This is a genomic window from Nonomuraea sp. ATR24, assembly GCF_041950485.1.
GTDB lineage: Bacteria > Actinomycetota > Actinomycetes > Streptosporangiales > Streptosporangiaceae > Nonomuraea > Nonomuraea ceibae.
This window is the reverse complement of record NZ_JBGNUU010000018.1, coordinates 57532-168369: the sequence shown is the minus strand read 5'-3', so window position 1 is coordinate 168369 and position 110838 is coordinate 57532. Positions and strand designations below refer to the sequence as shown.

Below are 110838 nucleotides of genomic sequence, written 5' to 3'. Positions count from 1 at the left end.
GCGCCGACGCCGAACACCGGGTGGTCGCGCCGGATCTGCAGCATCCGCCGGGTGAAGTGGAGCAGCGAACCCTCGTTTCTCTGCTGCGACTCCACGTTGACCGCCTGGAACCCGTAGATCGGGTCCATGACGGCCGGCAGGTAGAGCCGCCCCGGGTCGGCCGTGGAGAAGCCCGCGTTGCGGTCGGGGCTCCACTGCATCGGCGTGCGGACCGCGTCACGGTCCTCCAGCCAGATGTTGTCGCCCATGCCGATCTCGTCGCCGTAGTACATGACCGGCGAGCCCGGCAGGCTCAGCAACAGGGCCGTGAACAGCTCGATGCGGTCCCGGTCGTTGTCGAGCAGCGGCGCCAGGCGACGGCGGATGCCCAGGTAGGCCCGCATGCGCGGGTCCTTGGCGTACTCGCTGTGCATGTAGTCGCGCTCTTCCTCCGTCACCGTCTCGAGCGTGAGCTCGTCGTGGTTGCGCAGGAAGATGCCCCACTGGGCGCAGTCGGGCAGCTTGGGCGTGCGCGACATGATCTCCGAGATCGGCTCGCGCGTCTCCTTCTTGACCGCCATGTAGATGCGCGGCATGAGCGGGAAGTGGAACGCCATGTGGCACTCGTCGCCGCCGGTGGTGGGGTCGCCGAAGTACTCGACGACGTCCTCCGGCCAGCCGTTGGCCTCGGCCAGCAGCACCCGGTCGGGGTAGAGCCGGTCGACCTCGGCGCGGATCTTCTTCAGGTACGCGTGCGTCTCCGGCAGGCCGGCGCACGCGGTGCCCTCCCGTTCGAACAGGTACGGGACCGCGTCCAGGCGGAAGCCGTCGATGCCCAGGTCCAGCCAGAAGCGCAGGACCTCCAGCATGGCCTCCTGGACCGCCGGGTTGTCGTAGTTGAGGTCCGGCTGGTGGTGGAAGAACCGGTGCCAGTAGTACTGCTTGCGCACCGGGTCGTAGGTCCAGTTGGACTCCTCGGCGCCGATGAAGATGATCGGCGCGTCGGGGTATGCGGTCGGCTCGTCCGCCCACACGTAGAAGTCGCCGTACGGCCCCTCGGGGTCGTGCCGGGATGCCTGGAACCAGGGATGACGGTCGCTGGTGTGGTTCATCACCAGGTCCGTGATGATTCGCAGGCCGCGCTCGTGCGCCGACTCGATCAGCTGGATGAAGTCGGCGAGGTCGCCGAAGTCCGGCAAGATCTTCATGTAGTCGGAGATGTCGTAACCGCCGTCACGCAGCGGTGACTCGTACAGCGGCAACAGCCACAGGCAGTCGACGCCGAGCCATTCGAGATAGTCCAGCTTCTCCACGAGGCCGCGAAGGTCTCCGGTGCCGTCGCCGTTGGAGTCCTTGAACCCCCGGACGAGCACCTCGTAAAACACCGCCCGCTTGTACCAGGACGGGTCTTCCGAAATGAAGGTCTCGGCGACCGGCTCCGGCGTTGGGGATGCGTTGATCATATGTCGCTCACAGAAGGAGATGTGGGCAGGACGAAGTCACCGGTTTCCCCGGCGTTGTTATCTCTGGTGACCGCGCCGCCTGGGTCGTCATCCCTGCGATCCCATGCCCTCGACAGGACCGGATTTGTGATCCGGTGCCCGCTTGTGCGGCGCTTACGGGCCGAACACTACCAGCCCGTTGGCTTTCCGGAACCCGCTTGTGCTGTGCGAGCTGTAATACCCAAGAGATCGCTGTGTAATCGTGATGTTACCGACCGTTCTTCTCCCTGTAACTAGAAGGGGGCAGACAGGTCGTCCAGCTCGCTTTCGAAGTCGCTCAGCCAGAGCCCGAACAGCACCAGACCGCGCACCCAGAACCGGTCGTTCCAGCCGTTGAACCGCGTCAGCGCGTCGGGCCCGCCCGCCACCACCTCGTGCAGCTCGTCCGACAGCAGCCCCGGCACCCGGGTCGCCACCACGTCCAGCATGCGGTGGGAGTAGGCGCGCGCGGGCGCGGCCGTGGAGCGCAGCGGCACCCGCCGCAGCGGCTGCTTGACCACGTTCGTCGAGGGCAGCGCGGCCACGCGCGGGTTGGCGGCGTGCAGCACCTCGCGGTAGAAGCGGCCCTGCGCCTTGCGCGCCACGCCGACCGAGAGCGCGGCGTCGAAGAAGTCGGGATGGATGAACGGCGCCGCGAACGACGCCTCCGGCCCCACCAGGTTGACCGCCGAGCGCGCGATGCCCCGCACCGTGCGCGTGTGGAGCACCGAGAGCGGCAGCTCGGCCCGGTGCCCGTGGAGCATCGAGGTGGCCGCCAGGAACTGCTCCTGCACGGTCTCGGCCATCCACTGCGCCGCCGCCTTCGACAGGAACGGCTGCGACGGCGCGCCCAGGCTCAGCGAGCCCAGCACCGCCGCCGACCGCTCGGCCTGCGTCGTGGCCTCCAGGGCGGCGCCGCTGACCATGAAGTTCTTCAGCAGCGGCCCGCCCGCCAGCCCGTCGACCAGCACCCGCCCCGCCTGGTGCACCTCCTTGGCGAACGGCGCGTACCAGGCGTGATGCGGCGTCAGGTATTCGAGCCTGCGCGCCACCTCCACGGCGTCGTCCGGGTAGGCGGCCGGGTCCTGCTCGATCACCCGGTGCGGGATGCCCAGCTCGCGGGTGATGGCCCGGGCGAAGGCGATGTCGGTGTCGGTGCCGTCGTCGGGGCTGGTCGTCCACGATTCCACGTCGAACCCGCGCGCCTTGGCCACGCTGCCCAGCAGCCGCGAGTCGTAGCCGCCGCTGATCGGCACCAGCAGCTTGCGCCCGTCGTAGTCCTTGTAGACCTCGTGCAGCAGCTCCAGGATCTCCCCGGCGCTCGTCCACGTCTCGTACGGCTCGGTGCGCAGCCAGCGCGGCAGGCGCCGCTCGGTGGACAGCCTGCCCTGGTCCCACACCAGCGCGCTGGAGCCGGGCAGCCGCTTGATCCGCTGGTAGGGCGTCGCCTCGCCCAGCGGGAACGTCACCTGAAGGATCGACGCCCAGGCCGCCCAGTCGATCTCGACCGGCGCCAGCGACAGCAGCGGCTCGATCAGGGACGAGAAGTAGACCGCCTCGCCCACCCGTACGTAATAGACGTCGACCAGCCCCAGCGCGCCCGTGTGGAGCGTGACGCGCGGGCCGTCGCCCATCAGGCCCGGAGCCTCGTACGTCTCCGCGACCGTCATCCAGTCGCTCTCGCCGGCAGGCCTGCGCTCGCCCCAGGCGAACGCGAACGCCTCGCCCGAGCGCCGGTAGGGCGGCAGCGGCGCCGAGCTGAACAGGGCCGCCTCGGCCGTCTGGAGAGCGGGACGCACCCGCGGGCCCGCGGCCGACAGCTTGCCGAGCACCGCGGTGTCGATCCGGCCGAGACCGCCGCAGACGTAGGGTCGTACGTTGAACTGCACCGGATCTCATCCCTTCGAGGCGCTTCCCGCAAAAGAGTATCCTTTGCCGGGCTGAGAGACGGAGGTCCTGTTGTCTACCGAGCTGGAAAGCACGCGCAGGGCGTTGCGTGAGGCGGTCGCGCAGGCCGAGCACGCGGCGGAGCTGGCCAGGCTGCTGGACGCCGCCCAGAGCAGGCTGGCCGAGGCCGAGAGCCGTGCCGAGGAGGTCAAGGCCCTCGCCGACCGGCTGAGCGAGGCCGAGGAGCGCCTGGCCGACGAGCGCGCCGCCGCCGACAAGCTCCGCAAGGAGCTCGCCGAGCAGCGCTACCAGGCCGAGGTGGCCAACTGGAAGCTCTCCTCGATCAAGGTCGCCCGCTGGAACCGGCTGGGCGACGCCATCAAGACCGGCAAGAGCAACCCGGTCCGCCTGGCCAAGGAGCTCAAGGGCGCCGCCCGGCCGGTCAAGCGGCCGACCGCGCCCAAGCGCAAGCCCGTGGCCGCCGCCAGGGCCCAGGACGAGCGGCCCGGCGCCGCCTACCAGGCCACCGCCACCACCCGCACGCTCGGCGGCGCCTCCTTCAAGCTCAAGCCCTACCGGGTGCCGACCGGCCCCAACACCCGCCCGCACATCACCGCGGCGGTCGTCGCCGAGCCGCACGCCGAGGCGCTGCTGCGCTACGAATGGCGGCAGACCACCGGCTTCACCCCGCGCGACTTCGCCCGGGTGCTGCCGCAGGAGGTGCCGCACCTGCTGCTGGTCGAGTCCGTCACGCAGGGGCCGTGGGCCGAAGAGCTGCTGGGCGAGCCGGGCGAGGGGCTGCGCGCGCTGCTCGCCTGGTGCGCCGAGCGCGGCATCCGGACCGTGTTCTGGCACACGCACGGCGACCCCGCCGACTTCGCCGCCTCGGCCGGGCTGTTCGAGCACCGCTTCTCCGCCGACCCGGCCGTGGCCTGGCCGAGGCTGCCGTTCGGCGTGCAGCCGCGCGTGCACAACCCGCTGCCGCTGGCCGGCGGGCGCATCGACCGGGTGCTCAGCCTCGACCAGCTCCTGCCGGACCACCTGGCCTACCCGGACGTGCTCACCTCCTACCGCTGGCCGGCCGCGGTCACCTGCCCGCCCGGCACCCCGACGTGGCGGCTGGCCGAGCTCGCCGCCTGCGGCACGCCGATCGGCGACGACCCCGACAGCCGCCGGGCGCACGTCGCCCTGCGCCGCGCCTACGCCTCCGGCACCATGACCGAGCACGTCGACGCGCTCCTGGAGACGATCGGGCTGCCCAGCGCCCGCGCCACGCTCGACGTGTCGGTGCTGCTGGCCGTCCCCGACGCGACCCGCATGGAGCACGCGCTGGCCCAGGTCGGCCGGCAGAGCGGCATCACCCAGCTCATCGTCATCGGCCCGCCGGAGGCCGAGCAGCGGGCCCGCGACACGCTGCCCGGCGCCGACGTCATCCACCGGCCGCTGCAGCCGGGCATGACCGTCGGCGCGATGCTCGGCCGCGGCCTCGACCTGTGCGAGGCCGACCTGGTCGCGGTCATGGACCCGCGCGACGTCTACGGCTCCCACTACCTGACCGACCTGCGGCGGGCGTTCCTGTTCGGCACCGCCGACATCGTCGGCAAGGCCGCCTTCTACGCCCACCTGCGCAAGCCGCAGGCCACGCTGCTCAAGCAGCCCGACGCCGAGTACACGTACCTGCCGGAGATCACCGGCGGCACGCTGCTCGCCCGCCGCAACACGCTGCGCGAGCTCGGCTTCGCCGACCTCACCGACGGCTGGGACGAGGTGCTCATGCGCCGCTGCCGCGAGGACGGGATCAAGGTCTTCTCCGCCGACCGCTTCGGCTACGTGCGCGTCCGCGACGAGGACCGGTGGCTGCTGGGCGCCGCCCACCTGGTCGAGTACGGCTCCGCCGAGCCGCACGCGCTCATCTGAGCCCGTGACGCCCGGGCGGCTGGCCGGGGTGCTCGGCGAGCCGCCGGTGCCCGACGGCACGTGGGAGCGGGAGGCCGCCTACGTGTCGGCCGCCGCGCTGCGCCGCCGCGTCCCCGCCGCCGAGCTGGCCGCGCGGGTGCGGGAGCTGCCCGGCGTGGGGCCGGTCGAGGTGCGGGGCAACGGGTTCCTGCGCGTGGTGGTGCCCGTGCCGGGGGAGCTGGTGACCGAGATCGAGCCGCTGGAGCTCCGCGATCCCGGCTGGCCGGACTTTCCTCGTACGTGGGACAACCCCGGATTCGTGGTGCGTTACGCCCATGCCAGGGCGGTGGCGGTGCAGCGGTGGGGGCGGGAGCTGTGGGTTCCGGAGGAGTTCCGGCCCGAGCTGCTCGACGATCCCCGCGACCGGGCGGTGCTGCGGGCGCTGGCCGAGGTGCCCGGACGGCTGGCGAGCCGCGACCCGGGGTGGGAGGCTTTCCTGGTGCGGCTGGCGCTCGCCTACCACGACGCGCACGAGCACGCCCCGGCCGTGCCGATCGGCGACACGCCCGCCGGGCCGTTGCACGGGGCCCGGGTGAGGCTGGCGCGGGCCGTACGGGATGTGCTGGTGGGGCCGGATCGGCTCTGAGGGATCACAAAATATCCGGCCAAACGGTGAAAAATCGTAAAATATTCGCGTTTGGGCGGTGATCGCGTCTCGATACGTGGGCATCGGGTCCGTGGTGAACACCGGGTCCGATAGCCTCGATCGGGTGAGTCGATTCGCCCATCCTGCCGGGGACCGGCACGCCGAGACGCCGCCCCACGAGCGCCCCCCGCTGGCGCCCGACGACCTCAACCGGATCAACCCCGCGATCTGGCCCCGAACGTCGAGCCGGACCGATGGCGCGCTCACGATCGGCGGCGCCGACGTACGCGACCTGGCCCGCGAGCACGGCACCCCCCTCTACGTCCTCGACGAGGAGGACGTCCGCTCGCGCATGCGCGACTACGCGGCCGCCTTCCAGGGCTCCGACGTGCACTACGCCGGCAAGGCCTTCCTGTGCAAGGAGATCGTCCGCTGGCTGGAGGCCGAAGGGCTCGGCCTCGACGTGGCCAGCGGCGGCGAGCTCGCCGTCGCCCTCAGCGTCGGCTTCCCCGCCGAACGCATCACCCTGCACGGCAACAACAAGTCCGCCGCCGAGCTCACCCGCGCCCTCGACGCCGGAGTCGGCCACATCGTCGTCGACTCCTTCGAGGAGATCGCCCGCCTCGGCTACCTCGCCGAGCAGCGCGGCCTGCGACCCAAGGTGATGATCCGCGTCACCACCGGGGTCGAGGCCCACACCCACGAGTTCATCGCCACCGCCCACGACGACCAGAAGTTCGGCCTCTCGCTCAACGCCGGCGCCGCCGCCGAGGCCGTCCGCCGCATCCTCCAGCTCCCGTCGCTGGAGCTCGTCGGCCTCCACTCCCACATCGGCTCCCAGATCGTCGACGTGGCCGGGTTCGAGGTCGCCGCCCGCCGCCTGGCCACCCTCCTCGTCCAGATCAAGGACGAGCACGGCGTCGTGCTCCCCGAGCTCGACCTCGGCGGCGGCTACGGCATCGCCTACCTCGACGGCGACGAGGCCCTCGACGTCAAGCGCATCGCCGACGGCCTGCGCGAGATCGTCCGCAAGGTCTGCACCGACGCGGGCCTGCCCGTCCCCCGCCTCACCGTCGAGCCCGGCCGCGCCGTCGTCGGCCCCGGCGGCATCACCCTGTACGAAGTCGGCACCGTCAAGAACGTCGAAGGGCTCCGCACGTACGTGAGCATCGACGGCGGCATGAGCGACAACGTGCGCACGGCCCTCTACGGCGCCGAGTACACCGCCGTGCTCGCCAGCCGCGAGAGCAGCGCCGAGCCCATGCTCAGCCGCATCGTCGGCAAGCACTGCGAGAGCGGCGACATCATCGTGCGCGACTGCTACCTGCCCGCAGACCTCGCGCCCGGCGACCTGATCGCGATCGCCGCCACCGGCGCCTACTGCCGGTCGCTGGCCAGCAACTACAACTACCTGCCCAGGCCCGCCGTCGTCGCCGTCAACAGCGGGCAGTCGCGGGTGATCGTACGGGGCGAGACCGAGGACGACCTGCTGAGGGGGCAACTATGAGCAAACCGTTGAAGGTGGCCCTGCTGGGCTGCGGCGTCGTCGGCTCCCAGGTCATCAGGCTCATCCACGAGCAGCGTGACGACCTGACCGCCCGCATCGGCGCCCCCCTGGAGCTCGCCGGCGTCGCCGTACGCCGCCTCGGCCGCAAGCGTGACGTCGAGGTCGACCCCGCCCTCCTCACCACCGACGCCGAAGCCCTCGTCACGCGCGACGACATCGACATCGTCATCGAGGTCATCGGCGGCATCGAACCCGCCCGCTCCCTCATCATCGCCGCCCTGTCCCGCGGCAAGTCCGTCGTCACCGCCAACAAGGCGCTGCTCGCCGAGGACGGCGCGGCCCTCCACGAGGCCGCCCGCACCGGCAACGGCGACCTGTACTTCGAAGCCAGCGTCGCCGGTGCCATCCCGCTGCTGCGCCCGCTGCGCGAATCCCTCGCCGGCGACCACGTCAACCGCGTCCTCGGCATCGTCAACGGCACCACCAACTACATCCTCGACAAGATGGACTCCACCGGGGCGTCCTTCACCGACGCCCTCGAAGAGGCCCAGACCCTCGGCTACGCCGAAGCCGACCCCACCGCCGACGTCGAAGGTTTCGACGCCGCCGCCAAGGCCGCCATCCTCGCCGGGCTCGCCTTCCACAGCCGCGTCACCGCCGAACAGGTGCACCGCGAAGGCATCACCGAGATCACCGCCACCGACGTCGCCTCCGCCAAGGCCATGGGCTACGTCATCAAACTGCTGGCCATCTGCGCCCGCTCCGACGACGGCCGCTCCATCGGCGTCCGCGTCCACCCGGCCATGATCCCGCGCACCCACCCCCTCGCCGGGGTACGGGAGGCGTACAACGCGGTCTTCGTCGAGGCCGAGTCGGCCGGGCAGCTCATGCTCTACGGCAAGGGCGCCGGCGGCGCCCCCACGGCCTCCGCCGTCCTCGGCGACCTCGTCGCCGTCGCCCGCAACCGCCTGGCCGGCACCCGCGGGCCCGAGGAGTCCACCTACGCCTCGCTGACCGTCCACCCCATGGGGGAGACCGTCACGCGCTGCCACGTGGCCCTCGACGTGGCCGACAAGCCCGGCGTCCTGGCCCGGGTGGCGGAGCTGTTCGCCAAGCACGACGTGTCCATCCAGACGGTCAGGCAGGAAGGGCACGGTGACGACGCCCAGCTCGTCATCGTCACCCACCGGGCCACCGACGCCGCCCTGACGGCGACCATGGAGGGGCTGCGGGAGCTCGACATCGTCCGGGCCATCGCCAGCGTGATGCGGGTGGAGGGGGACGAGTAGGGCCCCTGTTCCCGCGAAGGTCCTCGCCCGTCAGGCGCTTCGCACCCGGCGGGCTCGGGCCGTGTGGTCCGGGGGAGCCCTGCCAGGGGAGGCAGCCATGAGGTCGTGGTTCTTCGCCGCCACGCTCGCCGGCCTTGCCCTACTGCCGAGCATGTCAGGCACGCCGGCCCGGCCCGTCCTCGCATCACCGCCCACGACAGCGCGCCGGGCCGCCGTGTGCATGATCGGCGCGGATCCGCAGATCCTCGTACACGACACACAGGAGGGTGCCCGCGTGCCCTTCAGCGGGCGGCTGACGTGGGTCGGCGACCGGTCCTGTCTGGCGGTGGACATCGGCGGCAGCATGGTCGTGCCCCTGTGGCCGATCTGCGCGGCGCCGTTCCGCGCGGGGGAGCGCCGGGGCGTCGCGCTGCCCGGTGTCGGGAATCTCCTGCCCGGTGACCGGTTCAGCGGGACCGCGACCTGGCACCGTGAGGACCCGATGTTCCTCACGGCGCCAGGACGATGTCACCGCCGAAACGGATTCGTCGTCATCGACCCGTCCGGCCTCAGCCGGAGCGGGAGGGGACGCCGATCGCGTCGGCCCACGCGTGGATCTCCTGGTCATAGCCGGTGAAATGGTCGCGCCGGAGGACCCCGGCGGGGTCGATGTGGCGTGACCCGGAAAGTCCGAACCGGCGCAGCAGATCGACGATGAGCGGTCGTACCGCCGTCGTGAGCGCGGGTGACAGGCACGTCGCCAGGTCGGCGAGGTGGCGAGCGGAGGCGGTCCCGGTGAGCCGGCGGTCTCCCGCCGGGCCGTACGTTGTGCCGGCGTGATTCCACACCTCTATCGGCGCCGCGTGTTCGGCGTCGGTAGCGGGGATGAGGGCCGCTTCGACGGCGAGCTGGGCGGTGGGTGAGGCAATGCGTTCCCCTACGGCTCGTGCGGCGTTCGCCGCCAGGAGGCGCACCAGCGCGACGGTGATCCACGCGACGGCGCCCTCGCCGAGCGCCCAGACCTTGCGGCCGTCGGCAGGGCTGTCGCGCAGCGTCCCCACCTGCAGTCCTGCGAGCGCGGAGCCGTCCGGGTGGAACTCGCAGTAGTACCCGCCGGCGGCCGGGTGGCCCGGACGCCGTGACGGCGCGAAGGCCAGCGCGCCGTCCGGGCGTGGTTGTGGCGGCTCCGCGCCGATGGCGATGGGAGCCGGCCAGTGCGCGACGTGTCGCCTGAGCCATCGCCGCAGGTCCTCCCCGCTCGGTGCGGGGAGCTCGGCCGGCGCCGGATGTGCCGGCACCGCGGCGACCACGAGCCAGGGCGACTCGGGGCGGAGTCGCCCGGCCGCGTCCGTGAGGAGGCGCGAAAGCGGTTGCGAGGGGTCGGGCATGGCGGAGGGCTCCGATCGTGGGGCTTTCGGTCAGAACAGCTTGCGGGCCTCGGAGTCGGCCAACAGGTCCGGGTCGGGCACCCGGGACTTGCTGGCGACGTTGGCGAGCATCTGATGCGCCATGTGGAAGCCGAAGTCCTCGGCGACGACCTTCCTCCAGTGCCGGGACACGATGTTGTGAGTGGCCCACCTGGTGTAACGCGGCCGCTTCATGATGAATCTGGCCAGTTCCCAGGCGCGGTCGAGGAGGTGCTCGCGCGGGAGCACATCGTTGACGATGCCCCACTCAAGAGCCTTGTCCGCCGGGATCGGCTTGGCGGCGTAGATGTAGTACGCGGCGCGTTTGATGCCCATCAGCGTCTGGAGGGCCATGCCCTGGCCGTCTCCCGGCGGGGAGCCGAGCCAGAAGTGCGGGTCCATGAAGTCGGCGTCCGGCGCGGCGAGCGTGATGTCGCTCATCATCGCGAACTCGGTGTGCACGCCAGGACCGTTGACGGCGGCGATCGTCGGGATGTCGATGTTGTTGACGAAGCTCTCGATGAGCTTCCAGCCGTCCGCCATGCGCTGGTAGATGTGGTCCGGGTCCAGCTCGGAGGCGGGTTTGGGGTTGAGCCCCTTGGGGTCGCCCGTCATCCACCTGCCGCCGGTGCCGGTGATGATCAGGACGTGGTTCTCCGGATCGTTGCCGATCTCCTGCCACACGCGCGGCCACGCGTTGTGCGCGGCGGCGGTGTGGGCGTACGGGCCGTCGTTCGTGTGCAGGCGGACCTCGATGATGCCGTCTTCGCGCCTCATGCGGAAGAAGTCCGCGTACCTGGCCGCGTACTCGTCGAAGGCGGGCGGGGCGAGGTAGCCCTCCCAGTGGTCTGCCGGATCGAATGCCATGCTCACTACCTCCATGCGGCAGGGGCACCGCCGCGGGCGGTGCCGGGGTGCGCTCGCCGGGCATGCGGCGGGCATCCCCATAAAAGCACACTTGTCAGTGTGCTTTCATCTGGTGCCGTACGCTGAGATCATGTCGAGGGGTATAGCGGCGGTTCAGACGCCAGGACGCCGTCGACGGTCGGAGGGCAAGAAGGCGGCGATCCTGGATGCCGCGGAGGACCTGTTCATCGCCGAGGGCTACGAGCGGACGAGCGTCGACGCGATCGCGGCCCGGGCGCAGGTCTCCAAGCGCACCGTCTACGACCACTTCGGCGAGAAGGGGACGATCTTCCTGCGCGTGCTCGAGCGGGTGAACGACACGCTCGCCGACACCGTACGCGCCGCGATCGACGAGGAGCTGAGCCCGGGCCGCGACCTGCGCGACGCGCTGACCGCCTTCGGCCGGCGCATCGTCACGCAGACCTTCCCGTCGCCCGCGTACCTGACCTTCCGGCGGCTGACTTCGCAACGGTGGTCGATACCGCAACTGGCCGAGGCCGAGCGCGACCGTCCGGACCTGATGCTGGAGGAACGCTTCGCCGCACTGGCGGACCAGGGGAAGATCCGCGCCGCGAACCCCCGTCTGATGGCCCGGCACTACACCGCCCTGACGCTCAGCCTCGCGCTGGAGGCACTCGAGACCAGGAAGGACGCCGAGGTCGAGGAGATCCTGGCGATCATCGTCGACGGGGTGGACGCCTTCCTGCGCGCCTACGGCTGATCGCCCTCGTCGAACACCAGCGGCACGGCGCGTACGGATCGACCCTCCGCGTCCAGGACCCGGCCCAGCAGCTTGGTCATGCTGAGCACGACGGAGCGGTCCTGCACGCGCAGGGCCGGCAACTCCTGGCTCATGCGCCATTCGAGGTCGTGCACCTCGGCCGCCGACCGCAACGACGCGTCGACCGTCACGTTGAACGGCCCCGCGACGAACGTGCAGGCCCGGACCCCCGGCAAGGAACGGATGCGCTTCTCCGCCGCTCGCATGTCCTGGACGTCCAGGGAGCCGAAGTACACCGCCGAGACCGACCGGCCGGACAGATGCCGGGAGATGTCGCAGCGGAAGCGGATGAGCCCCGCCTCCTGGAGGCGCGACAACCGGCGACGTACCGACACCGGCCCGAGATCCACCTGCTCGGCGAGCCGTTCGAACGACATCCGCCCATCGAGGTGCAGCGCGCGGACGATACGCAGGTCGGTCCGGTCGACGGCGTCGGCCCTTCCTGACCCCGGCTCCGTGGCCGGGCCGAGGCGGCGTCGCTGCTCCGGGTCGAGCGCGCCTTCCCGCCAGTTGCTCGCCTGCAGGATCGACCGGGTGACCACATGGCTGCGGATCTTCGCGATCCCGGGGACCCGCCCCACGAGGTCGAGGAGATAGACCGAGAGCGAGGCGAGGTCGGGCGCCTGCGCCAGCACGAGCACGTCTCGTGCGCCGCCGGTCACCTTGACGGTGGCGGCCTGCGGGTGCTCCGCGAGCGTACGCGCGACCTCGGTCGTCCGCCCCGGCGCGCAGTCGATCTCCACCAGCGCGCACGCCGGGGTCGCGTGTCCCGAGGGGTGGGCGGCGACCCAGGCGACCCCCTCGGACTCCAGGCGCGCCCAGCGCCGGCTCACGGTCACCGGGTCGACCCCGAGAACCTCCCCGAGGCTCCGCCAGCTCGCGCGCGGCGCGGATCGCACGGCGTCGACGATGGCGACGTCGAGCTCGTCATAGGACGTAGCGGCCACCTCACTCGAACTTTCCTGCGCGAATCAAGCAGTCAATGGAGATTACCTGCGATATCGCGGCCGAATCGCAGGATCACCCTACCGTGACGAGAACCGACACAACCGGCAGCCGGCGTGAGAACGCAGGCCGGACGAGGGGGTTCAGAGCGCGTGGGACTCGGACAGGCGACATTCGAACGGGGCGGGGCCGCGCTGCGGGTCGAGAACGTACGGCTCATCGACGGCGTCAGCGATGACGTGGTGGACGACGCCGTCCTGGAGTCCGACGCCGACGGCTGGATCACCTACGCGGGCCCCGCCGCCCAGGCCCCCGAGGCGCACCCGGACGTCAGAGTGATCGACGGACGCGGCGGCACGCTGCTGCCTGGGCTGTTCGACTGCCACACCCACCTCGGCCTGCCCTCCGACCGTTCGCTCGTGGAGACCGCCCTGCTGACGGACCCCGTCCTGGCGACGCTCCGGACCGCCGAACGCCTGAGCCGCACGCTCGCGTCAGGGATCACGTCGGTCCGGGATCTGGGCGGGCTTCCCGCCGCGTTCCGCGACGCCGTCGCCACGGGACTGGTGGCCGGGCCGCGCGTGCAGACCTCGGTCGGCGTCATCAGCCACACCGGCGGCCACGCGGACGACACCCTGCCCGGCGGCAGGAGCCTCGGTCTCGGCTACTGCGAGCTCGCCGACGACGTGCCCGGCGTACGGAAGGCCGCGCGGCGGATGCTCCGGTCCGGCGCCGACGTGATCAAGATCTGCACGAGCGGCGGCATCAGCAGCGCGCACGACGACCCCGACGACCAGGATCTGCTCGACGAGGAGATCGCGGCGGTCGTGGACGAGGCGCGGCGCCACGGCGGACGCCCCGTCGCCGCGCACGCGCAGGGACGGGCCGGCATCCTGGCCGCGATCCGCGGCGGTGTCCGCTCGGTCGAGCACGGCTTCGGCATCGACGACGAGGGCTGCGACCTCATCGGGGCGAAGGGGGCCTTCCTCGTGCCGACCCTGTCGGCCGTCTTCCAGCCGCTGGACCCGCGCACCACCACGCCGTGGCGCTACCAGAAGAAGCTGCGCTGGAACGAGCTGGCCAAGGAGAACCTCGCCGAGGCCATCGCGCGGAAGGTGCGCATCGCGGCGGGCACGGATGCCGGGATCACCCCGCACGGGCAGAACCTCTTCGAGCTTTCGTGCCTGGTGGAGCTGGGGATGTCGCCGATGGAGGCCATCCGCGCGGCGACGTCGGCCGGCGCCCATCTGCTCGGCGTGGAGGACACGCTCGGGACCCTGCGCACCGGATACGCCGCCGACCTCGTCCTCTGCGCGAGCGATCCCCTGCGGGACATCGGCGTGCTGTCGGCGCCGGAGAACATCGCCCTGGTCGCCCAGCAGGGCGTCATCCACAGGCTCGCCCTCCCCCCTGCGGAGCCGCGAGCAGCCGGACGGAACGGACCGCACGCCGGGGCACGCCCCTGAGCCCAGCGTGTTCCGCAGAAAGGAGACGCTCATGCAGGACATGAGCTCCAGCACCACCGCGGGAACGCCCGCACCCGATGATCTGCACACCGGCTGGACCGGCCGGGTGATCGGGTACGTAGCCGTTCTCGTCCTGGTGAACGTCATGGTCGACACCGTGCTCGCCGCGCCGACCTTCGTCCTTCCGCAACTGCGCGACGCCTTCGACACCACCCAGTTCGCCTGGCTCGACTCCAGCGCGATGCTGGCGGGCGCGATGTGGGCGCCGCTGCTCGGCAAGTCCGCCGACATCTACGGCAAGCGCAAGGTCCTCGTGATCACGCTGCTGGTCGCCGGGCTGGGCGGGGTGATCTGCCTGGCCGCGCCGCACATCGGCGTCTTCGTCCTAGGGCGGGTCCTCCAGGGCGCCGCCGTCGCGGCGTTGTTCCTCACTGTCGCGATCATCCGCGACCTCTGCGCCCCCACGTTCTCCATGATCGTGACCGGTGTCGTCACCTCGGGCTCGGCGGTCTTCGGCATCGTCTCACCCTTCATCCTGCAGGTCGCCACGGAGGCCTTCGGCTGGCAGTTCGTGTTCGTGGTCTCCGCGACGTTCGCGGTCGTGGGCGCGCTCTTCGTCCGCGCCGTGATCCCGCGAACGCGGCTCAGGACAAAGGGCAAGGTCGACGTCGCGGGCGGGCTGCTGCTCGGCGGCGGGCTCGCGGGGGTGCTGGTGTACATCAGTCTGGGGCAGGAGCTCGGCTGGCTGGCACTCGTGCCGCTGGTCGTCCTCGTCGCGGGGGTCGTGGCGCTGCTCGTCTGGTTCGTCGTGCTGAGCCGCGTCCCGGAGCCCGTGATCGACATCCGCGGCATCCCGCTGGCCCTCGGGCTCGGACTCCTCGTGGTCGTCATGGGAACGGGCGCCTATCGCAGCCTGCTCGCGCTGTTCAGCCTGCTCATCGACGTCTCCCCGGACGAGGGCCTCGGCTACGGGATCGCGGGACCGGCGGCGCTCGGCCTGATGTTCGGCATCCCGTCGATCGGGATCATGCTCGGCGGCATCGTGGCGGGCGCGATCGCCACCCGCGTGGGCCCCGCCTGGCCGCTGGCCGTCGGCGTGGCGCTGGGGACGATCGCCTCCCTCGGGATGTTCCTCGTCGGCGCGGGAAATCTGCCGATCGCCGTGGTCTGCTCGTTCCTGCTGAGCCTCACGGCGGGCTCGCTGGTCACCTCGGGCTTCAACCTGGCCTCCATCCTGGCGCCGCGCGAGCGGCAGGGCACCGTCTCCAGCATGGTCATGGTCATGGTCGCCGTCGGCTCCGTGACGATGAGCTTCATCGGATCGGCGATCCTCGGCGCGACGGACCTCGTGGTCGACGGGCAGACCGTGAACTCCTCGCTCGGCGTGCACTCCTACATCGCGGTCGCGGGCTGCGTCTTCGTCCTCGCGGCCATCCCCGGGACCTTCCTGGTGCGCAGGATGCGCGGCCACCTCGTCACGGGCGTGCCCGTGAACCACCCCTAGGAGATCGAGTATGACCAACCTCGCACCGGCGAGCCCCTCACAGGCGCGGCACCCCTACAGCCCTGTGCGCGAGACCGACACCGGACTCGTCTTCCTCTCAGGACAGCTCGGCATCGCCGACGGCGAACTGGTGGCGGGTGGTGTCGCGAACGAGACCCGCCAAGCCCTGGCGAACCTGCGCGCCAGGCTGGCCTCGGCCGGGCTGGACTTCCGGCACGTCGTGAAGATCACGGTCTACCTGGCGTCGATGGGCGACCGCACCACCGTGGACGCCATCTACGAGCAGATCCTGCCCGAACCGCGGCCGGCCCGTACCTGCGTCGCGGTCGCGGAGCTGCCCTATCGCGCCCGGATCGAGCTGGACGCCATCGCCGCGCGGGGCGGAGCCTGAATGCGGGCCGCTCCTCAGGACGTGACCGGGCCGAGGCCCGCGCTCCCCGTGACGATCGGCGACGTCGTCGAGGCACGGGACAGGATCACCGGCCACGTCGTACGGACGCCCTTGCTCCCGGCCCCCTGGGCGCCAGGAGAGCTGTGGCTGAAGGCCGAGAGCCTCCAGCCGATCGGGGCCTTCAAACTCCGCGGGGCCGTGAACGCGATCGCCCGGCTCCGCCCCGACACCCGAGCGCACGGCGTGGTCACGCATTCGAGCGGCAACCACGGGCAGGCGGTCGCCTGGGCCGCACGCGCGGCGGGCATCCCGGCCGTGGTCGTCATGCCGGACTCGGCGACGGCGGTCAAGGTGGCGGCGACCAGGGCGCTGGGAGCCGAAGTCGTCCTCGTCCCCAGTGACCGGAGAGAGCTCGTCGCCGACGCCGTACGGGCGGAGCGCGGGATGACGACGATCCCGCCCTTCGACCACGCCGACGTCATCGCCGGGCAGGGCACGCTCGCCCTCGAAGTGCTCGAAGACCTGGACGACATCGACACCGTGCTCGTACCGGTCGGCGGCGGTGGGCTGATCTCGGGAGTGGGCGTCGCGATCGCGGCCTCGTCCCCGCGCACGCGCGTGGTCGGCGTCGAGCCTGAACTGGCCGCGGACGCGCGCGACTCGCTCGCGAGCGGACGACGGGTCGCCTGGGACGCCCGCGCCACGCACCGCACGATCGCCGACGGAACGCGGACGCCGATCCTCGGCGAACTCACCTTCCCGATCATCCAGGCGACCGTCGAGGAGATCGTCACGGTGAGCGAGGACGAGATCCTCGCCGCGGTGGCGAGCCTGGCCCGTCACGCCCGTCTCGTCGCGGAACCCAGCGGAGCGCTCGGCGTCGCCGCCCAGCTCGCCGATCCCCGCAGGTACGGGCGGGCGGTCGCCGTCCTGTCCGGTGGCAACATCGACCCGGCCGTCCTCGCCCGCGCGCTCACCTCCTCACCCGGAGGAACCGCATCCACGACACCCGAGGAAGCACACCCATGACATACGCACAAGCCGTCGCCGACGGCATCTGGGCGGCCGGAGCCACCCGGGTCGGCTACATCCCGTCCGTGACCGTGGCGCCGGTCATCAACGCGCTGGTCGCGTACGACGGCGGCACGAACGGGGTCTCACCGCGCGTCACCCCGCTGTCGCGGGAGGAGGAAGCGGTCGGCGTCATGGGGGCGGTGGCGTTCACCGGCGGGCTCGGCACCGTGGTCATGCAGGACAACGGCTTCGGGAACGCGCTCACGGCGCTGACGACGTTCACGCTCTCCTACCACCTGCCGCTGCTGGTGTTCGCCAACACCCGGGGAGGGCTCGGCGAGTACAACTCGATGATCCACTCCATCAGCCAGCCCGTGCCGGCTCTCCTGCGCGCCGCCGGGCTGCCCGTCATCGAACTGGACAGGACAAGCGGCCCCGGAGACTGGCACGACACCGTACAGGAGGCCGGCAGGCACGCGGTCATGACGTACCGGCCCGTGGTCGTCCTCGGGTCCTTCTGGAACACCGACGGAAAGGTCGCCTGATGAAGCGGATCGAAGCACTCGGCGTGCTGGCGGACCTGACGAGCTCCCATCCCGTCATCGCGACCTGCGCGGCGACGAGCAGAGAGCTGGCCTCGGTGAAGGACAGCGACAACCACCTCTACCTCCTCGACGCGATGGGCCTGGCGGGATCGGTGGCGACCGGGCTGGCGCTCAGCGTGAGACCGTCGACGCCCAAGGTCGTCGCCATCGAAGGGGACGGTTCGCTGCTCATGAACCCGAACGTGCTGCCGACCGGAGGCTACCTCGCGCCGCCCAACCTGCTCCTCGTCCTCCTCGACAACGGGGTGTACGGGTCCACCGGGGCGCTGCCGACCTACTCACCGAAGGTCGACCTGCGGCGCCTGGCCGACGCGGCCGGCTGGACCACGCGCGCGGCGCAAACCGCCGACGGGCTGAGCACCGCCTTCGCCGAACTGCTCACGGTGGAGGGGCCGGCGTTCCTGTACGCCACGATCGAGGAAGGGAACGCTCCAGACATCGAGAAGCTGCTGGTCGACCCCGTCTCGCTCACGGGACGCTTCACCCGCTGGCTCCGCGAGGTGCATGCCGTCGCCGAGGCCGCGGCGTGACCCGCGACATCGGCGGCATCGGCGGCATCGTCACCGTCAACCCCGCCTCCGGCGACGAACTGGGCTTCCACCCGTACACCACTCCCGAGGGACTCGATCGGGTGCTCGACACCGCCGCGACCTCGACCTGGGGACGGTCACGTACGGACGAACGCGTCGCGGCGATCAGCCGGCTCGGCGCCGTCCTGGCGGAGCGGCGAGAGACGTTCGCCGCACTCATCACACTCGAGATGGGCAAGCCGATCACGCAGGCACGGGCCGAGATCGACAAATGCGTCACCGCCTGCCGCTACTACGCCGACCGGCTTCCCGAGATCCTGCGGCCGGAGACGTTCGATCTGGACGGCGACACCGCGATCGTCCGGATCGTGCCGATCGGCGTCGTGCTCGCCATCCTCCCGTGGAACTACCCCTGGTGGCAGGTGATCCGGGCGATGCTGCCCGCGATCGCGGCCGGCGACACCGTCGTGCTCAAGCACGCCGACTCCGTCACGGGCAACGCCCTGGCGATCGAGGAGGCGTTCCAGGAGGCGTTCGGGACGGGGGTGCTGCAGACCGTCGTGGCCGACGCGGCCACGGCGTCGAACCTCATCGGCGACCGCCGGATCGCCGCCGTCACCTTCACCGGCAGCGACCGGGTCGGCGCCCTCGTCGCCGCGCGCGCCGGCGCCGAGATCAAGAAGTGCGTGCTGGAACTCGGCGGGTCAGACCCGTTCATCGTCCTGGCCGACGCCGACCTCCCGGCCGCGGCCGCCGCCGCCGTGCGATCCCGGTTCCTCAACAGCGGGCAGAGCTGCATCGCCGCCAAGCGCATCCTCGTCCACCGCGACGTACGTGACGCGTTCGCGCAGGCACTGACCCCCCACGTCCAGGCGCTGAGAGTCGGCGACCCGACGGACGAGACCGTCGACGTCGGCCCGCTCGCCCGCCACGACCTGCGCGACACGCTCCGTGACCAACGCGCCCGAGCCCTGGCGGCGGGAGCCAAGGTGATCGCACAGGCGGCCGCACCCGACCCCGCCGCAGGCGCCTGGTTCCCGCCGTCGATCGTCGAAGTGGACGGGCACGACTCCGCCCTCCTGACCGAGGAGACGTTCGGCCCGCTCGGCGCGCTGACGACCGGCGCTGACGACGACGAGCTCATCGCCCTCGCGAACTCCTCACGCTACGGGCTCAGCAGCAGCCTGTGGAGCACCGACAGCGAACACGCCGCGTCCGTGAGCGAGCGCATCCACGCGGGGTCCGTCTTCGTCAACACGATCTCCGCCACCGACCCGCGCCTCCCGACCGGCGGCATCAAGGCCAGCGGCTACGGGCGCGAACTCGGCAGGTGGGGCGTCCACGAACTGGCCAACCTCCAGGCACTGCGCATCCACCCGACCTGAGCACCGGACCCCAGCCGGGCCGTCGCGCTGGGCCCATGCTGGACGGCACGGTCCGGGCTGCTGTGTGCCATCCGAAGTGGCCATTCTCGCCCGGGAACCGTAGCTAACCCTCCGATAACTACGATGGACTCGTAGCCTTGAGCGATCAACGTAGCTGTCAAGTCTTTGAAGTAAATCCAATCAGCCATGGCCATGCCCGCGCACGCCGACATTTCCAGGCGGAACGTCGCGGTCAAGTCTTTCGACGGCAAGGAAGTAACCTCCGGCCCCGACGCGAGGGACCCTGCGCCACCTCGGGTTCCGGCACGGTCATCGTCCGGATGAAGGTCTGCGAACAGAGGAGACCCGCCGCTGACAGTTGAACCCGATGGAAGACCGACATGAACAAGTGAGGAGGGTCGCAACCATGAAGGCGATAGTCCGACCCCCTGCGCCGCCTGCATCATCGGCACTGAGCTCGGTCGCCGGCGCCAGCTTCATCACACCCGGCTGCGCCATCAAAACGCAGGGCCGGAAGCATGGAAGCTGCTCACCAATAACCGGTTCGCAAAGCCAGCATGGAACGGGACACTGAATGTTCCCAATGCGCGCCGACCCCCATGCGAATGGGTCGGCGTGCGCCATGCAGGAGGGGGCCAGCGTGAACGACCATCCGAAAAGTCCGCACATCGCGATTTTGGTTTATGCAACGACGGTCGAAGGAGGCTACGCGCGCCCTCGTTACAGCGAGGACATCGTGTTGATCCACGCCTCCTCTATTGAGGAAGCGCGCGCTGCGGCCGAAGCGATGGGTCATGAGGAGACGAGTTCCTATAAGAACGTCTACGACGAGACCGTCACCTGGTCCTTCATAGGCGTCGCGGACGTACGCGCTGCCCTCTACGACACTCTGGACGATGACATCACCCTGTACTCGCGCAGCTTCGATGATCTTGGGCAGTATCGCGCGAACTTCTCGCTCACATCTTTGACGGAGCCCACGGCAGGGCCGGACGATCCTGTGAGCAGCTAAGGCCGGGTCGCGCTCTTCACGTGAGCGCGGCCCTATGCGGCGGTGGCCTCCGTTAAGACGTAGCTGAAGCCGTCCGGCCTGGTGACTGTCCCGGCGTGCATGGCCACCGCCACGGCGCCAGCCGCGTGCGCCGACTCCTCCCACGCCTCAGCGGCCTGCGACTTCACCGATGTAGGCTCCTCGCGCAGCTCGCTCCCCGACGCCCTGGTGTGTGGCCTCGACCTTCCGGGGTCTGCGGCCGCGAACCTCCCGCACGGTGCGTGATAGCGACTCGCTAAGGCGTGCCCGGTGGTGTGTGCTGGATGATCTCGCGGGCTGCGCGGATGAGGGCGGCGTTGTCCGGGGCAGGGGTGCCGTCGGGGAGGTGGAGCACGTCTTCCAGGCCGATGCGGGCATGCAGGCGGCGGGAGGCGGCAAGCCGCAGGATGGGCCACGCGGTGGCGTCCTCGCCGTGCAGGAGAATCGGTGCGGCAGCCGGTTCGAGTTCGTCCAGCAGGCCGGCTGCGGCGTGGAGCGCGTCCTGCGGGGTGGCTTCGGTGATCTCGGCCAGGACACGCAGGACTCGGCGGGATCCGGGCCGGCTCAGGAACCGTCGTGCTGCGGGAGTGCCGGAGTAGATGCCCGCTTCGATGCCGATCCCCCTGTCGAGCAGGGCTGCGGCGACCTCGGTGGCGCCGTCCTCGTGCCAGTTCACGGAAGCGTGGTCAGGCAGCACGGTCCAGGCCCGGACCTGGGCGGCACGGGCATGAGGGTCCGCTGTGGCCCATGCGCCGGTGGTGACGCCGACCGGGATGCCTGGGACGGCAGCCCGCACCGCGCTCACGGCGGCGGCGACGGCGGTGGTTTCCAGCGTGTCCTGGCCGTCGTGGTCCTTGGGGTGCAGGTGGACGTCCTCGGCGCCGGCGGCGACAGCATCACGGGCCGCCGCCGCCAGCTCGTCGGGGGTCACCGGCAGATGGGGACATTCGGCCCGGCTTCGAGCACCGTTGAGACAAACCTGCAGCATGGCGCAATCTTCGCAGGCGCCACCGGGGTCTCCCTTGGCAGGCGCCCTGAGTCGGGCCGGGGTGGAGGGTCAGGCGAACACCTCGTCGAGGGTGTCGCTGACCGCTGCTCGCCCGATCCAGGTTGCCAGGGTGGAGATGTCGGCACAGGTTCTGACATGCTCGCTTGCCTGGTCGGGGGATGCGAGGCCACGGTTGTCCAGGCACAACAGCAGGACCGTTGTCAGCCCCTTCGTGCAGCCCTGCACGTAGCCCTGGGCGAAGTGTTCTGCGGACCATTCCGGCAGGCCCTTCGCCTGGGCGATCGCCTTGCCCTCCGCCCGGAGCTCGGCGAGGAGACTCGGGGCGTATTCGCCCTGGTAGAGATGGGTCCCAGAGGCCATCGGGTGCTCCGTTCCTTCTGCGCGCCATCGGTGGGACGGCGCGGTGATGTGCCCACGGTTGCGGGCGTGCTGGATTCAGCGTTGAGGGGGAGCCCGCCCGGTGAGGTGATCTGAAGGATGCGGTGGGTCAGTCCGAGCTGGGCTCAGGCGAAGAGTTCGTCGATGGTGTCGATGACGGCCGCTCGCTCGATCCACGTCTCCAGTGTGGGGATGTCGGTGCACGCGGAGATGCGTTCACGGACCTCGTCCGGGACCGGGATCGCCCTGGCTTTCAGGGACAGCAGCACCGCTCGCGCCTCTCCTTTCGCCAAGAGGCTCTGGGCGTATTCGCCCTGGTAGAGGTAGGTTTCGGTGGCCATCAGGCGCTCCATCTCTTTCTGTGCACTGCCGGTCAACGCCACGGTGACATATTCAGCGTACCGACGCGCCAGCTTGGAATCGATGTTGTCCAGGGCCTCGGCCAAGGTGGCGAGGATGGCGTGGATCTCGGGGTGGTCGCTGTGGGTGATGGCCGAGATGGCGGCCAGGCCGATGTCGCCGACCGCTTCGGCGACGTCGGTGATGACCGGGGTGTTGTGGGGCCCGATCACGAGCGGGTGCAGGACGTACCCGGGATGCCCCGTGTCGATGGGCTCGGCCGCCCAGCGGGCGGTGGAGTGGTCGGGGCAGATGACCACGAGGGTGGACTTGCAGCGGTCGCGGGCGCGCATCGTGGCCAGGTAGACGGGCCAGGTCCAGCGTTTGATCGGGTCCCGTTTGAGCTGGACCTCCGCGATGACGCCGAGTTTCTCCTCCTTCTCGCCGTACAGCAGGGCGGCGTCGGCGTGGAAGCTGGCGGGGACGCACTCCGACAGGTCCGGGGACACGAGGCGGGCCTCCGAGTCCCGGGGGAGCGGGAGGTCGAAGAGGGACCGGAGCATGTGCCCGGTCCGGGTGGTGTCGAGGGTCGTGATGCTGATGAGACCCTCGTGCAGGGGGTAACCATGAGCGGGAGATTACTGTCCGCATTCGATCCGTCTCGGATGGTCAATAGCCGTGGAGTGGTCCCAGCGCACCGGTGGGATATGAATCTTCCTCTGGCGTAGAAGATCTTTGTGAGCCGATTATGTGCATAAATCACTCAATGAATGATCATGTCGCTGCTACCGTCAGGTGACCCAGTCAAGTTTCGGACCGGTAAAGGGGCACAATCCGCATGGCCGAGTTCCACCTGCTGGTACGTCAGAGGTTCGCCGACCACGACACCTGGCGGACCGCCTTCGACAGCCTGGACGAGCGCCGGGCCGCGGCCGGCATGCGCACCGTGCTGGTGTCCACGAACGTGGACAGCCCGGACGAGGCCGTGGTGCTGTTCGCCTGTGCCGACGTCGAGGCCACCCGGGCGCACTTCCAGTCAGACGCGCTCAGAGGGGCGCATGAGCGGGCCGGCGTGATCGAGGGCTCCACGCAGGTGACGTTCCTGCGGTCCTGAGGACCAGGAGGGCGGCCGGGGCTACGGCCCGTCGGGGAAGGCGAGCTTGCGGACGCGCCGCACCGCGCGCTTGATGACCGTGCGGTCACGCTCGCGCTCGCGGGCGCGCGCCAGGCGGACCGCCTCGCGCCGCCACTCCTCGGCCTTCTCGCGCCACCGGGCGGCGTCCCGCCCGTTCTTGCCCGCCTCGCGCCGCAACTGCGACAGCTCGGCGCGCAGCGCGGCGGTGCGCTTGCGGTAGAGGGCGAGCTCCTTCTCCCGCTGGGCGGCGAGCCGTTCGGCCTCGGAGGGCGGCCGGCGGCGCGGCGGGTACACCTCCGGGCGGGGCGCGAACCCCCACGATTCGCCGTCCGTCCACTCCAGCCCGAAGATTTCGTCCAGCACGTCGTCCTGATGCTCGCCGGGTTCGGCGACCAGGGCGGCGCGGGACAGGGCGGCGGTGCGGTCGAGGCGGGCGACGACGACGCCGTCGGCGGTCTCGTCCAGCGCCACGCACAGCGAGCCGCCGTCGTGCTCCTCCAGGTGGGCGACCAGCCGCTCCACGGTGTCCTCGCCGGGCACCCAGCCGGGCGGGACCATCAGCCTGAACGGCGCGGGCGACGTCCCGCCGGGCGCGTCCGCCAGGTGGACGCGCGGGTCGTGCTCGAACGTGGCGCGAATCAGCCGCAGGTCGAGGTCCGGGTCGCCGAGCGGCGAGCGGCGGCCGTCGGTCAGCGACTCCCACGGGCCGGGAATCGTGACGCGCACGTCCGGGAGCGAGCCGCCGAGCAGGGCGTCGACGGTGGCCCGTACGTCCTCGTAGCCGCCCGCCGGGACGGTCGCGTCCACGTACGGGACCAGCCACTGGCGGCCCCGGTCGGTGCGCAGGTAGCGGCGGTAGGGGACGCGGTCGGCCACGTACGGGTCGTTGTAGCGCTTGAGCGCGGCGAAGTCGCGCATGGCGGTCGGCAGGCCGAGGTGCCAGGCGCGCGACTCCGGGTCCGGTACGTAGACCGCGCCGGCCTGGGTGAGGCGGTAGCCCAGCTCGGTGTCCTCGGCCAGGACGAGCGAGGTGTCCATGCCGCCGATCGAGCGCAGCAGCGCGGCCGGGTAGGAGACGGTGGCGCCCACGTGGATGCGGGTGGCAAGGGAGTTCGGCGCGGTGCGCAGGCCGTCGTGGTCGTGGATGATCTTCTCGGCCCAGTCGTGGCGCAGGGCCGACAGGGGGAACAGCTCGTCCGCGCGGCCGTTCTCCACGGACGTGCGCACGGTCTCGGGGGCGGGCAGCTCGCCGGTGGCCGAGGTGAAGTCGATCCAGCCGAGCGCGACCACGTACGGGGCCAGGTGGTGCCAGCGGAGCTGGGCCTCCACGTGGTGGCGGTGCGGGATCATGTCGGCGTCCAGCACGAAGACGACGTCGCCGGCGGCGGCGTCGATGCCCGCCTGCACCGCCCAGGCGCGCCCCCAGCCGCCGGGCGGGCTGCTGATGAGCTTGGTGCGGCCGGGCGCGAGCGGCGGCAGGCGCAGCGGGACGGCGCTGCCGTCGTCCACCACGATGACGTCCATCAGCTCGGCCGGGTAGGACTGGGCGGCGAGCGCCGCCAGCGTGAGGTCCAGCGTCGCCTGGCGGTCGTGCGCCGGGATGACGACGGTGACGGTGAGCGCGGGCTCCCACGCGCCCAGGCGGGGCGGGGTGAGGACGCCGTAGTCGTTGCGGCGGATGCGGGGAGTCATGGACGCGGGCTCCCGTCGAGCTCCATGAGGGCGTTCGGCCGGAAGCCGCGCCACTGCTGCCGGTTGCGCTGCAGGAACGTGCCGATCGGCTCCCGCCAGGTGTGGTTGGCGGCGGGGCCGCGGCGCAGGATGTAGCCGAGGCCGTGGGTGCGGTAGATCTGGCCTCCGGCGGCCTGCAGCGCCTCCTGGAACTGGGTGTCGACCGAGCGGTGCAGCGGCCGGAAGCCGCCCACCGCCTGGAACGCCGAGCGCTCCACGAGGATGGTGCCGCCCGCCACGAAGCTGGTGATCTGCTCGGTGAACTGCTTGCGGTGCACGGTGACGTCGATCGACGACAGGTAGACGAACTCCGGCACGGTCCCCACCACCTGCGCCCCCGAGTAGGAGTGCGCGAGCAGCAGGTCCGACAGGAAGTCCGGGCCGTACCAGTCGTCGTCGTCCATCTTCAGCAGGAACGAGCCGGACGCCTTGGCCGCGGCCTCGTTCAGCACCTCGCCGAACACCGCCTGCGCGCCCGCCTCGAACACGGTCAGCGGCCCGTCGTACGCGGCGACCGCGGCGGCCACGTCGGGATGTCCCGGCGGGACGCCGTGCAGCGCCAGGACGACCTCCAGCCGGACGTCGCGCTGGCGGGCGATCTGGTCGAGCGCGAAGCCGACCATGTCGGTGCGGCGGGTGGCCAGCAGGACCGAGGTGAGCGGGGGAGCGGGCGGCGGCGCGCCGAGCTGCTCCCAGCGGGCGGCCACGCCGTGGGTGCGCAGCGCGGTGCGGCGCAGCCGGATGCTGTGCTCCTCGCGCCGCAGGTCGTCGGCCAGGTCGGGCGGCGACTGGACGAGCGCGACGAGCTCTTCGCCGAGCGCCCCCGCCCAGCGGGGCACCGGCCCGGAGAACAGCGGCACGCCGGCGGCGGCCAGCCCGGCCAGCACGCGCACGGCGGCGAGCGGGCCGCTGTGCGCGTGGTGCCAGTCGATCTCGACGGCGCGGATCTGCCGCAGGCGGGACACGTCGGCGTCGGTGACGCCGCCCGACTCGGCGAACGTCGTCACCGGCTTGCCGTCCAGCAGCACCGTCCAGCGGCCGTCGCGTTCGGCCAGCGCGGCCACGCCCCGGGTCGGGGTGGTGACGAAGCCCTGCGGGTTCACCAGGCGCTCGTCCACCGGCGGGATCATGGACGGCTCGGCGAGCACGTCGGGGTCGGCCAGCGGCAGCTCCGACCCGCCGGGCCGGCCCAGCCGCTCCCAGCTCGCCGCCCGGAGCGTCGGCCGTTCGACGGGGGTCTCGGCGCCGTCCCAGGAGCGGGCGGCGCCGGCGGCCGACGGGGGCGCGGTCTCGGCGTCCAGTGTGCGCAGCACCAGGTCGCTGCCGGGCGCGCCGACGCGTTCCGGGACGGGCCCGGCGACGTCGGCGGGGGTGGCGTTGGGGTCGCCCGGCCGCCAGTCGGCGGCGCCGACGCCGGCGATCGCGGCGGCGGGCGCGGCGATCACGTCGAGCCGGTGCCCGGCGAACGCGCGGGCCGTCGCCGTCACGGTACGGCCTGCCGGGGCGGGCGCGGAGAAGCGGGCGTCCACCACCCACACCCGGTCCTTGGGCCGGTAGACGCGCAGGTCCGACAGGGAGCGCCAGCGGTGCGCGGGCGTCGGCGTCGGCACCGGCGCGGGGTGGGCGGCCGGGGTGTCGAGCACGGCCACGACCACCCGGCGGGCCTCCGGCAGCAGTTTGTGCAGCGTCGCGGCGCGCCGCAGGTCGGCCGGGGTGCGGGCGATCACCAGCACCTCCGCCGCCTGCTCGGCGTCGCCGCCCGGCTCCAGCAGGTCGCGGTCCAGGTCGACGCCCGGCACGGCCGCGTCGTCGATGCCCGCGAGGAACACCCTGGCCTTGGGCAGCTCGGCCAGCAACCGGTCGATCATCCGGCGCTCCGCAGGTGTCTCATCAGGGACGACAGCGGCCCCTTGGTCCCGTCGCCGTCGGCGGCGGGCGCTGACAGGCGTTCGACCTCGGCGGTCAGCCGGTCGATCTCGGCCTTGGCCGCCTTCAGCTCAGCGGCCCGTTCGGCGGCGACGGCCCGCCACCTGGCCGCGTCGCCGCCCGGCGGCTCGGCCTCGTCGGCGGGGACGAACCCGTGCTCGTCCCCGCCCACCCACAGCGAGCCGAACAGCTCGTCCACCAGGTCGTCCGCCACCCCGGGGAAGCGCGCCGCGCGCGCGAACGCCGCCGTGCGCTCCAGCCTGGCGGCCACGACCCCGGTCGCGGTCTCCGCCAGCACGGCGCTGACCAGGCCGAGCGTGTCCTGTTCGGCGAGGCGTACGAGGGAGGACAGGGTGCCGGCGCCGAGCGCCCAGCCGGCGGGGACGCGCAGCGAGAAGGGCGCGGGCGCGGCGGACGCGGGCGCGCTCTCGGCGAACGCCACGCGCGGCTCGTGCGCGTACAGGTTGCCCAGCAGGCGCAGGTCCAGCAGCGGCTCGTCGAGGCTGGCGCGGCGCCCGCCGGTCAGCTCGCCCCACGGGCCGACGATGGTGACCGCCGCGTCCACGAGAGTCCCGGCCAGCGCGGAGTCGACGGTGGCGCGCGTCTCCTCGTACGTGGTGGCCGTCACGACCACGCGCACGTACGGGACCAGCCAGGTACGGCGCGGATGGCGGCGCAGCCAGCGCAGGTCGGGAATGTAGTCGCCCAGGTAGGACCAGTTGTGCCGGTGCACCTCCTTCTCCCGCAGCATGACCGTGGACGGCCCGACGTGCTTGCCGACGGCCTCCGGGTCGGGGATGAACACCGCGCCCGCCTGCGCCAGCCGGTAGCCGAGCTCGGTGTCCTCCGCCATGTTCAGACCGGGGTCGACGCCGCCCGCCGCGCGCAGCAGCTCTCTGCGGACCGAGCTGGACGCGCCGGTGTGCAGCAGGTACGCGCTCGCGCCGGCGTCACGCAGCCACCTGGTGGACGCCAGGGTCTTGAGCGTGTACGGGGTCGGCGCGCCCTCGTCGCCCGGCGTGTCCACGAACCTCGTCTCGCCGATCACCACGGCGTGGTCGATGAGGTGGTGCCAGCGCAGGTGCGCCTCCAGGTGGCCCGGGTTCAGCACCATGTCGGAGTCGAGCCAGTGGACGACGTCGCCGGTGGCCGCGAGCTGCCCGGCCTGGCGGGCGGCGCCCCGGCCCCAGCCCTGCTCCACCCGCACGACGCGGGCGCCCGGCAGGTGGACGGGCGGGTCGCTGCCGTCGTCGGCGACGACCACCTCGACCAGGTGCGCGGGGTAGGTCTGGGCGGCCAGCGAGGCCACCGTGCGCTCCAGCGCCTCCTGGCAGTCGTAGGCCGGGATGACCACGGACACGCTGAGCTCGGGCCGCCACGAGCCGAGCGCGGGCGGGCTCAGCACCCCGTAGTCGTTGTGCCGGACGCGGGTCATACCCGGTCCTTGGAGAGCGCGCGGACCTCCTCGCGCAGCTCCTCCACCTCTCGGGCTCTGGCCATGGCGTTGACGCGGTCCTCGCCGAGCGAGGCCAGGATGGCGCCGATGTCGTCGCCGCGCCGGGCGCCCGACTCCTCGACGGCGCGGGTGAGCTTGTCCAGGCGCGCGTCGATCTGCCGCAGCGCGGTGGTGGTCCTGGCCAGCTCGGCCTCGTACTTCTTGACGCGCAGGTCGATGCGGTGCGCCTTGCCGTCGATGCGGCGCACGGCGAGGACCAGGAAGGCGAGCGCGGCGAGCGAGATCACGAACCCGCCGGCCGTCGCGGCCTCCGCGAGGGAGAACAGGCCGGCGAGCACCAGCAGCACGAGCACGGCCAGGGCCAGTGCTCCCAGAGCGGCGGCGATGGCTGCCGGCCGGCGTGGCGCAAGCATCCGCTCAAACCTTTCGTTATGACTTATCCGGGCGTTAGGGCATTAATGACACCTTATTCAACAACAGTCACCACCGTGCCAGAGTTTCCTGTGTACACACTGTGAATCTGCCGTGACCGGCCATACCGGATGGGAACCCTGCGGGTACGTGTCAGTAAAAAGCGGCGTAAGGTAGGCGCCGATCAAGTTCGACCCGCTAGGAGCAGCAGCGCATGTCCCTCACCCCGGCCGGCTTCGCCCGCACGGCTGACCAGGGGCTCGCGCGCCTCCACTGGCACGACGGCGGCTGGGTGCGGCCCCCCGCCGCGGAGCTGCGCCGCCTGCGCGGCCTGGAGATCGACTGGCCCGCCGGTGAGGTGCCGCTCGACGACGTCATGGAGCTCGCCGCCGCCGGGGTGCCGCTGACCGCCGCCCACGCGCCCGCCTGGGTCCCCGCCGGCCTGGCCGCGCTGCTCACCGACCGCGACTGGCTCGCCCACGAGCCCGGGGGCGGCCTGCGCTGCCTGGCCGACCTGCGGCGCGAGGAGCACAGCGTACGCCTGCGCCGCCTGGCCGGGCCCGCCGCGACGCCCAAGGTCAGCATCGTCATGGCCACGATGCGGCCGGGCCTGGTGGGCGAGGCCCTGGCGCAGATGGCACGCCAGCGCGGCGTCGAGGCCGAGGTCGTGCTCGGGCTGCACGGGTTCACCTACGACGAGGTGCGCCCGGCGGTCGAGTCCTGCCCGCTGCCGGTGTCCTGGGTGGAGGCCGAGCGCGCGGTGCCGTTCGGCGAGGTGCTCAACCGGGCGGCGGCGCAGGCCACCGGCGACCACCTGGCCAAGTGGGACGACGACGACTGGTACGGCCCCGACCACCTGGCCGACCTCGTCATGGCGGCCGCCTACTCCGGCGCCGACGTCGTGGGCACCACCGGCGAGTTCTTCTACCTGGAGCCGCTCCACGTCACGGTCAGGCGCGTCACGTTCGCCAGCGGGGCCTCGTACCCGAGCGAGGTGTGGTCCGACCACGTGGCGGGCGGCACGATCACCGTCTCCCGGGCGACATTTCATGACCTGGGGGGCTTTCCGGCGCTGCCCCGGTCCGTCGACCGCGAGTTCCTGAAGGCCGCCCACGAGTCGGGCGCCCGCATCTACCGCACCCACGGCCTCGGCTACATGCTGCGGCGCGGCCTCGGTGGCGGGCACACCTGGCAGCTTCCCCTCGGCCACTTCCTCAAGGTCGCCGCCAACCAGTGGCACGGCTTCCGCCCCAGCCTGCTCATGGAAGCCGCATGAGGCTGCGCGGCAACGACTACCGTCCGCTGCGACCGCCCGCCGGCTACACCCCGGAGCTGCGCGTCAGCGTGATCGTGCCCGCCTACGGTGGCCAGGACAAGCTCGACCTCGCGCTCGCCGGGCTCGCCAGGCAGACCTACCCGGCCGGGCTGACCGAGGTCGTCGTCGTCGACAACGGCACCACGCCGCCGCTGCGCCTGCCCGCCGAACGCCCCGCAGGCACCCGCCTGATCCGCTGCGAGAGGCCCGGCCGCGCCAGCGCCCGCAACGCCGGCCTCGCCGAGGCGACCGGCGACGTCATCCACTGGCTCGACTCCGACGTGGTCCTCACCCCCGGCGCGCTCACCGCCCACATGCGCTGGCACCACGCCGCCCCCTACCTCGTCGTCTACGGCCACCTGCGCTTCAGCGAGGCCGAGCTGCCCGCCGAGCTGCCCGCCGACCTCGAGGCGTACTTCGAGCCCGCCGAACCCCACGCCTGGATCGTCGACCTGGTCGAACGCACCGACGGGCTCACCGCCAACTCGCCGCGCCCGTTCAGCGTGCACGTCGGCGGCAACACCTCCGTCAGCGCCCGGCTCGTCGAGGCCGCGGGGCCGATGGACGACGACCTGATCCTCGGCCAGGACACCGAGATGGGCTACCGCCTCGCGCAGGCCGGCGCCGTGTTCGTGCCGGAGCCCGACGCCCGCGCCTACCACCTCGGCCCCACCATGCGGATGCGCGACAAGCCGCGCATCGACCGCGTCAGCCACGCCTTCGTGGCCGACCGCATCCCCGCCTACCGCTGGCTGCGCTCCCACCCGGCCCGCCAGTGGCTCGTCCCGAGCGTCGTCGCCCTGGTCGACGGCACCGCGCCGTACGAGGACGTGCGCGCCACCGTCGACGCGCTGCTCGCCGGCACCGTCAACGACGTGCGCGTGCACCTCGTCGGCCCCTGGGACGAGCTCGACCGCGACCGCCGCGCCCCGCTGAAGGACCCGCGCCTCGACCAGGTGCTCGTGCACGGCCACTACCAGCACGAGGGCCGGGTCGGCCTGGTCACCACCGACGAGGTCGATCCGCGCGTGCCGTTCCTGCTGCGCCTGCCGCCCGGCTGGGCGCCCGGCGAGGACTCCCTGGCCAGGCTCCTGGACCTGGCCCGTGGCGAGGTGTTCGGGCTGGTCAACGTGCTGCTCGCCGAATCGGCCACGGGCATCGAGACCGCCCGGCTGGAGCGCGTCGCCTACTTCTCCCGGGCCCGCCTGCTCGCCAGGCCCGGCGAACGGCTCGACGACGTCGTGGACGAGGTGTCGGGCGTCGCCTGGGTCGAGGGCGAGGCGTACGGCTTCACCAGAGAGCCGCGCAAGCCCACCGGGCGGCGCGCCGCCTACAACGCGCGGCTGGCCGCCGAGGCCGAGAACGCCCGGCTGGCCGCCGAGACCGAACGCCTGCGCGCCCAGGTCACCCGGTGGCGCGAGGAGGCGGGCCGCTGGCGCAAGAGCGCCGTCGAGCTGCGCCGCGAGGTCGGCACGCTCCGCCGCGAGAGCGCCGACCTGCGCCGCAGGCTCGCCGCCGCCACCCGCGCCCAGGAAAGCCTGCGCGCCCTGGTGGCGACCACGCTCAAACGCGCCCTCGGCAAAACCCAACGCCCCTAGCCGGCCCCCTTGGGACCGGGCGCGGCCGTACGCGGGCCCTCAGTTGGGGCGGAGGGCAGCTTTCAGGCGGCCGAACAGCGAGGACTGCTCGGCCTCGGCGTCGGCGGTGACGCCGGGCGCCGCGGGGATCGTCACCGGCGCGGGCTGCCGCTCCGGCGGCTGCGGCCAGTAACGCTCCGGCGACACATGCCGCACCCCGTGGGTCTCACGGATGACCTCGTCCAGGTCGTCACCGGGCCCGGTGAGCAGCAACGCCCGGGCCAGCGCCGACGTGCGCTCCAGGCGGGCGGCGCGGCCGTCGGGCAGGTCCACGACCAGCACGCCCGTCAGGTCCTTCTGCACCGTCTCGATCATGCGGTCCAGCGTCACCCGGTGCAGCGGCACGTCCACCGGACCCCGGTAGCGGAACGGCGCGGGCGCGGGCGTCGGCGCCGCCTCGTCGATGAGCCTGACCCGCTCGTCGTGCGCGAACAGGTCACGCATCAGCCGCAGCTCGAAGCACGGGTCGCCGAGCACCGAACGCCGCCCGTCGTGCAGCCGCGACCACGGCCCGACCAGCGTGACGGCCACGTCCTGCAGCTTGCCGTCCAGCGCCGCCGACACCGCCTGCCGCACCACCGACTCGGAGGTGTCCGTCACGTCCAGGACGACCTCCACGTACGGGACCAGCCACCGGCGGCCCCGGTCCTTGCGCAGGTCGCGCCGGAGCGGGATGCGGTGCGCCAGGTAGGGCTCGACGGCCCGCACGGCGCGCTCGCGGTCGCGGTGCTGGGCGGGCAGCCCCAGGTGGACCGCCCGCGCCTCCGGGTCCGGCACGAACACCACGCCCTGCATGGCCAGCCGGTAGGCGAACTCGGTGTCCTCGCCGCGCAGCACGTTCGGGTCGAGGCCGCCGGTCGCGTGGAAGACGTCCCTGGGCAGCGCGAACGTCGGGCCGGTGCAGACGTGGTACGGGTTGCGGCTCTTGCGCAGGCCGTCGGTCTTGGCGATCGTCGCCTCGGTCGAGCTGGGCACCGCCGCGTCCAGGTCGAACAGCTCGCCCAGATGCGCGGCCCCGGCCACCTGGCGGGCGGTCAGCGGCGGCGCCTCCACGAACTGCTTCATGCCGATCGTGACCAGGTAGTCCGTCACGTGGTGCCAGCGGGCCAGCGCCTCGATGTGCTCGCGGCAGGTCACCATGTCGGCGTCGAGCCGCTGGATGATCTCGCCGTCGGCGGCGTTGGCGCCCGCGTTGACGGCGTTGGAGATGCCCCAGCCCGTGCTCGGGCGGACGAGCCGCGTGTTGTCCGGGCGGATCTCCGGCAGGCGGATCGGCGGCTCGCTGCCGTCGTCCACGACCAGGACCTCCATGAGGTGGCCGGGATACGTCTGCGCCGCCAGCGCCGCCAGCGTCAGATCCAGATGCGGCCCGCCGTGCGCGGGGATCACCACGCTCACGGACAGGGCAGGCGACCAGGAGCCGAGCTCCGGTGGCGTCAAGGCTGAATAGTCGTTCTGCGGCAAAGCAGGACGCGCGTTCATGGTTGTGAACCCCCTGCTCCGACCCTAGCGGGGGATGCTGAGAATTTCCTGAATAATGGGGATGTCAGGGCCCGTGTCCACACGCTGGACGCCCATCCGCCTCCCCCCTGCGGACCCCGTACACTCGGTGCCCAACAGCGCAGGTAGGGAGAGACCAATGAGCAGGTCGTGGCGTGGCCTCATCGAGGAGTACCGAGAGCGGCTCCCGGTCACCACGAAGACGCCCGTCATTACGCTCCTCGAAGGCGGGACGCCGCTGGTGCCCGCGCACCGCGTCTCCGCCCTCACCGGTTGCGACGTCTACCTCAAGGTCGAAGGCGCCAACCCGACGGGCAGCTTCAAGGACCGTGGCATGACCATGGCCATCAGCAAGGCCGTGGAGGAAGGGGCCAAGGCGGTCATCTGCGCCTCCACCGGCAACACCTCCGCCTCGGCCGCCGCCTACGCGGTCCGCGCCGGCCTCACCTGCGCCGTCCTGGTGCCCCGAGGCAAGATCGCGATGGGCAAGCTCGCCCAGGCGCTCGTCCACGGCGCCACGCTGCTCCAGGTCGAGGGCTCGTTCGACGACTGCCTGGAGATGACGCGCAAGCTGTCGTCCAACTACCCGATCGCCCTGGTCAACTCGGTCAACCCGTTCCGACTCCAGGGGCAGAAGACCGCGGCGTTCGAGATCGTCGACACGCTCGGCGACGCCCCCGACATCCACTGCATCCCCGTCGGCAACGCCGGCAACATCTCCGCCTACTGGATGGGCTACCAGGAATACGCCGACGACGGCATCGCCACCAAGCGGCCGCGCATGTTCGGCTTCCAGGCCAGCGGCGCGGCGCCCATCGTCGACGGCGCCCCCGTCACCCACCCCCACACCATTGCCACGGCCATCCGCATCGGCAACCCCGCCTCCTGGCAGCTCGCCACCGCGGCCCGCGACGAGTCCGGCGGCGCCATCCAGTCGGTCACCGACCGGCAGATCGCCGCCGCCTACAAGCTCCTCGCCCAGGAAGAGGGCGTCTTCGTCGAGCTCGCCTCGGCGGCCAGCGTCGCCGGCCTCCTCCAGGCCCACGCCCAGGGCCTCGTCGAGCCGGGGCAGCGGATCGTCTGCACGGTCACCGGCAACGGCCTCAAGGACCCCGACTGGGCCATCTCCGGCGCCCCCTCGCCGGTCACCATCCCCATCGACGTCCACGCGGCCGCCGCAGCTCTCGGCCTCGCCTGACCATGCCCGCCCCAGGGCGGCACCCCCTCCCCACCGCCCTGGGGGACGGGGAGGGAGACGAGAACACGCCCGAGAACCCACCCGCCGTCCCCCCTCCCAGCGCCGGTACGGCGAGTCGGTGTACGCCGGAGCCCGGCGCCCTGGAACGGAGCCCAGGGCGGGGGAGCCGAACGCCCTCCCGGCGCCGGTACGGCGGTTTGGGGTGCGGTGGAGCTCGGCGCCCCGGTACGGCGCCCAGGGTGGAGGCGAGGGCCTCACGAACGGCACGGCCTCACGGCGTACGTCCCGGGCTCGGGGTGTGCGTCGGAGGCAGGTGTGTGCGGAGGGGGCGTGCGAGAACCGGCACGCCCCACGAAGAAAGGGCCGATGAATGACCACCGTTGACATCCGCGTGCCGGCCACGTCGGCGAACCTGGGCCCCGGGTTCGACTCCCTGGGCCTGGCGCTGAGCCTGTACGACCACGTACGGGTGACGCTCGACGGCGACGGGGCGCGGGTGACCGTCGAGGGCGAGGGCGCCGGTGAGGTGGACACCGGTGAGGGCCATCTCGTCGTCAGGGCGATGCGGAAGACGTACGACCGGATGGGTCTGCCCCAGCCCGCCGGGATCCGCATGCACTGCCGTAACAGCATCCCGCACGCGCGCGGCCTGGGCAGCTCGTCGGCGGCCGTCTGCGCGGGCATCCTCGCGGCCCGGAGCCTGGCCGCCGCGACGCACGGCGACGCGGTGCTGAGCGACGACGACGTGCTGGCGCTGGCGACCGAGATGGAAGGGCACCCCGACAACGTCGCCCCGTGCCTGGCCGGGGGCCTGACGATCGCCTGGACCGAGCATGACGGCGCACCGCGTAGGGTGAAGCTGGTTCCCGACGCGGGCGTCCGTCCTGTCGTGCTCGTTCCGGCGACGCGGCTGTCGACGGAGACCGCCCGGGGGCTGCTGCCGAAGGACGTGCCCCACAAGGACGCCTCCTTCAACGCCGGCCGGGCCGCGTTGCTGATCGCGGCGCTGACCCGGAGCCCGGATCGGGCGCTGCTGCTCGCCGCCACCGAAGACAGGCTCCACCAGCACTACCGCGCGCCTGCGATGCCTGAGAGCGTGGATCTGGTAGAACGTCTGCGTGCAGTGGGCGTGCCCGCGGTCGTTTCGGGAGCGGGTCCCACGGTCCTTGCGTTTTCGACCTCGGATTCGCAGGATTTGATCGCGCCAGAAGTGGGTAATGACTGGCACATCCAGCTAATGGACGTCGACCCTGGTGGTGCGACCGTTCAGTTCCCCGAGACACGCTGATGCCTCTTTAGACCTTCAGGGAATAGCCGTGTGCGCTGGTGATGTTAGGCTGATAGCCGCACCAGATGCCCCCTTGTTGGGTGCGTGCTTGTCAGCCGTACATCGCTGCATCATGCTTCACGTCGCGAGGCGTGAGCAGCGCGGCTGTCTCCCCGGAATCCGTTGCCTCCGGTTGGCCCACACCCGGTTGGCCCGACGTGAGGTGGCGACGACGGGGAGCTGCGCGTTCGAATCACCTCGACATCTGGCTGGCGGCAGCAATCTCGGGGGTGTCAGCCAAGCGTCACGGCTCTGTGACTGCGCGGAAGAACCCCTGGCCAAGAGTCGCGACCGTCCCCAGCGGCGGCCGAAGATCGCAAAGTGCACCCCGACCCGGTCTGTCCCGCCGGATCGCAAGCACCTCCGGGACGCCCGGCTGAACGAAACCGGCGCCCGACCCCTGGGAAGGACCTTTTAGTTGAGCGACACCACCGAACTCCTCTCCGACGCACCAGGCACATCTGCGGCGTCCGGCGACACCCCCACCCGCGCCGCGGCCAAGCCTCGTGCGCGTCGCTCCGGCACCGGCCTGTCCGCCAAGGTGCTGCCCGAGCTGCAGAAGATGGCCGCCGAACTGGGCATCAGCGGGACCGGGCGCATGCGGAAGAGCCAGCTCATCGCGGCCATCCAGGAGAAGCAGGGTGGCACGGGAGACGGCGCCCCCGCTGCGGCGGCCGAGGCGCCTGCCGCGGTCGACGCGGCCCCGGCCGCCGAGCGGCCCACCAGGACGCGCCGGGAACGTTCCCGTGTGAAGACCGCTGACGAACCCGCGGTGCAGGCCCCCGAGCCGGTGGCCGCGGCCCCGGTCGCCGAGCCCGTGGCGGCTCCGGCCGAGTCGGTCGTCGAGCAGCCCGTACAGCCCGTGCAGCCTGCGGAGGCGCCGCAGGGCGACTCGCGTGGCGAGCGCGGCGAGAGCCGTCGTGAGCGCCGCAGCCGCGGCGAGCGCCGTGACCGCGGTGACCGCTCCGGCAACGACCGCGGCGAGGGCGGCCGCGATGCCGCCCGCGACACCCGCGACAGCCGTGACGGCGCCCGCGACACCCGTGACAGCCGCGACGGCGGTCGTGACGGTCGCGACGGTCGTGACGGTCGCGCCGACCAGCGGACCGCCGACTCCGGCAGCCGCGGCGACCAGCGTGACCAGCGCGGCGACCAGCGTGGCGACCAGCGCGGTGACCAGCGGGGCGGCGACGACGACGAGCGCGGCGGCCGTGGCCGGCGCGGCCGGTTCAGGGAGCGCAACCGCGGCCGTGGCCGTGACCGCTTCGACAGCAGCGAGCCCGTGATCGGCGACGACGACGTCCTCATCCCGATCGCCGGCATCCTCGACATCCTCGACAACTACGCGTTCGTCAGGACGAGCGGCTACCTGCCGGGCAGCAACGACGTGTACGTCTCGCTGGCCCAGATCCGCCGCAACGGCCTGCGCAAGGGCGACGTCATCACCGGCGCCGTCCGCCAGCCGCGCGAGGGCGAGCGCCGCGAGAAGTTCAACGCCCTGGTCCGCCTCGACACCGTCAACGGCATGGACCCGGAGCAGGCCCGCAACCGGCCCGACTTCAACAAGCTCACGCCTCTCTACCCGCAGGAGCGCCTGCGCCTGGAGACCGAGCACAACATCCTGACCACGCGGATCATCGACCTCGTGTCGCCGATCGGCAAGGGCCAGCGCGGTCTCATCGTCTCGCCGCCCAAGGCCGGCAAGACGATGGTGCTGCAGTCGATCGCCAACGCGATCACCCGCAACAACCCCGAGTGCCACCTGATGGTCGTGCTCGTGGACGAGCGGCCCGAAGAGGTCACCGACATGCAGCGGTCGGTCAAGGGCGAGGTCATCCACTCGACCTTCGACCGTCCGGCCGAGGACCACACCACGGTCGCCGAGCTCGCCATCGAGCGCGCCAAGCGCCTGGTGGAGCTGGGCCACGACGTGGTCGTCCTGCTCGACTCGATCACCCGGCTCGGCCGCGCCTACAACCTGGCGGCCCCGGCGTCCGGGCGCATCCTGTCGGGTGGTGTCGACTCCACGGCCCTCTACCCGCCCAAGCGCTTCTTCGGCGCCGCCCGCAACATCGAGAACGGCGGCTCGCTGACGATCCTCGCCACGGCCCTGGTCGAGACCGGGTCCAAGATGGACGAGGTCATCTTCGAGGAGTTCAAGGGCACCGGCAACATGGAGCTCAAGCTCAACCGCTCCCTGGCCGACAAGCGCATCTTCCCCGCGGTGGACGTCGACGCGTCCGGCACCCGTAAGGAAGAGATCCTCATGGCCAAGGAAGAGCTCCAGATCGTCTGGAAGCTGCGCCGGGTGCTGCACGCGCTCGACATGCAGCAGGCGCTGGAGCTGCTCCTGGAGAAGATGAAGGAGACCAAGTCCAACGCGGAGTTCCTGCTCCAGGTCCAGAAGACCACGGTGAGCAACGACCGCGACTAGCGCGTACGAAACGGAAGCGGCGGGAGGATCCCCCCCCGCCGCTTCCGCGTGTGTCAGGGCTGCGTTCTAGCGGACGTCCACGAGCCGCTGCGGCGACAGCGCGCCGCGCGTCTTGCTCGTGGCGAGCGACCTGACGCGGTAGTAGCCGTCCTTCACGGCCTTGAACGTGCGGGTGTACCTGCCGGAGGCGTTCGTCTTCGCGTACGCGACGAGCTTGTACGTCTTGGTGCCCTTGGCCTTGAAGTAGATGCGCAGCTTCGTGCCCTTGTACGGCTTGGCCCCCCGGTACGCCTTGCCGTACACCTTGAAGCTCCTGCCCTGCTTGACCTTCTTGGCGGCGCTGATGGTGACCCTGGCGGTGGCCTTGCGGCTGACGCCGGCGGCCGGGGCCTCGACGGTGAACGGGACGACGCCCTTGAGCGCCTCGCCGCCGCGGGTCGCGTACACCTCCAGCGTCCACGCGCCGGGCGCGGTGTCGTCGCTGAAGTACGTGGAGCCTCTGTGGTGGCCGTCGGGCTCCAGCGCCATGACGCCGAGGTCGTAGAACTTCCTCGTCGTGTCGCTGCGCAGCTTGGCCGTCACCGTCCGGGCGCCCTTGACCGCGGCCTCGACCTTGACCTCCACGTCCTTGCCCTTGACGAGCCTGACGGGGTCGGGGGTGACGGAGGCGTCGGTGATGCTCTGCTTGCCGGCGACCTTGACGCTGAAGGTGTTGTCACGCGGGGCGTCGCGCGTGACGGTGACGGTGAGCTTCCAGTCGCCGGGCGAGTCGTTCGCGCCGATGGCCCAGCGGCCGGTCACCACGGCCTCGCCGGGCTTCACGTCGAACGTGACGGGCCGTTCGGCCTTGCCCGGGGCTTCGATGGCGCCCTTCACGCCCTTGACCGTCTCCGGGTCCCTGAGCTTCAGCGTGGCCGTCGCTCCCGTCTCCCCCTGGAGCGGGACGTACGCGCCGGACCAGCCGGCACTGGTGAAGTCCGGCTGCTTGGCCTCCTGGGCGGCTGCGGCAGGACCCCCGAACAGAACAGCGACCCCCGTGGCGGCCGCTATCAGCGACCGCACCGTTCTTCTCATCCGATGAGTGACCCTTCGGTGGTGAAAGTGATGGTATGTGCGGGGGAGCCTAGCGTGACGCCGCAGTGAAGACCGGGGGAAGATCGGGGAATGGCCGGTGGCCCGGGCTGGTTGAACCATCTGGCACACTGGTAGCCGACCGCTTGCTGCGGTACCGGTTCCCGCCATGAGCTCAGAGGCGACCCGGCGACCGCACCCCGAAAGGAAAACCATGAAGCCCGACATCCACCCCGACTACCACGTGACCCAGGTCACCTGCACCTGCGGCAACACGTTCACCACCCGCAGCACCGCCAAGAACGGCGTCATCCACGCCGACGTGTGCTCCGCCTGCCACCCGTTCTACACGGGCAAGCAGAAGATCCTCGACACCGGCGGCCGGGTGGCGCGCTTCGAGAAGCGCTTCGGCAAGAAGGCCTCGGGCAAGTAGCTTCAGCGACGCCGGCTCCGACGCACCCGCGTGCGCCGGGCCGGCGTTTCTTGGTGCACGGCCCGCCCACCCGCACGACGAAGGACCCACGGTGAACCTCGACGAGTTGCTCAAGGAGTATTCCGAGCTGGAGATGCAGCTCGCCGATCCCGCCGTGCACGCCGACCAGGGCAGGGCCCGCACGCTCGGCAAGCGTTACGCGCAGCTCACCCCGATCGTCGGCACCTACCGCGAGCTGGAGACGGCCCGCGAGGACCTGACGGCCGCCAAGGAGCTGGCCCGCGAGGACGAGGCGTTCGCCGAAGAGGCCGCCGAGATCGAGACGCGCATCCCCCAGCTGGAGGAACGGCTCAAACACCTGCTCATCCCGCGTGATCCCAACGATGACAAGGACATCATCATGGAGATCAAGGCGGGCGAGGGCGGTGAGGAGTCCGCGCTGTTCGCCGGCGACCTGCTGCGCATGTACCTGCGCTACGCCGAGCGCATCGGCTGGAAGACCGAGATCATCGACAGCCAGCCGTCCGACCTCGGCGGCTACAAGGACGTCACGGTCGCGATCAAGGCCAAGGGCGACGACGGCGTGTGGTCCAGGCTCAAGTACGAGGGCGGCGTGCACCGCGTGCAGCGGGTGCCCGTCACCGAGTCGCAGGGCCGCATCCACACCAGCGCCGCCGGCGTGCTGGTCTACCCCGAGGCCGAGGACGTCGAGGTCCAGGTCGACCCCAACGACCTGCGCATCGACGTCTACCGCTCCAGCGGCCCCGGCGGCCAGAGCGTCAACACCACCGACTCCGCCGTGCGCATCACCCACCTGCCCACCGGCGTCGTCGTCTCCTGCCAGAACGAGAAGAGCCAGCTGCAGAACAAGGAGTCGGCGATGCGCATCCTGCGCGCCCGGCTGCTGGCCATCGCCCAGGAGGAGGCCGACGCCGCCGCGCAGGCCGAACGCAAGTCGCAGGTGCGCACCGTCGACCGCTCCGAGCGCGTCCGCACCTACAACTTCCCGGAAAACCGCATCTCCGACCACCGCGTCGGCTTCAAGGCGTATAACCTCGACCAGGTTCTCGACGGCGAGCTGAACGCCGTCACCCAGGCCCTCATCGACGCCGAAATGGCGGAGAAGCTCGCACAACACTCATGACATTCCTGCTGGACGAGATCGCCCTCGCCACCGCGCGGCTGGCAGAGGCGGGTGTGCCGTCCCCGCGCACCGACGCCGAGGAGATCGCGGCGTTCGTCCACGGCGTGCGCCGGAGCGAGCTGCACACCGTCAAGGACGCCGACTTCGACGCGCTGTTCTGGGAGGGCGTCGCCCGGCGTGAAGCCCGCGAGCCACTCCAGCACATCACCGGCCACGCCTACTTCCGCTACCTGGAGCTCGACGTCGGCCCCGGCGTGTTCGTGCCACGGCCCGAGACCGAGGTCATGGCCGGATGGGCCATCGAGACGCTGCGCGCCATGGACGTCACCGCGCCGCTCGTCGTCGACCTCGGCACCGGCTCCGGCGCGATCGCGCTGTCCATCGCCCAGGAAGTGGCCCTGGCCGAGGTGCACGCCGTCGAGGTCGACCCCCGGGCCTACAGCTGGGCCAAGCGCAACATCACCGAGCACGGCCAGGGCCGCACCCACCTGCACCCCGACGACCTCGCCGAAGCGCTGCCCGAGCTCAACGGCAAGGTCGACCTGGTCATCTCCAACCCGCCCTACATCCCGCCCGGCGCGATCCCGCGTGACCCCGAGGTGCGCGACTACGACCCGGCGCGCGCCCTCTACGGCACCGGCGACGACGGCCTCGGCGAGGTCCGGGCCGTCGAGCGCACCGCCCGGCGGCTGCTGCGCCCCGGCGGCTGGGTCGCCGTCGAGCACGCCGACGAGCAGGGCCGGTCGGTCTACCTCACCTTCCCCGAGGACAACGGCTGGCGCGACGTACGGCTGCGCCAGGACCTCACCCGCAGGGACCGCTTCGTCACCGCCCGACTCGGCCAGGACTAGGATGCACGCCGTGGGAAGACGCTTTGACTGCACCGACGCCGACCAGCGGGCCGAGGGCCTGCGCGAGGCGACCACCGCCGTCGGCCGGGGCGAGCTCGTGGTGCTGCCGACCGACACGGTCTACGGCATCGGCTGCGACGCCTTCACGGCCGCGGCCGTCACCTCGCTGCTCGAGGCCAAGGGCCGTGGCCGCGACATGCCGCCGCCCGTCCTCGTCGGCACCGTACGCGCCGCCAACGCGCTCGTCGAGGACCTCGGCCCCTACGGCCAGGACCTCATCGACGCGTTCTGGCCCGGGCCGCTGACCCTTGTCTGCAAGGCCAACCGCGCCCTGTCGTGGGACCTCGGCGACACCAAGGGCACCGTGGCCGTGCGCATGCCGCTCCACCCCGTCGCGCTCGACCTGCTCAAGGAGACCGGCCCGATGGCCGTCTCCTCCGCCAACCGCTCCGGCGCCCCGGCCGCCGTCACGGCCGCCGAGGCCGAGGAGCAGCTCGGCGAGTCCGTCTCGGTCTACCTCGACGGCGGCAGGACCAGCGACAACACGCCCTCGACCATCCTCGACCTCACCACCGCCGTGCCCCGCCTGCTGCGCCGCGGCAGCATCCCCGTCGAGAAGCTGCGGGGCATCATCGGGTACGTCGCCACCGAGGACTGAGATATACCGTCTGGCTATCCCGGCTGCGCCGGGCGGTGCCACGTGCCTACGGTTGAGCCCGGAGCTGCGACGTCCGGGAGTGACCCATGGGCAAGTTCGACGGCATGGATCCCAAGCTGGTCCGTGAGCTGCTGGCCGAGACGGAGCGGGCCACGGCCGAGCTGCGCCGCGTCGAGGCCCGGGTCACGCAGATCATGTCCACCGCCGGGCTCTCGACCCAGACCACCCACCGCCCGGTCCAGATCGCGGACGCCGCCGACCGCATGGTCAAGGACGTCAAGGCCCGGCTCGCGGTGCTGGAGAAGCGGGCCGACCCGCCCAAGCCCTCCCTCCCCACCACGGACGACACCCCCACGGCCAAGCCGGACCCGAAGCCGGACCCCAAACCGGACGCGAACGGCAAGCCGGACGGAAAGCCGGAGGGCGAGACCAAGCCCGAAGGCAAGCCCGAAGCGGACACCAAGCCCGACCCCAAGCCGGACGCCAAACCGGAGGGCAAGCCCGAAGCGGACGGAAAGCCGGACGCGGGCGACAAGCCGGACGCGGGCGACAAGCCGGACGCCAAGCCCGAAGGCAAGCCGGACAAACCAGATGCGGACACCAAGCCGGACGGCAAGCCCGAGGCGGACACCAAGCCGGACGGAAAGCCTGAGGCAGACGCCAAGCCTGACGGCAAGCCCGACGCCGACGGAAAGCCTGAGGCGAAGGACGAGCCGAAGGACGAGGACCGGGGCAGCAGGCGAGACCACGGCGCCGAGCCGGACCGCAGCGGCGAACAGGACCAGGACTGCAACCGCGACCAGGACATAGCCGACACCCCAGGCAAGGACCACCCCGACGACCCCGACCCCAGCAGGCCGCAGGTCGTCGAGGTCGACGGCACCAAGGTGCTCCAGATCCCCCTGGACCCGCCCACGGCCAGAGAGCTTGAAGGCATCCTCGACAACCTCGACCGCGCCCAGCCCGCCGACATGCCGTCGACGCCCGACGACTCCACTGGTACGCAGCCCCCGACCACCACGGACGACTGCGACAAACAGCCCGGCAACGGCCGGCCCGACGACGCGCCCGTACGTGACGCCGCCCAGAACGGCGGCCACAACGGCGCCCAGAACGGCGCGCAGAACGGCACCCCTGAGGCGCCACGTAACGACGGGCAAGGCTTCGTCGTACCACCGACCCCGCCACCGGACTCAGCCACCGGAGGCGCCGGATCCACCGCCCAGAGCGTCGCAGGCACGGGTGCGGGTGGCGACGGTGCCAACGTGATCTCGATCGGAGGCCACCCTCTCGACCCCGAAGCCCTCGGCACGGTGACGGAGAACGCCCGCGAGTACCAGCCCCACCCCCTGCCCGCCGCAGAAGGCGGCTACGGCGGCCCACCAGCCCAGGGAGGCGCCGCCCCCCTGGGCACGGCGGGCGTCCCGGATGGCGCCGTAGGAGGCGCACCTGGGGGCGTCTCAGGCGGAGCCCCAGGAGCGTACGGCGGCCTGGGCGACGGCGTGCACGGCGGAGCGGCAGGCGGCGTCACGGGCGGCATAGCGGGCGGTGCCCAAGGCGGCGTCACGGGCGGCGAAGCGGGCAGCGCAGTGGGCGGATACGGCGGCCCTGAAGCGCAGGGCGGGACCAGCACACCGCCGGCAGTCGGCGGCGCACCCGACACCCCCGTCGACGGCGGCCGGAACGGCACGCAGGACGCCGCCGACCCCCGCCAACCCGACAGTGCACAAGCCCCCCGGGACTGCCCGGAACCCTCCCAACCCGCCCCCGACCGAGACCGTCAACCCGACGCCCCCATCGACCAGAAGCCACAGCCCGGCGGTTCCCCGGGCCAGGACCAACAGCCCGGCGGCTCCACCGGCCAGGATCAACAGCCCGCCGGCTCCACAAGCCAAGACCGACAGCCCGGCGGCTCCTCCGGTCAGGACCAGCAACCCCGTAACCCGTACCCCGGTGGCTCCGCAAACCCGGACCCGCAGCCCGGCAGCCCCTCCGGTCAGGACCAGCAGCCCCGTAACCCGTACCCCGGCGGTTCCGGCAACCCGGACCCGCAGCCCGGCGGCTCCACGGAGCAGGAGCCCCGGCGGGGCGAGGGGGCGTACCGGGAGAGGCAGGGTGACGGCGGGGTGGTGTCGGTCGAGGTGAGGCCGCCGAGCCAGGAGGCGATCCGGGCCCTGGTCGAGAGCGTGACAGAGGTGCGCCCGATGGACATGCCGTCGGTCGAGGCGCCTGAGGACAACGGGCCTGACGGGCCGGTCGATCCGCGGACGCAGGAGAGGAGCGTGTGATGTACGTCGATCCGCCCGCGCCGAGGCCGAGGCAGCCGGGGGAGATGCCGCCCAAGGCCGGGGGCGGCGGCCCGCTGGACGGCCAGCCGAGGGCGTGGGAGTTCAACCCCGACTACCAGCGCCTGGTGACGGCGTGGCAGAACGTGATGCCGCTGCTGGAGAGCATGTCGGCGGCGCTGGACAAGGCTTACCAGCTGGCCAGGAGCCCGCAGACGTGGGACGCGCCGGTGGGCGGCCGGTATGTGGAGGACATCGGCGAGTGGCGGTCGAGGCTGGCGCTCTACCGGCAGGCGGTGCTGACGTCGATCAGCGACGAGGCGGCCGACACGCCGCGCTGGATCCCGAGCCCGATCGGCGCGCCGCACGCGTTCTCCTGAGCCGGGGAAGTGGGAAATCCGGACACTCGGTCGTACAGTGGGATCATGGGTGCGACACCCGACTACGGGCCCGACTTCGGGCGGCTGCGGGAGCAAGATCCCGAGGTCGCGCAGGTGCTGCTCGACGAGATGGCGCGGGTGCGCGGCGGCCTGCAGCTGATCGCGAGCGAGAACTTCACCTCGCCCGCGGTGCTGGCGGCGCTGGGCTCGACGTTGAGCAACAAGTACGCGGAGGGCTACCCGGGGCGGCGCTACTACGGCGGCTGCGAGGTGGTGGACCGGGCGGAGCGGCTGGCGATCGACCGGGCGCGTGAGCTGTTCGGCGCGGAGCACGCGAACGTGCAGCCGCATTCGGGCGCGTCGGCGAACCTGGCCGCGTACGCGGCGCTGTTGCAGCCGGGCGACACGATGCTGGCGATGGCGCTGCCGCACGGCGGCCATCTGACGCACGGCTCGCGGGTGAACTTCTCGGGCCGCTGGTTCGACGTGGCCTCCTACGGGGTGCGCCGTGACACCGAGCTCATCGACTACGACGAGGTGCGTGACCTGGCGTTGCGGCATCGGCCGAAGCTGATCGTGTGCGGGGCGACGGCGTACCCGAGGCTGATCGACTACGGCGTGTTCCGCGGCATCGCGGACGAGGTGGGCGCGTGGCTGCTGGCGGACATGGCGCACCCGATCGGGCTGATGGCGGGCGGGGCGATCCCGTCGGCGGTGCCGTACGCGGACGTGGTCACGTTCACCACGCACAAGGCGCTGCGCGGGCCGCGCGGCGGCGGGATCCTGTGCACGGAGGAGCTGGCGGCGCGGATCGACCGGGCGGTGTTCCCGTTCATCCAGGGCGGGCCGCTGATGCACGCGGTGGCGGCGAAGGCGGTGGCGTTCGGGGAGGCGTTGCGGCCGGAGTTCGCCGGCTACGCGCGGCAGGTGGTGGCCAACGCGCGGGCGCTGTGCGACACGCTGGCGGCGGAGGGGATGCGCCCGGTGTCGGGCGGCACCGACACGCATCTGGCCCTGATCGACCTGCGTGAGCTGGGGGTTTCCGGCGCGGAGGCGGAGCGCAGGTGCGCGGCGGCCGGCATCACGCTCAACCGCAACGCGATCCCGTACGACCCGGAGCCGCCCGCCGTGACGTCGGGGATCAGGGTGGGCACGCCGTGCGTGACGACGCAGGGGATGGGGCTCCAGGAATTGAAGGAGATCGGGTCGCTGGTCGCGCGGGTGGTGCGAGAGCCTGGTGCGGCGGCGGAGGTCCGGGAAAGGGTGGCCGCTCTCGTCGCCATACATCGGCCATATCTCAGCGAATATTAAGCTGGTCTGTGTCGTTTTCCGGTCACAGCCGGCCGGAGCATCCGGGAAACTAGGTCCGTGCGCGAATATCTGTTCATGGCACTCGTCGCGGCCGCGGTGACGTATCTGCTCGTCCCGCTGGTGCGCCGCTTCGCCATCCGCATCGGGGCGGCGCCGGAGATTCGCGAACGTGACGTGCACACCACGCCGACGCCCAGGCTGGGCGGGCTGGCGATGTACGGCGGGCTGGTCGCGGGCCTGCTGATCGCGAGCGAGCTGGCCAACACGGGCCGGGCGCTGGGCGTCGCGGAGGGCCAGCCGGTGCTGGCGCTCATCGTGGCCGGCGGTTTGATCACGGTGACGGGCTTCCTGGACGACTGGTGGGGCATGGACCCCTTCATCAAGCTGGCTGGCCAGATCGCGGCGGCCGGGGTGCTGGTCGCCTTCGGCCTGCGGCTGACCTACATCCCGCTGCCGAAGGACTGGGGCGGCTCCACCAGCCTCGACTACACGCTGAGCACGATCATCACGATCCTCGTCGTGGTGGTGGCGATCAACGCGGTCAACTTCGTCGACGGGCTCGACGGGCTGGCGGCCGGGATCGTGTGCATCGCGGGCATGGCGACCTGGGCCTATTCGATCTTTCTCGCGCAGAGCATCTCGGGTGACCGCATCACGACGACCGCGGCGATCGCCGCCGTCCTCATCGGCACCTGCCTGGGCTTCCTGCCGCACAACTTCCATCCGGCCAAGATCTTCATGGGCGACACCGGGGCGATGCTGATCGGCCTGGTGCTGGCGTCGTCGATCGTCACCGTGACGCCGGTCGACCCGTCGGTCATCGAGGGCATCAACCGCTTCGGCGTGCTGCTGCCGCTGCTGGTCCCGGCGGGCGTGCTGGTCCTGCCGCTGATCGACCTGATCACCGCCGTCGTGCGGCGCACCTCTCACGGCATGTCGCCGTTCGCGCCCGACCGCGGTCACCTGCACCACCGGCTGATGGACATCGGCCACTCGCACCGCCGTTCGGTGCTGATCATGTACGCGTGGGCGTTCGTGTTCGCGTTCGGCATCGTGGCGATGGCGACGTGGGGTGTGCCGGTGCTGCTGTTCCCGATCGTGATCGTGGTGGCGCTGGCGGTGCTGGTGCTGCTGATGGCCGCGCCCCGGTGGCGGGGCAGGGGCGGCGCGCGCAGGGCCGGCGGAGACCATGACGACGACGGCCCGCCCACCGGCCCGATGCCGCCGATCGTGCCGGAGTCCGAGGTCAGGCGGCGGATGCCGCCGGAGGCGGGCCCGTCGCAGCAGGACCGGGCGAGCGCGGAGCGTAACCCGGTCATTCCGGTCTACCCGGGCCGTTCATGATCGTGAACTAGAAACCACAGGTAAAAGCGGTCTTCCGTGAGCTTGTGATATCTTTCACGAGCAGGGGCCCCCAAACGCGAATGTTCTGGGGGTAGCAAACGCTCGCTTGATAACTCGTTGATGGAGCTCCGATGCAGGCCAACGACGTGCGCGTACTCAAAAGCGCCGCGATTCCCACCCTCGGGGTAGGGGCGGTGGCCGTGGTCGTGAGCCTTCTGGTGGCGGGCGGCGGCGGCGCCCTCGGCGCACTGCTCGGCGTTCTGCTCGTCGGCGTCTTCTTCAGCATCAGCGTGGTGGCCGTCGCCTACGCGGCGCGCGTCTCTCCGCAGATGATGGCCATCGCCGCGATGGTCAGCTACCTCGTCAAAGTCATCGTCATCATGGTGATGCTGGTCACTTTCCGTGACACCACGCTGTGGAACACGCAGGCGTTCGCCTGGACCGTCGTGGCCGGCACCGTCGTCTGGACCGCCTTCGAAGTCCGCGCCTTCATGAAGACGAAGATGCTCTATGTCGACCCCGACGCCAAGGTCCCCGGGCAGGGCGACTGATGAGCCTGGTAAAACGCGGGGTCCGATATGACTAGTCCTCTGCTCGCCTGCTATCGTCAGGGCCGCGATGAGCCAACAGGAACGCCGACCGGAAACCGACGGTCGGGACTTCTCCGACGCCATGTGGTCGGTCCCCAGCTACCTCCTCGCCGGGATGGCAGTCTACGGCGGACTCGGGTGGCTGTTGGACCGCTGGCTCGACATGTCCGCGTTCTTCCCCATAGGCATCGTCCTGGGGGTCTCGCTCGCCGGCTACGCGGTCTACCGGAGACACGGTCGCTAGCCGTACGGCGCGACCGCATCTCCGAGGAAACTTCTGTGATCCACTACGACGTTGAAGGGAACGCCGCGTGAGTGCGCTGACGGTCCTAGCACCTCCGGGAGAGTTCGGGGCGCCTACGCCTGACGAGCTGTTCACTCTGCCCCCGATCATTCCCGGGGTCGAATGGTTCACCAAGCCGGTGCTCCTCGCCCTTTTCAGCTCGGTCCTGGTGATCGGCATCTGCTGGGCGGCCTTCGCCAGCCCGAAGCTGGTGCCCCGGGGCATGCAGAACGTCGTCGAGCTCGGCTACATGTTCGTCCGCGACCAGGTCGCCCGGCCCTTCCTGGGCAAGGACGCCGACCGGTGGATGGGCCTGCTGGTCTCGATCTTCTTCCTGGTGCTGGTCTGGAACCTCCTGGGCGTCGTCCCGGTCCTCCAGTTCCCGGTCGCCTCGCACATCGCCTTCCCGATCGTGCTCGCGGCAACCATCTACATCCTCAAGATCTACCTGGGCATCAAGCACCAGGGCGGCATCGGCTACTTCAAGAACATGATGTTCCCGCCGGGACTGCCGAAGCCGATCTACTTCCTGCTGGCCCCGATCGAGTTCCTGTCGAACATGATCATCGCGCCCTTCACGCACGCGGTGCGACTGTTCGCCAACATGTTCGCGGGCCACATGCTGCTGGCCTTCTTCAGCATGGTGGGCTTCTGGTTCCTCTTCGAGAAGCTGACCCCGCTCGGCGCCCCCATCGGCGTCATCGGGGTGGTGATGACCATCCTGCTCACGGGCCTGGAGATGTTCATCATGTACCTGCAGGCGTTCCTGTTCGCGATGCTGGCCGCGATGTACATCGGCAGCTCGCTGCACGCGGATCACTGAGAACCACAGACCGGATTAGTCCAGACCGGTGAAATTCCGAATCACCGGCCGTCCAGTAAAGGAAAACAGCAATGAGCGTTCTCGCTGAGGTCTCCGGCAACGTCACCGCCATCGGTTACGGTCTCGCCGCCATCGGCCCCGGCATCGGCGTCGGCATCATCTTCGGTCAGGGCGTGCAGGCCATCGCGCGTCAGCCCGAGGCCTACGGCCTGATCCGCCAGAACATGCTCCTCGGCTTCGTCCTCACCGAGGCCCTCGCCCTGATCGGTCTGGTCGCCCCGTTCATTTTCCAGGGCATCGCCTGATCATCCCCTCTGACGAAAGGCTGCAACCATGATCACGGCAGCTAAGCTCATCGTTGCGGAGGAGGGCGCCAACCCTCTCATGCCGCACACTTACGAGCTCGTCGTCGGCGTCTTCGCGTTCTTCGTCGTCGTCCTGGTCGTCGGAAAGATCCTCGTCCCGCGTGTGCAGAAGACGCTGGCCGAGCGCACCGACGCCATCGAAGGCGGCATCAAGAGGGCGGAAGAGGCCCAGGCCCAGGCCCAGGTCCTGCAGCAGCAGTACGCCGAGCAGCTCGAAGAGGCCAGGCGTGACGCGGCCCGGCTGCGCGAGGAGGCTCGCGAGCAGGCGGCGCAGATCAAGGCTGAGCTCCGCGAGGAGGCGCAGGCCGAGGCCCGCCGTCTCGTCGAGGCGGCGCACGCCCAGATCGAGGCCGACCGGCAGGCGGCGTTCGCCCAGCTCCGCAACGAGGTCGGTCGCCTGTCGACCGAGCTCGCCGGCCGCATCGTCGGCGAGTCCCTGGAGGACGAGTCGCGGCAGAGCCGCATCGTCGACCGGTTCCTCGACGAGCTGGAGAGCTCCAACGCGCAGGCGGTGCGTTAATGAGGGGCTTGAGCAGGACTTCGCTGGCAGAGGTCGAGGAGCGCTTCAACGCGGTCGCCGGTAGTGCCGACCTCGGCGCGCTCTCCGACGAGCTGTTCGCTGTCGCGGATCTGCTCGACCGCGAGCACGGCCTGCGTCGCGCCCTGTCCGACCAGTCCCGGGCCGGCGAGCAGAAGGCCGCCACGGCCCGCGCGCTGCTCCAGGGCAAGGTCAGCGAGGCCACGGTCGCCACGACCGAGGCCGCCGTCTCGGCCAGGTGGTCGCGTGCCGGCGACCTGGCCGACGTGCTGGAGCGCCTGGGCGTGGTCGCCGCCGCCGCCGAGGCGGAGGGTCAGCGCAAGCTGGACGAGGTGGAGGACGAGCTCTTCCGCTTCGGCCGCATCGTCGCCGCCAACCCGGACCTGCGCCGGGCGCTCGCCGACGCCGCCGCCCCCGAGGCGGGCAAGCGCGAGCTGCTCGCGGGTCTGCTCGGCGGCAAGGCAGCACCGACCACCCAGCGGCTCATCGCGCAGGTGGCAGTGCATCCGCGAGGACGTAGCCTGGAGACGGGGCTGGAGGAGTTCGGCCGCCTTGTGGCCGAGCAGCGCCAGCGTCTCGTGGCGGTCGTGCGCAGTGCCGTCGAGCTGACGGAGACGCAGAAGCAGCGGCTCGCCGCCTGGCTGCGCTCCTCCTACGGCCGAGACGTGCACCTGAATGTCGAGGTGGACAAGCGAGTGCTCGGTGGGTTCTCGGTCCGCATCGGCGACGAGATCATCGACACCACAATCGTGGGACGAATCGAAGAAGTCCGCCGCCGGTTGGCCGGCTAGGCGAAGAGGGAGACAGAGTAGAGATGGCGGAGCTTACGATCCGGCCGGACGAGATCCGGGACGCGCTTGAGCGCTTCGTCCAGGCGTACGAACCGGAAGGCGCCGCGCGCGAGGAGATCGGGACCGTCGTCGACGCCGGCGACGGCATCGCCCATGTCTCCGGCCTTCCCTCGGCGATGGCGAACGAGCTGCTCGAGTTCGAGAACGGCACGCGCGGCCTGGCACTGAACCTCGACACCCGTGAGATCGGTGCCGTGGTCCTGGGCGAGTTCAGCGGCATCGAGGAGGGCCAGACGGTCCGCCGGACGGGCGAGGTCCTGTCCGTGCCCGTCGGTGACGCCTTCCTCGGCCGCGTGGTCGACCCCCTGGGCAACCCCCTGGACGGCAAGGGCGCCATCGAGTCCGAGGGCCTGCGCGCCCTTGAGCTCCAGGCCCCGTCGGTCGTCCAGCGGCAGCCGGTGAAGCAGCCGCTGCAGACCGGCATCAAGGCCATCGACGCCATGACGCCGATCGGCCGCGGCCAGCGTCAGCTGATCATCGGCGACCGTGGCACCGGCAAGACCGCGATCGCGGTCGACACCATCCTCAACCAGCGCGAGGGCTGGCTGTCGGGCGACCCGGAGAAGCAGGTCCGCTGCGTCTACGTCGCCGTCGGCCAGAAGGGCTCGACCATCGCGCAGGTCAAGGCGCGGCTGGAGGAGGCCGGCGCGCTCGAGTACACGACCATCGTCGCCGCCCCCGCCTCCGACCCGGCCGGCTACAAGTACCTCGCCCCCTACACCGGCTCGGCCATCGGCCAGCACTGGATGTACCAGGGCAAGCACGTTCTCATCGTCTTCGACGACCTGACCAAGCAGGCCGACGCCTACCGCGCCGTGTCCCTGCTGCTGCGTCGCCCGCCGGGCCGTGAGGCCTTCCCCGGCGACGTGTTCTACCTCCACTCCCGCCTGCTGGAGCGCTGCGCGAAGCTCTCCAACGACATGGGCGGCGGCTCGATGACCGGTCTGCCGATCATCGAGACGAAGGGCAACGACGTCTCGGCGTTCATCCCGACCAACGTCATCTCCATCACCGACGGCCAGTGCTTCCTGGAGACCGACCTGTTCAACGCGGGTGTCCGTCCCGCGATCAACGTCGGTATCTCTGTCTCGCGAGTCGGTGGTTCGGCGCAGGTCAAGGCCATGCGCAAGGTGGCCGGCACGCTCAAGCTCTCCCTGTCGCAGTACCGCGACCTGGAGGCGTTCGCGGCCTTTGCCTCCGACCTGGACGCCGCGTCCCGGGCCCAGCTCGACCGCGGTCAGCGCCTGGTCGAGCTGCTCAAGCAGCCGCAGTACTCGCCGTTCCCGGTCGAGAAGCAGGTCGTGTCGGTGTGGGCCGGCACCACCGGTGAGCTCGACGAGGTGCCGGTCGAGGACGTGCGCCGCTTCGAGGGTGAGTTCCTCGACTACCTCGGCTCCTCCCACAAGGGTGTCTTCGACGGCATCCGGGAGACCAACGAGCTGTCCGACGACGCGGTGACCGTGCTCAAGGACGCGATCGTGGAGTTCAAGAAGGGCTTCACCACCTCCTCGGGTGAGCTGCTGGTCAAGGACGAGCCGGTGGCGCCGCTCGGTGCCGACGAGGTCGGCCAGGAGAAGATCAAGAAGGTCGTCCGTCCGGCGGCGGAGAAGTAGGACATGGGTGCCCAGCTAAGGCTGCTGCGGCGGCGGATCAGCTCGGTCAAGTCGACCGCGAAGATCACGCGCGCCCAGGAGCTCATCGCCTCTTCGCGGATCGTGAAGGCGCAGATGCGGATGCAGGCGGCGCTGCCGTACGAGCGTGAGATCACTCGCGCCGTCACCGGCGTCGTCAGCAACGCGGCCAGCGTCGACCATCCGCTGACCGTGGCGAAGGAGAACCCCGCCAAGGCGGGCGTCCTCATCGTCACCAGCGACAGCGGGTTCTGTGGCGGCTTCAACGCCAACGTCCTGCGCGAGGCCGAGGCCCTGCGCGGGCTGCTGGAGGGCCGCGGCCTCAGCGTCGTCCCGTTCGTCACCGGGCGCAAGGGTGTCACCTGGCACTCCTTCCGCCAGCGGGAGATGGGCGGGCAGTGGGTCGGTTTCTCCAGGAACCCGGCTTACGCCGACGCCAAGGAGATCGCCAACACGCTGATCGACTCCTTCAAGGACGACAACGGGATCGACGAGATCCACATCGTCTCGACCGAGTTCGTCTCGATGCTGACGCAGAACGTCGTGGTCAGGCGGATCCTGCCGCTGGAGGTCGAGGAGACCGAGGCGACGGAGTCCACCACGATCCCGCCGTACTTCGAGTTCGAGCCCACGGCGGGCGACGTGCTGGAGACGCTGCTGCCGCGTTACGTGGAGTCGCGCATCTTCACCGCGCTGCTGCAGTCGGCGGCCTCCGAGGAGGCCGCGCGGCGGCGCGCGATGAAGTCGGCCACCGACAACGCCAACGAGCTGATGCGGATGCTGACCCAGCAGATGAACCAGGCTCGTCAGGCCGAGATCACCCAGGAAATCAGCGAGATCGTCGGTGGCGCCAACGCGCTCGCTGACGCCGCAGCGGGGAAAGAGTGAAATGACTGCAGAGGCTGTTGAAACTGTAGAAACCCCCGCGGCCGGCACTGGCCGCGTGGCCCGCGTCACCGGCGCCGTCGTTGACGTGGAGTTCCCCGTCGAGGGGATGCCCGAGATCTACAACGCGCTCAAGGTCGAGGTGACCCTCGGCGGCGAGACCAAGACCCTGACCCTCGAGGTCGCCCAGCACCTGGGTGACAACCTCGTCCGGGCCATCTCGATGCAGCCGACCGACGGCATGGTCCGCGGCCAGGCGGTGCTCGACACCGGCGCGCCGATCTCGGTGCCCGTCGGCGACGTCGTCAAGGGCCACGTGTGGAACGCGCTGGGCGAGACGCTGGACGTGCCGACCTCCTCGCTCAAGATCGAGGAGCGGTGGGGCATCCACCGTCCGTCGCCGGCCTTCGACCAGCTCGAGTCCCGCACGGAGCTGCTGGTCACCGGCATCAAGGTCATCGACCTGCTCACCCCGTACGTGCAGGGTGGCAAGATCGGTCTGTTCGGCGGCGCGGGCGTCGGCAAGACCGTTCTGATCCAGGAGATGATCCGCCGCGTCGCCCGTAACTTCGGTGGCACCTCGTGCTTCGCCGGCGTGGGTGAGCGCACCCGTGAGGGCAACGACCTCTGGCTGGAGATGGAGGAGGCGGACGTCCTCAAGGACACCGCGCTCGTCTTCGGTCAGATGGACGAGCCGCCGGGCACCCGTCTGCGGGTGGCGCTGTCGGCGCTGACCATGGCGGAGTACTTCCGCGATGTTCAGGGACAGGACGTGCTCCTGTTCATCGACAACATCTTCCGCTTCACGCAGGCCGGTTCCGAGGTGTCCACGCTGCTCGGCCGTATGCCGTCCGCGGTGGGCTACCAGCCGACGCTGGCCGACGAGATGGGTGTGCTCCAGGAGCGCATCACCTCGACGCGCGGTCACTCGATCACCTCCATGCAGGCGATCTACGTGCCCGCCGACGACATCACCGACCCGGCCCCGCACAACGCGTTCGCGCACCTCGACGCGCAGACCGTGCTTTCGCGGCCGATCTCGGAGAAGGGCATCTACCCCGCGGTGGACCCGCTCGACTCCTCCTCCCGGATCCTCGACCCGCAGATCGTCGGCGAGGAGCACTACCGGGTGGCCCAGGAGACCAAGCGGATCCTGCAGAAGTACCGCGAGCTCCAGGACATCATCGCCATCCTCGGTATCGACGAGCTCTCCGAGGAGGACAAGGTCACCGTCCAGCGGGCCCGCCGCATCGAGCGCTTCCTGTCGCACCCGATGTACGCGGCCGAGGCCTTCACCGGCCAGCCGGGCGAGACCGTGCCGCTGGACGAGACCATCGCCTCCTTCAAGGGCCTCTGCGCGGGTGAGTACGACCACCTGCCCGAGCAGGCGTTCTTCATGGTCGGCGGCATCGAGCAGGCCGTGGCCAAGGCCAAGGAACTCGAGCGTCGCTAAGTCGCCCTACCGGTGGTGGCGCGGTTGCGGCCGGGCCACCACCTGATCGGAAAGGAACCTACACAAGTGGCGAAGCTACGCGTAGGGGTTGTCTCACCCGAGCGTGAGATCTGGTCGGGCGAGGCCGACATGGTGATTGCCAAGACCGTGGACGGCGAGATCGGTATTATGCCGCAACACGCACCCGTGCTCGGCGTCCTCGTCGAGGGCGGCGTGCTGAAGGTGAAGCGGGAGGGCCAGGACGACCTGGTCGCCGCGGTCCACGGCGGTTTCATCTCCGTGGCCGACGACGAGGTCTCCGTGCTCGCCGAGGTGGCCGAGCTCGGTTCCGAGGTCGACGTCGCGGCTGCCCGTGACGCTCTCGACCGGGCCCAGGCCTCGATCGAGGCCAACCAGGAGGACGCTGACGCGGCCATCGAGGCGAAGCGGGCCAGGGCCCGGCTGCGCGCGGCGGGCGAAGAGGTCTGATATTACGAGCGCTAGGGGGCGGCAGGCATGGTCGAGACTTTGGTGATCTGTGCGCTGCTTGCCGCCGCTCTGGCGGTCGTGCGTTACTTCATGCTCGCGCGCCGGGGGAGCGTACCCTGCCGGCTGCGTGTCGGGCAGGGAGCCTGGCAGAGCGGCGTAGCGCGCTACGCCGACGGAGAGCTCCACTGGATTCCGCTCATGGGTGTGCGACTGAGGCCGCGCCACGCGATCGCGAGGCGCGGCCTCGTCGTTTCCCAGCGCAGGGAGATCGACGGCGGCCTGTACGCGGTCGACTGCTCCGGCTCCACCCGTGACCTGTCGCTGGCGATGAGCGCCGACGCGCTGACCGGTTTCCTGGCCTGGCTGGAGTCGGCGCCGCCGAGCGCTTACCTGGACGTCGCCTGATCAGCGGGCTTGATCAGCGGGTGCCGCCGGGCTTCCAGAGGATCTCGTCGCCCGCGTGGGCGATCCGGCACAGGATGAACAGCAGGTCCGACAGCCGGTTGAGGTAAGTCGCGGTCAGCGGGTTCATGTCGTCGTGGGTGTGCAGGGCCGCCCACGTGGTGCGTTCGGCCCGGCGTACGGTGACGCGGGCGACGTGCAGGCTCGCGGTGGCGGGGTCGCCGCCGGGCAGGATGAAGCTGCGCAGCGGCTTGAGCCGGGCGTTGAAGTGGTCGCACTGCTCTTCGAGCCGGTCGATGTAGGACTGCTCGACGCGCAGCGGCGGGAACTCGGGGTCGGCCGTGACCGGGGTGGCGAGGTCGGCGCCGAGGTCGAACAGCTCGTTCTGGACCCGTACCAGCACTTCCACGAGGTCGGCGGGCAGGGTGCCGTGCGCGAGGGCCAGCCCGAGGTGGGCGTTGGCCTCTTCCACGTCCGCGTAGGCGGCCAGTCGCGGATCGGTCTTGGACGTGCGGCTCATGTCGCTGAGCGATGTCGTGCCGTCGTCTCCGGTGCGGGTGTAGATGCGGGAGAGGACGACCGGCTTGTCCTTGTCTGCGCGCGTCATGAGCCCAGCGTAATGACAAATGTCATCCGGAACGGACGCGTAGCGCATGCCAGGCTCCTGATTTCAGCACCTACCAGGGCTAACGCCTGTTACGGGACGATTGGTGCATGACGAAGGAGAGAACCTGATGCTCGAGATCAGCGAACTGCGCAAGCGCTTCGCCGCGGCCCCCGGGGCGACCGAGGGCAAGCTCGCCTTGGACGGGATCGGCTTCACGGTCCGGCCGGGGGAGATGTTCGGGTTCGTCGGCGCGAACGGCGCCGGCAAGACGACGACGATGCGGATCGTCATGGGGGTCCTGAAGGCCGACTCCGGTTCGGTGAGCTGGCAGGGCAAGCCGCTGGGCTACGGCGAGCGGCAGCGGTTCGGCTACATGCCGGAGGAGCGCGGCCTCTACCAGAAGATGCGCGCCGGCGAGCAGATCGAGTACTTCGGCCAGCTCCACGGCCTGAGCGCGCCGGCGGCCAAGAAGGCCACCGACGACCTGCTGGAGCGGCTGGGCCTGACCGAGCGCAGGAACGACTCGGTGGAGTCGCTGTCGCTGGGCAACCAGCAGCGCGTGCAGCTCGCCGTCGCGCTGGTGCACGACCCCGAGGTGCTGATCCTCGACGAGCCGTTCTCCGGGCTCGACCCGATCGCGGTCGAGACGCTGGCCACGGCCCTTCAGGAGCGCTGCCGCGGCGGCGTCCCCGTCATCTTCTCCAGTCACCAGCTCGAACTGGTCGAGCGGCTGTGCGACTCGGTCGGCATCGTGTCGGCCGGCCGGATGGTGGCCAGCGGCACGGTCGGCGACCTGCGCGCCGCCGAGGGCGGCACGCTGCGGGTCGTGGTGCGCAGCGCGACGCCGGGCTGGGCCGACGGCCTGCCGGGCGAGCTCAGCGTGACCGGCGACCGCCACACCCTGCTCGTCGCCGGCGGCGACGACCAGGAGATCCTGCGCCGCGCACTCAAGGCCGGGCACGTGGAGCACTTCGGCGTCGAGCAGCCGACCCTCACCGAGATCTTCAAGGAGGCCGTGGCGTGAACGGCATGATGCTGGTGGCCAGGCGCGAGATCGGCACCCAGGTCAGGACGCGGGCCTTCAAGATCAGCCTGCTGATCACCGCGGTGCTGGTCGGCGCGCTGGCCTTCGCCCCCAAGCTGCTCGACCGCCCCGACTCCTACACCGTGGGCACGGTCAACTCCCAGCAGCTCCCGCTGGCGCAGGCGGCGCCGGACGCCACGTTCGAGTGGCGTGCGTTCCCGGACGAGGAGGCCGCCAAGGAGGCGGTGCTCGCCGGAGACGTGGACGCCGCGCTCATCGACGGCGTCAAGGTCATCACCGACGGCGAGATCGAGACCGAGCTCGGCGTGCTCATGCAGAGCACGAACCGCGAGGTCAAGCTGGGCGCGGCCGGGGTGTCGATCCCGCCGCTGCAGATGCAGTCGGTCGGCGCCGACACCCGCTACGAGGCCGCCCGCACCGGAATCGCCGTGGTGCTCGTGCTGGTGCTCTTCATGTTGATCATCGGACAGACCATGATGGTCGCCATGGGCGTGGTCGAGGAGAAGGGCAGCCGGATCGTGGAGATCCTGCTCAGCTCGATCCGGCCGTGGCAGCTCCTCGGCGGCAAGATCATCGGGCTGGGCGTGCTCGGCCTGATCAACCTGGGCACGATCCTCGTGGTCGGCCTCGCCGCCTCGTTCGCCTCCGGCTTCGCCGCCGACTTCCCGCCGGGCATGGCGGGCATCGTGGCGGGCGTGCTGGTCTGGTTCGTGCTCGGCTACGCCTTCTTCGCCACGCTCGCCGCCGCCCTGGCCTCGCTGGTCTCCCGCCAGGAGGAGGTCGGCAACGTGATGTCGCCGCTGACCATGCTCATCATGGCCGCCTACTTCGTGGCCTTCTACGCCACCAGCGACCCGACCGGCACGCTGGCCACGATCGTGTCGTTCGTCCCGCCGTTCTCCTCCATGGTGATGCCGGTGCGGATGGCCGCCACCGAGGTGCCGCTGTGGGAGGTCGGGGCCTCGGCCGCGCTGATGATCGTCGCCGTGCTCGCCACGCTGTCCTTCGGGGCCAAGGTGTATGAGCGGGCCGTGCTGCGGACCGGCGCCCGGGTCAAGCTGGGTGAAGTGCTGCGCGCCAAGTGATGAATCCGATCGATCGGGCCCGGCGCCACACGCTGCACATGATGGCCTCCATCGTGGTGATGCTGTGGCTGTTCATCATCGGGCGGCTGTTCCTGCACGCCGAGGACGTCCACTGGCAGCGCGTCGTGCCCGGGCTGATCGCGGTGACGGCGTTCACCTGGTACTACCACCGGGCCGTCTCGGCCGTGCTGCGCGACCGCTACGCCCGGCGGGAGGTCACGATCGCCGGGGTGCTCGCGCTGGTGACCGCGAGCGCCGGCGGGGCCGACCCGATGAGCTGGGGGTTCACGCTGGCGGCCTGGCTGTCGGTGGCGGCGATCGGCGTACGGGTCCGCACCGCCACGGTCATGGCGGTGGGCACGATGGCCGCCGGGGTGCTGCTGGGCCTGGGCAACTACCTGCTGGACCCGGACGTCCTGCTCCTGCGTGACGTGACCGCCGGCCCCGTCGTGGCGTACCTGGTCTTCATCTACGGGCTGTTCTGCGTGGCGTTCCCGTGGACGAACCGGGTGTGGATGTGGATCTGGCAGCTCGCCGTCCAGGCCAGCGAGGGCAAGGAGGCGCACACACGGCTCGCGCTCGCCGAGGAGCGGCTGCGCTTCTCCCGCGACCTGCACGACCTGGTCGGCCACCAGCTCTCGGCCATCGCGGTCAAGACCGAGCTGGCGGTGCGCCTGGCCGACGCCGACACCGGGGCGGCCAAGGCGGAGATGACCGAGGTCCACGCGCTCACCAGGAAGGCGCTGAAGGAGCTGCGGCAGGCCGTGCGCGGCTACCGCGAGCTTGACTTGGGCGCGGAGCTGAATAGCGTGAAAGGGGTCCTGGAAGCGGCGGGGGTGCGCTGCGAGACGCGCCTGCCCCACCGCGAGCTGCCCGAAGGCGTGGCGCCGGTGTTCGCCTACGTCGTCCGCGAGGCGGTGACCAACGTGCTCAAGCACAGCACGGCCACCTTCTGCGACATCCTCATCCGGTTCACCGATGAGGAGGCGGAGGTGCGGGTCCGCAACGACGGGGCGACCGGCCGCAGCGGCGACGAGCTGGGCAGCGGCCTTTCGGGGCTGGCCGAGCGGGTGGGCGCCGTGCGGGGCACGCTGACGGCCGGTCCGGTCGACGACGGGCACTTTCTGCTGCGAGCGGTCGTGTCGTTGCCGATTGCTGGGTAGTGGGAAGATGTCGGGGTTCGCCCCGGCGCACGTTGTTCTGAGGAGGTGGCATGCGCGTCCGGGGCAATCCGAAGGCACAGGTGGTGCGGACCGGTCAGCGGCTCGACGCGGGGACGTCGGCGGGCGTGCGGACGATGCTGCACGAGGCCGTCGACTCCGGCGAGGGCGACCTGATCCTCGACCTCTCCAAGCTGGAGATGATCGACGCCACCGGTCTCGGAGTGCTCGTGGGCACGCATCGGCTCGCGCTGAGCGCGCAACGCCGCCTCGTCCTTCGGGGGGTGCCCCCGCGGATCATGCGGATACTTGCGGTGACCCGGCTGAATCGGGTGCTCCACGTCGAGGTGACGCACGCCGCGGTGGCCTGAGCGACACATATCGGACCGGGTGGCGATCAGCCGCCGCCCGCTCCCTTCAGGTCCTGCCCCGCAGCCTGGCCAGCGTGGCCGGCGTCTGGGCGTCCAGCCAGTCGGCGAGCTGCTCGAACGACACGCAGCGCACCTCCTGCCGGGTGCAGACCCGGTCCATCAGCCCGAGCAGCGCCCGCTGGTAGATGCCGCCGTTCCAGCTCGCGAAGTGGTGGCCGATGAACACCGGGGCCCGGTCGGTGCGCAGCGAGCGCTCCACGGCGCGCTCGTAGGCGCGGCCCGCCTGCCGCTCCCAGCGGTCCCGTAGCCGCCGCGGGCCGGGCCTGGCGCCGCTCTGCACCGCGTAGAGGTTGTAGTCCATGGCGAGCACCTGCCGGCCGCCCACGTCGATGCCCGGCAGCGGGAACTGCCACAGGCCCGCCCGCTTGCGCGGCCAGGCCGCCACGCCGGTGCCCGACGCGTCGTAGCGCCACCCGTACGAGCGGAAGGCCCGGAACATCGCCTGCCGGTCACCTTGCAGGCAGGGGGTACGGCCGCCGCGGACGGCCTCGCGGACCCGGAACGGCAGGTCGGGCAGGTGCGTCAGGCCGGAGTTGCGCCGCCAGTCGGTGACGAAGCGGTGGAACTGGCGGATCTCGCTGCGCCAGTCGGCGGCCGACCAGGAGTTGACGCCGCGGCTGCCGCAGAAGTGGCCGTTGAAGTGGGTGCCGATCTCGTGGCCGGCGTTCCAGGCGGCGGTCAGCTCGCGGGCCTGCAGCCGCATCCGGGCGGGCCGCTGGAAGCCGATGTCGGAGCTGCCGCGCCGGTGGCCGGGGGGACGGTAGAGGCGGCGGTGGTCGGAGGGCAGGAGGTAGACGCCGGACAGGAAGAACGTCAGGGTGGCCCGGTTGCGGGCCGCGGACTCGCGGAAGGCGCGGAACCAGCCGTTGCCCACCCCGGCACCGTCGAAGGAGATGACCACGAACTGGGGTGGCCGTTCGCCGTCGGCGAGACTGCAGCGCACGCTTTCGCACCAATCGCGCCGGGTGGCCGTCTCCTGGACGGCCTTTTCCCCGGGCGGCTCGCTAGGTGTGCTGATTTGCCGGACTTGTCCGGCGCAGGAGGTGGTCGTCGCTATAAGGAAAATGCCGATAATCCCGCGTATCACTCGGCCATGAAACCACGGTGCGTAATCAAATCATCACGACGCTCCGAGCGACCGGCCGAAGATGTGCACGGCCACGGCCACCAGTTCGTCGATCTCGGGCGGATCCTCTGCCAGGAGCCATTCGATGAGTAGCTCCTGAAGCGCCCCAATTACGCCGAGCGCCACCAGGCGCCGATTCGCCACGATGGCCGCCGGGAATTCGGCCGAGGCGTCCTCCACGAGGCGGGCGAAGGAGTCGATGGCGCGCTGCCGGGACGCCGAGAGGATGTCGCCGCTCCGGCGCACCTCGACGTGCATGATGCGGGCCCGGCGCCAGTCAGCAGTAGCGAACTCGATATATGCCCGTATCCCCGCTTTGATCCGCCCGTCGAGTGTGTTAGGCGCATCTTGTAACGCTTTGGCCACGACGGCCAGGCTTTCCTCCACGCACCGCTCGTGGAGGACCTGAAGGAGTTCCTCCTGGCTGCTGAAACATTCATAGAAGGCGCGGTTGGAGATCCGCGCCTCCGAGCACAGCCTTTCGATCGTCGTGACCGTGAAACCTGGTTTCGCGTATAGCGTGTAGGCGGCTGTCATCAGCCGCTCGCGTCTGTCCGCCAGCCTTTGCTCAGCCGACATTCCCCGGTAAGACCGGTTCACATTCCACCCGTCCGCATGATCGTGGCCCCCGAGCACACAATTATGGATGGATGATCGCATTAGGGAAAGAGTATGAAGATTATCTCTTACGTCGGCCGTGCAAGAACGTGACAAGTCTGATCAGCCGCTCAAGCTCTTGCTCGCCTCTGGTGAACGAGGTCAGGTTCATCCCCGGCAGCGCGAACCGCTGACGGGAGACCGCCTTGGGCCGGGCGAACTCGCGCAGCCCGTCGGCGCCGTGGATGCGCCCGAACCCCGAGTCTCCCACCCCGCCGAACGGCAGCGCGGGCACTCCGGCGAACGAGATGACCGAGTTGACGGCCGTCATCCCGGTCCGCATCGCGCGGGCCAGCTCCATCGCCCGGCGCCTGTTGCGCGAGAACACCGTGCCCGCCAGCCCGTACGCCGAGGCGTTGGCCAGCTCCAGCGCCTCGTGCACGTCACGGGTGCGCCGTACGGTGATCGTCGGCCCGAACGTCTCCTCGCGGACGGCGGGGGAGTCCTCCGGCACGTCCGCCACGATCACCGGGTCGACGAACGGCGCCCGCACCGAGTCCGGCCCGCCGGTGACCACCGTGCCCGACTTGGCGGCCTCGTCGATGTGCCGCCTGATGACGTCGAGCTGGCCCGGCATGGTGATCGGCCCGTAGTGCTCGCCCGCCCGGACCGAGGCGGCCCGCTGCGACAGCTCGCGCATGAACGGCTCGTAGACCGCGTCGACCACGTACACCCGCTCGACGCCCACGCACGTCTGCCCGGCGTTGGACAGCGCGCCCCACAGGCACGCGTCGGCGGCGGCCTCCAGGTCGGCGTCGGCGTCGACGATGAACGCGTCCTTGCCCCCGCACTCGATCACCACCGGCGTCAGGTTCTCGGCGCAGGCCGCCATGACGCGCTTGGCCGTCGCCGTCGAGCCGGTGAACGCGACCTTCTTGACCCGCGGGTCGCGGGCCAGCGCCGCGCCGGTCTCGCCCAGGCCGGTCACCGTCTGGAAGATCGGGTGCTCCGGCACCGCCTCGGCGACCAGCTCCGCCATCCGCACGCCGACGCCCGGCGTGAGCTCGCTCGGCTTGAACACGACCGCGTTGCCCGCCGCCAGCGCGTAGGCGATCGAGCCCATCGGCGTGAAGACCGGATAGTTCCACGGCCCGATCACGCCGACGACGCCCAGCGGCAGGTACTCGAGGCTGGCCGCCAGGTTGACGCCGATCATGCCGGTCGCGACGCGCCGCCTGCGCAGCACCTTCTCGGCGTGCCTGGCCGCCCAGTCGAGGTGCGTGATGGCCAGCACGATCTCCAGCGTGGCGTCGCCGACCGGCTTGCCCGTCTCCTCGTGCACCAGGGCGGCCAGCTCCCGCAGGTGGCGGGTGACGACCGCCTTGGCGTCGAGCAGCCGCCGCCGGCGCCCGGCGTGACCCAGCCCGCCCCACCAGGCGGCGGCCGTCTCCGCCCGCGCCACGGCCGCGCCGACCGCCTCGGCGTCCTGGTTGGGATGGCTGCCGACGACCGCGCCGGTGGCCGGGTTGAGCGAGTCGAACGTGAGCGTCGTCATGGCGTCACGATAGACCGGTAAATCAGTACTTACTAGAAGAGCGTGGGGTTCTCCGGCTCGATGCCGCGCAGGGCGTCGTAGTCGAGCGTCACGCAGTCGATGCCGCGGTCGGCCGCCAGCACCCGCGCCTGCGGCTTGATCTCCTGCGCGGCGAACACGCCCCGCACCGGCGACAGCAGCGGATCGCGGTTGAGCAGCTCCAGATAGCGGGTGAGCTGCTCGACGCCGTCGATCTCACCGCGGCGCTTGATCTCCACCGCCACCGTGGCGCCGCCGCCGTCACGGCACAGGATGTCGACCGGGCCGATGGCCGTCATGTACTCGCGCCGGATCAGCGAATAGCCCTCGCCCAGCGTGGTGATGTGCTCGGCCAGCAGCTCCTGGAGGTGCGCCTCGACGCCGTCCTTGATCAGGCCAGGGTCGACGCCCAGCTCGTGGCTGGAGTCGTGCAGGATCTCCGCCATCGTCAGGACCAGCTTCTCGCCGGTCTTGCCGTGGGTGACGGTCCAGGTGCCGTCGTCCTCCTTGAGCTTGCACGGCGGATTCATCCAGTTGAGCGGCTTGAAGGCGCGGTCGTCGGCGTGAATGGACACGCTGCCGTCAGCCTTGATGAGAACGAGCCTCGGCGCCATCGGCAGGTGTGCCGTGAGCCGTCCGATGTAATCCACGCTGCATCGCGCGATGACCAGCCGCATGACTGGCAACCCTATCGGCTCTGGAAAACTACAGGTATGGCGTTCGAAATGGTGGGAGTGGTCGGGCTCGGCACGATGGGGGCCGGGATCGCGGAGGTGTTCGCACGGGCCGGGCTGCGGGTGATCGGCGTCGAGGCCGACGCCGACGCCCTGGCCAGGGGGCGCGGCCACCTGGAGAGATCGACGCAACGGGCGGTCGACAGAGGCAGGCTCGACGGCCCCGGCCGGGACCGGATCCTCGGCCTGATCACGCTGACCACCTCACGCGAGGACCTGCGTGACGCCGACCTGGTCGTCGAGGCGATCCCGGAGATCCTCGACCACAAGATCGGCCTGTTCCGCGACCTCGACCGGATCTGCAAGCCGCAAACGGTGCTGGCCACCAACACCTCCTCGCTCCCGGTCACCGCGCTGGCCGCCGCCACCGGCAGGCCGGGCCGGGTCGTGGGCCTGCACTTCTTCAACCCGGCACCGGTCATGAAGCTCGTCGAGGTCGTCGGCACCGTCGTGACCGACGACGGGCTGCCCGCCGAGATCGCCGAGCTGGCCGCCCGGCTGGGCAAGACCCCGGTGTCCGTCGGCGACCGCGCCGGGTTCGTGGTCAACCGGCTCCTGCTGCCCTACCTCAACCACGCCGCCGTGCTGCTGGAGCAGTGCGTGGCGGGGCGCGACGACATCGACGCCGCCATGACCCGCGGCGCCGGGCTGCCGATGGGCCCCTTCCAGCTGCTCGACCTCATCGGCCTCGACACCGCGTACGAGGTGATGGGGGTGCTGTTCGACGAGACCCGCGACCGGCGGCACGCCCCCGCGCCGCTGCTGCGCGAGCTCGTCGCCGCCCGGCTGCTCGGCCGCAAGACCGGGCGCGGCTTCCACGGCGACGAGCCGATGCGCCGCGAGCCCGAGAAGTCGTCGGTGATCACCTTCGGCGTCGACGGGCCCGACCCCGCCGGGATCGGCGAGCGGCTGCGCGCGGCGGGCTTCAAGTCCTCCGACGAGCCCGAGGTGATCCTGCGGGCCGCCGACCGGCCGGTGATCGAGCACGCCGTCCAGCTGCGCGACCCGGCCAAGCTTGTCGGCGTGCGCGTCGTCGGCGACCGCGTCGCCGAGCTCGCCGCCACCATCCTCACCTCGCCGGAGGCCGCGCGCTGCGCCCGCGACCTGATGAAGGTGATCGGGCTGACGCCCGTCGCCTGCCGCGACCGGGCCGGCTTCGTCACCGACGCGCTGCTCTACCCCTACCTCAACGACGCCGTGCGCATGTACGAGTCGGGCTACGCCTCCATCGGCGACATCGACACCGCCATGAAGCTGGGCTGCGGCTACCCGGCGGGGCCGTTCGAGACGCTGGAGACGATCGGCCTGGCCGTGGTGCGCGACGGGCTGCGCGCCCTCTACGCCGAGTACCGCGAGCCCGCCTACGCCCCCGCGCCGCTGCTCGACCAGCTCGTCACCGCCGGCGTGCGCGCTTTTCCCCGGCCATGAGCCCGCGCCGCGCCCGCCGCAAGGAGTCCACCCGGCCGATCGCCTTCCCCAGCGCCACCGACCGGGTGGAGGAGTGGCCCGACGGGGAGTGGAAGGTGCGCGCGCTCAGCGGCGCCTCCTCGGCCAAGAACTACCGCTGTCCCGGCTGCGACCAGGAGATCCGCACCGGCCAGCCGCACCTGGTGACCTGGCCCAACTGGACGGGCGGCGACGAGGAGCGCCGCCACTGGCACACGGTGTGCTGGCGTAAGAGACGTGACCGCGGCCCCGGCCGCAGCCGCTACTGAGAGGAACGACGTGGAGATTCGCGCGGCGAGCGTGCTGCCCGCCCGGCGGGAGCCGATCGAGCTGCACACCGGCGACGGCCTGACCCTGGTCGGCGAGCTGGCCCAGCCCGAGGACCGCCCCCCCGTGGCGACGCTGGTGACGTTGCATCCGCTGCCCACGCACGGCGGGTTCATGGACAGCCACGTGTACAAGAAGGCCGCCAACCGGCTGCCCGCCCTGGCCGGGATGGCGGTGCTGCGCTTCAACACGCGCGGCACCTCGTCCGAGCGCGGCACCTCCCAGGGCGCGTTCGACGGCGGCGAGGGCGAGCGGTTCGACGTGGCCGCGGCGCTGGAGTACGCCGAGTATCACGACCTGCCGCGCGTGTGGGTGGTCGGCTGGTCGTTCGGCAGCGAGCTGGCGCTCAAGTGGGCGCACGACCCGCTGGTGGAGGGCGCGATCCTGCTCTCCCCGCCGCTCCACAGGGCCACCGACGACGACCTCGACGCCTGGGCGGCGTTCGGCCGGCCGCTGGTGGCGCTGGTGCCGGAGTTCGACGACTACCTGCGTCCGGAGGAGGCCAGGCGGCGCTTCGCCCGGGTGCCGCAGGCGGAGGTCGTCGGCGTCGACGGGGCCAAGCACCTGTGGGTGGGCGAGCCGTACGTGCGCGTCGTCCTGAACGAGATCGTCCGGCGCGTCGTGCCGGAGGCGTACCCCCTGCCGACCGAGGTCTGACCGCGCTAGAATCTTGTTCGGTCCCGAGCGAGGAGGCACGATGGGCGCGTTTGCCCTCGACGGTAAGAAGGCCCTGGTCACCGGGGCGTCCAAGGGGATCGGCAAGGCCATCGCGCTCGCCTACGCCGAGGCGGGCGCGGACGTGGCGCTGGTCTCACGCAACGCCGAGTCGCTGGCCGAGGTGGCCAAGGAGGTCGAGGCGCACGGCCGGCGGGCCGTCGTCATCCCCGCCGACCTGACCAGCAGGGAGGCGGCCGGCGAGGCCGTCACCCGGGCCGTCGACGGGCTCGGCCACCTCGACGTCGTGGTCAACAACGCGGGCGGCTCCAACTTCCTCGTCGAGTTCAAGGACCTGCGGCTGTCAGGCTGGGACAAGATCATGCGGCTCAACCTCGACTCCGCCATGGCCGTCTGCCACGCCGTCGCGCCCCACCTGCTCGGGCGCGGCAGCGGGTCCGTCATCAACGTCGCCTCCGTCGCCGCGCTCGGCGCCCCCTTCCTGGCCCCGTACGCCGCCGCGAAGGCCGGGCTGGTCGCGCTCACCAAGACGCTCGCGCTCGAATGGGCGCAGGCCGGGGTGCGGGTCAACGCGCTGTGCCCCGGCTGGACCGCCACCGACCTCAACCGCAACCTGTGGGAGGACGAGGCCAGCAACCAGGCCACGGTGGCGGGCGTGCCGATGCGGCGCTGGGGGACCCCCGAGGAGATGGCCCAGCCCGCCGTCTTCCTCGCCGCCCCGGCCAGCGCGTACGTGACCGGACAGGTGCTGTTCGTCGACGGTGGCGCGACAGCCGCGTAAACCGGTCAGGTAAATCCGGTATATCGGTCTATCGGGCGGAGTGATTGTCGCGGGGAACGAGGCTACCTTGTGTGAGTGCAGCTCTACACGAGATCAGCCGGGACCGGGCTCCCGGTCGTCCTGCTCCACGCGTTCCCGCTCTCGTCGGCCATGTGGCTGGCGCAACGGGAAGGGCTGGCCGGCTCCTGCCGCGTCATCACCCCCGACCTGCGCGGCTTCGGCGGATCACGCCTCGGCGACGACGAGCCGTCGGTCGAGGTGATGGCCGACGACGTCGCCCGCGTGCTCGACGCCGAAGGCATCGACCGGGCCGTGGTCGGCGGACTGTCGATGGGCGGCTACGTCACGATGGCCTTCTGCCGCCGCCACCCCGACCGGCTGCTCGGCGTCATCCTGGCCAGCACCAAGGCCGGGCCCGACACCGAGCCCGTCCGCGACAACCGCGAGCGCATCGCCCAGGCCGTCCTCGCCGACGGCAACGACGTGCTCGTCACCGACGTGCTGCCCACCCTCATCGGGCCCACCACCCGCCAGCGCAGGGCGATGGTGTTCGGGCGCGTCAAGGGCCTCGTGCAGTCGGCCCCGCCCCCGGCCGTCGCCTGGGCCCAGCGGGCGATGGCCGCCCGGCCCGACTCCTTCGACACGCTCGGCGCGCTCAAGGTGCCGACGCTCGTGCTCGTCGGCGAGGAGGACGAGCTCGCGCCGCTGCCCGAAGGCGAGGCCATGGCCAGGGCCGTGCCCGACAGCCGCGTCGAGGTCATCCCCAAGGCCGGCCACCTGACCGCCGTCGAGCAGCCCGAGGCGTTCAACGCGGCGGTCGAGCGCTTCCTCAGCTCCGAGCTTGCCTCGGGATCACGACCTCGCGAATGATCAGCGCAATCGCCGCCGCCACCGGGATCGCCAGCAACGCGCCCACGATCCCCAGCAGCGCCCCGCCGAACAGCGCGGCGATCACCGTCACCGCCGGCGTCACGTTCACCGACTGCTTCATGATCCGCGGGTAGATCAGATAGTTCTCCACCTGCTGGTAGATCAGGAAGAAGATCGCGCACGCGATGCCGGCGGGCACCGAGCCGAGCAACGCCACGCTCGTCACCACCACGGCCCCGATCGTGGCGCCCACCAGCGGGATCAGGTCGGTCAGCGCCACGATCAACGACAGCGCCAGCGCGTACTCGACCCCGGCGATCGACAGGAAGATCCACGTGATCACGCCCGCGATCACCGAGATGAGCACGTTGCCCGCCACGTAACCGCCGATTCCCGCGAGAATCTGCTCGCTGATCGCGCTCGTGCGCTCCCGCCGCGACGCCGGCACCAGCTTGAGCAGATACGCCTTGATCGTGTGCAGCGAGCCCAGGAAGTAGAGCATGAGCACCAGCAGCGTCACCGTCGTGAACAGCCCGTCGAGCACCACCAGCCCCGCGCCCACGACCCCGCTCGCCAGCGACGCCGCCAGCGTGCCCGTCACGAACGAGGCGAGCTGCTGCAGGATCTGATAGTCGGCCTCCAGCGCCCGCACCGTCGGATGCGCCCGCAACTCGGCGACATACCCCGGCACCGCCTGGACGAAATCGGACAACTGCTGGCTGACCGGCGGCACCACCGCCAGCCCGAACAGCGTGAACGCCACGATCACCGCCGCGAACACGATCGAGATCGCCCACCGCCTGGCCATCCCGCGCCGCTGCAACGCCTCCACCGCCGGGTTGAGCCCCACCGCCAGGAACATCGCCACGATCACCAGGATGATCGTGCTCAGCGAGCTGACGACCATCTGCGCCAGCCCGATCGCCGTCAGCACCCCCAGCCCGCCCACCAGCCCGAACAGGAACGGCCCCCGGGCCAGCGGCTTGCCCGGCAGCCCGTACGGCGGCGGTGGCGGCGCCGGCGGACTGTCGTCGGCGGCGGGCTTCGGGGACTCGACGTCAGTCGTCACCGGGCGGGCTCCTGCGGAGGCGGGGGCGTGAACAGAAAGAGAGCCTAGCGACCTTCGCGGTCGCCAGGCTCTCTCCGGCTGCCAGATCAGCCCCCGTGCATGTCGCCCATGTCAGCTCGTCGTGGCTACTCCTGCCACCACTCGGCGTCGTCCTCGGACTTGGTCTCCGCCTTGGCCGTCACTGGAGCCGGGGCCGGACGCTCCTCGACCGGGTCGGGCGCCGGAGCGGCGATCGCCGGCTTCGGCGGGGCCGCGGTGACCGCGGGCTCCGGCTCCAGGCCCGGCAGGGCCGCGCCGCCCAGGAGCTGACGGAGCTGGGCCAGGTGGCTGGTGATGCTGTCACGCTGCCGGGTCAGCTCGTCGACCTGACGCTGCATCGACGTGCGGGTGCGCTCGGCCTCGTTCTTGGCCTCGGTGACGATCGTCTCGGCGCTGCTCTTGGCGTCGGCGACGATCTGCTCCGAGCTCTTACGGGCGTTGGCGACCAGCTGCTTGGCGTGCAGATCGGCCTCGCGGCGGGTCTGGTCAGCCTGCTGCGTCGCCTTCGTGGCCCGGGACTCCGCCGTCGCGGCGCGCTGCTCGGCCTCCGCGACCAGCTTCTGCGTCGCCGCCTGCGTGGTGGCGTGGCGCTCGGCCTCCTGGCGCTCCGCCTCCTCGCGGCGCGACGCCAGCTGGATCTCGAACTCCGCCTCGTCCTGCGCCCGCTTGGCCTCCGACTCCTCCAGCACGCGCTGTGCCTGCGCGCGCATCTCGTCGGCCTGACGCTTGGCGGTGGTCAGCACCTCGTCACGCTCACGCTTGGTCGAGGCGCGCAGCTGCGCGACCTCCCGCTCCGTGGTCGTGCGCAGCTTGGCGATCTCGCGCTCGGCGTCGGCCCGCTTCTCCGCCACCTCGTGGTCGGCGGTCGCGCGCAGCTTGGCGACCTCCCGCTCCGTCGTGGCGGTCAGCTCGTCGGCCTCCCGGCGGGCCGTCGAACGGATCTCCTCGGCATCCCGCTCGGCGCTGGTGCGCATCTCCTCGCTCTCGCGAGTGGCCTGCGCCCGCTTGTCGGCCGCCTCGGCCTCGGCGGCGGCCCGCAGATCGGCGGCCTCCACCTTGGCGGCGGCCTTGATCTCGTTGGCCTCCGCCCTGGCCGCCTGCACGAGCTCGGTGGCCTGCTCCTCGGCCAGCCGCAAGAGCTGCTCGATGCGCGCGCCCAGACCGGAGTAGGTGGGACGCTCCTGCTCCTGGAGCTGGCGCTGGGAGTCGGACAGATCGCGCTGCAGGCCGGAGACCTGCTCGCGGGCCTGCCGCAACTCGGCGTCGAGCTGCTTCAGATGATCGTGCACCTGGTGCCGGTCATAACCGCGGAGCACGACGTCGAACTCGCGGGCTGGGGCATCCTCGAAGAAGTTGTTGAGCTGGGCGTCGATGTCGGACTGCATGGAGGCTCGATCCTGGGTTGTCGAGACGGCTACACGGGCCGGACGGGGGGTTCGGGGCACCCGAGCCAGGAGCCTGTGCCTCGCGGCAGGCTCCTCGTCCGGTGGAAAGCCAGCGTACTCCGCACTTGCCGCGTGCGAAGCCCCGTCCAGGTTTCTGCGTGACTAGTTACAAATGAACGATTTTTGCGTTAGCTAGGGCCTAGTCGCCTGAACCAACTCCGTGAGCATTCCTCCAACATCCTTGGGGTGCAGGAACGCGATCTGCGACCCCATCGAGCCGTGCCTGGGACGCTCGTCGAGCAACCGGACGCCCCTGTTACCGATCTTACCCATCGCCTCGGCGACGTCCGGAACCCCGAACGCCACGTGGTGCACTCCCTCGCCCCGCTTGGCCAGGAATTTCCCGACCGGCGAATCGGGCGAGAGCGGCTCCAGCAGCTGGATGTAGGAGCCTCCGCCCTCGCCGTCGGCGACGTGCAGCATGGCCTCCTTGACGCCCTGCTCCTCGTTGACCTCCCGCGCCACGACGGTCAGCTCGAACGTCTCGGCGAACAGCCGGATCTTCTCCTCGAGGTCGTGACAGGCGATCCCGATGTGGTCGATACGCATGAACATGTGTGGCCAACCTCCATAGCGGACACCCGGCGATGCGTGGGTATCGTGTCAAAGAATCCACCGTGCGCACAGGAGGCCCGCCATGTCTGGTTCCGTCATCGTCGCCGGAGCTCGCACCCCTATCGGCAAGCTGCTAGGCGCCCTGTCCGGGCTGTCGGCCGTGGAGCTCGGGGGGATCGCCATCAAGGCGGCCCTGGAGCGGGCCGGGGTGTCGCCGGAGGACGTGGAGTACGTGATCATGGGGCAGGTGCTCCAGGCGGGGGCGGGGCAGATCCCGTCACGCCAGGCGGCGGTCAAGGCGGGCATCCCGATGACCGTGCCGTCCGTCACGATCAACAAGGTGTGCCTGTCGGGGCTGGACGCCATCGCGCTGGCCGACCAGCTGATCCGCGCCGGTGAGTTCGACGTGGTCGTGGCCGGTGGCATGGAGTCGATGACCAACGCGCCGCACCTGCTGCCGGGCCTGCGCAAGGGCGTCAAGTACGGGGGTTCGCAGGTCGTCGACTCGATGGCGCACGACGGGCTGTTCTGCGCCTTCGACCAGTGCGCCATGGGCGAGTCGACCGAGCGGCACAATGCCAGGCTCGGCATCGGCCGCGAGGAGCAGGACGAGGTGTCGGCCCGTTCGCACCAGCTCGCCGCCGCGGCCGCCAAGAACGGCGCGTTCGAGTCGGAGATCGTGCCGGTGGAGATCCCGCAGCGGCGGGGCGAGCCGATCGTGGTGAAGGACGACGAGGGCGTGCGCGGCGACACCTCGGTCGAGGCGCTCGCGCGGCTGCGGCCGGCGTTCGCGGCCGACGGGACGATCACCGCCGGGTCGGCGTCGCAGATCTCCGACGGGGCGTGCGCGGTGGTCGTGATGTCCAAGGCCAAGGCCGAGGAGCTGGGGCTGCCCTGGCTGGCGGAGATCGGCAGGCACGGCAACGTCGCCGGGCCGGACGCCTCCCTGCAGTCGCAGCCGGCCAACGCCATCAAGCACGCCCTGGGCAAGCAGGGTCTCACGCCCGGCGACCTGTCGCTGGTGGAGATCAACGAGGCGTTCGCCAGCGTGGTCATCCAGTCGGCGAAGGAGCTCGGCGTGCCGAGGGAGATCGTCAACGTCAACGGCGGCGCGATCGCGCTCGGTCACCCCATCGGGGCGTCGGGGGCCCGCCTGGTGCTGACGCTGGCCCACGAGCTGAGGCGCCGGGGCGGCGGTCTCGGTGCGGCCGGGCTGTGCGGCGGCGGCGGTCAGGGCGACGCGCTGATCATCAACGTGCCCGCGCAGGACGTGTCCGAGTAGCGGGGCCGGGTCCCAGCAGCAGGACGCACCCATATAAGGGTGCATCCGTATATGTCGTGAGAAAAGGGGCGCCCCGCTCTCCAACCCAGGAGAGCGGGGCGCGGGTTCAGGGCGGCTGATGCGCCCGGCCGCGAGGGAGGTTGCGGCCGGGCGTTCTTGGGGCGGTCATGACGAGAGCAGGCGGGCGAAGACGGAGCGGTGGCGGCCCTCGCCGCGCTGCTCCTTGACGGCCTGCCGGACCCTGCGGTGCTCGGCGGCGGCCTCGCGCAGCTCACGCGCGTGGTTCTGCATGACTACGTATTCGAACTCGGCGTTCATGGAGAGTGCTCCTTGGTTGTTGTTTCCCTGCACTCTCAAGAATGGTCCTAAGGCCCCGGGCGACACATCGGGCGGATGCCTTATCTGCCCCGGTCCGGGGGCCTAGAGGGTACTTAGGACGGCGCCGGGCACGGCGGGCACGGCCTAAGGCTCCCCGGCGTAGCTGACGGTGACCTTGGTGAAGCCCAGTGACCTGAGCAGGCCCTCCAGCATGGCGCGGGTGTTGGCGTCGGCGCGGCTGCGCAGGTCGCTGGCCACGGCCGCCTCGGCGATCTTCTTCTCCGCGAGCACGTACAGCTCCCGCTGGTCGCCGGGGGAGGACGACAGGAAGTCCTGGACCCGGTCGATCAGCCCGCGCTGCTGGGCGAAGACGTAGGAGCGGGTGTTGTCCAGGTTGGGCTTCTCCAACTGGGCGCGCGGCAGGCGCACGTCAGCCCGGGTGCGGTCCTCCGACACGGTGATGGCGTCCTTGGCCAGGGTGGAGAAGTCCACATAGGCGTCGACGCTGCCCGCCCCCACGAACAGCGTGCGGCTGCCCTTGACGGCGTCCGGGAGGAAGTTGGCGTCCTTCTCCAGGTCCACCACGACCTGGAAGGAGCCGGTCGCGGCCTCGTACCGGCTCATGTCCTTGATGGACTGGAGCAGGGCCGGTCCGGAGCGGTCGATCGCGCGCTCGCCGAGCGGGTTGAGCCAGGTCCAGGCCACGCGGCCGGCCACCACGAGCAGAACCGCCAGGACCAGCAGCCCGGCCAGATATCGCCACCTGCGGCGCCGCCGGGGGGTTGGCGCGGGCGGCGCCGTACGGGATGTCGTCATGCTGCTTGACTACCCGAGGAGAGATCATCAGTGCCACCCGTGGGGTGACATCTTCGGTCCCCAGCCCGGAGAGGCGCTCGGGTCGGGGTAGACCGGGTAGACCTGGGGGCTGCTCGCGGTGTCGGGCTCGGTGGCGACCGGGGTGGCCACCTGGACGGACGTGCCGGCCGGGCCGCCGCCGAAGTGGGTGGTCGACAGCTTGCAGGTCTGGAAGTCGCTGAAGAACATCCGCAGCCACTCGCGGCGCTGGTGCTCGTTGAGCCCGGAGAACCAGGCGGCGGCGTACTCGTGCTCCAGCAGCGGGCCGCCGGGCAGCGGCTCGCCGCGCAGCCACGCCATCACGATCTCCCGGTAGCCGTCGGCGGGTCGGCCGTGGCAGCGGGCGGCCAGCGCGTCGAGGTATTCGCGCGCGGCCTCGTCGGCGAAACCGGCCGACAGGTCGGGCAGGTGGATCGGCGCCAGCCCGGACGACGGCGTGAGCGGGTCGTCCAGCGGACGCTGCTCGACGCGGGTGAACGCGGCCGGCGTCTCGGCCAGGCGGGAGGCGATCTCGGTGAACGCCGCCCCCAGCTCGGTGAGCCCGGCGCGCATGCCGGGATGGACGCAGACCGTGATCGGCCACTCCTGGCAGCTGTAGGCGATCTCCTGGGCGGCGGCGGGCTTCGGCTCGGCCAGCACCCGCGCGACCCCGGTGCCCGCGAGCAGCACCGCGAGCAGCGCGAACGCCAGCACCAGCGCCTGCCGGGTCACCAGCGCCGCCCAGCCCAGCAGCAGCGCGCAGGTGACGCCCAGCAGCCAGATGATCTGGTTGAGGAAGATCGTCCCGCTGAGCCCCTGGAACAGGTCGTACGGCTCGCCCGTGCCCGGCGCCAGCCGGTCGGCCCAGCCCTCGCCGTCGGCCAGCCAGGTGAACAGCCCGTAGCAGGCCAGGCCGGCGATCGGCGGCGTGACCGCGTACGGCAGCACCCAGCCGGCCACCCACCCGATCACCGAGTAGAGCGCCAGCCCCGCCATGCCCATGCCGAGGCCCGACAGGCTCAGCCGCCCCGACTGCTCGGTCAGCACCGTCTTGACGGCCAGCACCAGCACGGTCGCGGCGAACGAGCCCAGCACCACCACCAGGATGGCCAGCGGCGCCCGCAGGGCTCGCCAGGTCGTCAGCTGCAGGCCGCGTGACGCCCGGCGCTTGCGCAGCGCCACCCAGGCGGCGAACGCGGCGGCGACGGGCCCGGTCAGCCGGAGCGATCCGATGACCGCGGCCACGATGTTCTCCCAGGCGTCGACGCCAGGGATCAGGACGCTCCACGCCGCGACCAGGCCGAGAGCGAGGAGCACGGCCACCGTGACGGCCGCGCTCTGTCTCAGCTCCTCCCGTGAAACGCCCCCGTGCTCACGCACCCTTGTCCCCGTTGAAGTTCATCAAAGCACCCCCCGTGCCCCGTAGGCGCGGCGAAGCGGTCAGGCCCGGCCGTCCCCACGGCTGATGGACTTGGCTTCCCCGTCACCATTCGATGCGAGAACCATAACTGAGCGTGATGATTGCCGCCCGGATTCTTGGCCAAGCGAAGAATCCGATCGCGCTCCGTAAGCGCACGAACCTGGACGAGCAGCGCGCTACCGTAGCGCTGTGTCGCAGCCCAAGCCCCTCAACCTGCCGTTCGATCCCATCGACCGTGCCGCGGAGTCCTGGCGCGCTCACTTCGGTCCCTCTTCCGCCATGGCCGCCGTCACGTCGATCATGAGAGCGCATCAGATCCTGCTGTCGCAACTTGACTCGCTCCTGAAGCCGTACGACTTGACCTTCGCCAGGTACGAGGCTCTGGTTCTCTTGACCTTCAGCCGGACCGGGGCGCTGCCGCTTTGGAAAATCGGGGAGCGGCTCATGGTCCACCCGACCAGTGTCACGAACACGGTTGACAGGCTCGAAAGGTCCGGCCTGGTCCGCCGCATGCCCAATCCGCGGGACGGCCGTGGTGTGCTCGCCGAGATCACCGAGGCGGGCCGTGACGTCGTGCGGCGCGCCACCGCCGAGCTCATGGGCGCCGACTTCGGCCTGGGCATGTACGGCGAGACCGAACTGCGGCAGATGTTCGAGCAGTTGCGCACGCTGCGGGTGGCGGCGGGTGACTTCTCCGGGCCGGACATGCGGCAAGATGAGGAGCATGGCGGACTTCTCTAGGCCCGGATCGCTCTACGGAGCCGTGGATCTGGGCGCGCGCAAGCAAGCCCTGGAATCGCAGGCCCGGCGGGAGGCGGCGGGTCCCCAGGGGGCCTCGCCGGCCTCGGTCGTGGACGTGACCGAGGAGACGTTCACGAGCGACGTCATCGACCGCTCGATGACCACGCCGGTCGTCCTCGACCTGTGGTCGCCGCGGGCGCCCGGCAGCGCCCAGCTCAGCCCCGTGCTGGAGAAGGTGGTCGGCGACGCCGGCGGCAAGGTGGTCCTGGCCCGGGTCAACGTCGACGCCAGCCCGCAGATCGCGCAGGCGCTGCGCGTGCAGGCGGTGCCGACGGTGCTGGCGATCTTCCAGGGGCAGGCCGTGACCGGCTTCCAGCAGGTGCTGCCCGAGCAGGAGGTGCAGCGCTGGCTCGACGAGCTGATGGGCGCGGTCGAGCAGTTCTACCAGGCCAACCCGGGCGCCCGGCCGCCGGCGGCGGAGCCGGGTGAGGAGGCGCCGCAGGCGCCCCCGGCCGACCCCGACCTGGTGGCCGCTGAGCAGGCCATCGACCAGGGCGACCTCGACGCGGCCGCGGCGGCCTACGAGCGGCTGCTGGCCCGCGCCCCCGGTAACGAGGACGCCAGGATGGGCCTGGCGGGCGTCAGCCTGATCAAGCGGACGGCCGACGCCGACCCGGCCGAGGTGCAGCGCAGGCTGGACGACCCGGCCGACATCGACGCCCAGCTCCTGGCGGCCGACCTGGAGATGCTGTCGGGCTCGGTCGACGAGGCGTTCAACCGGATCATCGCGGTGGTCAAGCGCACGTCCGGCGACGAGCGTGACAAGGCCAGGCGGCATCTGCTGGGCCTGTTCGACGCGCTGCCGGCCGAGGATCCGTCTTTGGCGAAGGCGCGTAGAGCTTTGTCGAGCGCTCTGTTCTAACCTGGGGGTATGCGTGTAGTCACGCTCTCCGCGACCTACGGCACGGCCGGCAGCCACATCGGCCCGGCCGTGGCCGAGCGGCTGGGCGTGCCCTTCGTCGACCGTGCGATCCCCGGCGCCGTGGCCCAGGAGCTGGGCTGCACGCTGGAGGAGGCGCTCGCCCATGACGACCGGGCCGAGCGCGGCCTGGGCAGGCTGCTGTCGGGCGCGATGCGGCTGCCGACGGTCACGTTCGGCGGCGTCGACATGTACGTGCCCGGGGTGCTGCCGCACGCGCCGGAGGAGTTCGTCCGCCACACCGAGCGGGTGCTCACCGAGACCGCCCGCGACCAGGGCGGCGTCTTCCTGGGCCGGGCCGGGGCGGTGGTGCTGGCCGAGCACCCGGGAGCGCTGCACGTGCGGCTCGACGGCCCGATCGAGCGCCGCGTCCGGCAGACCGCCACGCTCGGCGAGCTGACCGAGCGCGAGGCGCGCAGGATCATCGAGGACAACGACCGGGCCCGCACCGCCTACGTGCGCCACTTCTATCGTGCCGACCCAGCCGACCCCCGGCTCTACCACCTGGTCGTCGACAGCACGGCGATCCCGGTGGCGGCCTGTGTCGACCTGATCGTGACAGCCGCGACGGCGCTCGCTTGACCAGTTGCCCCCTACCATGGGAGGACTTCTTGGTCAGGCGCGAAGGAGCGATTGACGTGGCGACCGTCCCGAGTGTGTCGTACTCCATCACCGTGCGGCTCGAGGTGCCGGCCGGCGGCAAGGCCGTCAGCCAGCTCACCCATGCCGTAGAGTCGGCCGGCGGGGTGGTCACCGCCCTCGACGTCACCAACGCGGGCCACGAGAAGCTCCGCATCGACGTCACGTGCGCGGCGCGCGACACCGACCACGCCCAGGCGATCGTCGACCAGCTCGAAGCGGTCGAGGGCGTCGTCATCCACAAGGTCTCCGACCGCACGTTCCTCATGCACCTCGGCGGCAAGATCGAGATGAAGTCGAAGGTGCCGCTGCGCAACCGCGACGAGCTCTCCATGGCCTACACGCCGGGCGTGGCCCGGGTGTCGATGGCGATCGCCCGCAACAAGGAGGACGCCCGCCGCCTGACCATCAAGCGCAACACGGTCGCCGTCGTCACCGACGGCTCGGCCGTGCTGGGGCTGGGCAACATCGGGCCGGAGGCCGCGCTGCCCGTGATGGAGGGCAAGGCGGCGCTGTTCAAGCGGTTCGCGGGCATCGACGCCTGGCCGATCTGCCTCGACACCCAGGACGTCGACGAGATCGTCCGTGCGGTGCAGCTCATCGCGCCGGGCTTCGGCGGCATCAACCTCGAGGACATCGGCGCGCCGCGCTGCTTCGAGGTGGAGCGGCGGCTGCGCGAGCTGCTCGACATCCCGGTCTTCCACGACGACCAGCACGGCACCGCGATCTGCGTGCTCGCCGCGCTGACCAACGCGCTGCGCGTGGTCGACAAGCGGATCGAGGACGTGCGCATCACGATGGCGGGCGCGGGCGCGGCGGGCAACGCCGTGCTGCGGCTGCTGCTGGCCTCGGGCGCCCGCAACGTGATCGTCTGCGACTATCTCGGCGCCGTCCACCAGGGCCGCGACGACCTCGACGACTCGCTGCGCTGGATCGCCGACCACACCAACGCCGAGGGCTACTCGGGCGACCTGCGCGGGGCGGTCAAGGGCGCCGACGTGTTCGTGGGGGTGTCGGCGCCGGGCATCCTGACCGGTGACGACATCGCCACGATGGCGCCGGGCGCCGTGGTGTTCGCGCTGGCCAACCCGGAGCCGGAGGTCTCTCCCGACGACGCCCGCGAGCACGCCGCGGTGGTGGCCACGGGGCGCTCCGACTACCCCAACCAGATCAACAACGTGCTGGCCTTCCCGGGTGTCTTCCGGGGGTTGCTCGACGCGCAGGCGACCGAGGTGACCTCGGAGATGCTGCTGGCCGCCGCCGGAGCGCTGGCCGCCGTGGTCACGCCCGAGGAGCTGGGCCCCAACTACATCATCCCGAGCGTCTTCCACCCGGACGTGGCGAGCGCCGTGGCCGCCGCCGTCCGCGAGTCCGCCGGCGGCCGTGCCCGGGGCTTCACCGAGGCGTGACCGCAGCGGCGGCCCTCGCCGCCGACGCGTTCTCCCCGGTACGGGGCCCGTACCGGGGAGATGTCGTGACGAGGGCCGGTCGCGGGGTTCGCGGGCCGCGTCGGAAGCGGGGGAGAGCCCGTGATGGGGATGTCAGCGGGCCACGCGGATGAACGCGCCCGCCAGGGCGAGGGCGGCGTTGACCAGCACGGCGACGATCACGCCTTGGAGCACGCTGCCCATGGCGGCGGTGACCACGGCGCTCATGACCGGGATGCCCATGGTGATGCCGACCTGCTGGGTCATGGTGGCGAGGCCGGTGGCCAGGCCCTGCTCGGAGTCGGGCAGTCCGGAGGTGGCGGTGACCATGAAGGCCACGATCGCCACCATGTTGCCGATCCCGCCGGCGAAGGTGGCGGCCAGCAGCAGCCAGATCCAGCCGGGCGCGGTGCCGAGCAGGGCGAGCGACGCGGTGGCCGCGGCCTGGAGGGCGAAGCCGGTGGCCAGCGCCTTGCGGAGCCCGACGCGGGCCAGCACGCGCGGGGCGAGCACGCCGCCGACGACGGTGCCGAGCCCGAGCACGCCGAACGCCAGGCCGGTGGCCAGCGCCGAGTAGCCGAGCACCTTCTGCAGGTAGAGCGTCATGAGGAAGACGAGCGAGGTCTCGGTGGCGAAGGCGAGCAGGCCGGCCAGGTTGCCCCATTTGATGCTGGGGCGGGCCAGGACGGCGACCGGCACGAGGGGCGCGACGGCGCGCTTCTCGGCGAACCAGAAGGCGACGAGCAGCACCGCTCCGGCGGCCAGCCCGGCGAGCGCGACCGGGTCGGTGAAGCCGTGCTCGCCGGCGCGGGTGAGGCCGTAGACGAGGGCGAGCAGGCCGCCGGTCACCGTGACGGCGCCGAGCACGTCCATGCGGGGGCGGCGGTCGGGCCGGCTCTCGGCCAGCACGACGGGCGCGGCCACCAGGACGGCCAGCGCGACGGGCACGTTGACGTAGAACGCCCAGCGCCAGCTCAGCAGCTCGGTCAGCAGGCCGCCGAGGATCGCGCCGGAGGTGAACCCGGCCGACATCAGCGCGCCGTTCAGCCCGAGCGCCCTGGCGCGCAGCGGCCCTTCGGGGAAGGACGTGGTGAGCAGCGACAGCCCGGCGGGCGTGACCACGGCGGTGGCGAGCCCCTGGGCGACGCGGGCGGCGAGCAGCATGCCGGGCGAGGTGGCGAGCCCGCCGGCCAGCGACGACAGGCCGAGCAGCGCCATCCCGGCCAGGAAGAGCCGGCGGCGTCCGAACAGGTCGGCGATCCGCCCGAACAGCAGCGTGAACCCGGCGGCGGCCAGCGCGAACGTGGTGGCCACCCACTGCAGGTCGGCGAGGCCGAACCCGAGTCCGGCGCCGATCACCGGGAGCGCCACGTTCAGAATGGAGAAGTCAACAGCGAGCATGAACTGGGAGCCCAGCAGCAGCACGAGGACCAAGCGCTGCCGGGAGCTCATCCGATCGGTCACCCGCTCATCGAGCACAGTCACGTCATCCCCCTTAACGGGTAATCTGTTCCATTAGGATGGCGTGACCTTAACACATGAGGAGAATTAATGGAACAAGGGTCCCGTTTGGCGGGAACGGTCCGTCCTGGCGGCCGTACGGCGAAGGTGCGCGCGGCAGTGTTGCAGGCAACCCAGGACGAGCTGGTCGAACGCGGCTTCCACGGCCTCAACATGGAGCAGGTGGCCACCAGGGCAGGCATCGGAAAGACCACTATCTACCGCCGCTGGGGCACCACGGCCGGGCTGGTCACGGAGCTCATGACCGAGCTGGCCGCCCAGTCCTCGCCGCCGCCCGACACGGGCAGCATCCAGGGCGATCTGGAGGCCAACGCGATCAGCGTGATGGAGGCCGTCAACGACCCGCGCCTCGGCGCGACCTTCCAGGCCGTGATCGCGGCCGCCACCTGTGACGAGGGCGCCGCCGCGGCGCTGCGCGCCTTCTACGGCCGCCGCATCGCGGAGTGGGCGACGGTGGCCGACCAGGCGATCGCGCGCGGCGACCTGCCGCCCGGCACCGACGGCCAGGAGCTCATCAAGGCCGTCTCCGCGCCGCTCTATTACCGCCTGGTGGTGACGCGCGAGCCGGTCGACCGCGAGGCCGCGGTGCGCGCCGTGACCGTCGCCCTGATCGCGGCCCGGGCCGGCGCCTTCGTCACCGGCCCCGCCGCAGCGGGCGTCGGCGCGGATCCGGGCGTGCCCGGCCTCGGTGTGGAGCCCGCCGTTCCCGGCGTCAGTACGGGTCCCGCCGCGACCGGGGCCACAGCGACCCGTACCACCAGATGATCCCGCCGGTGAGCACCATGCCGCCGGCGGTGGCGAGCTTGCCCATCAAGTCCACCGGAGGCCCCGTGAAGGGCAGGTGACGCCGGCCGCCGGGGCAGTCGTTACGCACCCGCGTGGAGTCGATCAGGGTGTCGGGGTGGCTCTCGCTGACCGAGTACGCCTCGATCTCGACGCTGCCGCCGTGCCGGATCCGCACGTGCCGGGTGATCGCCTTGCGCGCGGGGATGGAGCCCGTCGCCACGGTCGCGGAGTCGGCGCGCAGGTCGAACCGGGCGAGCTGGCGGGTCTGGTTGCGCAGCGTCACGCGTACGGTGCCGGCCCGGCAGCCGATGCGGTCGACGCTCATTGTGAAGGGGTCGCCGGTGTCGGGCTTCGGCCAGGCGGGCGCCGCCGCAGGAGGGAAGAGCATGAGACCCAGGAGCAGTCCCAGACCTGCCAGGGCGAGACGGCGCATGTGACCCTCCCGAGTTCGCGAACTTTGGTACCTACCGTGCCCATATGACTACGAAAAGTAACATCGCCGGACCGGGGGAGCGGGAAGGCCGGTTCACCCCTCATGATGGAGGTATGGCGGAGGCGATCTACGTCGGCGGTTTGTTGGTGGCGACGCCGCTCCTCGACGACCCCAACTTCCGGCGTAGCGTCGTGCTGATCCTCGAACACGACCTCGACGGCGGCACCCTCGGGGTGGTTCTCAACAGGCCGAGCGAGATCTCGGTGACGCAGGTCCTGCCCGTGTGGGACCCGCTGGTGACCGGCCCGCCGGTGCTGTTCGAGGGCGGCCCGGTGCAGACCGACAGCGCGCTGGCGCTCGCGGCGGTGCCGAGCGGGGAGGAGCCGCTGGGCTGGCGCCGCCTCCACGCGGGCACGCCGGCGGTGTCACGGCTGGGCACGGTCGACCTGGACGCGCCGCCGGAGATCCTCCAGGGCGAGATCGCCCAGATGCGGATCTTCGCCGGTTACGCGGGCTGGACGTCGGGTCAGCTCGAGAGCGAGATCGCCGAGGGCGCCTGGTACGTCGTCGACTCCGAGGCGGGCGACACCTTCCACACCGACCCGGGCTCGCTCTGGCGTCACGTGCTGCGGCGGCAGCCGGGCGAGCTGGCCTTCGTCGCCACGTGCCCGGACGACCCGACGATGAACTAGACCGATGAACTAGGCCGATGAACTAGGCGTCCCAGCCGGGCCGCAGCGAGCGTTCCACGACCTGGAGGGTCTGCTCGACGCGGCGCACCATGAGCTTGAGGTCGAGGACGTCCGACGCGCAGCCGTAGTCGACGCGCATGGGCGACATCGCGAACGCCACGACCAGCGCCGGGACCGGGCCGGCGTCGAGGGTGACGCCCATCCGGGCGGCGACCGCCTCGGCCAGGCGGAGCTCGCTCTCCATGCCCCGGGCGATCGTGAAGGCGACGAGGTTGGGGTTGTCGTCGAGGACGCGCCGCAGTTTGAGGAACCTCTCGGTGTCGGCGGTCGTCGACTGCTCCATCTCGCGCAGCACCGCGCGCACGGCGTGGGTCATCGCGGCGAACGGCGGCTCGTCGGGCGGCCTGGCGGCCAGCGTCTCCAGCATCGTCTCCTCGCCCTGGTCGTGATACCAGAGCAGCAGGTGGTCCTTGCTGGTGAAGTAGCGGAAGAAGGTGCGGGAGGAGACGTCGACCGCCCCCGCGATCTGCTCCACGGTGGTCGAGTCATACCCTTGTTCGAGGAACAGGTCCAGCGCGGCGTCGAGCAGCGCGAGCCGCGTCTTCTCCTTCTTGCGTTCCCGCAGACCCACCGGCGTCACTCCCTCGAAACCTTCCTGTCACAGTATGACACAAGTCAGGATGCGACGAATAAAACTCATTTGTCATCTGGCAGACTCTGACGTAGATTACCCGGGCTTATGAGACGTACGCCCCGGTGTGGGGCGGGATGTGTTTAGGGGGACTTCATGGCACAGACGAAGGTGGTAGAGGCGCCACCACCGGGGGAGAAGGCCGCCAACCCTTGGCTGGTGCTGCTCGCGGTCAGCCTCGGCGTCATCATGGTGATGCTCGACGGCACCGTGGTCGGCATCGCCAACCCGGTGATCCAGTCCGATCTGGGCGCCTCGCTCGCCGACCTGCAGTGGGTGACGAGCGGCTACCTGCTCGCGCTGGCGGTCTTCCTGATCACCGCGGGCAAGCTGGGTGACCTGTTCGGCCACAAGCGCGTGTTCCTCATCGGCGTCGCCGGCTTCGCGATCACCTCCGTGGGCATCGGCCTCAGCCAGCAGCTCGCCGACATCGTGCCCGGCGTCACCCCGGTCGGCGCGCTCATCGGGCTGCGCGTGCTGCAGGGCCTGTTCGGCGCGCTGCTGCAGCCCGCCGCGCTGGCGCTGCTGCGCAACGCCTTCCCCGGCGAGAAGCTCAACCAGGCGATGGGCGCGTGGGGCGCGATCATCGGCCTGTCCAGCGCCGCCGGCCCGATCGTGGGCGGCCTGCTGGTCCAGGACCAGGGCTGGGAGTCGGTCTTCTTCATCAACGCCCCGGTGGGCGTCATCGCCCTCGTCATGGGCATCTTCCTGATCAAGGAGAGCCCGGTCAAGGTGCTCAACCGCATCGACTGGGGCGGCGTGGTGCTGCTGTCGGGCGCGATGTTCGCGCTCGTGTGGACCATCATCAAGGCGCCCGAGTGGGGCTGGGGCGACTCCACGACGCTGGGCTTCATGGGCGCGTTCGCGGTGCTGATCGCCGCGTTCATCTTCTGGCAGAGCCGGGCCCGGCAGCCGCTGGTGCCGCTGTCGCTGTTCGCCAACGCCTCGATCTCCATCGGCACCGTGCTGATGATGATGGTCGCGTTCGCGATGTTCGGCGCGATGTTCTTCCTGGGCTTCTTCTTCCAGGGTGTGCACGGCCTGAGCCCGCTGGACGCCGGCCTGCGCATGCTGCCGATGAGCGCCGGCATGATCGTCGCCTCGCCGCTGGCCGGCATGATGATCGGCAAGCTCGGACCGAAGATCACGATGGCGTCCGGCCTGGTGGTCACCGCCGGCGCGATGTTCCTGATGTCCCGCCTCAGCATGGACGCCTCGTTCCTGGAGAGCGCGATCCCGTTCGTGGTGCTGGCCTTCGGCCTCTCGCCGGTCTTCGTCGGCGCCACCGAGGTCATCGTGGGCAACGCGCCCGTCGAGCTCAGCGGCGTCGCGGGCGGCCTGCAGCAGTCGGCCATGCAGGTCGGCGGCGCGCTCGGCACCGCGATCCTGGGCGCCGTCATGGCCGGTGAGATCTCCGACAAGCTGCCCGGCTATCTCGGCCCGGCCGCCGCGAGCATCCCGCCGGACCAACTCGGGTTGCTGGAGAAGGCGGCCGCGTTCGGCGGCCTGCCGGCGGGCACGCCCGAGCAGCTCGTGCAGGTCGTGGGCCCGGCCGTGAACAGCGCGTTCATGGACGGGATGCACCTGGCCTTCCTGGTCAGCACCGGCATCGCGCTGCTCACCGCGGTCCTGGCCCTGTTCGTCAAGGCCGGCCGCAAGACCGAGGGCGCGCCGGTCCACGTCGGCTGACGCACTCTCCCGTACGGCTCCCTTCCCTCCGGGGACGGGAGCCGTATCGCTGTTCACGAGCGGGAGCGGTCGGCGGCGGGAATAGACTCGATGGGGTGAGCACGAAGATCCTTCCAGAGCAGGACACCCGTCCGCAGACCTCGCACGGCGACGGCGACCACGAGCGGTTCGCCCACTACGCCGACAAGCACAAGATCACCGAATCCATGGTGACGGGCACGCCGATCCGCGCGCTGTGCGGCAAGATCTGGGTGCCCAGCCGCGATCCCAAGAAATATCCGGTCTGCCCGGAGTGCAAGGAGATCTACGAGGGCCTGCCGTCCGGTGGCGGCGAGGGTGACGACAAGCAGTGAGTGTTGCTGACCGGTGATCGCCCACGGGAGGGCTACGGTTCGTATCCGGACCGCCCCCTACCGTAACGGGAGATCACATGACCCGGCGCGCCGCCGTCCTGATCGTCTGCGTGCTCGCGGCCGGGTTCACGCCGCCGGCCTCGCCGGCGGCGGCGTCGAGCTGCCTGCGCGCGGCCGGTCATCCGCGCTCGCCCGAGCCGCGCGCGCCCAAGCCGGGTGACGTGGCGGCGGTCACCGCCGAGCTCGCCCAGCGGCTGCGCGGCGTCAGGACGCCCGCCCGGATCACGGTGCCGACCTGGGTGCACGTCATCACCGACGGCGCCGCCAAGGCCACCACCAAGGCGGTCAAGGCGCAGATCGCGACGCTCAACGACGCCTACGCGGGCCGGCTCGGCGGGGCCGACACCGGCGTCAGCTTCCGCCTCGACGGCATCGCCGTCACCCGCGACGCCGCCTGGTTCACCGCGCCGATCGCGCACGAGCGCGCCATGAAGACGTCGCTGCGCAAGGGCGGGCCCGAGACGCTCAACCTCTACCTCGCCCAGCCCGGCGACCTGGTGCTCGGCTTCTCCTCCTACCCCTACTGGTACGAGTCCCAGCCCCGGCTCGACGGCGTGGTGATCGACTGGCGCGGCCTGCCCGGCGGCACGCTCGACGGCTACGACCAGGGCTACACCGGCGTGCACGAGATCGGCCACTGGCTGGGCCTGTTCCACACCTTCGAGAACGGCTGCGAGGAGCCCGGCGACGGCGTGGCCGACACCCCCGCGCAGGCCGGGCCGACCGAGGGCTGCCCGGTGGAGCAGGACACCTGCGCGGCGCCGGGCCTCGACGGCGTGCACAACTTCATGGACTACGCGCAGGACCGGTGCATGCGCGAGTTCACCGCGGGCCAGGGCCTGCGTATGCGCCAGATGTGGGCGGCATACCGGGTGCGCCCTACGATGTCCGGGTGACAGCACCAAACGCACTAGATGCCCCTCACGAGATCCCCCGCATCTTCAGCCATCCGTACCGGGTGGCGACCGTGGGCATCCTCCTCGTCGTCACCCTGATCGCCTTCGAGGGCATGTCGGTCGGTGTGGTCATGCCGCAGGTCGCCGCCGACCTCGACGCGCAGGAGATCTACGGGGTCAGCTTCTCGGCCTTCCTCATCGCCAGCCTGTTCGCCAACGTGGTCGCCGGCCTGTGGTCGGACCGGCGGGGCTACGCGCTGCCGTTCGTCGCGGGCGTGGTGCTGTTCGTGGTCGGCATGGGCATGGCCGGGGCCGCCGTGAACGAGATGCTGTTCCTCGTGTCCCGGGCCGTGCAGGGCCTGGGCGCCGGGGCGTCGATCGTGGCCCTCTACGTGATGATCGCCCGGGTCTATCCCGCCGTGATGCGGCCCCGCGTGTTCGCCGCGCTGTCGGCCGCCTGGGTCGTGCCCGCCATGGTCGGCCCCGCCGTCGCCGGCTTCGTGGGCGACACCTGGGGCTGGCGCTGGGTGTTCTACGGCATCATCCCGCTCGTGCTGCCCGCCCTGGTCATGCTCGTCCCGGCGCTCAAGAGGCGTCCCTCCGACGAGGAGACCTCGCCCGGCGAGGGGCCGCGCTCGCGGCCCGTGGCCATGACCGTCGCCGCCTCCGCCTCCGCCATGGGCGCCGGCGTGCTCCTGTACGGCGTCGACACGGTGCACAAGGCCGCCCTGATCGGCGGCCTCGCGTGCGCCGGCGGGCTGGCCCTGCTGCTGTACGGGCTCGTCAGGCTGCTGCCGCAGGGCGCGCTGCGGTTCGGTCGCGGGCTGCCGACCACGGTGATGATGCGCGGCCTGTTCTCCGCCGCGTTCTTCGGGGTGAACGGCTTCATCCCGCTGGCCCTGCACGACGTGAAGGGGTTCGAGACCGGCGCCGCCGGCCTCGCGCTCACCACCGGCGCACTCGGCTGGTCGGCAGGCTCGTACCTGCAGAGCAGGCGCACCGCCGAGCCGCACCGGCGGATCAGGTTTGGCGCGGCCTGCGTGACCGTGGGCATCGCGCTGTCGGTCCTGGCGGTGCTGCCCGGCGTCACCGGCTGGATCGCGGTGCCGGCCTGGGTGGTGGCCGGGTTCGGCATGGGGCTCGGGCTGACCACGGTCAACGTCACCGCGCTCAAGCAGTCGCCGGTCAGCGAGCAGGGCGCCAACAGCGCGGCCCTCTCGGTCACCGACATGCTGGGCTCCGCGCTCACGCTGGGCATCGGCGGCGCGCTGGTGAACCTCATCGGGCACGGCCCGGCCGAGCTCGTGTGGGGGTTCGCGGTGATCTGCGGGCTCATGGCGGCCATCGCGGTCGCCGCCCTGCTGCTGTCCTCACGGGTCGCGGCAAGGTGATTCTGCCCCTTCCGCCACAGCGATCACGGAACGCCTGAAGCCCCGCGCCCTGCGGTGATACGACTGCGGCACGAGGAGGTGCCATGGAGCGTGATCACCGCAGGCGGCCCTACGGCGGCGGGCACGGCGGCAGGCGCGGAGGCGAGCCGGAGGAGCTGTGGGACCCGGCCGCCCGCGCCGCCACGCGCGGCCTCGAACCCGAGGAGCCGGTCGGCCAGGCGTGGGACTCCCTGCCGCCCTCCGCCCGCCTCTACGGCGCTCCGGCCGCCCCAGGCGGCCCCCGGGTCCGGCGCAGCGCCCTGCGCCGCGTGTGGGCCCTCCTGCGGGGCCTGGCGGGAGGACGGTGGGGCCGCGCCGTGCTGGGCGCGGCCGTGGCCGTGGCGGCGGTGGCCGGGCTGACCGCCGTCGTGCTGCGGATCACCGCGCCGGGCGGCGCGGGGGCGCCGCTCACCGACACCATCGCCGGGGTGCGGCTGGCGCTGCCCGCCGGATGGCAGGAGGGCAAGGTGCCGCCCGTCACCGGGTTCACCTCGGTCGCCAGGGCGCCCGGCGGGGGCGCGCTCGTCATGGCCAGACCGGTCACCGGCGCGCCGGCCGACCCCGCCGGGGCGGTCAAGGAGGCGGCCGAGCGCTACTCCGAGCTGCTCCTGAAGGGCGACCGGGTGACCGTCGTCGCCGACGAGCCGCTCGCCCTCGGGCACACCAGGGCGCTGCGGGCCGAGTACGACGACGTGGTGAACCGGCCCGCCTACCTGCGCGTGACACTCGTCACCGAGAACGGCAGATCGGCGCTGCTCGTCGGCCTGCTCCAGCCCGAGGACGAGACGGGCAGGCAGGTCGTGGACACCGTGCTCGCCAGCGTGCGATATGCCGCGACCCGCCCATACCACTCCTGGGGCGGCTTGGCCAGGATCGACGATGCACGGCACGTCTTGTCGGTGAGCCCGATTACTCTTGGGTCACTGTGAGAGAGCGAAGCACACGAACCCCAGAGGTGATGCGGTGAGCACGTTCGCCGCATCCCACCTGTCGCCTTCCTATCCGGACCGGGCCGCGTGGGGCACCGCCCCCAAGCTCCGGGCCTGGCAGCAGCAGGCGTTCGACCTGTATTTCAGGCGCGAGCCGCGTGACTTCCTCACCGTGGCCACCCCCGGAGCGGGCAAGACCACCTACGCCCTGCGCATCGCCAGCGAGCTGATCGCCAACGGCGTGATCCGGGCGATCACCATCGTCACGCCCACCGAGCACCTCAAGCGCCAGTGGGCCGACGCCGCCGGCAAGGTCGGCATCAGCATCGACCCCGAGTTCAAGAACAGCCAGGGCGCCACCAGCCGCGACTACCTGGGCGTCGCCGTCACCTACGCCCAGGTCGCCATGCACCCGGCGCTGCACCGGGCGCGCACCGAGGCCCGCAAGACCCTCGTCATCTTCGACGAGATCCACCACGCGGGCGACGCCAAGTCGTGGGGCGACGGCGTGCGCGAGGCGTTCGAGCCCGCCACCCGCAGGCTCCAGCTCACCGGCACCCCGTTCCGCTCCGACGACAGCCCGATCCCGTTCGTCACCTACGAGGAGGACGCCGACGGCGCCAAGCGCAGCGTCTCGGACTACTCCTACGGCTACGGCCCGGCGCTCGACGACGGCGTCGTGCGGCCGGTCATCTTCCTGGCCTACTCCGGCGAGATGAAGTGGCGCACCAGGGCCGGAGACGAGCTGGCAGCCACGCTCGGCACCCCGCTCACCAAGGACCAGCTCTCCCAGGCGTGGCGGGCCGCGCTCGACCCCAAGGGCGACTGGATCCGCCAGGTCATGCAGGCCGCCGACCGGCGCCTGACCGAGGTGCGGCGCGGCGTGCCCGACGCCGGCGGGCTGGTCATCGCCACCGACCACGAGACGGCCCGCGCCTACGCCCGCCACCTGCGCTCGATCAGCGGCGAGGGCGCCACGGTCGTGCTCTCCGACGACCCCGGCGCGTCCAAGAAGATCAAGCAGTTCGCCGCGTCCGGCGACCGCTGGCTGGTCGCGGTCCGCATGGTGTCCGAGGGCGTCGACATCCCCCGCCTGTGCGTGGGCGTCTACGCCACCTCGACCTCGACCCCGCTGTTCTTCGCCCAGGCCGTCGGCCGGTTCGTGCGGGCCCGCAAGCGCGGCGAGACGGCCTCGGTGTTCCTGCCGTCGGTGCCGACGCTCATGGGCCTGGCCAACGAGATGGAGGTCGAGCGCGACCACGTGCTCAACCGCAGGCCGCCCGAGGACGGCCTGGACGACAGCCTCCTGGAGGACGCCAACCGCAAGAAGGACAACCCCGACGTCCTGGGCGACGAGCTGCCGTTCGAGACCATGGAGACGTCGGCGACGTTCGACCGGGTCCTGTTCGACGGCGGCGAGTTCGGCACCGGCGCGGAGATCGGCTCCGCCGAGGAGGAGGACTTCATCGGCCTGCCCGGCCTGCTGGAGCCCGACCAGGTCGCCACGCTGCTGCGCAAGCGCCAGTCCGAGCAGCAGGCCGCCAAGCGCGCCCAGCCCGCCGAGCGGGCCCCCGCGCTGGCCCCGCACGAGCAGATCGCCGAGCTCAGGCGCGAGCTCAACGGCCTCGTCGGCGCCTGGAACCATCGCACCGGCCAGCCCCACGGCGTCATCCACTCCGAGCTGCGCCGCGCCTGCGGCGGCCCGGCCATCGCCCAGGCGACGGCCGAGCAGATCCAGGAGCGCATCGACAAGATCCGCCAGTGGGCCACCCAGCGCCGCTGAGCGCCCGCCAAGTCAGTTGACGGTCACCGGCCCCGGCCGGTGACCGTCACGCTGCGCGACTCTGTTCGTTTGGCGACAGAGTCGTGACCTTCCGTTAGAGCACGTACGGATGAGGCAACACTGACCTTGGCCGCCTTGGGAGATGAGAAGGACGTTGCCGATGTCGTCTGAGGCCACGGGAAAGTCACTGCTGAGCGTCTCTTCCGGCCTCTCGCGCAACGCCGTCATCGTCCGGCTCGACGGCGAGGTCGACGGCGACGCCGTGCTCATCCTGCGCGACCACCTGGAGCGCGTGTGGGAGATCGCGCCCACCCCCTACCTCATCATCGACCTGGCCGGGGTCGGCTTCTGCGACTCGATCGGCCTCAACGAGCTCGTCGACATCATGCACCGGTGCGAGGCCCGCGGCACCCGCCTGCTGCTCGGCGGCGTGCAGGGCGTCATGGCCCGCGTCCTCTACATCACCGGGCTGCGCAACGCCTTCGAGGTCTTCGACACCTACGAAGAGGCGCTGCGCCACGCGAACTCGTGAGAACCCGTCTTCCTCGTCCGGGTGATAGCAGGTGACGACACCCGACGAAAGGGGGCGAGTTTGATCACGGACACTGCACGCGTGTCCACCGACGCCGAGGTGATCCAACGCTCCAGGCAGGAACCGGCGGCCTTCTCCACCCTGTTCGACCGGCACGCTCCGGCCCTGCACCGCTACGTCACCCGGCGTCTGGGCGACTCGCTCGCCGACGACGTCGTCGCCGACACGTTCCTGGCCGCCTTCCGGCGGCGCGACCGCTACGACCTGAGCCACGCCGACGCGCGGCCCTGGCTGTACGGCATCGCCGCCAACCTCGTCGGCAAGCACCGCCGCGCCGAGGTCCGCGCCTACCAGGCGCTCGCCAGGACCGGCGTCGACGAGGTGGCCGAGAGCTACGCCGAGCGCGTCGAGTCACGGGTGTCGGCCTCCGCCGCGCACCGCGACCTCGCCCGCGCGCTCGCCGCCCTCACCCCGGACGAGCGGGACGTGCTGCTCATGATCGCCTGGGCGGACCTCGGCTACGAGGAGGTGGCCGTGGCGCTCGGCATCCCGGTGGGGACCGTGCGGTCCCGGCTGCACCGGGCCAGGAAGAAGACCCGTGCCGCGCTGGGCGGCACGGACCCGACCCAGATCGCCGAGGAGGCAGACCATGGATGACCTGCGGATGCTCCAGGAGATGCGCGCCGACGCCCCCGAGCCGGCCGCCGACCGCCTGACCCGCATGCGGGCCACGGTGATGGACACGGCAATGAATGGCGCTCCCGCGCAGCCGTACGAACCGCTGGCGGCGGGCGCCGACGGCTCGGCACGCGCCACGCTGGCCCGGCGCACGCCGCGCCGCCGCCTGCGCAGGGTGGGCGCCGCGCTGGCGGGGGCCGCGGCGGCCGCCGTCGCGGCCGTCACCCTGTACGGGACGACGGCGACACCGGCGTTCGCGGTGGACAAGCAGGCCGACGGGACCGTCGAGGTGTGGATCAACGAGTTCCGCGACCCCGGCGACCTGGAGGCCGAGCTCGCCGCGGCCGGGGTCAAGGCCGTCGTGGACTACCTGCCCGCCGGCCAGACCTGCAAGGAGCCCAGGGGCGCGCACCCCGCGCCGGGCGGCCGGCTGGAGACGAAGATCGGCAGCGAGCGGGGCGGCATCTCCTTCTCGGTCACCGCCGGCCAGATCAAGGACGGGCAGACGCTCGTGCTCGCGGCCGGCGTCGACCGGGACGACCCGGGCAAGCCGCCCACCTCGATGTCGCTGACCGTCGTGGACGGTGAGGTCGCGCCGTGCGAGCCGGTGGCCATGCCGGAGCCCACCGCCCCGGCCCTGCCGGGCGAGCAGGGGGTCCGCTCCGGCACCGGAGGCGAGGACGACGGTCCGAGCCTGAACAGCGTGACCGAGTGACCCCCCGGACCGGCGGCCCCGCGCGGGCCGCCGGTCCGTCGCTAGGCTGGACCCTCGCTGGAGGTGATCCGCATGTCCCCTGTCGACCATCCGTGGGAGCCGATCCCGGTGTCCGAGGTCGCCCGGCTCTTCGCCGGCCTGGACGCGCCCTGGTGGATCGGCGGCGGCCACGCCGTCGAACTCGCCGTCGGACGCGCCTTCCGCGAGCACGGCGACGTGGACGTCGGCGTGCTGCGGCGCGACCACCTCGCCGTGCGGCGGCTCCTGTCCGGCTGGGACTGCTGGGCGGCCGACCCCGCCGGCTCCCTGCGCCCCTGGCCCGTGGACGAGACGCTGCCCGCCCGGGTGCACGACATCTGGGTACGCGAGGCGACCGGCGGGCCGTGGCGGCTCCAGCTCATGCTGGACGAGTCCGACGGCGACGACTGGGTCTACCGGCGCGCCCCCGGCATCCGGCGGCCCCTCGACACCGTCGTCGTCCGCGACGCCGGGCCGCCCCGGCTGGCGCCCGAGATCCAGCTCCTCTACAAGGCCAAGCACCGCCGCCCCAAGGACGACGCCGACTTCGCCCACCTGGCGCCCCTGCTCACCGGCGAACAGCGGTCCTGGCTGGCCGCGGCCCTCACCGAGGAGTTGGGGAACCATCCCTGGCTGGAGAAACTGCCACCCCGGTAGAACGATCCTCCTCCCGTATCGGGAGCGCCTTTCGCGTATCTGGAAACTCGCCTGACCAGAGCGTTGCCGGATGCGTACTCTTCGTGATCGGTGACGGCACATGGGTGCCGAGCTAACGTAGAAAGGTGCCAGAGGTGAGCTTGTACCTGCCCGAGGACATGAAGCACCGCGTCGCCGAGGCGGCGCGGGCGCACGGCCTGTCCGAGGAGGACTACATGCGCGACGCGATCGCGCGCGTGCTCAGCGACGAGATCGTCGGTGAGCGTCCCCGGCCACGCCTGCCGCTCTTCGACAGCAACGACCCGGGGATGGCCCGCAGCGTCGACGACGTCCTGGCCGAGGGCTTCGGACGGGACGGTATCGGCTGATGCTGATCGTCGACACCAGCGGCCTGTTCGCCGCCATCGACCGCGCGGCCGCCGAGCACGAGGCGGCCAGGAGCGTCCTGCAGACCGAGCGGGGGCCCATCCTGCTCTCGCCGTTCGTGCTGGGGGAGCTCGACTACATGCTCCTCACCAGGATCGGCCCGCGCGCGGAGCTCGACTACCTGCGCGAGGTGGCCGACGGCGTCTACGACCTCATGCCGATGACGCGGCACGAGGTCATGGAGGCGGCCGACCTCATCGGCCGCTACGCCGACATGGAGATCGGCCTGGCCGACGCCTCCATCGCGGTGCTGGGAGCCCGCCACAGGACGACCCGGGTGCTGACGTTGGATCAGCGGCATTTCCGGGCGATGAAGCCGCTGTGGGGTGACTGCTTCACCGTGTTGCCCGCCGACCTGAACTAGGGCCGGCGCGGTTCGCCGCCAGGGCCGCGCCGCCCTCCGGAGGCCGGTCCCCCGGGTGTCAGCGGACGATCGGGGCGCCGTGGAGCGTGGCGCCGGCGGCGTCGAGCTCGGCGAGCGCCGCCTGGGTGGTCTGGCGGGCGACCCCGGCCGTCAGGTCGAGCAGGACGCGCACGGCGAGGCCGTGCTTGACGGCGTCGAGGGCGGTGGCGCGGACGCAGTGGTCGGTGGCGATGCCGACCACGTCGACGTCGTGGACGCCGTGTTCGGCCAGCCAGTCGGCGAGCGGGACGCCGTCGCCGCTGGTGCCCTCGAAGCCGCTGTAGGCGGCGGCGTGGGCGCCCTTGCTGAAGACCTCCTCGACGGCCGCGACGTCGAAGGCGGGGTGGAAGTCGGCGCCGGGGGTGCCGGCGACGCAGTGGGCGGGCCAGGAGGCGACGAAGTCGGGCGCGGCCGAGAAGTGGTCACCCGGGTCGACGTGGTAGTCGCGGGTGGCCACGACGTGGTCGTAGCCGTGCTCGGCGACGTGGCGGGTGATGGCGGCGGCCACCTCGGAGCCGCCCGCGACGGGCAGGCTGCCTCCCTCGCAGAAGTCGTTCTGCACGTCCACGATGATCAGCGCGGTTCCCATACGGCTCACGATACGTCAGGCGAACTCGGTGGGGATGGCCGCGTACCCCCTGCCCAGGTGGAGGGCGTCCTTCGGCAGGCGGGCGACGGCGTCGGCGTGCCTGGCGCGGGCCTCGTCGAGCGGTTCGCGGCCGACGACCCGGCCGTCGCGCACCAGCTCGTGCATCAGCGGGATGCCGCCCTCGGGGACGAGGCCGGAGGTGGTGACGAGCTCGGTCTCGTAGTGGCCGGTGTCGTCGAGCAGCCGGTAGGCCTCCTTGCGCCCGCCGCGTGACGGCTTGCCGACCGAGCGTTTGGCCACGGGCTCCAGCTTGCCGGTGGCCGTCTCGCGGGCCACGAGCTTGTAGACCAGGGCGGCGGTGGGCACGCCGGAGCCGGTGACCAGGGAGGTGCCGACGCCGTAGCCGTCGACGGGCGCGGCGGCCAGCGCGGCGATGGCGTACTCGTCCAGGTCGGAGGTGACCAGGATGCGGGTGTCGAAGGCGCCGAGCGCGTCGAGCTGCTCGCGGACCTCCTGGGCGGCGGCGGCCAGGTCGCCGGAGTCGATGCGGACGGCGCCGAGCTTGGGCCCGGCCAGCTCGACGGCGGTGCGGACGGCTTCGGCCACGTCGTAGGTGTCGACGAGCAGCGTGGTCTCGGGCCCGAGTGAGGCGATCTGGGTCTCGAACGCCTGCCGTTCGGAGTCGTGCAGCAGGGTGAAGGCGTGCGCGGCCGTGCCCGCGGTCGGCACCCCGTACACGTGCCCGGCCATGAGGTTGGAGGTGGAGGCGAAGCCGGCCAGGTAGGCGGCGCGGGCGGCGGCGACGGCGGCGCGCTCGTGGGTGCGGCGCGAGCCCATCTCGATGAGCGGCCGTTTGCCGGCGGCGACGCTCATGCGGGAGGCGGCCGAGGCGATGGCGCAGTCGTGGTTCAGAACGGACAGGATCACGGTCTCCAGCAGCACGGCCTCGGCGAACGTGCCCTCGACGACCATGATGGGGGAGGCCGGGAAGTACAGGTCGCCCTCGCGGTAGCCGTAGACGTCGCCGGAGAAGCGGTAGTCGGCCAGGAAGTCGAGGGTGGGCTGGTCGACCACGTGGTTGTCGCGCAGGAAGGCGAGCTCCTCCTCGCCGAAGCGGAAGCGTTCGAGCTCGTCGAGGACGCGTCCGGTGCCGGCCACGACGCCGTAGCGGCGCCCGCCGGGCAGGTGGCGGGCGAACACCTCGAAGACCGCCCGCCGGTGCGCGGCGCCGCTCCGCAAGGCCGCCTGGAGCATCGTCAGCTCATAGTGATCCGTCAGCAACGCGGTGCTCATGCTCATCCTCACGAGTCGAAGACTACGGCTCACATAGGGCAGACTGCTGGATGTGGGTAGCACCTCTCCAACCACCGTCGAGCGCCCGGCAACGGACGTCCGGCCCGATCTGCCATGGGTCACGATCGTCTGGAACGACCCGGTCAACCTGATGTCGTACGTGACGTACGTCTTCCAGACCGTGTTCGGTTACCCCAAGGCCAAGGCCGAGAAGCTGATGATGGACGTCCACCAGAAGGGCAAGGCCGTGGTGTCCAGCGGCACCCGCGAGGAGATGGAACGCGACGTGCAGATCCTGCACTCCTATGGCCTGTGGGCCACCGTCCAGCCGGACTCGGCCACGTGAGCTCCGGGTTCTCCGCCGGCCGGGGCGGCAAGGTGGTCGCCACGTTCGAGGCGGGCGAGGTGGCGCTGCTGCGCTCGCTGGTGTCGATGGTGCTGGGCCTGGTGGCGCCGGGCGAGACGAGCGACGACCCGCTGGAGCGGGCGCTGGGCATCGGCGGGGGAGTGGCGCCGTCCGATCCGGTGCTGGCGCGGCTGTTCCCGTCGGCGTACGAGGACGCGCAGGACGCGTCGGAGTTCCGCCGCTACACCGAGGCGACGTTGCGCGACGGCAAGCGGGCCGACGCGCAGACGCTGCTCGACACGGCCGAGCCGGGGCGCGGCGAGCTGACGCCCGAGCAGGCGCAGGCGTGGCTGCGGGCGCTCAACGACGTGCGGCTGACGCTCGGCACCAAGCTGGGCGTGACGGAGGAGATCCACGAGGAGATCGAGAAGATGTCCGAGGACGATCCCCGCTATCCGGCGTTCGTCACCTATGACTGGCTGACCTACCTCCAGGACAGCCTGGTGCGCGCGCTCTGGTAACTTCCGCAGCATGCTGACGATCTCGCAGGAACTGGTTGACAAGATCGTTGCCCACGCCAGGGCCGACCACCCCGACGAGGCGTGCGGCGTGATCGCGGGGCGCAACGGGGTGCCGGAGCGGTTCATCCCGATGGAGAACGCCGAGCGTTCGCCGACCTTCTACCGGTTCGACTCGATGGAGCAGTTCCGCGTGTGGCGGGAGATGGACGACCGCGACGAGGAGCCCGTCGTCATCTACCACTCCCACACCGCGACGGAGGCCTACCCGTCGCGCACCGACGTCTCCTATGCCTCCGAGCCGAACGCCCACTACGTTCTGGTCTCCACGCGGGACGAGGACCAGGTGGAGTTCCGCTCGTACCGGATCCTCGACGGAGAGATTTCCGAGGAAGAGGTAAGGTTCATCCCATGATGGTCAGGCCGGTGCAGAGTTTCCTCTTCGCGCACACCCCTGCCGTTGTCGTCTACGACTGTCGCTGAGCCGGAATTCGCCAGCCAGCATTCGGCGTTGCCGCCGATGGGACGACCCTGATCCGAGGAGACTGACAGCGATGGCCATCGAGGTTCGCATTCCGACCATCCTGCGTAACTACACCGACGGCGCCAAGGCCGTCGACGCCGAGGGCGCCACCCTCGACGACCTGATCACCAACCTGGAATCCCGCCACCCGGGCATCAAGGACCGGCTGGTGGACGAGTCCGGCCTGCGCCGGTTCGTCAACGTCTACCTCAACGACGAGGACGTGCGCTTCCTCGGCGGTCTCGGCACCCCGCTGTCCGACGGCGACACGGTGACCGTGCTGCCGGCCGTCGCCGGCGGGTGACATGCGCTTCGACTCGCTGATCGACTCGGTGGGCCGCACCCCGCTGGTCGGCCTGCCCCGGCTGTCGCCGAGCGCTGACGTGCGGGTGTGGGCCAAGCTGGAGGACCGCAACCCGACCGGTTCGATCAAGGACCGGCCGGCGCTGTGGATGGTGCAGCAGGCGGAGAAGGACGGCCTCCTCACCCCCGGCTGCACGATCCTGGAGCCCACCAGCGGCAACACCGGCATCTCGCTGGCGATGGCCGCCAAGCTCAAGGGCTACAAGCTGATCTGCGTCATGCCGGAGAACACCTCCGAGGAGCGCCGCCAGCTCCTGCGCATGTGGGGTGCGGAGATCATCTCCTCGCCCGCGGCGGGCGGCTCCAACGAGGCGGTGCGGGTGGCCAAGGGCCTGGCGGCGGAGCATCCCGACTGGGTGATGCTCTACCAGTACGGCAACCCGGCCAACTGGCGCTCCCACTACGAGACGACCGGGCCGGAGATCCTGGCGGACCTGCCGTCCGTCACGCACTTCGTGGCCGGGCTCGGCACGACCGGCACCCTCATGGGTGTCGGCCGCTTCCTGCGCGAGCGGGTGCCGGACGTGCGGATCGTGGCCGCCGAGCCGCGCTACGGCGAGCTCGTCTACGGGCTGCGCAACGTGGACGAGGGCTTCATCCCTGAGCTGTACGACGAGTCCGTGCTGACCACGCGCTTCTCCGTGGGGTCGGCCGACGCGCTGCGCCGCACCCGCGAGCTGTTGGCGTCGGAGGGCATCTTCGCCGGCGTGTCCACCGGGGCCGCCCTGCACGCCGCGCTGGGCATGGCGCGCAAGGCCGTCAAGGAGGGCGCGCGGGCCGACATCGTGTTCGTGGTCGCCGACGGCGGCTGGAAGTACCTGTCCACGGGCGCGTACGAAGGCACGCTGGACGAGGCCGAGCAGCGGCTCGAAGGCCAGCTCTGGGCCTGAGACGCAAAGAGGGAGGGGCGGCCCGGCCGGGCCGCCCCTCCCTCTTTGTCGTGTGACGTCAGTTGAACAGGACCCGCAGCGAGAACGACACGTCGGTGTCGGTCTGCTTGCCGCTGAGCCCCACCGCGCGCAGCACCTGCAGGTTGGCCTTCTCCTCGCCCTGAAGGTTGTTCAGATAGAGCTTCTCGACCTTGTCCAGGTCGACGAACAGGCCGAACGTGGCCTGGTCCGCCTCCGGGATCGCGGTCTGGAAGGTCTCGCTGTCGCCGAGCGCGCCGTCCTCGGCGAGCTTCTTGGCGTAGGCGTCGTCGGTGGCCACCGTGAGGACGCCGTCACCGGCGACCTTGGCGATCTTCACCTGCTGACCCTGCGCGGTGAGCGCCCCTTGGACCTTGTCCAGGATGGCCTGCGCCTTGGCGGCGTCGGTGGCGACCCGGACACCGGCCTTGTACTGCTGCGACTCCAGGCCCTCGCCGTCGAGCGCGATGGTGAGGTTCTGGCCCAGCACGGTCGCCAGGTCGCCGGGCAGGTCGAGCCCGAACTGGGACTTGGCCTGCTGGACGAACTGCTGGAACTGGGCGCCGCTGGACGTCTTGGCCGCCGACTTCTCGATCTCGCCCCACTTGTTCGTGATGAGGCTGTCGAGGCCGGACATGGAGAACGCGCCCACGGTGCTGTCGGGCAGCGCGGCCAGGGAGGTGCCGGTCAGGTCCTCGCCGTTGGTGAGGTTCTGGCCGCCGCGCACCGCGCCCGCCAGCTCGACGTAGGAGCCGTCGAAGCGCAGCGCGCCCGCGAACCTGGCGGTCTTGATCTGCTCCATCAGCAGCTTCTGGTCGGGCGTCAGCGTGTCCTTCGACAGCTCGGCCAGCTTGCCCAGGTGCCCCCAGAAGGACAGCACGCCCTGCTCGCCGATCGCGTTCAGGTCGTCGCTGAAGTCGGCGTTGTCGGCCAGGCTGCCTGCTTCGGCGCCGTACTTGTCGGCGAGCTGCTGGTTGGCCGTCAGGAGCGCGTAGTCCTCGCGGAAGGCGATGCCGTACTCGGACTTGCCCATCATCTTGGCGATGCCCGCCCTGGCCGCCTCCTCGTCCTTGACCTGGACGGCCACGGCGAAGTCGGGGTCCTCGCCGCCGGAGGGCAGGATGCCGACGCCGACGCGGCTGCCGAGCCACGGGTCGACGTCCTTGGCCCAGTCGACGTCCTTCAGGCCCTCGGGGCTGTCCTTCTTCAGCGCGTCGAACAGCGCCTGGCGCGGGTCCTCGCCCTGGAAGGAGTCCTTGGTGACGGTGAACTTCCTGCCGATCTCGAACAGCGCAAGCTTCTGGTTCGCCGCCGGGTCCAGGTCGAGGCGGACGTAGGCGATCGAGGCCGCGGGCAGCACGTCGTGCGGCTGCGTCCCGCCGCCGCCGATCGCGCCCACGGCCCACACGGCGCCGCCGCCGAGCAGGATCACGGCCAGCGCGGCCGCGATGGCGATGAACAGGTTCTTGCGGCCCTTGGCGGGCGGGTCGGCGGGGGTCTGGCCGAGCATCTCGGGGCCCTGGCCGGACCAGCCGCCGCCACCGCCCTGGCCGGGCTGCTGGCCGTACTGGCCGTAACCCTGCTGCTCGTAGCCCTGCTGGCCGTAACCGGGCTGCTGGCCGCCGTAGCCCTGCTGGGCGTACGGGTCCTGCGGCTGGCCGTAGGACGGCTGCTGGCCATAGCCCTGCTGCTGCTGGCCGTAGCCCTGGGACTGGGGCTGCTGGCCGTAGGGCTGCTGCTGCCCGTAGCCGGGCTGCTGACCGTGAGTCCCCTGCTGGCCGTAGCCCTGCTGGGCGTACGGGTCCTGCGGCTGGCCGTACTGCGGCTGCTGGTACGGCTGCTGTGGCGGGTATGGCTGGCCGTGTGCCTGAGGAGGCTCAGGCTGCTGCTCGTTCCAGCGGTACGCCGTGGTCCGGTCAGGATCCTGGCCAGGTGGGGGATTATTCGCAGACATCACTCAACTCACAGTGTGGACTTATGACCACGTAGAAGTTAGCTGATGTTGCTATACAGCCGCTTGCAATGTGCTGAAGTAGGCCGTTATGCCCTGTTCAGTTGGCGGCGCAGCGCGTTGATGTGGACCTCGCCGTCGCCGTACTCCTCGACCTGGGACCAGGGCACGAACGTGCAGCCGGCGTAGACCACGCGGCCCACCGCGCGCGAGAGCCAGGAGGCGCGGCCGTGCCGGTCGCGCGTGAGCCGGAGCAGCACCGGGCCCCGGCGGGCCGAGACCATGAGCCCGTAGACCGTGCTCGCCTGCTGCAACTCTCCCCGGTTGCGCACCACGCGGATGTCCACGACGTGACCGACCCACACCCCGTTGGCGTCCCAGACGGACTGACCGATGAGTTCGGTGACATTAGCCATGATCGAACTTTCGCAGCCTTGTCGCGTTTTCGCAGGTAGGCGCGCTGATGGACGGATGCCGTAGAGTATGGCCTACTAGAATATAGTTCCATTTTGAGGGCAGGGGCTGATGACCAAGTTCGACGAGGCCACGCAGGCGATCCGCATCGACGAGACCACCTACGACGTCTGCCTCGACCCGGGTTACTCCATCGGCGGGCCGCTCAACGGCGGCTACCTCATGGCCGTGGTGCTGCGCGCCGTGGTGGACGACTCGCCGTTCGAGCACCCGGTGAGCACCACCTCGCAGTTCCACCGGTCCCCGGCGCCGGGGCCCGCGCAGGTCCGCGTCGAGCGGCTCAAGGCCGGCCGGACCGCCGCGTTCACCCGGGCCACGCTCGTCCAGGACGGCGTGCCGCAGATCGAGAGCCTGGTCACCACGGCCACGCTCACCGGCGCCGACCCGCTCTACAGTGACAAACCCGGACACGTCATGCCTCCGCTTGAGGAGTGCGTCAAGCTGCCCAATCCCAAGCCCGAGTCCAACATGACGCTCAACGCCCAGGTGGAGCTGAGCTTCGACCCGCCCACCATCGCCTGGCTGAACGGCGGCCCCACCGGCAGGCCCGAGTCGCGCGCCTACTTCCGCATGGCCGAGCCGCAGGACCCCGACCCGTTCGTGCTCGCGCTGGCCGTCGACGCGCTGCCGCCCGTGGTGTTCAGCGCCGGGCTGCGCGGCTGGGCCCCCACCGTGGACCTCACCTGGCACCTGCGCGCGCTGCCCGCTCCCGGCCTGCTCACGCTGATCGGCGGCGGCCGCCTCATCTCCGACGGCTGGTTCGACGAGGAGGTCGAGGTGTGGGACTCGGCCGGCCGCCTGGTCGCCCAGTCACGCCAGCTCGCCCGCGTCGGCCGAGGATGACACACCCGGTGTGAGCATTCTTACGCGGTGAAGACGCCGCAGGTCGCCTACCCTCGAAGCGTGCCGGACGCGAGTATTGGGATCTTCGACAGCGGGGTCGGCGGCCTGACGGTCGCCCGGGCGATCATCGACCAGCTGCCTCACGAGTCCATCACCTACGTGGCCGACACGGCCCGCCAGCCTTACGGGCCCAAGCCGCTCGCCGAGGTGCGCGCGTACGCACTGGAGGTGATGGACCACCTCGTCGAGCACGACGTCAAGATGCTCGTCATCGCCTGCAACAGCGCCAGCGCCGCGGTCCTGCGCGACGCCCGCGAACGCTACGACGTGCCCGTCGTCGAGGTGATCCAGCCCGCCACCCGCCGCGCCGTCCGCGCCACCCGCACCGGCAGGGTCGGGGTCATCGCCACCCGCGCCACCATCGACTCGATGGCCTACCACGACGCCTTCACCGCGGCGCCCGACGTGCTGCTCACCGGCGTGGCCGCCCCGCGCCTGGTCGAGTACGTCGAGCGCGGCGAGACCATGAGCCAGGAGCTCATCGACGTGGTCCGCGGCTACCTGGAGCCGATCCAGGCCGCCGGGTGCGACACGCTCATCCTCGGCTGTACCCACTACCCGCTCCTCACCGGCGCGATCTCCTACGTCGCCGGCGACGGCGTCACGCTCGTGTCCAGCGCCGACGAGACGGCCAAGGACGTCTACCGCATCCTGCACGACCGCGGCCTGGCGGCCGGGAGCGAGGCCACCCCCCGGCACCGCTTCCGCGCGACCGGTGACTCGCTGCTCTTCGCCCGGCTCGGGCGCCGCTTCCTGGGCCCGGAGATCGACGCGGTCGAAGTCGCACCAGTGGGGGGTACCACCTACGAGGGAGGCCCACATGAAGGTGACCATAGTCGGCTGCTCGGGAAGCTTTCCCGGCCCTGACAGCCCCGCGTCCTGCTATCTCATCGAGGACGAGGGCTTCAGGCTGCTGCTCGACTTCGGCAGCGGGGCGCTGGGCGCGCTGCAGCGCCACATCGGCCTGTACGACGTCGACGCGATCTGCCTGACGCACCTGCACGCCGACCACTGCCTCGACCTGTGCCCGTACCACGTCGTGCGCACCTACGGCCCGGCCGCGCCCTACCCCCGGGTGCCCGTCCACGCGCCGGCCGACGCGCCGCGCCGGCTGGCCGCCGCCTACGGCATGCCCGAGGAGCCCGGCCTGGAGTCCAGCTACGACTTCTCGCCGCTCGCGCCCGGCAGCTTCGAGGTCGGCCCGTTCCGGGTGACCGCCGCCCGCGTCGCCCACCCCGTCGAGGCGTACGGGTTCCGCGTGGAGAGCGGCGGCGGCAGCGTCGCCTACTCCGGCGACACCGGCGAGTGCGACGAGGTCGTCAAGCTGGCCGCCGACGCCGACCTGATGCTCTGCGAGGCGTCCCTGCTCGACGCCCCCGACCTGCCCGAGGGCCTGCACATGTCCGGCCGCCAGGCCGCCGAGCACGCCGCCAGGGCCGGAGCCGGCCGGCTCGTGCTCACCCACCTGGTGCCCTGGAACGACGAGGCCACCGTGCTCGACGACGCCGCCCGCGGCGGCTTCGGCGGGCCCGTCGAGCTGGCCCGCAGCGGAGCCTGCTACGACCTGAGCTGAGGCTCGGAGAAGTCGCGCATCCGCACCAGCGGGGAGAACACCAGCGGCAGGAACGACACCAGCCTGCCCGCCATGAACACCCACAACGCCTCGCGCACGCCGATCTGCTGCGCCACGATGCCGCCCAGCAGCGCGCCGAGCGGCATCGTGCCCCACACGACGAACCTGACCGTCGCGTTGACCCGGCCCAGCAGATGCTCCGGTGCGACGGTCTGGCGGTAGGTCAGCTCGCCCACGTTGTAGAGGATCGCGCCCAGCGACAGCGCGACCGAGGTGATCGCGAAGAACGAGGCCCGCCAGTCGGCCTCCGTCATCGGCAGCAGCAGGCCGAACGGCGAGGTGACGGCCAGGGCCAGCCACGACACCCGGGCCGTCCCGTACCTCCTGAACAGCGGCCCGCCGATCAGCCCGCCGATCAGCCCGCCCACGGCGCCCGACATGAGCAGCGCGCCGACCAGGCCGGGCGGCAGCAGCACCACGTCCGCCAGGAACAGCACCGACAGGCCGAGCACCGCGCTCAGGCACAGGTTCGTCAGCGCGGTGGTCGTCATGAACGTGCGCAGCAGCCGGTCACGCCAGGCGAACGCGAACCCCTCCCGGATGCCGGACAGCATGCCCCGGTCGGCGGTGCTCGCCGGAGGGTGGTCGGGAGTCCTGATCGTGCCCAGGAAGAGCACCGAGGAGAGCGAGGCCGCCGCCGTGGCGAGCAGCGTGAGCGGCGCGCCGAGCAGCTGCACGAGCACGCCGCCGAGGCCGGGACCGGCCAGCGCGCCGCCGGAGCGGACCACTTCGAGCTTGGCGTTGCCGTCGGCCAGCCGGTCCTTCGTCACCAGCTCCGGCAGGTAGCTCAGGTCGGAGACGTCGTTGAACACCCCGGCCACGCTCACCAGCAGCGCCACCACGCACAGCATCGCCATCGACAGCAGGCCCAGCGCGCTCGCCGCCGGGATGCTCGCCAGCAGCAGGCACCTGGCCAGGTCGGCGGCCATCATCACGCGGCGCTTCCGCATCCGGTCGACCCACACCCCCGCGGGCAGGCCGATCAGCAGGAAGGCCGCGCTCTGTAACGCCGACAGGACTCCCAAGGAGAGAGGGGAGGCGTGCAACGTCAGCACGGCGACCAGAGGGAGCGCCACACGCGAGATATTGGCGCCCATTTCGTTGGCGACGTGCGAGCTCAAGAAGCGGAGAAAGTCAGGGCTACGCAACACCCCCGTTGTCATTGCGTCAGGATCCCTGTGTCGGACACCGTCGGTCAAGAGCGTGGTGGCGCGGAGATAGGGTGATCTGCATGTCTCGACAGGATGGCCGCAATTCTGACCAGCTCCGTTCCATCAACATCACAAGACGGTGGCTTTCTCACGCCGAGGGTTCGGTGCTGGTGGAGTTCGGCGGCACGCGGGTCCTCTGCGCCGCCTCCGTCCAGGACAGCGTGCCCCGGTGGCGGCGAGGCAGCGGGCAGGGCTGGGTGACCGCCGAGTACGCGATGCTGCCGCGCGCCACCAACACCCGCAACGACCGCGAGTCGGTCCGCGGCAAGATCGGCGGGCGCACCCACGAGATCTCCCGGCTCATCGGCCGCTCGCTGCGCGCCTGCGTCGACTACAAGGCGCTCGGCGAGAACTCCATCGTGCTCGACTGCGACGTGCTCCAGGCCGACGGCGGCACCCGCACCGCCGCCATCACCGGCGCGTACGTGGCGCTCGCCGACGCCGTCGCGTGGATGCGCGAGCGCAAGATGTGCCCCGGCGACCCGCTGATCGGCTCCGTCTCCGCCGTCTCCGTCGGCGTGGTCGGCTCGGTGCCGATGCTCGACCTCTGCTACGTCGAGGACGTCGCCGCCGAGACCGACATGAACGTCGTCATGACCGGCGAGGGCAGCTTCGTCGAGGTGCAGGGCACCGCCGAGGGCGCGCCGTTCGACCGGGCCGTGCTCGACCAGCTCCTCGACCTGGCCGTGGCCGGCTGCGAGGAGCTGACCCTGATCCAGCAGGAGGCGCTGAGCTCATGAAGATCGTTCTCGCCACGCGCAACCCGGGGAAGATCGCCGAGCTGCGCCGCATCCTGGCCGGCTTCGACATCGTCGGGCTGGAGGAGTTCCCCTCGATCGGCGACGTCGCCGAGACCGGCGTCACGTTCGAGGAGAACGCCCTGCTCAAGGCGCACGCCGTGGCCCAGGCCGCCGGGCTGCCCGCCGTCGCCGACGACTCCGGCCTCTGCGTCGACGTGCTCAACGGCATGCCCGGCGTGCTGTCCGCCCGCTGGGCCGGCCGCCACGGCGACGACGAGGCCAACCTGCGGCTGCTGCTCGCCCAGGTGTCCGACGTGCCCGCCGACAAGCTGACCGCGCACTTCGCCTGCGTGGCCGCGCTCGCGCTGCCGTCGGGGGAGTGGCGGGTTGCCGAGGGCACGCTGCCCGGCCGCCTCGTCACCACGCCCCGGGGCACCAACGGGTTCGGCTACGACCCGATCCTCGTGCCCGACGGCGACACGCGCACCACCGCCGAGCTGTCACCCGAGGAGAAGGACGCCATCAGCCACCGGGGCCGCGCCTTCCGCGCCCTCGCGCCGATCGTCCGCGAACTGCTCTCGGCGTAACCACCGCGTAAGAACCCTCGGCCGCCGGGCGGCGTAGCGTCGTTCATGTGCAGAGGAATTCGGTCATCCCGGCCTGGGCGGGCGCGCTGGCGGGCATCGTGGCAGGGGGCGTGGCGCTCGGCGCCGCCCAGCTCGTGGCGGGGGTCGTCGGCGGCGACGCCTCCCCGGTGGTCGCGGTGGGCGACGCCGTCGTGGACCTGTCGCCGGCGGCGCTCAAGGAGTTCGCCGTCGCCGCGTTCGGCGTGTACGACAGGGTCGTCCTGCTCGGCGGGGTGCTCGTCGTGCTCGCCCTGGTCGCGGCCGGGCTCGGCGTGCTCGCCCGGGGCGCCGTCGGCCGCGGGCTGGCCGGGGTGGTGGCGTTCGGCGCCGTGGGGCTGGCTGCGGTCCTCACCCGGCCCGGGGCGGGCGCGGTCGACGCGCTGCCGACCGTGGTGGGCGTCGTGGCGGGCATGTGGACGCTGTCCTGGCTGATCGGCCGCGCCACGCCCTCTGCAGTGTCCTCTGTCGCGCCTGAGCTGCCCGCCGTGATGCGGGCGGGCGGAGGGGAGCCGTACGCGTTCGACCGGCGGCGGCTGCTGACCGGCGCCGCCGGGGGCGTGGTCGCCGCGGGGGCCGGGACGCTGCTCGGGCACGGGCTCGGCAGCCGCCGGGCCGTGGACGCCGCCCGGGTCGCCCTCGCCCTGCCCGCTCCGGCGACCCCCGCGCCGCCGCTGCCGCCGGGGACCGACTTCAAGCTCAACGGCCTCACCCCCTTCATCACGAAAAATGCTGACTTCTACAGGGTGGACACCGCGCTGATCGTCCCCCAGGTGGACCCCGCCACCTGGACCCTGCGCGTCCACGGGCTCGTCGACCGGCCCATCGAGATCACGTACGAGGACCTGCTGAGAAGGCCGCTGACCGAGGCCGACATCACCCTCACCTGCGTCTCCAACGAGGTCGGCGGCCCCTACGCGGGCAACGCCCGCTGGCTCGGCGCCCGCATGGCCGACCTGCTGCGCGAAGCCGGCCTCCGCTCCGGCGCCGACATGCTGCTGTCCACCTCCGCCGACGGGTTCACCTGCGGCACCCCGCTCGACGTCGTCATGGACGGCCGCGACGCCCTGTTCGCCGTCGCCATGAACGGCGAACCGCTGCCCGTCGACCACGGCTTCCCCGTACGCCAGGTGGTGCCCGGCCTGTACGGATACGTGTCGGCGACCAAATGGGTGGTCGACCTCAAGGTGACCCGGTTCGACACGGACGAGGCGTACTGGACACCGCGCGGCTGGGCGGCCAAGGGGCCCATCAAGACCCAATCGCGCATCGACCTCCCCAAGCCGGGCGCCACGCTGCCCGCCGGCCGCACCACGATCGCGGGCGTCGCCTGGGCCCAGCACACCGGCGTCGACGCCGTCGAGGTCCGCGTCGACGGCGGCGCCTGGCAGCAGGCCCGGCTCGCCGCCGTCCCCGGCCCCGACACCTGGCGGCAGTGGGCCCTCGACTGGGACGCCACCCCGGGCGACCACACCATCGAGGTACGCGCCACCGACGCCGCCGGGCGCACCCAGACCGCCGAACGCCGCCCCATCACCCCCGACGGCGCCACCGGCCGGCACACCGTCACCGTCCACACCACCTGACGACCCGTCCAGATACGTCCGCGTTTGCGCAGGTCAGATGGGTAGTCATGGCCGACAATCTTCCTGACTTTGGCCCCTCATCCGCGGCGACCACCCCTACGATCGGTCGTCGAGCATGACAGGAGGCAGGACGTGTTCCGCGACCGCAAGTCCGGCGTCCGGTGGGTCCTTCCCGAGGGGCAGTACAACCCCGTGGTCGCTGACGGTGTCCGATGGCTCGAATACGAGCGCGCCGCCGACCCAGGCCCGCCCGACTCCACCCAGCCAGAGCCCAACTCCCCATCCCCCAACCCCACCCAACCACCCCCAACCCACGCCAACGCCCACCCCGACCGCACCCGAGGCAGCGCCGTCCCGAGCGACGACGTTCGGGGGGACCGCACCTGGGGCGGCCCCGCCCCGGACGACGACGCTTCGGGTGAGCGCGCGCGAGGTGCCACCGCCTGGGGTGGCCGCACATGGGGCGGTGAAGCACGGCGTGACCGCGCCCGAGGCGACGATGCCCAGGGCGGCGATCCCTGGGGCGGGTTGCGCCCCTTTGGCAGCGAAGCCCGGGACAACCGCGCCCAAGGCGGCGACATCCGGGGTGGCCACCTCGGAGACGGCCGCGCTGGAGGTGACCGCGCTCGGGGTGACGTCGCTCCGGGTGACGGGGCCCGTACCGAGGCCCCTCGGCAGGAGGTCGCGTGGGCCGACACCATCTGGTCCGACGCCACCTCCACGGGAGCCGGGGGCGGCACCCGGCCGGACCCGGCCCAGCCGCGCCCGAGCGCGCCCTTCGACCTGCGGAAAGGCTCACCCTCACCGGAGGGCGGGGAACGCGCGCCCGGTGGCAAGCCACCCGCACCCAACGGCACGGGCCCCGCGCCCGGCGGCACCCCGTACGACGGCCGGTGGCTGACCGGGGAGTCGCGCACCCCAGGGTCGTCGGCCCCGGCCTCCCACCCGAACGGCTCCTTCCCGCAGAGCCGGCCGCCGAGCGCCGGCCAGAGCCCGCCGTCCGAAACCCAAAACGCCCCGCCGTCCGGGGCCCACCACGCCCAGCACACCTGGCCCGGCCCGTCGCTCGGCACCGTCATGCCGGGCTCACCGCACGGGCGCTCGAACGGCACACCGAACGGCACGGCGGCAGGCGGAGGGATGCCCGGTGCGGCGAACGGCGCTGCGACGGGCGCGATGCCGGGCTGCTCGGCATGGCCAGGCACGCCCGCCCCACCGAACGGCACCACCGCCTCACCACACGGCACCACCCCGCCACACGGGATCACTGCCCCACCGAACGGCACTGTCCCGTCCTCGAACGGCACCGGCGCCTCGTCGAACGGCGCCGCCTCTCCGCAGGCCGGGAGGGACGCGCCGAACGGCCCCGCGCCGTCGTCGAAGCGACCCCGCTCCCCACAGGAGCTCGGCCAACTGCCCGCCTGGCCGGGCCACCTGCCGTCCGAACCGGCCACGCACCCCAACGAGCCGCCCACGAGGCCGGCCGCTCGACGCGAGGAGCCGCCGGAGTCCCGCCCGACGACCTGGCCCGGAGAAGCGTCCGCTGCCAGGTGGCCGGACAGGTTCTCCTCGCCCACGTGGCCAGGCGAGCCACCCGCCGTCCGCCCGGGCGACCCGCCCGCGCGACCGGGCGAGCGGCCCGAGGGGGCGGCGCACCGGGCTGGGGGAGCGGCGGCGGCTCCTCCTGCCACGTGGCTGGGCGATACGTCCGCGCGATCTGCCGTACGGCCAGGACCGGGGTTTGACGCCCCGGCCCGTCGGCCCGGGGAGGCGGCGGCGGGTACCGGTGCGCGGCCGGGTGAGGCGCAGGCGCGCGCCGCTGTATGGCCGGGCGAGGCGGCGCAGTCCGTTACGCAGGCGGGTGCTCGTCACTCTGGGCCGGGGCGAAGCGCCGGTGAGGGCAGGGGGGCTGCGGTTCTCGCGGGGGAGGGGCGGCGGGGGACGGCGGAGTACGACTGGTTCGACTGGCCGCATCGGCCGCCGAAGCTCGTGGACAGCAGGCCGTACGGGGTGCCGGGCGGGCTGGTGCCGCCGGATCCGCAGGTGGAGCGGGATCTGGCGGCGGCGGTGACGATGGGGACGCGGTTCCCGGACCCGCGCGGCACGTGGGTGCGGCTGATCAACGGCGGCGGCCCGGCGGATGATCCGTTCCGCGTGTCGAATGCCGCCGACTGCGCGCTGGCCGTGCTGTCCACGTGGCATGGGGAGCCGGCGGCGTCGGCGCCGAGGATGCCCGAGTACGACCGGGTGGGGCGGCCGTTGCTGACCGGTGAGGCGGGGAGCACGGCGCGGATGGAGCGCTGGGTCGGTCAGCGGTTCCAGCATGCGGGGCAGGGGCGGCACGCGTACCCGATGGTGGCGCGGCGGCTGCTGGAGGCGGGGCACGGCGCGTCGGCGGTGATCGTGGTGCGCTGGCCGGGCGGCGGGACGCACGCGTGGAACGCGGTGAACTCCCACGGTGAGGTGATCTGGATCGACGCGCAGCGGGGGCACATGGCGGTGGAGCCGCCGTACCTGACGGTGACGGGGGTGTTCTGCGTGATTCTCGACAGGCAGGGGCAGCCGCGGTGAACATGGACCAGGCCAGGGCGCTGGCGGAGGAGTACTTCAACGGGGTGCGCCCGGCGGGGGAGGCGCTGTCGGTGGGCATTCACGCGTTCGCCGAGGGGTACGTGGCGTGGGTGCGGGATCTGGAGCCTGACGATCCTGCGCGGCTGCCCGACGCGGTGGGCGGGGGCTGTGTGGTGATCGACCGGGCCACGGGCGAGGTGGTGGCCCGGCCGCTGCTCGATCCGGAATCGGTGGCGGAGCTGTGGCCGGGGCATCGGCCCCGGTGACGGCCCAGGGCCTCGGCTGACGGCCCAGGACCCAGGGCGGCGCGGGACGGGTGAGGCCGGGCGCCGCCCCCATGGACGCCCGACCTACAAGTGCCCTATCCGGATTTAGCGGCTTTTATCCATCTCTATCCGCATTTATCCAATTCCCCGGCGTCAGGTGGCGAGCGACCCGACGATCGACGCCCGGGCGGCGCGCCGAGCCGGCACGACCGCCGCCAGCACCCCGGCCAGCCCCGACACGACCACGAACAGCG

Annotated in this window: 113 protein-coding genes (2 of these 113 cut by a window edge); 79 read left to right on the top strand and 34 right to left on the bottom strand. The window is 71.4% G+C overall.

Features of this window, described 5'->3' with window-relative positions:
- Both treS and ACBI99_RS34460 read right to left on the bottom strand, forming a co-directional pair.
- Positions 1-1442, bottom strand: the 5' portion of a protein-coding gene (treS, locus tag ACBI99_RS34465) for a maltose alpha-D-glucosyltransferase (RefSeq protein ID WP_219505951.1). The gene continues 259 nt to the left of window position 1, outside the view; 1442 of the gene's 1701 nt are visible here — the first part of the coding sequence; it begins with the start codon at positions 1440-1442; the stop codon falls past the left edge of the window.
- Between the two features lie 272 nt (positions 1443-1714).
- Positions 1715-3349: an asparagine synthetase B family protein gene (locus tag ACBI99_RS34460; RefSeq protein ID WP_364179359.1), complete on the bottom strand. Its 1635-nt coding sequence runs from the start codon at positions 3347-3349 to the stop codon at positions 1715-1717.
- A 70-nt stretch (positions 3350-3419) separates the two neighbouring features.
- Here ACBI99_RS34460 and ACBI99_RS34455 point away from each other — a divergent pair, with 70 nt between their 5' ends.
- From ACBI99_RS34455 to ACBI99_RS34440, 4 genes are all read left to right on the top strand, one after another.
- A complete protein-coding gene (locus ACBI99_RS34455) occupies positions 3420-5264 on the top strand; it encodes a hypothetical protein (protein WP_246645044.1) in 1845 nt (614 codons plus the stop codon).
- Between the two features lie 4 nt (positions 5265-5268).
- Positions 5269-5889, top strand: coding sequence for an anticodon-binding protein (locus ACBI99_RS34450; RefSeq protein WP_375074357.1), 621 nt, complete (start codon positions 5269-5271; stop codon positions 5887-5889).
- Positions 5890-6013: 124 nt separating this feature from the next.
- Positions 6014-7396, top strand: coding sequence for a diaminopimelate decarboxylase (gene lysA / locus ACBI99_RS34445; RefSeq protein WP_219505936.1), 1383 nt, complete (start codon positions 6014-6016; stop codon positions 7394-7396).
- Entirely contained in the window at positions 7393-8685 is a 1293-nt protein-coding gene (locus ACBI99_RS34440; RefSeq protein WP_219505934.1) for a homoserine dehydrogenase, read from the top strand. The genes lysA and ACBI99_RS34440 overlap by 4 nt, the downstream gene beginning before the upstream one ends.
- 548 nt (positions 8686-9233) lie before the next feature.
- Here the strand turns inward: ACBI99_RS34440 and ACBI99_RS34435 are convergent.
- Positions 9234-9962 (bottom strand): hypothetical protein, encoded by a 729-nt coding sequence (locus ACBI99_RS34435; protein ID WP_375074356.1) that lies wholly within the window; start codon positions 9960-9962, stop codon positions 9234-9236.
- Positions 9963-10082: 120 nt separating this feature from the next.
- Positions 10083-10937, bottom strand: coding sequence for an enoyl-CoA hydratase/isomerase family protein (locus ACBI99_RS34430; RefSeq protein ID WP_219505930.1), 855 nt, complete (start codon positions 10935-10937; stop codon positions 10083-10085).
- Between the two features lie 130 nt (positions 10938-11067).
- On the opposite strand from ACBI99_RS34430, the gene ACBI99_RS34425 reads away from it, so the two are divergent.
- Positions 11068-11697: a TetR/AcrR family transcriptional regulator gene (locus tag ACBI99_RS34425; protein WP_219505929.1), complete on the top strand. Its 630-nt coding sequence runs from the start codon at positions 11068-11070 to the stop codon at positions 11695-11697.
- Here the strand turns inward: ACBI99_RS34425 and ACBI99_RS34420 are convergent.
- Positions 11688-12704 carry an Lrp/AsnC family transcriptional regulator gene (locus tag ACBI99_RS34420; protein ID WP_219505926.1) on the bottom strand — a complete coding sequence of 339 codons (1017 nt, stop codon included), beginning with the start codon at positions 12702-12704 and terminating at the stop codon, positions 11688-11690. The genes ACBI99_RS34425 and ACBI99_RS34420 overlap by 10 nt on opposite strands.
- A 150-nt stretch (positions 12705-12854) precedes the next feature.
- On the opposite strand from ACBI99_RS34420, the gene ACBI99_RS34415 reads away from it, so the two are divergent.
- The 8 genes from ACBI99_RS34415 to ACBI99_RS34380 all read left to right on the top strand — a co-directional run bounded on the left by ACBI99_RS34415 (position 12855) and on the right by ACBI99_RS34380 (position 20609).
- Positions 12855-14168, top strand: coding sequence for an amidohydrolase family protein (locus ACBI99_RS34415; RefSeq protein WP_375074355.1), 1314 nt, complete (start codon positions 12855-12857; stop codon positions 14166-14168).
- 31 nt (positions 14169-14199) lie between these two features.
- Positions 14200-15672 carry an MFS transporter gene (locus ACBI99_RS34410; RefSeq protein WP_246645043.1) on the top strand — a complete coding sequence of 491 codons (1473 nt, stop codon included), beginning with the start codon at positions 14200-14202 and terminating at the stop codon, positions 15670-15672.
- A gap of 10 nt (positions 15673-15682) precedes the next feature.
- Positions 15683-16063 carry a RidA family protein gene (locus ACBI99_RS34405; RefSeq protein ID WP_219505923.1) on the top strand — a complete coding sequence of 127 codons (381 nt, stop codon included), beginning with the start codon at positions 15683-15685 and terminating at the stop codon, positions 16061-16063.
- Positions 16064-17092, top strand: coding sequence for a threonine/serine dehydratase (locus tag ACBI99_RS34400; protein WP_375074354.1), 1029 nt, complete (start codon positions 16064-16066; stop codon positions 17090-17092).
- Positions 17089-17622, top strand: coding sequence for a hypothetical protein (locus tag ACBI99_RS34395; protein ID WP_375074353.1), 534 nt, complete (start codon positions 17089-17091; stop codon positions 17620-17622). Before ACBI99_RS34400 ends, ACBI99_RS34395 begins: the two co-directional genes overlap by 4 nt.
- On the top strand, positions 17622-18212 hold the full coding sequence (locus ACBI99_RS34390; RefSeq protein ID WP_357583716.1) for a thiamine pyrophosphate-dependent enzyme: 591 nt from the start codon (positions 17622-17624) through the stop codon (positions 18210-18212). Before ACBI99_RS34395 ends, ACBI99_RS34390 begins: the two co-directional genes overlap by 1 nt.
- Positions 18209-19597 (top strand): aldehyde dehydrogenase family protein, encoded by a 1389-nt coding sequence (locus ACBI99_RS34385; protein ID WP_375074352.1) that lies wholly within the window; start codon positions 18209-18211, stop codon positions 19595-19597. The genes ACBI99_RS34390 and ACBI99_RS34385 overlap by 4 nt, the downstream gene beginning before the upstream one ends.
- 640 nt (positions 19598-20237) lie before the next feature.
- Positions 20238-20609: a DUF4288 domain-containing protein gene (locus tag ACBI99_RS34380; protein WP_375074351.1), complete on the top strand. Its 372-nt coding sequence runs from the start codon at positions 20238-20240 to the stop codon at positions 20607-20609.
- 274 nt (positions 20610-20883) lie between these two features.
- On the opposite strand, the gene ACBI99_RS34375 is transcribed toward ACBI99_RS34380, so the two are convergent.
- The 3 genes from ACBI99_RS34375 to ACBI99_RS34365 all read right to left on the bottom strand — a co-directional run bounded on the left by ACBI99_RS34375 (position 20884) and on the right by ACBI99_RS34365 (position 22916).
- Positions 20884-21615 (bottom strand): 3-keto-5-aminohexanoate cleavage protein, encoded by a 732-nt coding sequence (locus tag ACBI99_RS34375; protein WP_375074350.1) that lies wholly within the window; start codon positions 21613-21615, stop codon positions 20884-20886.
- A 69-nt stretch (positions 21616-21684) separates the two neighbouring features.
- Positions 21685-21996, bottom strand: coding sequence for a hypothetical protein (locus tag ACBI99_RS34370; protein ID WP_375074349.1), 312 nt, complete (start codon positions 21994-21996; stop codon positions 21685-21687).
- Positions 21997-22139: 143 nt separating this feature from the next.
- Positions 22140-22916, bottom strand: coding sequence for a hypothetical protein (locus ACBI99_RS34365; RefSeq protein WP_375074348.1), 777 nt, complete (start codon positions 22914-22916; stop codon positions 22140-22142).
- A 275-nt stretch (positions 22917-23191) separates the two neighbouring features.
- Here ACBI99_RS34365 and ACBI99_RS34360 point away from each other — a divergent pair, with 275 nt between their 5' ends.
- Positions 23192-23467, top strand: a complete 276-nt coding sequence (locus tag ACBI99_RS34360; RefSeq protein WP_219505906.1) for a hypothetical protein — start codon at positions 23192-23194, stop codon at positions 23465-23467.
- 21 nt (positions 23468-23488) lie between these two features.
- Here ACBI99_RS34360 and ACBI99_RS34355 read toward each other — a convergent pair whose 3' ends face one another.
- From ACBI99_RS34355 to ACBI99_RS34340, 4 genes are read right to left on the bottom strand one after another with little or no spacing between them, the layout of a single operon-like run.
- Positions 23489-25180: a glycosyltransferase gene (locus tag ACBI99_RS34355; RefSeq protein WP_375074347.1), complete on the bottom strand. Its 1692-nt coding sequence runs from the start codon at positions 25178-25180 to the stop codon at positions 23489-23491.
- Entirely contained in the window at positions 25177-27087 is a 1911-nt protein-coding gene (locus tag ACBI99_RS34350; protein ID WP_219505901.1) for a glycosyltransferase, read from the bottom strand. The genes ACBI99_RS34355 and ACBI99_RS34350 overlap by 4 nt, the downstream gene beginning before the upstream one ends.
- Positions 27084-28580 carry a glycosyltransferase family 2 protein gene (locus ACBI99_RS34345; protein WP_219505898.1) on the bottom strand — a complete coding sequence of 499 codons (1497 nt, stop codon included), beginning with the start codon at positions 28578-28580 and terminating at the stop codon, positions 27084-27086. Before ACBI99_RS34345 ends, ACBI99_RS34350 begins: the two co-directional genes overlap by 4 nt.
- Positions 28577-29014 (bottom strand): hypothetical protein, encoded by a 438-nt coding sequence (locus ACBI99_RS34340; protein ID WP_375074346.1) that lies wholly within the window; start codon positions 29012-29014, stop codon positions 28577-28579. Before ACBI99_RS34340 ends, ACBI99_RS34345 begins: the two co-directional genes overlap by 4 nt.
- Positions 29015-29226: 212 nt before the next feature.
- Here ACBI99_RS34340 and ACBI99_RS34335 point away from each other — a divergent pair, with 212 nt between their 5' ends.
- On the top strand, positions 29227-30288 hold the full coding sequence (locus ACBI99_RS34335; protein WP_375074345.1) for a glycosyltransferase family 2 protein: 1062 nt from the start codon (positions 29227-29229) through the stop codon (positions 30286-30288).
- Positions 30285-31925, top strand: a complete 1641-nt coding sequence (locus tag ACBI99_RS34330) for a glycosyltransferase (protein ID WP_375074344.1) — start codon at positions 30285-30287, stop codon at positions 31923-31925. The genes ACBI99_RS34335 and ACBI99_RS34330 overlap by 4 nt, the downstream gene beginning before the upstream one ends.
- A 39-nt stretch (positions 31926-31964) precedes the next feature.
- Here the strand turns inward: ACBI99_RS34330 and ACBI99_RS34325 are convergent, their stop codons facing one another.
- Positions 31965-33404 carry a glycosyltransferase gene (locus ACBI99_RS34325; RefSeq protein WP_375074343.1) on the bottom strand — a complete coding sequence of 480 codons (1440 nt, stop codon included), beginning with the start codon at positions 33402-33404 and terminating at the stop codon, positions 31965-31967.
- Between the two features lie 199 nt (positions 33405-33603).
- Here ACBI99_RS34325 and thrC point away from each other — a divergent pair, with 199 nt between their 5' ends.
- The 3 genes from thrC to rho all read left to right on the top strand — a co-directional run bounded on the left by thrC (position 33604) and on the right by rho (position 38423).
- Positions 33604-34662 (top strand): threonine synthase, encoded by a 1059-nt coding sequence (thrC, locus tag ACBI99_RS34320; RefSeq protein ID WP_219505888.1) that lies wholly within the window; start codon positions 33604-33606, stop codon positions 34660-34662.
- A gap of 370 nt (positions 34663-35032) precedes the next feature.
- On the top strand, positions 35033-35950 hold the full coding sequence (thrB, locus tag ACBI99_RS34315) for a homoserine kinase (protein WP_375074342.1): 918 nt from the start codon (positions 35033-35035) through the stop codon (positions 35948-35950).
- Positions 35951-36407: 457 nt separating this feature from the next.
- Positions 36408-38423, top strand: coding sequence for a transcription termination factor Rho (rho, locus tag ACBI99_RS34310; RefSeq protein WP_375074341.1), 2016 nt, complete (start codon positions 36408-36410; stop codon positions 38421-38423).
- Positions 38424-38489: 66 nt separating this feature from the next.
- Here the strand turns inward: rho and ACBI99_RS34305 are convergent, their stop codons facing one another.
- A complete protein-coding gene (locus ACBI99_RS34305) occupies positions 38490-39497 on the bottom strand; it encodes a hypothetical protein (RefSeq protein WP_375074340.1) in 1008 nt (335 codons plus the stop codon).
- Positions 39498-39708: 211 nt separating this feature from the next.
- Here ACBI99_RS34305 and rpmE point away from each other — a divergent pair, with 211 nt between their 5' ends.
- From rpmE to ACBI99_RS34210, 19 genes are all read left to right on the top strand, one after another.
- Positions 39709-39927: a 50S ribosomal protein L31 gene (gene rpmE, locus ACBI99_RS34300; RefSeq protein ID WP_219505884.1), complete on the top strand. Its 219-nt coding sequence runs from the start codon at positions 39709-39711 to the stop codon at positions 39925-39927.
- 91 nt (positions 39928-40018) lie between these two features.
- The gene (gene prfA, locus ACBI99_RS34295) at positions 40019-41071 is read left to right on the top strand and encodes a peptide chain release factor 1 (protein ID WP_219505883.1); all 1053 of its coding nucleotides are present in this window, start codon (positions 40019-40021) and stop codon (positions 41069-41071) included.
- The gene (gene prmC / locus ACBI99_RS34290; RefSeq protein WP_049559024.1) at positions 41068-41922 is read left to right on the top strand and encodes a peptide chain release factor N(5)-glutamine methyltransferase; all 855 of its coding nucleotides are present in this window, start codon (positions 41068-41070) and stop codon (positions 41920-41922) included. Before prfA ends, prmC begins: the two co-directional genes overlap by 4 nt.
- Position 41923: 1 nt before the next feature.
- Complete coding sequence (locus ACBI99_RS34285; RefSeq protein ID WP_375074339.1) at positions 41924-42580, top strand: L-threonylcarbamoyladenylate synthase; 657 nt, start codon at positions 41924-41926, stop codon at positions 42578-42580.
- Positions 42581-42666: 86 nt separating this feature from the next.
- The gene (locus ACBI99_RS34280; RefSeq protein WP_375074338.1) at positions 42667-44868 is read left to right on the top strand and encodes a hypothetical protein; all 2202 of its coding nucleotides are present in this window, start codon (positions 42667-42669) and stop codon (positions 44866-44868) included.
- Positions 44868-45245, top strand: a complete 378-nt coding sequence (locus ACBI99_RS34275) for a hypothetical protein (protein WP_219505879.1) — start codon at positions 44868-44870, stop codon at positions 45243-45245. The genes ACBI99_RS34280 and ACBI99_RS34275 overlap by 1 nt, the downstream gene beginning before the upstream one ends.
- A gap of 45 nt (positions 45246-45290) precedes the next feature.
- Positions 45291-46556: a serine hydroxymethyltransferase gene (glyA, locus tag ACBI99_RS34270; protein WP_219505877.1), complete on the top strand. Its 1266-nt coding sequence runs from the start codon at positions 45291-45293 to the stop codon at positions 46554-46556.
- Between the two features lie 57 nt (positions 46557-46613).
- Positions 46614-47900, top strand: coding sequence for an MraY family glycosyltransferase (locus ACBI99_RS34265; protein WP_357591292.1), 1287 nt, complete (start codon positions 46614-46616; stop codon positions 47898-47900).
- A 131-nt stretch (positions 47901-48031) separates the two neighbouring features.
- Positions 48032-48451: a hypothetical protein gene (locus tag ACBI99_RS34260; RefSeq protein ID WP_219505875.1), complete on the top strand. Its 420-nt coding sequence runs from the start codon at positions 48032-48034 to the stop codon at positions 48449-48451.
- A 67-nt stretch (positions 48452-48518) separates the two neighbouring features.
- Positions 48519-48734, top strand: a complete 216-nt coding sequence (locus tag ACBI99_RS34255; RefSeq protein ID WP_246645040.1) for an AtpZ/AtpI family protein — start codon at positions 48519-48521, stop codon at positions 48732-48734.
- A gap of 67 nt (positions 48735-48801) precedes the next feature.
- The gene (gene atpB / locus ACBI99_RS34250) at positions 48802-49596 is read left to right on the top strand and encodes a F0F1 ATP synthase subunit A (RefSeq protein ID WP_219505873.1); all 795 of its coding nucleotides are present in this window, start codon (positions 48802-48804) and stop codon (positions 49594-49596) included.
- A gap of 71 nt (positions 49597-49667) precedes the next feature.
- Positions 49668-49901 (top strand): ATP synthase F0 subunit C, encoded by a 234-nt coding sequence (atpE, locus tag ACBI99_RS34245; RefSeq protein ID WP_049561045.1) that lies wholly within the window; start codon positions 49668-49670, stop codon positions 49899-49901.
- 28 nt (positions 49902-49929) lie between these two features.
- The gene (locus tag ACBI99_RS34240) at positions 49930-50481 is read left to right on the top strand and encodes a F0F1 ATP synthase subunit B (protein WP_219505872.1); all 552 of its coding nucleotides are present in this window, start codon (positions 49930-49932) and stop codon (positions 50479-50481) included.
- Positions 50481-51290, top strand: a complete 810-nt coding sequence (locus ACBI99_RS34235) for a F0F1 ATP synthase subunit delta (RefSeq protein WP_219505870.1) — start codon at positions 50481-50483, stop codon at positions 51288-51290. The genes ACBI99_RS34240 and ACBI99_RS34235 overlap by 1 nt, the downstream gene beginning before the upstream one ends.
- A gap of 23 nt (positions 51291-51313) precedes the next feature.
- A complete protein-coding gene (atpA, locus tag ACBI99_RS34230) occupies positions 51314-52963 on the top strand; it encodes a F0F1 ATP synthase subunit alpha (RefSeq protein WP_219505869.1) in 1650 nt (549 codons plus the stop codon).
- A 3-nt stretch (positions 52964-52966) separates the two neighbouring features.
- Positions 52967-53869 carry a F0F1 ATP synthase subunit gamma gene (locus ACBI99_RS34225; RefSeq protein WP_219505868.1) on the top strand — a complete coding sequence of 301 codons (903 nt, stop codon included), beginning with the start codon at positions 52967-52969 and terminating at the stop codon, positions 53867-53869.
- Position 53870: 1 nt separating this feature from the next.
- Complete coding sequence (gene atpD, locus ACBI99_RS34220) at positions 53871-55319, top strand: F0F1 ATP synthase subunit beta (protein ID WP_219505866.1); 1449 nt, start codon at positions 53871-53873, stop codon at positions 55317-55319.
- Between the two features lie 66 nt (positions 55320-55385).
- The gene (locus ACBI99_RS34215; protein ID WP_049561059.1) at positions 55386-55787 is read left to right on the top strand and encodes a F0F1 ATP synthase subunit epsilon; all 402 of its coding nucleotides are present in this window, start codon (positions 55386-55388) and stop codon (positions 55785-55787) included.
- Between the two features lie 27 nt (positions 55788-55814).
- A complete protein-coding gene (locus tag ACBI99_RS34210; RefSeq protein WP_219505851.1) occupies positions 55815-56192 on the top strand; it encodes a DUF2550 domain-containing protein in 378 nt (125 codons plus the stop codon).
- Between the two features lie 13 nt (positions 56193-56205).
- Here the strand turns inward: ACBI99_RS34210 and ACBI99_RS34205 are convergent, their stop codons facing one another.
- A complete protein-coding gene (locus tag ACBI99_RS34205) occupies positions 56206-56796 on the bottom strand; it encodes a cob(I)yrinic acid a,c-diamide adenosyltransferase (protein ID WP_219505849.1) in 591 nt (196 codons plus the stop codon).
- A 127-nt stretch (positions 56797-56923) separates the two neighbouring features.
- On the opposite strand from ACBI99_RS34205, the gene ACBI99_RS34200 reads away from it, so the two are divergent.
- The 4 genes from ACBI99_RS34200 to ACBI99_RS34185 are packed head-to-tail and all read left to right on the top strand — an operon-like array spanning position 56924 to position 60457.
- Positions 56924-57820 carry an ABC transporter ATP-binding protein gene (locus ACBI99_RS34200; protein ID WP_375074337.1) on the top strand — a complete coding sequence of 299 codons (897 nt, stop codon included), beginning with the start codon at positions 56924-56926 and terminating at the stop codon, positions 57818-57820.
- Positions 57821-57825: 5 nt separating this feature from the next.
- Positions 57826-58926, top strand: a complete 1101-nt coding sequence (locus ACBI99_RS34195; RefSeq protein ID WP_357591307.1) for an ABC transporter permease — start codon at positions 57826-57828, stop codon at positions 58924-58926.
- Positions 58926-60089 (top strand): histidine kinase, encoded by a 1164-nt coding sequence (locus ACBI99_RS34190; RefSeq protein ID WP_357591290.1) that lies wholly within the window; start codon positions 58926-58928, stop codon positions 60087-60089. Before ACBI99_RS34195 ends, ACBI99_RS34190 begins: the two co-directional genes overlap by 1 nt.
- Positions 60090-60139: 50 nt before the next feature.
- The gene (locus ACBI99_RS34185; RefSeq protein WP_219505833.1) at positions 60140-60457 is read left to right on the top strand and encodes an STAS domain-containing protein; all 318 of its coding nucleotides are present in this window, start codon (positions 60140-60142) and stop codon (positions 60455-60457) included.
- Between the two features lie 46 nt (positions 60458-60503).
- Here ACBI99_RS34185 and ACBI99_RS34180 read toward each other — a convergent pair whose 3' ends face one another.
- From ACBI99_RS34180 to nucS, 4 genes are all read right to left on the bottom strand, one after another.
- Entirely contained in the window at positions 60504-61460 is a 957-nt protein-coding gene (locus ACBI99_RS34180; RefSeq protein ID WP_375074336.1) for a hypothetical protein, read from the bottom strand.
- Positions 61461-61637: 177 nt separating this feature from the next.
- Positions 61638-62180: a TetR/AcrR family transcriptional regulator gene (locus ACBI99_RS34175; RefSeq protein WP_246645039.1), complete on the bottom strand. Its 543-nt coding sequence runs from the start codon at positions 62178-62180 to the stop codon at positions 61638-61640.
- 142 nt (positions 62181-62322) lie between these two features.
- Positions 62323-63795 (bottom strand): aldehyde dehydrogenase family protein, encoded by a 1473-nt coding sequence (locus tag ACBI99_RS34170; protein ID WP_357591287.1) that lies wholly within the window; start codon positions 63793-63795, stop codon positions 62323-62325.
- 32 nt (positions 63796-63827) lie between these two features.
- Entirely contained in the window at positions 63828-64490 is a 663-nt protein-coding gene (nucS, locus tag ACBI99_RS34165) for an endonuclease NucS (RefSeq protein WP_219505826.1), read from the bottom strand.
- 36 nt (positions 64491-64526) lie between these two features.
- On the opposite strand from nucS, the gene ACBI99_RS34160 reads away from it, so the two are divergent.
- The 5 genes from ACBI99_RS34160 (at position 64527) to ACBI99_RS34140 (ending at position 68646) form a co-directional block, all read left to right on the top strand.
- Entirely contained in the window at positions 64527-65975 is a 1449-nt protein-coding gene (locus ACBI99_RS34160; RefSeq protein WP_375074335.1) for a 3-hydroxyacyl-CoA dehydrogenase, read from the top strand.
- A complete protein-coding gene (locus tag ACBI99_RS34155) occupies positions 65972-66262 on the top strand; it encodes an ATP/GTP-binding protein (RefSeq protein WP_219505822.1) in 291 nt (96 codons plus the stop codon). The genes ACBI99_RS34160 and ACBI99_RS34155 overlap by 4 nt, the downstream gene beginning before the upstream one ends.
- Before the next feature lie 10 nt (positions 66263-66272).
- Positions 66273-66977 carry an alpha/beta hydrolase gene (locus ACBI99_RS34150; RefSeq protein WP_219505820.1) on the top strand — a complete coding sequence of 235 codons (705 nt, stop codon included), beginning with the start codon at positions 66273-66275 and terminating at the stop codon, positions 66975-66977.
- A gap of 40 nt (positions 66978-67017) precedes the next feature.
- On the top strand, positions 67018-67776 hold the full coding sequence (locus ACBI99_RS34145; RefSeq protein WP_375074334.1) for an SDR family NAD(P)-dependent oxidoreductase: 759 nt from the start codon (positions 67018-67020) through the stop codon (positions 67774-67776).
- A gap of 75 nt (positions 67777-67851) precedes the next feature.
- Complete coding sequence (locus tag ACBI99_RS34140; protein ID WP_375074333.1) at positions 67852-68646, top strand: alpha/beta fold hydrolase; 795 nt, start codon at positions 67852-67854, stop codon at positions 68644-68646.
- Here the strand turns inward: ACBI99_RS34140 and ACBI99_RS34135 are convergent.
- The 3 genes from ACBI99_RS34135 to mce all read right to left on the bottom strand — a co-directional run bounded on the left by ACBI99_RS34135 (position 68606) and on the right by mce (position 71754).
- Positions 68606-69715 carry an AI-2E family transporter gene (locus ACBI99_RS34135; RefSeq protein ID WP_219505814.1) on the bottom strand — a complete coding sequence of 370 codons (1110 nt, stop codon included), beginning with the start codon at positions 69713-69715 and terminating at the stop codon, positions 68606-68608. The two genes, ACBI99_RS34140 and ACBI99_RS34135, sit on opposite strands and share 41 nt — an antisense overlap.
- Before the next feature lie 125 nt (positions 69716-69840).
- On the bottom strand, positions 69841-71139 hold the full coding sequence (locus ACBI99_RS34130) for a DivIVA domain-containing protein (protein WP_219505812.1): 1299 nt from the start codon (positions 71137-71139) through the stop codon (positions 69841-69843).
- Positions 71140-71331: 192 nt separating this feature from the next.
- Positions 71332-71754, bottom strand: a complete 423-nt coding sequence (gene mce, locus ACBI99_RS34125; RefSeq protein WP_219505802.1) for a methylmalonyl-CoA epimerase — start codon at positions 71752-71754, stop codon at positions 71332-71334.
- Between the two features lie 82 nt (positions 71755-71836).
- Between mce and ACBI99_RS34120 the strand changes: the two genes are divergently transcribed.
- On the top strand, positions 71837-73036 hold the full coding sequence (locus tag ACBI99_RS34120; RefSeq protein WP_219505800.1) for an acetyl-CoA C-acetyltransferase: 1200 nt from the start codon (positions 71837-71839) through the stop codon (positions 73034-73036).
- Between the two features lie 165 nt (positions 73037-73201).
- On the opposite strand, the gene ACBI99_RS34115 is transcribed toward ACBI99_RS34120, so the two are convergent.
- The 3 genes from ACBI99_RS34115 to ACBI99_RS34105 all read right to left on the bottom strand — a co-directional run bounded on the left by ACBI99_RS34115 (position 73202) and on the right by ACBI99_RS34105 (position 75568).
- Entirely contained in the window at positions 73202-73354 is a 153-nt protein-coding gene (locus ACBI99_RS34115) for a hypothetical protein (RefSeq protein ID WP_219505799.1), read from the bottom strand.
- A 144-nt stretch (positions 73355-73498) separates the two neighbouring features.
- The gene (locus ACBI99_RS34110) at positions 73499-74170 is read right to left on the bottom strand and encodes a DUF4230 domain-containing protein (RefSeq protein ID WP_219505797.1); all 672 of its coding nucleotides are present in this window, start codon (positions 74168-74170) and stop codon (positions 73499-73501) included.
- Between the two features lie 27 nt (positions 74171-74197).
- Entirely contained in the window at positions 74198-75568 is a 1371-nt protein-coding gene (locus ACBI99_RS34105) for a hypothetical protein (protein ID WP_219505795.1), read from the bottom strand.
- 229 nt (positions 75569-75797) lie between these two features.
- On the opposite strand from ACBI99_RS34105, the gene ACBI99_RS34100 reads away from it, so the two are divergent.
- From ACBI99_RS34100 to ACBI99_RS34085, 4 genes are read left to right on the top strand one after another with little or no spacing between them, the layout of a single operon-like run.
- Entirely contained in the window at positions 75798-76349 is a 552-nt protein-coding gene (locus ACBI99_RS34100) for a MarR family winged helix-turn-helix transcriptional regulator (protein ID WP_219505794.1), read from the top strand.
- A complete protein-coding gene (locus tag ACBI99_RS34095; protein ID WP_219505791.1) occupies positions 76333-77271 on the top strand; it encodes a tetratricopeptide repeat protein in 939 nt (312 codons plus the stop codon). The genes ACBI99_RS34100 and ACBI99_RS34095 overlap by 17 nt, the downstream gene beginning before the upstream one ends.
- Before the next feature lie 9 nt (positions 77272-77280).
- Positions 77281-77910, top strand: a complete 630-nt coding sequence (locus ACBI99_RS34090; protein ID WP_219505789.1) for an AAA family ATPase — start codon at positions 77281-77283, stop codon at positions 77908-77910.
- A gap of 56 nt (positions 77911-77966) precedes the next feature.
- On the top strand, positions 77967-79376 hold the full coding sequence (locus ACBI99_RS34085) for an NAD-dependent malic enzyme (protein ID WP_219505787.1): 1410 nt from the start codon (positions 77967-77969) through the stop codon (positions 79374-79376).
- 132 nt (positions 79377-79508) lie between these two features.
- Here the strand turns inward: ACBI99_RS34085 and ACBI99_RS34080 are convergent, their stop codons facing one another.
- On the bottom strand, positions 79509-80879 hold the full coding sequence (locus ACBI99_RS34080) for an MFS transporter (protein ID WP_375074332.1): 1371 nt from the start codon (positions 80877-80879) through the stop codon (positions 79509-79511).
- 135 nt (positions 80880-81014) lie between these two features.
- Here ACBI99_RS34080 and ACBI99_RS34075 point away from each other — a divergent pair, with 135 nt between their 5' ends.
- On the top strand, positions 81015-81680 hold the full coding sequence (locus ACBI99_RS34075) for a TetR/AcrR family transcriptional regulator (RefSeq protein WP_357591277.1): 666 nt from the start codon (positions 81015-81017) through the stop codon (positions 81678-81680).
- Here the strand turns inward: ACBI99_RS34075 and ACBI99_RS34070 are convergent.
- On the bottom strand, positions 81628-82134 hold the full coding sequence (locus ACBI99_RS34070; protein ID WP_219505783.1) for a hypothetical protein: 507 nt from the start codon (positions 82132-82134) through the stop codon (positions 81628-81630). The genes ACBI99_RS34075 and ACBI99_RS34070 overlap by 53 nt on opposite strands.
- Before the next feature lie 113 nt (positions 82135-82247).
- On the opposite strand from ACBI99_RS34070, the gene ACBI99_RS34065 reads away from it, so the two are divergent.
- Positions 82248-82826, top strand: a complete 579-nt coding sequence (locus ACBI99_RS34065; protein WP_219505781.1) for a YqgE/AlgH family protein — start codon at positions 82248-82250, stop codon at positions 82824-82826.
- Positions 82827-82848: 22 nt separating this feature from the next.
- On the opposite strand, the gene ACBI99_RS34060 is transcribed toward ACBI99_RS34065, so the two are convergent.
- Positions 82849-83457, bottom strand: coding sequence for a TetR family transcriptional regulator (locus tag ACBI99_RS34060; protein WP_219505779.1), 609 nt, complete (start codon positions 83455-83457; stop codon positions 82849-82851).
- 156 nt (positions 83458-83613) lie between these two features.
- Here ACBI99_RS34060 and ACBI99_RS34055 point away from each other — a divergent pair, with 156 nt between their 5' ends.
- The 12 genes from ACBI99_RS34055 (at position 83614) to ACBI99_RS34000 (ending at position 94047) form a co-directional block, all read left to right on the top strand.
- Positions 83614-85206 carry a DHA2 family efflux MFS transporter permease subunit gene (locus tag ACBI99_RS34055; protein WP_375074331.1) on the top strand — a complete coding sequence of 531 codons (1593 nt, stop codon included), beginning with the start codon at positions 83614-83616 and terminating at the stop codon, positions 85204-85206.
- A 95-nt stretch (positions 85207-85301) separates the two neighbouring features.
- On the top strand, positions 85302-85559 hold the full coding sequence (locus tag ACBI99_RS34050) for a DUF3039 domain-containing protein (RefSeq protein ID WP_219505768.1): 258 nt from the start codon (positions 85302-85304) through the stop codon (positions 85557-85559).
- A gap of 77 nt (positions 85560-85636) precedes the next feature.
- Complete coding sequence (locus ACBI99_RS34045; protein WP_219505766.1) at positions 85637-86515, top strand: zinc metalloprotease; 879 nt, start codon at positions 85637-85639, stop codon at positions 86513-86515.
- Between the two features lie 71 nt (positions 86516-86586).
- Positions 86587-87906 carry an MFS transporter gene (locus ACBI99_RS34040; protein WP_375074330.1) on the top strand — a complete coding sequence of 440 codons (1320 nt, stop codon included), beginning with the start codon at positions 86587-86589 and terminating at the stop codon, positions 87904-87906.
- A gap of 83 nt (positions 87907-87989) precedes the next feature.
- Positions 87990-88874, top strand: a complete 885-nt coding sequence (locus ACBI99_RS34035) for a hypothetical protein (protein ID WP_219505761.1) — start codon at positions 87990-87992, stop codon at positions 88872-88874.
- Positions 88875-88908: 34 nt separating this feature from the next.
- Positions 88909-90657 carry a DEAD/DEAH box helicase gene (locus ACBI99_RS34030; RefSeq protein ID WP_308125784.1) on the top strand — a complete coding sequence of 583 codons (1749 nt, stop codon included), beginning with the start codon at positions 88909-88911 and terminating at the stop codon, positions 90655-90657.
- Between the two features lie 160 nt (positions 90658-90817).
- Positions 90818-91189, top strand: a complete 372-nt coding sequence (locus tag ACBI99_RS34025) for an anti-sigma factor antagonist (protein WP_219505759.1) — start codon at positions 90818-90820, stop codon at positions 91187-91189.
- 81 nt (positions 91190-91270) lie between these two features.
- Positions 91271-91846, top strand: coding sequence for an RNA polymerase sigma factor (locus ACBI99_RS34020; protein ID WP_308125783.1), 576 nt, complete (start codon positions 91271-91273; stop codon positions 91844-91846).
- Entirely contained in the window at positions 91839-92582 is a 744-nt protein-coding gene (locus ACBI99_RS34015; protein WP_375074329.1) for a hypothetical protein, read from the top strand. The genes ACBI99_RS34020 and ACBI99_RS34015 overlap by 8 nt, the downstream gene beginning before the upstream one ends.
- A 72-nt stretch (positions 92583-92654) precedes the next feature.
- Complete coding sequence (locus ACBI99_RS34010; RefSeq protein ID WP_375074328.1) at positions 92655-93257, top strand: nucleotidyltransferase domain-containing protein; 603 nt, start codon at positions 92655-92657, stop codon at positions 93255-93257.
- 134 nt (positions 93258-93391) lie between these two features.
- A complete protein-coding gene (locus ACBI99_RS34005; protein WP_375074327.1) occupies positions 93392-93625 on the top strand; it encodes a ribbon-helix-helix protein, CopG family in 234 nt (77 codons plus the stop codon).
- Positions 93625-94047, top strand: coding sequence for a VapC toxin family PIN domain ribonuclease (locus ACBI99_RS34000; protein ID WP_375074326.1), 423 nt, complete (start codon positions 93625-93627; stop codon positions 94045-94047). The genes ACBI99_RS34005 and ACBI99_RS34000 overlap by 1 nt, the downstream gene beginning before the upstream one ends.
- Positions 94048-94105: 58 nt before the next feature.
- Here ACBI99_RS34000 and ACBI99_RS33995 read toward each other — a convergent pair whose 3' ends face one another.
- Both ACBI99_RS33995 and ACBI99_RS33990 read right to left on the bottom strand, forming a co-directional pair.
- A complete protein-coding gene (locus ACBI99_RS33995; RefSeq protein ID WP_219510373.1) occupies positions 94106-94675 on the bottom strand; it encodes an isochorismatase family protein in 570 nt (189 codons plus the stop codon).
- A gap of 15 nt (positions 94676-94690) precedes the next feature.
- Positions 94691-95974 carry a nicotinate phosphoribosyltransferase gene (locus tag ACBI99_RS33990; RefSeq protein WP_375074325.1) on the bottom strand — a complete coding sequence of 428 codons (1284 nt, stop codon included), beginning with the start codon at positions 95972-95974 and terminating at the stop codon, positions 94691-94693.
- 46 nt (positions 95975-96020) lie between these two features.
- On the opposite strand from ACBI99_RS33990, the gene clpS reads away from it, so the two are divergent.
- From clpS to ACBI99_RS33965, 5 genes are all read left to right on the top strand, one after another.
- Positions 96021-96314: an ATP-dependent Clp protease adapter ClpS gene (gene clpS / locus ACBI99_RS33985; protein WP_219510375.1), complete on the top strand. Its 294-nt coding sequence runs from the start codon at positions 96021-96023 to the stop codon at positions 96312-96314.
- Positions 96311-96835, top strand: a complete 525-nt coding sequence (locus ACBI99_RS33980) for a DUF2017 domain-containing protein (protein WP_357591269.1) — start codon at positions 96311-96313, stop codon at positions 96833-96835. Before clpS ends, ACBI99_RS33980 begins: the two co-directional genes overlap by 4 nt.
- Before the next feature lie 10 nt (positions 96836-96845).
- Positions 96846-97247: a Mov34/MPN/PAD-1 family protein gene (locus ACBI99_RS33975; RefSeq protein WP_219510377.1), complete on the top strand. Its 402-nt coding sequence runs from the start codon at positions 96846-96848 to the stop codon at positions 97245-97247.
- Positions 97248-97386: 139 nt separating this feature from the next.
- Positions 97387-97659, top strand: a complete 273-nt coding sequence (locus ACBI99_RS33970; RefSeq protein ID WP_219510378.1) for a MoaD/ThiS family protein — start codon at positions 97387-97389, stop codon at positions 97657-97659.
- A gap of 1 nt (position 97660) precedes the next feature.
- Complete coding sequence (locus tag ACBI99_RS33965; RefSeq protein ID WP_219510380.1) at positions 97661-98608, top strand: PLP-dependent cysteine synthase family protein; 948 nt, start codon at positions 97661-97663, stop codon at positions 98606-98608.
- A 58-nt stretch (positions 98609-98666) separates the two neighbouring features.
- Here ACBI99_RS33965 and ACBI99_RS33960 read toward each other — a convergent pair whose 3' ends face one another.
- Together ACBI99_RS33960 and ACBI99_RS33955 are read right to left on the bottom strand one after the other, a co-directional pair.
- Entirely contained in the window at positions 98667-100580 is a 1914-nt protein-coding gene (locus ACBI99_RS33960) for a DUF3352 domain-containing protein (protein WP_375074324.1), read from the bottom strand.
- 86 nt (positions 100581-100666) lie between these two features.
- A complete protein-coding gene (locus tag ACBI99_RS33955; RefSeq protein ID WP_219510383.1) occupies positions 100667-100993 on the bottom strand; it encodes a hypothetical protein in 327 nt (108 codons plus the stop codon).
- A 109-nt stretch (positions 100994-101102) separates the two neighbouring features.
- Here ACBI99_RS33955 and ACBI99_RS33950 point away from each other — a divergent pair, with 109 nt between their 5' ends.
- The 3 genes from ACBI99_RS33950 to ACBI99_RS33940 are packed head-to-tail and all read left to right on the top strand — an operon-like array spanning position 101103 to position 103527.
- Entirely contained in the window at positions 101103-101894 is a 792-nt protein-coding gene (locus ACBI99_RS33950) for a thioesterase family protein (protein WP_357591267.1), read from the top strand.
- Positions 101895-101921: 27 nt separating this feature from the next.
- Positions 101922-102821, top strand: a complete 900-nt coding sequence (gene murI / locus ACBI99_RS33945) for a glutamate racemase (RefSeq protein ID WP_372455404.1) — start codon at positions 101922-101924, stop codon at positions 102819-102821.
- Positions 102775-103527: an MBL fold metallo-hydrolase gene (locus tag ACBI99_RS33940; RefSeq protein ID WP_219510385.1), complete on the top strand. Its 753-nt coding sequence runs from the start codon at positions 102775-102777 to the stop codon at positions 103525-103527. The genes murI and ACBI99_RS33940 overlap by 47 nt, the downstream gene beginning before the upstream one ends.
- Here the strand turns inward: ACBI99_RS33940 and ACBI99_RS33935 are convergent.
- Complete coding sequence (locus ACBI99_RS33935; RefSeq protein WP_281427275.1) at positions 103512-104750, bottom strand: MFS transporter; 1239 nt, start codon at positions 104748-104750, stop codon at positions 103512-103514. The genes ACBI99_RS33940 and ACBI99_RS33935 overlap by 16 nt on opposite strands.
- A 68-nt stretch (positions 104751-104818) precedes the next feature.
- Between ACBI99_RS33935 and rph the strand changes: the two genes are divergently transcribed.
- From rph to ACBI99_RS33910, 5 genes are all read left to right on the top strand, one after another.
- Positions 104819-105538 carry a ribonuclease PH gene (gene rph, locus ACBI99_RS33930; protein WP_219510387.1) on the top strand — a complete coding sequence of 240 codons (720 nt, stop codon included), beginning with the start codon at positions 104819-104821 and terminating at the stop codon, positions 105536-105538.
- Positions 105535-106125, top strand: a complete 591-nt coding sequence (rdgB, locus tag ACBI99_RS33925) for an RdgB/HAM1 family non-canonical purine NTP pyrophosphatase (protein WP_219510388.1) — start codon at positions 105535-105537, stop codon at positions 106123-106125. The genes rph and rdgB overlap by 4 nt, the downstream gene beginning before the upstream one ends.
- Positions 106126-106172: 47 nt before the next feature.
- Complete coding sequence (locus ACBI99_RS33920; protein ID WP_375074323.1) at positions 106173-107747, top strand: molybdopterin-dependent oxidoreductase; 1575 nt, start codon at positions 106173-106175, stop codon at positions 107745-107747.
- A 1989-nt stretch (positions 107748-109736) separates the two neighbouring features.
- Entirely contained in the window at positions 109737-110318 is a 582-nt protein-coding gene (locus ACBI99_RS33915) for a toxin glutamine deamidase domain-containing protein (RefSeq protein ID WP_219510390.1), read from the top strand.
- Positions 110319-110320: 2 nt separating this feature from the next.
- Positions 110321-110584, top strand: coding sequence for a hypothetical protein (locus ACBI99_RS33910; RefSeq protein ID WP_357591305.1), 264 nt, complete (start codon positions 110321-110323; stop codon positions 110582-110584).
- A 153-nt stretch (positions 110585-110737) separates the two neighbouring features.
- On the opposite strand, the gene ACBI99_RS33905 is transcribed toward ACBI99_RS33910, so the two are convergent.
- On the bottom strand, positions 110738-110838 hold the 3' end of the coding sequence (locus ACBI99_RS33905; protein WP_375074322.1) for an ABC transporter permease. 2389 nt of this gene lie beyond the right edge of the window; the window shows 101 of its 2490 coding nt (coding positions 2390-2490); its start codon lies beyond the right edge, outside the window; its stop codon occupies positions 110738-110740.

Excerpts from the sequence above, each read along its gene's own strand:
- ACBI99_RS34440 (WP_219505934.1), top strand. The coding sequence starts at position 7,393 with ATGAGCAAACCGTTGAAGGTGGCCCTGCTGGGCTGCGGCGTCGTCGGC.
- ACBI99_RS34430 (WP_219505930.1), bottom strand. The coding sequence starts at position 10,937 with ATGGCATTCGATCCGGCAGACCACTGGGAGGGCTACCTCGCCCCGCCC.
- ACBI99_RS34425 (WP_219505929.1), top strand. The coding sequence starts at position 11,068 with ATGTCGAGGGGTATAGCGGCGGTTCAGACGCCAGGACGCCGTCGACGG.
- ACBI99_RS34410 (WP_246645043.1), top strand. The coding sequence starts at position 14,200 with ATGCAGGACATGAGCTCCAGCACCACCGCGGGAACGCCCGCACCCGAT.
- ACBI99_RS34405 (WP_219505923.1), top strand. The coding sequence starts at position 15,683 with ATGACCAACCTCGCACCGGCGAGCCCCTCACAGGCGCGGCACCCCTAC.
- ACBI99_RS34400 (WP_375074354.1), top strand. The coding sequence starts at position 16,064 with ATGCGGGCCGCTCCTCAGGACGTGACCGGGCCGAGGCCCGCGCTCCCC.
- ACBI99_RS34395 (WP_375074353.1), top strand. The coding sequence starts at position 17,089 with ATGACATACGCACAAGCCGTCGCCGACGGCATCTGGGCGGCCGGAGCC.
- ACBI99_RS34390 (WP_357583716.1), top strand. The coding sequence starts at position 17,622 with ATGAAGCGGATCGAAGCACTCGGCGTGCTGGCGGACCTGACGAGCTCC.
- ACBI99_RS34375 (WP_375074350.1), bottom strand. The coding sequence starts at position 21,615 with ATGCTGCAGGTTTGTCTCAACGGTGCTCGAAGCCGGGCCGAATGTCCC.
- ACBI99_RS34370 (WP_375074349.1), bottom strand. The coding sequence starts at position 21,996 with ATGGCCTCTGGGACCCATCTCTACCAGGGCGAATACGCCCCGAGTCTC.
- ACBI99_RS34365 (WP_375074348.1), bottom strand. The coding sequence starts at position 22,916 with ATGCTCCGGTCCCTCTTCGACCTCCCGCTCCCCCGGGACTCGGAGGCC.
- ACBI99_RS34360 (WP_219505906.1), top strand. The coding sequence starts at position 23,192 with ATGGCCGAGTTCCACCTGCTGGTACGTCAGAGGTTCGCCGACCACGAC.
- ACBI99_RS34355 (WP_375074347.1), bottom strand. The coding sequence starts at position 25,180 with ATGACTCCCCGCATCCGCCGCAACGACTACGGCGTCCTCACCCCGCCC.
- ACBI99_RS34350 (WP_219505901.1), bottom strand. The coding sequence starts at position 27,087 with ATGATCGACCGGTTGCTGGCCGAGCTGCCCAAGGCCAGGGTGTTCCTC.
- ACBI99_RS34345 (WP_219505898.1), bottom strand. The coding sequence starts at position 28,580 with ATGACCCGCGTCCGGCACAACGACTACGGGGTGCTGAGCCCGCCCGCG.
- ACBI99_RS34340 (WP_375074346.1), bottom strand. The coding sequence starts at position 29,014 with ATGCTTGCGCCACGCCGGCCGGCAGCCATCGCCGCCGCTCTGGGAGCA.
- ACBI99_RS34335 (WP_375074345.1), top strand. The coding sequence starts at position 29,227 with ATGTCCCTCACCCCGGCCGGCTTCGCCCGCACGGCTGACCAGGGGCTC.
- ACBI99_RS34330 (WP_375074344.1), top strand. The coding sequence starts at position 30,285 with ATGAGGCTGCGCGGCAACGACTACCGTCCGCTGCGACCGCCCGCCGGC.
- thrC (WP_219505888.1), top strand. The coding sequence starts at position 33,604 with ATGAGCAGGTCGTGGCGTGGCCTCATCGAGGAGTACCGAGAGCGGCTC.
- thrB (WP_375074342.1), top strand. The coding sequence starts at position 35,033 with ATGACCACCGTTGACATCCGCGTGCCGGCCACGTCGGCGAACCTGGGC.
- ACBI99_RS34305 (WP_375074340.1), bottom strand. The coding sequence starts at position 39,497 with ATGAGAAGAACGGTGCGGTCGCTGATAGCGGCCGCCACGGGGGTCGCT.
- rpmE (WP_219505884.1), top strand. The coding sequence starts at position 39,709 with ATGAAGCCCGACATCCACCCCGACTACCACGTGACCCAGGTCACCTGC.
- prmC (WP_049559024.1), top strand. The coding sequence starts at position 41,068 with ATGACATTCCTGCTGGACGAGATCGCCCTCGCCACCGCGCGGCTGGCA.
- ACBI99_RS34285 (WP_375074339.1), top strand. The coding sequence starts at position 41,924 with ATGCACGCCGTGGGAAGACGCTTTGACTGCACCGACGCCGACCAGCGG.
- ACBI99_RS34280 (WP_375074338.1), top strand. The coding sequence starts at position 42,667 with ATGGGCAAGTTCGACGGCATGGATCCCAAGCTGGTCCGTGAGCTGCTG.
- ACBI99_RS34275 (WP_219505879.1), top strand. The coding sequence starts at position 44,868 with ATGTACGTCGATCCGCCCGCGCCGAGGCCGAGGCAGCCGGGGGAGATG.
- glyA (WP_219505877.1), top strand. The coding sequence starts at position 45,291 with ATGGGTGCGACACCCGACTACGGGCCCGACTTCGGGCGGCTGCGGGAG.
- ACBI99_RS34260 (WP_219505875.1), top strand. The coding sequence starts at position 48,032 with ATGCAGGCCAACGACGTGCGCGTACTCAAAAGCGCCGCGATTCCCACC.
- ACBI99_RS34255 (WP_246645040.1), top strand. The coding sequence starts at position 48,519 with ATGAGCCAACAGGAACGCCGACCGGAAACCGACGGTCGGGACTTCTCC.
- atpE (WP_049561045.1), top strand. The coding sequence starts at position 49,668 with ATGAGCGTTCTCGCTGAGGTCTCCGGCAACGTCACCGCCATCGGTTAC.
- ACBI99_RS34240 (WP_219505872.1), top strand. The coding sequence starts at position 49,930 with ATGATCACGGCAGCTAAGCTCATCGTTGCGGAGGAGGGCGCCAACCCT.
- ACBI99_RS34235 (WP_219505870.1), top strand. The coding sequence starts at position 50,481 with ATGAGGGGCTTGAGCAGGACTTCGCTGGCAGAGGTCGAGGAGCGCTTC.
- atpA (WP_219505869.1), top strand. The coding sequence starts at position 51,314 with ATGGCGGAGCTTACGATCCGGCCGGACGAGATCCGGGACGCGCTTGAG.
- ACBI99_RS34225 (WP_219505868.1), top strand. The coding sequence starts at position 52,967 with ATGGGTGCCCAGCTAAGGCTGCTGCGGCGGCGGATCAGCTCGGTCAAG.
- atpD (WP_219505866.1), top strand. The coding sequence starts at position 53,871 with ATGACTGCAGAGGCTGTTGAAACTGTAGAAACCCCCGCGGCCGGCACT.
- ACBI99_RS34210 (WP_219505851.1), top strand. The coding sequence starts at position 55,815 with ATGGTCGAGACTTTGGTGATCTGTGCGCTGCTTGCCGCCGCTCTGGCG.
- ACBI99_RS34205 (WP_219505849.1), bottom strand. The coding sequence starts at position 56,796 with ATGACGCGCGCAGACAAGGACAAGCCGGTCGTCCTCTCCCGCATCTAC.
- ACBI99_RS34200 (WP_375074337.1), top strand. The coding sequence starts at position 56,924 with ATGCTCGAGATCAGCGAACTGCGCAAGCGCTTCGCCGCGGCCCCCGGG.
- ACBI99_RS34195 (WP_357591307.1), top strand. The coding sequence starts at position 57,826 with ATGATGCTGGTGGCCAGGCGCGAGATCGGCACCCAGGTCAGGACGCGG.
- ACBI99_RS34190 (WP_357591290.1), top strand. The coding sequence starts at position 58,926 with ATGAATCCGATCGATCGGGCCCGGCGCCACACGCTGCACATGATGGCC.
- ACBI99_RS34185 (WP_219505833.1), top strand. The coding sequence starts at position 60,140 with ATGCGCGTCCGGGGCAATCCGAAGGCACAGGTGGTGCGGACCGGTCAG.
- ACBI99_RS34175 (WP_246645039.1), bottom strand. The coding sequence starts at position 62,180 with ATGACAGCCGCCTACACGCTATACGCGAAACCAGGTTTCACGGTCACG.
- ACBI99_RS34170 (WP_357591287.1), bottom strand. The coding sequence starts at position 63,795 with ATGACGACGCTCACGTTCGACTCGCTCAACCCGGCCACCGGCGCGGTC.
- nucS (WP_219505826.1), bottom strand. The coding sequence starts at position 64,490 with ATGCGGCTGGTCATCGCGCGATGCAGCGTGGATTACATCGGACGGCTC.
- ACBI99_RS34160 (WP_375074335.1), top strand. The coding sequence starts at position 64,527 with ATGGCGTTCGAAATGGTGGGAGTGGTCGGGCTCGGCACGATGGGGGCC.
- ACBI99_RS34155 (WP_219505822.1), top strand. The coding sequence starts at position 65,972 with ATGAGCCCGCGCCGCGCCCGCCGCAAGGAGTCCACCCGGCCGATCGCC.
- ACBI99_RS34145 (WP_375074334.1), top strand. The coding sequence starts at position 67,018 with ATGGGCGCGTTTGCCCTCGACGGTAAGAAGGCCCTGGTCACCGGGGCG.
- ACBI99_RS34130 (WP_219505812.1), bottom strand. The coding sequence starts at position 71,139 with ATGCAGTCCGACATCGACGCCCAGCTCAACAACTTCTTCGAGGATGCC.
- mce (WP_219505802.1), bottom strand. The coding sequence starts at position 71,754 with ATGTTCATGCGTATCGACCACATCGGGATCGCCTGTCACGACCTCGAG.
- ACBI99_RS34120 (WP_219505800.1), top strand. The coding sequence starts at position 71,837 with ATGTCTGGTTCCGTCATCGTCGCCGGAGCTCGCACCCCTATCGGCAAG.
- ACBI99_RS34115 (WP_219505799.1), bottom strand. The coding sequence starts at position 73,354 with ATGAACGCCGAGTTCGAATACGTAGTCATGCAGAACCACGCGCGTGAG.
- ACBI99_RS34110 (WP_219505797.1), bottom strand. The coding sequence starts at position 74,170 with ATGACGACATCCCGTACGGCGCCGCCCGCGCCAACCCCCCGGCGGCGC.
- ACBI99_RS34095 (WP_219505791.1), top strand. The coding sequence starts at position 76,333 with ATGGCGGACTTCTCTAGGCCCGGATCGCTCTACGGAGCCGTGGATCTG.
- ACBI99_RS34090 (WP_219505789.1), top strand. The coding sequence starts at position 77,281 with ATGCGTGTAGTCACGCTCTCCGCGACCTACGGCACGGCCGGCAGCCAC.
- ACBI99_RS34070 (WP_219505783.1), bottom strand. The coding sequence starts at position 82,134 with ATGCGCCGTCTCGCCCTGGCAGGTCTGGGACTGCTCCTGGGTCTCATG.
- ACBI99_RS34065 (WP_219505781.1), top strand. The coding sequence starts at position 82,248 with ATGGCGGAGGCGATCTACGTCGGCGGTTTGTTGGTGGCGACGCCGCTC.
- ACBI99_RS34055 (WP_375074331.1), top strand. The coding sequence starts at position 83,614 with ATGGCACAGACGAAGGTGGTAGAGGCGCCACCACCGGGGGAGAAGGCC.
- ACBI99_RS34045 (WP_219505766.1), top strand. The coding sequence starts at position 85,637 with ATGACCCGGCGCGCCGCCGTCCTGATCGTCTGCGTGCTCGCGGCCGGG.
- ACBI99_RS34035 (WP_219505761.1), top strand. The coding sequence starts at position 87,990 with ATGGAGCGTGATCACCGCAGGCGGCCCTACGGCGGCGGGCACGGCGGC.
- ACBI99_RS34025 (WP_219505759.1), top strand. The coding sequence starts at position 90,818 with ATGTCGTCTGAGGCCACGGGAAAGTCACTGCTGAGCGTCTCTTCCGGC.
- ACBI99_RS34015 (WP_375074329.1), top strand. The coding sequence starts at position 91,839 with ATGGATGACCTGCGGATGCTCCAGGAGATGCGCGCCGACGCCCCCGAG.
- ACBI99_RS34010 (WP_375074328.1), top strand. The coding sequence starts at position 92,655 with ATGTCCCCTGTCGACCATCCGTGGGAGCCGATCCCGGTGTCCGAGGTC.
- ACBI99_RS34000 (WP_375074326.1), top strand. The coding sequence starts at position 93,625 with ATGCTGATCGTCGACACCAGCGGCCTGTTCGCCGCCATCGACCGCGCG.
- ACBI99_RS33995 (WP_219510373.1), bottom strand. The coding sequence starts at position 94,675 with ATGGGAACCGCGCTGATCATCGTGGACGTGCAGAACGACTTCTGCGAG.
- ACBI99_RS33990 (WP_375074325.1), bottom strand. The coding sequence starts at position 95,974 with ATGAGCATGAGCACCGCGTTGCTGACGGATCACTATGAGCTGACGATG.
- ACBI99_RS33975 (WP_219510377.1), top strand. The coding sequence starts at position 96,846 with ATGCTGACGATCTCGCAGGAACTGGTTGACAAGATCGTTGCCCACGCC.
- ACBI99_RS33970 (WP_219510378.1), top strand. The coding sequence starts at position 97,387 with ATGGCCATCGAGGTTCGCATTCCGACCATCCTGCGTAACTACACCGAC.
- ACBI99_RS33965 (WP_219510380.1), top strand. The coding sequence starts at position 97,661 with ATGCGCTTCGACTCGCTGATCGACTCGGTGGGCCGCACCCCGCTGGTC.
- ACBI99_RS33960 (WP_375074324.1), bottom strand. The coding sequence starts at position 100,580 with ATGTCTGCGAATAATCCCCCACCTGGCCAGGATCCTGACCGGACCACG.
- ACBI99_RS33955 (WP_219510383.1), bottom strand. The coding sequence starts at position 100,993 with ATGGCTAATGTCACCGAACTCATCGGTCAGTCCGTCTGGGACGCCAAC.
- ACBI99_RS33950 (WP_357591267.1), top strand. The coding sequence starts at position 101,103 with ATGACCAAGTTCGACGAGGCCACGCAGGCGATCCGCATCGACGAGACC.
- ACBI99_RS33940 (WP_219510385.1), top strand. The coding sequence starts at position 102,775 with ATGAAGGTGACCATAGTCGGCTGCTCGGGAAGCTTTCCCGGCCCTGAC.
- ACBI99_RS33935 (WP_281427275.1), bottom strand. The coding sequence starts at position 104,750 with ATGACAACGGGGGTGTTGCGTAGCCCTGACTTTCTCCGCTTCTTGAGC.
- rph (WP_219510387.1), top strand. The coding sequence starts at position 104,819 with ATGTCTCGACAGGATGGCCGCAATTCTGACCAGCTCCGTTCCATCAAC.
- rdgB (WP_219510388.1), top strand. The coding sequence starts at position 105,535 with ATGAAGATCGTTCTCGCCACGCGCAACCCGGGGAAGATCGCCGAGCTG.
- ACBI99_RS33910 (WP_357591305.1), top strand. The coding sequence starts at position 110,321 with ATGGACCAGGCCAGGGCGCTGGCGGAGGAGTACTTCAACGGGGTGCGC.